The organism is Pseudonocardia parietis (assembly GCF_017876315.1).
Classification (GTDB): domain Bacteria; phylum Actinomycetota; class Actinomycetes; order Mycobacteriales; family Pseudonocardiaceae; genus Pseudonocardia; species Pseudonocardia parietis.
Genome location: NZ_JAGINU010000002.1, coordinates 113,596 through 228,518, shown reverse-complemented (window position 1 = coordinate 228,518; position 114,923 = coordinate 113,596). Strand labels below are relative to the sequence as shown.

General features: G+C 70.2%; 109 protein-coding genes and 3 pseudogenes (2 of these 112 only partly in view). 47 read left to right on the top strand and 65 right to left on the bottom strand.

What is annotated here, in order from left to right:
• The 11 genes from JOF36_RS35415 to JOF36_RS35370 all read right to left on the bottom strand — a co-directional run.
• Positions 1–406 carry the beginning of a multicopper oxidase family protein gene (locus JOF36_RS35415; protein WP_210036619.1) on the bottom strand. Its footprint begins 1,079 nt before the window's first position, so only the first 406 of its 1,485 coding nucleotides appear in the window; the start codon lies at positions 404–406; the stop codon falls past the left edge of the window.
• Positions 403–663: an SHOCT domain-containing protein gene (locus tag JOF36_RS35410; protein ID WP_245353138.1), complete on the bottom strand. Its 261-nt coding sequence runs from the start codon at positions 661–663 to the stop codon at positions 403–405. Before JOF36_RS35410 ends, JOF36_RS35415 begins: the two co-directional genes overlap by 4 nt.
• A 97-nt stretch (positions 664–760) precedes the next feature.
• Positions 761–946: a rhodanese-like domain-containing protein gene (locus tag JOF36_RS39715; protein ID WP_245353137.1), complete on the bottom strand. Its 186-nt coding sequence runs from the start codon at positions 944–946 to the stop codon at positions 761–763.
• On the bottom strand, positions 930–1,076 hold the full coding sequence (locus JOF36_RS39710; RefSeq protein WP_245353136.1) for a rhodanese-like domain-containing protein: 147 nt from the start codon (positions 1,074–1,076) through the stop codon (positions 930–932). Before JOF36_RS39710 ends, JOF36_RS39715 begins: the two co-directional genes overlap by 17 nt.
• A gap of 61 nt (positions 1,077–1,137) precedes the next feature.
• Positions 1,138–2,229, bottom strand: a complete 1,092-nt coding sequence (locus JOF36_RS35400) for an IS110 family RNA-guided transposase (RefSeq protein WP_210035210.1) — start codon at positions 2,227–2,229, stop codon at positions 1,138–1,140.
• A gap of 89 nt (positions 2,230–2,318) precedes the next feature.
• The gene (locus tag JOF36_RS35395; protein WP_112276250.1) at positions 2,319–3,215 is read right to left on the bottom strand and encodes an IS3 family transposase; all 897 of its coding nucleotides are present in this window, start codon (positions 3,213–3,215) and stop codon (positions 2,319–2,321) included.
• Positions 3,212–3,523 carry a transposase gene (locus JOF36_RS35390; RefSeq protein WP_210026741.1) on the bottom strand — a complete coding sequence of 104 codons (312 nt, stop codon included), beginning with the start codon at positions 3,521–3,523 and terminating at the stop codon, positions 3,212–3,214. Before JOF36_RS35390 ends, JOF36_RS35395 begins: the two co-directional genes overlap by 4 nt.
• Positions 3,524–3,779: 256 nt before the next feature.
• The gene (locus tag JOF36_RS39705; protein WP_245353187.1) at positions 3,780–4,130 is read right to left on the bottom strand and encodes a TSUP family transporter; all 351 of its coding nucleotides are present in this window, start codon (positions 4,128–4,130) and stop codon (positions 3,780–3,782) included.
• Positions 4,131–4,566: 436 nt separating this feature from the next.
• The gene (locus JOF36_RS35380; protein WP_210036618.1) at positions 4,567–5,214 is read right to left on the bottom strand and encodes a rhodanese-like domain-containing protein; all 648 of its coding nucleotides are present in this window, start codon (positions 5,212–5,214) and stop codon (positions 4,567–4,569) included.
• A gap of 107 nt (positions 5,215–5,321) precedes the next feature.
• Positions 5,322–6,719: an MBL fold metallo-hydrolase gene (locus JOF36_RS35375; protein WP_210036617.1), complete on the bottom strand. Its 1,398-nt coding sequence runs from the start codon at positions 6,717–6,719 to the stop codon at positions 5,322–5,324.
• A gap of 132 nt (positions 6,720–6,851) precedes the next feature.
• Positions 6,852–7,118, bottom strand: a complete 267-nt coding sequence (locus JOF36_RS35370; protein WP_210036616.1) for a metal-sensitive transcriptional regulator — start codon at positions 7,116–7,118, stop codon at positions 6,852–6,854.
• A gap of 139 nt (positions 7,119–7,257) precedes the next feature.
• Between JOF36_RS35370 and JOF36_RS35365 the strand changes: the two genes are divergently transcribed.
• Together JOF36_RS35365 and nicT are read left to right on the top strand one after the other, a co-directional pair.
• The gene (locus JOF36_RS35365) at positions 7,258–7,650 is read left to right on the top strand and encodes a DUF302 domain-containing protein (RefSeq protein ID WP_210036667.1); all 393 of its coding nucleotides are present in this window, start codon (positions 7,258–7,260) and stop codon (positions 7,648–7,650) included.
• A gap of 155 nt (positions 7,651–7,805) precedes the next feature.
• Positions 7,806–8,978 carry a Nickel transporter NicT gene (gene nicT, locus JOF36_RS35360; protein ID WP_210036615.1) on the top strand — a complete coding sequence of 391 codons (1,173 nt, stop codon included), beginning with the start codon at positions 7,806–7,808 and terminating at the stop codon, positions 8,976–8,978.
• A 15-nt stretch (positions 8,979–8,993) separates the two neighbouring features.
• Here nicT and JOF36_RS41520 read toward each other — a convergent pair whose 3' ends face one another.
• Positions 8,994–9,353, bottom strand: a complete 360-nt coding sequence (locus JOF36_RS41520) for a DUF6790 family protein (RefSeq protein WP_372447478.1) — start codon at positions 9,351–9,353, stop codon at positions 8,994–8,996.
• 803 nt (positions 9,354–10,156) lie between these two features.
• Here JOF36_RS41520 and JOF36_RS41220 point away from each other — a divergent pair.
• Complete coding sequence (locus JOF36_RS41220) at positions 10,157–10,549, top strand: DUF302 domain-containing protein (protein WP_210036614.1); 393 nt, start codon at positions 10,157–10,159, stop codon at positions 10,547–10,549.
• Positions 10,550–10,615: 66 nt separating this feature from the next.
• Here JOF36_RS41220 and JOF36_RS35350 read toward each other — a convergent pair whose 3' ends face one another.
• Entirely contained in the window at positions 10,616–11,251 is a 636-nt protein-coding gene (locus JOF36_RS35350; RefSeq protein WP_245353135.1) for a class I SAM-dependent methyltransferase, read from the bottom strand.
• A gap of 42 nt (positions 11,252–11,293) precedes the next feature.
• On the opposite strand from JOF36_RS35350, the gene JOF36_RS35345 reads away from it, so the two are divergent.
• Genes JOF36_RS35345 through JOF36_RS35330 form a run of 4 tightly spaced genes read left to right on the top strand, consistent with a single transcriptional unit; the run spans position 11,294 to position 14,731 of the window.
• The gene (locus tag JOF36_RS35345) at positions 11,294–11,671 is read left to right on the top strand and encodes an ArsR/SmtB family transcription factor (RefSeq protein ID WP_210036613.1); all 378 of its coding nucleotides are present in this window, start codon (positions 11,294–11,296) and stop codon (positions 11,669–11,671) included.
• Positions 11,668–13,641 carry a heavy metal translocating P-type ATPase gene (locus JOF36_RS35340; RefSeq protein ID WP_210036612.1) on the top strand — a complete coding sequence of 658 codons (1,974 nt, stop codon included), beginning with the start codon at positions 11,668–11,670 and terminating at the stop codon, positions 13,639–13,641. The genes JOF36_RS35345 and JOF36_RS35340 overlap by 4 nt, the downstream gene beginning before the upstream one ends.
• Before the next feature lie 44 nt (positions 13,642–13,685).
• Positions 13,686–14,150: a signal peptidase II gene (locus tag JOF36_RS35335; protein ID WP_307862788.1), complete on the top strand. Its 465-nt coding sequence runs from the start codon at positions 13,686–13,688 to the stop codon at positions 14,148–14,150.
• Complete coding sequence (locus JOF36_RS35330; protein WP_210036610.1) at positions 14,141–14,731, top strand: cadmium resistance transporter; 591 nt, start codon at positions 14,141–14,143, stop codon at positions 14,729–14,731. The genes JOF36_RS35335 and JOF36_RS35330 overlap by 10 nt, the downstream gene beginning before the upstream one ends.
• 165 nt (positions 14,732–14,896) lie before the next feature.
• On the opposite strand, the gene JOF36_RS35325 is transcribed toward JOF36_RS35330, so the two are convergent.
• The 8 genes and pseudogenes from JOF36_RS35325 to JOF36_RS35295 all read right to left on the bottom strand — a co-directional run bounded on the left by JOF36_RS35325 (position 14,897) and on the right by JOF36_RS35295 (position 23,920).
• Positions 14,897–15,793: an IS3 family transposase gene (locus JOF36_RS35325; RefSeq protein WP_210034702.1), complete on the bottom strand. Its 897-nt coding sequence runs from the start codon at positions 15,791–15,793 to the stop codon at positions 14,897–14,899.
• Entirely contained in the window at positions 15,790–16,101 is a 312-nt protein-coding gene (locus JOF36_RS35320) for a transposase (protein WP_210034704.1), read from the bottom strand. Before JOF36_RS35320 ends, JOF36_RS35325 begins: the two co-directional genes overlap by 4 nt.
• A gap of 201 nt (positions 16,102–16,302) precedes the next feature.
• Positions 16,303–17,571 carry an Nramp family divalent metal transporter gene (locus tag JOF36_RS35315; protein ID WP_210036609.1) on the bottom strand — a complete coding sequence of 423 codons (1,269 nt, stop codon included), beginning with the start codon at positions 17,569–17,571 and terminating at the stop codon, positions 16,303–16,305.
• Positions 17,572–17,631: 60 nt separating this feature from the next.
• Positions 17,632–18,927: an MFS transporter gene (locus tag JOF36_RS35310; protein WP_307862787.1), complete on the bottom strand. Its 1,296-nt coding sequence runs from the start codon at positions 18,925–18,927 to the stop codon at positions 17,632–17,634.
• Between the two features lie 3 nt (positions 18,928–18,930).
• Positions 18,931–19,116, bottom strand: a complete 186-nt coding sequence (locus JOF36_RS41215; RefSeq protein ID WP_307862786.1) for a hypothetical protein — start codon at positions 19,114–19,116, stop codon at positions 18,931–18,933.
• Positions 19,116–19,550: pseudogene (locus JOF36_RS35305) on the bottom strand (pyridoxal-5'-phosphate-dependent protein subunit beta); the annotation flags it as partial. The pseudogene JOF36_RS35305 and the gene JOF36_RS41215, both read right to left, overlap by 1 nt.
• A gap of 174 nt (positions 19,551–19,724) precedes the next feature.
• Positions 19,725–21,566 (bottom strand): cytochrome c oxidase assembly protein, encoded by a 1,842-nt coding sequence (locus JOF36_RS41210; protein ID WP_210036608.1) that lies wholly within the window; start codon positions 21,564–21,566, stop codon positions 19,725–19,727.
• A 68-nt stretch (positions 21,567–21,634) separates the two neighbouring features.
• Complete coding sequence (locus JOF36_RS35295; RefSeq protein WP_210036607.1) at positions 21,635–23,920, bottom strand: heavy metal translocating P-type ATPase; 2,286 nt, start codon at positions 23,918–23,920, stop codon at positions 21,635–21,637.
• A gap of 50 nt (positions 23,921–23,970) precedes the next feature.
• On the opposite strand from JOF36_RS35295, the gene JOF36_RS41515 reads away from it, so the two are divergent.
• The gene (locus tag JOF36_RS41515) at positions 23,971–24,423 is read left to right on the top strand and encodes a helix-turn-helix domain-containing protein (RefSeq protein WP_210036606.1); all 453 of its coding nucleotides are present in this window, start codon (positions 23,971–23,973) and stop codon (positions 24,421–24,423) included.
• Here JOF36_RS41515 and JOF36_RS35285 read toward each other — a convergent pair.
• Positions 24,399–24,983, bottom strand: coding sequence for a hypothetical protein (locus JOF36_RS35285; RefSeq protein WP_210036605.1), 585 nt, complete (start codon positions 24,981–24,983; stop codon positions 24,399–24,401). The genes JOF36_RS41515 and JOF36_RS35285 overlap by 25 nt on opposite strands.
• Positions 24,984–24,989: 6 nt before the next feature.
• The gene (locus JOF36_RS35280; RefSeq protein ID WP_210036604.1) at positions 24,990–25,691 is read right to left on the bottom strand and encodes a DsbA family protein; all 702 of its coding nucleotides are present in this window, start codon (positions 25,689–25,691) and stop codon (positions 24,990–24,992) included.
• A 796-nt stretch (positions 25,692–26,487) separates the two neighbouring features.
• Between JOF36_RS35280 and JOF36_RS35275 the strand changes: the two genes are divergently transcribed.
• Genes JOF36_RS35275 through JOF36_RS35260 form a run of 4 tightly spaced genes read left to right on the top strand, consistent with a single transcriptional unit; the run spans position 26,488 to position 30,213 of the window.
• Complete coding sequence (locus tag JOF36_RS35275) at positions 26,488–26,898, top strand: ArsR/SmtB family transcription factor (protein WP_210036603.1); 411 nt, start codon at positions 26,488–26,490, stop codon at positions 26,896–26,898.
• The gene (locus JOF36_RS35270) at positions 26,891–29,086 is read left to right on the top strand and encodes a heavy metal translocating P-type ATPase (RefSeq protein WP_307862785.1); all 2,196 of its coding nucleotides are present in this window, start codon (positions 26,891–26,893) and stop codon (positions 29,084–29,086) included. Before JOF36_RS35275 ends, JOF36_RS35270 begins: the two co-directional genes overlap by 8 nt.
• Positions 29,083–29,634 carry a methyltransferase family protein gene (locus JOF36_RS35265; protein WP_210036601.1) on the top strand — a complete coding sequence of 184 codons (552 nt, stop codon included), beginning with the start codon at positions 29,083–29,085 and terminating at the stop codon, positions 29,632–29,634. The genes JOF36_RS35270 and JOF36_RS35265 overlap by 4 nt, the downstream gene beginning before the upstream one ends.
• Before the next feature lie 60 nt (positions 29,635–29,694).
• A complete protein-coding gene (locus tag JOF36_RS35260) occupies positions 29,695–30,213 on the top strand; it encodes a methyltransferase family protein (protein WP_210036600.1) in 519 nt (172 codons plus the stop codon).
• 443 nt (positions 30,214–30,656) lie between these two features.
• Here the strand turns inward: JOF36_RS35260 and JOF36_RS35255 are convergent, their stop codons facing one another.
• Both JOF36_RS35255 and JOF36_RS35250 read right to left on the bottom strand, forming a co-directional pair.
• Positions 30,657–31,874, bottom strand: a complete 1,218-nt coding sequence (locus tag JOF36_RS35255) for an MFS transporter (protein WP_210036599.1) — start codon at positions 31,872–31,874, stop codon at positions 30,657–30,659.
• 76 nt (positions 31,875–31,950) lie between these two features.
• Positions 31,951–33,114 carry an MFS transporter gene (locus tag JOF36_RS35250; RefSeq protein ID WP_210036598.1) on the bottom strand — a complete coding sequence of 388 codons (1,164 nt, stop codon included), beginning with the start codon at positions 33,112–33,114 and terminating at the stop codon, positions 31,951–31,953.
• 151 nt (positions 33,115–33,265) lie between these two features.
• On the opposite strand from JOF36_RS35250, the gene JOF36_RS40495 reads away from it, so the two are divergent.
• Positions 33,266–33,712, top strand: coding sequence for a MerR family DNA-binding protein (locus tag JOF36_RS40495; protein WP_281072837.1), 447 nt, complete (start codon positions 33,266–33,268; stop codon positions 33,710–33,712).
• Here the strand turns inward: JOF36_RS40495 and JOF36_RS35240 are convergent.
• Positions 33,657–33,980, bottom strand: a pseudogene (locus JOF36_RS35240) (arsenic resistance protein); the annotation flags it as partial. The gene JOF36_RS40495 and the pseudogene JOF36_RS35240 sit on opposite strands and share 56 nt — an antisense overlap.
• Before the next feature lie 43 nt (positions 33,981–34,023).
• Positions 34,024–34,350: pseudogene (locus JOF36_RS35235) on the bottom strand (ArsR/SmtB family transcription factor); the annotation flags it as partial.
• Between the two features lie 647 nt (positions 34,351–34,997).
• Here JOF36_RS35235 and JOF36_RS35230 point away from each other — a divergent pair.
• Positions 34,998–35,651 carry a hypothetical protein gene (locus JOF36_RS35230; protein ID WP_210036596.1) on the top strand — a complete coding sequence of 218 codons (654 nt, stop codon included), beginning with the start codon at positions 34,998–35,000 and terminating at the stop codon, positions 35,649–35,651.
• Between the two features lie 96 nt (positions 35,652–35,747).
• Here JOF36_RS35230 and JOF36_RS35225 read toward each other — a convergent pair whose 3' ends face one another.
• The gene (locus JOF36_RS35225; RefSeq protein WP_210036595.1) at positions 35,748–36,815 is read right to left on the bottom strand and encodes a type IV secretory system conjugative DNA transfer family protein; all 1,068 of its coding nucleotides are present in this window, start codon (positions 36,813–36,815) and stop codon (positions 35,748–35,750) included.
• A complete protein-coding gene (locus JOF36_RS35220; RefSeq protein WP_210036594.1) occupies positions 36,815–37,423 on the bottom strand; it encodes a hypothetical protein in 609 nt (202 codons plus the stop codon). The genes JOF36_RS35225 and JOF36_RS35220 overlap by 1 nt, the downstream gene beginning before the upstream one ends.
• Before the next feature lie 2,268 nt (positions 37,424–39,691).
• On the opposite strand from JOF36_RS35220, the gene JOF36_RS35215 reads away from it, so the two are divergent.
• From JOF36_RS35215 to JOF36_RS35180, 8 genes are all read left to right on the top strand, one after another.
• On the top strand, positions 39,692–40,048 hold the full coding sequence (locus JOF36_RS35215) for a BlaI/MecI/CopY family transcriptional regulator (protein WP_210036593.1): 357 nt from the start codon (positions 39,692–39,694) through the stop codon (positions 40,046–40,048).
• Complete coding sequence (locus tag JOF36_RS35210; RefSeq protein WP_210036592.1) at positions 40,045–40,983, top strand: M56 family metallopeptidase; 939 nt, start codon at positions 40,045–40,047, stop codon at positions 40,981–40,983. Before JOF36_RS35215 ends, JOF36_RS35210 begins: the two co-directional genes overlap by 4 nt.
• 965 nt (positions 40,984–41,948) lie before the next feature.
• Positions 41,949–42,248 carry a hypothetical protein gene (locus JOF36_RS35205; RefSeq protein ID WP_210036591.1) on the top strand — a complete coding sequence of 100 codons (300 nt, stop codon included), beginning with the start codon at positions 41,949–41,951 and terminating at the stop codon, positions 42,246–42,248.
• Positions 42,249–42,368: 120 nt separating this feature from the next.
• Positions 42,369–42,758 (top strand): hypothetical protein, encoded by a 390-nt coding sequence (locus tag JOF36_RS35200; RefSeq protein ID WP_210036590.1) that lies wholly within the window; start codon positions 42,369–42,371, stop codon positions 42,756–42,758.
• Between the two features lie 529 nt (positions 42,759–43,287).
• Complete coding sequence (locus JOF36_RS35195) at positions 43,288–43,842, top strand: bifunctional nuclease family protein (RefSeq protein ID WP_210036589.1); 555 nt, start codon at positions 43,288–43,290, stop codon at positions 43,840–43,842.
• 144 nt (positions 43,843–43,986) lie between these two features.
• Positions 43,987–44,277: an IclR family transcriptional regulator gene (locus JOF36_RS35190; RefSeq protein WP_174824348.1), complete on the top strand. Its 291-nt coding sequence runs from the start codon at positions 43,987–43,989 to the stop codon at positions 44,275–44,277.
• A 1,444-nt stretch (positions 44,278–45,721) separates the two neighbouring features.
• Positions 45,722–46,411: a histone-like nucleoid-structuring protein Lsr2 gene (locus JOF36_RS41510; protein ID WP_372447474.1), complete on the top strand. Its 690-nt coding sequence runs from the start codon at positions 45,722–45,724 to the stop codon at positions 46,409–46,411.
• Between the two features lie 874 nt (positions 46,412–47,285).
• The gene (locus tag JOF36_RS35180; RefSeq protein ID WP_210036588.1) at positions 47,286–48,542 is read left to right on the top strand and encodes a hypothetical protein; all 1,257 of its coding nucleotides are present in this window, start codon (positions 47,286–47,288) and stop codon (positions 48,540–48,542) included.
• 439 nt (positions 48,543–48,981) lie between these two features.
• Here the strand turns inward: JOF36_RS35180 and JOF36_RS35175 are convergent, their stop codons facing one another.
• Complete coding sequence (locus JOF36_RS35175; RefSeq protein WP_210036587.1) at positions 48,982–49,659, bottom strand: hypothetical protein; 678 nt, start codon at positions 49,657–49,659, stop codon at positions 48,982–48,984.
• A 271-nt stretch (positions 49,660–49,930) separates the two neighbouring features.
• Here JOF36_RS35175 and JOF36_RS35170 point away from each other — a divergent pair, with 271 nt between their 5' ends.
• A complete protein-coding gene (locus JOF36_RS35170; RefSeq protein WP_210036586.1) occupies positions 49,931–50,083 on the top strand; it encodes a hypothetical protein in 153 nt (50 codons plus the stop codon).
• Between the two features lie 176 nt (positions 50,084–50,259).
• On the opposite strand, the gene JOF36_RS35165 is transcribed toward JOF36_RS35170, so the two are convergent.
• A complete protein-coding gene (locus tag JOF36_RS35165; RefSeq protein WP_210036585.1) occupies positions 50,260–51,006 on the bottom strand; it encodes a GntR family transcriptional regulator in 747 nt (248 codons plus the stop codon).
• 123 nt (positions 51,007–51,129) lie between these two features.
• Positions 51,130–51,984 carry a hypothetical protein gene (locus JOF36_RS35160; protein ID WP_210036584.1) on the bottom strand — a complete coding sequence of 285 codons (855 nt, stop codon included), beginning with the start codon at positions 51,982–51,984 and terminating at the stop codon, positions 51,130–51,132.
• Positions 51,985–52,275: 291 nt separating this feature from the next.
• Here JOF36_RS35160 and JOF36_RS35155 point away from each other — a divergent pair, with 291 nt between their 5' ends.
• The 5 genes from JOF36_RS35155 (at position 52,276) to JOF36_RS35135 (ending at position 59,458) form a co-directional block, all read left to right on the top strand.
• A complete protein-coding gene (locus JOF36_RS35155) occupies positions 52,276–53,382 on the top strand; it encodes a hypothetical protein (RefSeq protein WP_210036583.1) in 1,107 nt (368 codons plus the stop codon).
• A gap of 62 nt (positions 53,383–53,444) precedes the next feature.
• Positions 53,445–54,854, top strand: coding sequence for a MinD/ParA family ATP-binding protein (locus JOF36_RS35150; protein WP_245353134.1), 1,410 nt, complete (start codon positions 53,445–53,447; stop codon positions 54,852–54,854).
• Positions 54,851–55,945: a glycoside hydrolase family 16 protein gene (locus JOF36_RS35145; RefSeq protein WP_210036582.1), complete on the top strand. Its 1,095-nt coding sequence runs from the start codon at positions 54,851–54,853 to the stop codon at positions 55,943–55,945. The genes JOF36_RS35150 and JOF36_RS35145 overlap by 4 nt, the downstream gene beginning before the upstream one ends.
• 91 nt (positions 55,946–56,036) lie before the next feature.
• The gene (locus tag JOF36_RS40490; RefSeq protein ID WP_281072828.1) at positions 56,037–58,526 is read left to right on the top strand and encodes a transglycosylase family protein; all 2,490 of its coding nucleotides are present in this window, start codon (positions 56,037–56,039) and stop codon (positions 58,524–58,526) included.
• A 29-nt stretch (positions 58,527–58,555) separates the two neighbouring features.
• Entirely contained in the window at positions 58,556–59,458 is a 903-nt protein-coding gene (locus JOF36_RS35135; protein ID WP_210036581.1) for a trypsin-like serine peptidase, read from the top strand.
• A gap of 29 nt (positions 59,459–59,487) precedes the next feature.
• On the opposite strand, the gene JOF36_RS35130 is transcribed toward JOF36_RS35135, so the two are convergent.
• Positions 59,488–60,093 (bottom strand): hypothetical protein, encoded by a 606-nt coding sequence (locus JOF36_RS35130; RefSeq protein ID WP_210036580.1) that lies wholly within the window; start codon positions 60,091–60,093, stop codon positions 59,488–59,490.
• Positions 60,094–60,213: 120 nt separating this feature from the next.
• Here JOF36_RS35130 and JOF36_RS35125 point away from each other — a divergent pair, with 120 nt between their 5' ends.
• From JOF36_RS35125 to JOF36_RS35065, 13 genes are all read left to right on the top strand, one after another.
• Positions 60,214–60,669, top strand: coding sequence for a hypothetical protein (locus tag JOF36_RS35125; RefSeq protein ID WP_210036579.1), 456 nt, complete (start codon positions 60,214–60,216; stop codon positions 60,667–60,669).
• A 33-nt stretch (positions 60,670–60,702) separates the two neighbouring features.
• Positions 60,703–61,011, top strand: coding sequence for a hypothetical protein (locus JOF36_RS35120; RefSeq protein ID WP_210036578.1), 309 nt, complete (start codon positions 60,703–60,705; stop codon positions 61,009–61,011).
• Between the two features lie 38 nt (positions 61,012–61,049).
• Positions 61,050–62,426 carry a hypothetical protein gene (locus tag JOF36_RS35115; RefSeq protein ID WP_210036577.1) on the top strand — a complete coding sequence of 459 codons (1,377 nt, stop codon included), beginning with the start codon at positions 61,050–61,052 and terminating at the stop codon, positions 62,424–62,426.
• On the top strand, positions 62,426–63,895 hold the full coding sequence (locus tag JOF36_RS35110; protein ID WP_210036576.1) for an SCO6880 family protein: 1,470 nt from the start codon (positions 62,426–62,428) through the stop codon (positions 63,893–63,895). The genes JOF36_RS35115 and JOF36_RS35110 overlap by 1 nt, the downstream gene beginning before the upstream one ends.
• A 40-nt stretch (positions 63,896–63,935) precedes the next feature.
• Positions 63,936–65,408 (top strand): ATP-binding protein, encoded by a 1,473-nt coding sequence (locus JOF36_RS35105; protein WP_210036575.1) that lies wholly within the window; start codon positions 63,936–63,938, stop codon positions 65,406–65,408.
• A complete protein-coding gene (locus JOF36_RS35100; RefSeq protein WP_210036574.1) occupies positions 65,408–67,300 on the top strand; it encodes a type IV secretory system conjugative DNA transfer family protein in 1,893 nt (630 codons plus the stop codon). The genes JOF36_RS35105 and JOF36_RS35100 overlap by 1 nt, the downstream gene beginning before the upstream one ends.
• Entirely contained in the window at positions 67,297–67,941 is a 645-nt protein-coding gene (locus JOF36_RS41205; protein WP_210036573.1) for a DUF4913 domain-containing protein, read from the top strand. The genes JOF36_RS35100 and JOF36_RS41205 overlap by 4 nt, the downstream gene beginning before the upstream one ends.
• A 214-nt stretch (positions 67,942–68,155) precedes the next feature.
• Entirely contained in the window at positions 68,156–68,449 is a 294-nt protein-coding gene (locus tag JOF36_RS35090; RefSeq protein WP_210036572.1) for a hypothetical protein, read from the top strand.
• A 26-nt stretch (positions 68,450–68,475) separates the two neighbouring features.
• Positions 68,476–75,846, top strand: a complete 7,371-nt coding sequence (locus JOF36_RS41200; RefSeq protein ID WP_210036571.1) for a helicase-like domain-containing protein — start codon at positions 68,476–68,478, stop codon at positions 75,844–75,846.
• A 157-nt stretch (positions 75,847–76,003) separates the two neighbouring features.
• On the top strand, positions 76,004–76,354 hold the full coding sequence (locus JOF36_RS35080) for a histone-like nucleoid-structuring protein Lsr2 (RefSeq protein ID WP_210036570.1): 351 nt from the start codon (positions 76,004–76,006) through the stop codon (positions 76,352–76,354).
• A 206-nt stretch (positions 76,355–76,560) separates the two neighbouring features.
• Positions 76,561–77,538, top strand: coding sequence for a C40 family peptidase (locus JOF36_RS35075; protein WP_210036569.1), 978 nt, complete (start codon positions 76,561–76,563; stop codon positions 77,536–77,538).
• A gap of 521 nt (positions 77,539–78,059) precedes the next feature.
• Entirely contained in the window at positions 78,060–79,340 is a 1,281-nt protein-coding gene (locus JOF36_RS35070) for an ISL3 family transposase (RefSeq protein ID WP_307862784.1), read from the top strand.
• Between the two features lie 96 nt (positions 79,341–79,436).
• On the top strand, positions 79,437–80,423 hold the full coding sequence (locus JOF36_RS35065; protein ID WP_210036568.1) for a pentapeptide repeat-containing protein: 987 nt from the start codon (positions 79,437–79,439) through the stop codon (positions 80,421–80,423).
• A gap of 86 nt (positions 80,424–80,509) precedes the next feature.
• Here the strand turns inward: JOF36_RS35065 and JOF36_RS35060 are convergent, their stop codons facing one another.
• From JOF36_RS35060 to JOF36_RS35045, 4 genes are all read right to left on the bottom strand, one after another.
• Positions 80,510–81,484 (bottom strand): hypothetical protein, encoded by a 975-nt coding sequence (locus tag JOF36_RS35060; RefSeq protein ID WP_210036567.1) that lies wholly within the window; start codon positions 81,482–81,484, stop codon positions 80,510–80,512.
• Positions 81,485–81,552: 68 nt separating this feature from the next.
• Entirely contained in the window at positions 81,553–83,598 is a 2,046-nt protein-coding gene (locus JOF36_RS35055) for a hypothetical protein (protein ID WP_210036566.1), read from the bottom strand.
• A complete protein-coding gene (locus tag JOF36_RS35050) occupies positions 83,595–85,154 on the bottom strand; it encodes a relaxase/mobilization nuclease domain-containing protein (RefSeq protein ID WP_210036565.1) in 1,560 nt (519 codons plus the stop codon). The genes JOF36_RS35055 and JOF36_RS35050 overlap by 4 nt, the downstream gene beginning before the upstream one ends.
• Positions 85,151–85,558 (bottom strand): MobC domain-containing protein, encoded by a 408-nt coding sequence (locus tag JOF36_RS35045; protein ID WP_210036564.1) that lies wholly within the window; start codon positions 85,556–85,558, stop codon positions 85,151–85,153. Before JOF36_RS35045 ends, JOF36_RS35050 begins: the two co-directional genes overlap by 4 nt.
• A 378-nt stretch (positions 85,559–85,936) precedes the next feature.
• Between JOF36_RS35045 and JOF36_RS35040 the strand changes: the two genes are divergently transcribed.
• Positions 85,937–86,353 carry a hypothetical protein gene (locus tag JOF36_RS35040; RefSeq protein WP_210036563.1) on the top strand — a complete coding sequence of 139 codons (417 nt, stop codon included), beginning with the start codon at positions 85,937–85,939 and terminating at the stop codon, positions 86,351–86,353.
• Positions 86,354–86,482: 129 nt separating this feature from the next.
• Here the strand turns inward: JOF36_RS35040 and JOF36_RS35035 are convergent, their stop codons facing one another.
• The 8 genes from JOF36_RS35035 to JOF36_RS35000 all read right to left on the bottom strand — a co-directional run bounded on the left by JOF36_RS35035 (position 86,483) and on the right by JOF36_RS35000 (position 93,807).
• Entirely contained in the window at positions 86,483–87,226 is a 744-nt protein-coding gene (locus tag JOF36_RS35035) for a hypothetical protein (RefSeq protein WP_210036562.1), read from the bottom strand.
• 227 nt (positions 87,227–87,453) lie between these two features.
• Positions 87,454–88,470 (bottom strand): bifunctional DNA primase/polymerase, encoded by a 1,017-nt coding sequence (locus JOF36_RS35030; RefSeq protein WP_210036561.1) that lies wholly within the window; start codon positions 88,468–88,470, stop codon positions 87,454–87,456.
• A gap of 329 nt (positions 88,471–88,799) precedes the next feature.
• On the bottom strand, positions 88,800–89,159 hold the full coding sequence (locus JOF36_RS35025; RefSeq protein ID WP_210036560.1) for a hypothetical protein: 360 nt from the start codon (positions 89,157–89,159) through the stop codon (positions 88,800–88,802).
• Between the two features lie 91 nt (positions 89,160–89,250).
• Positions 89,251–89,823 carry a hypothetical protein gene (locus JOF36_RS35020; protein WP_210036559.1) on the bottom strand — a complete coding sequence of 191 codons (573 nt, stop codon included), beginning with the start codon at positions 89,821–89,823 and terminating at the stop codon, positions 89,251–89,253.
• 128 nt (positions 89,824–89,951) lie between these two features.
• A complete protein-coding gene (locus tag JOF36_RS35015; RefSeq protein WP_210036553.1) occupies positions 89,952–90,437 on the bottom strand; it encodes a hypothetical protein in 486 nt (161 codons plus the stop codon).
• Between the two features lie 24 nt (positions 90,438–90,461).
• A complete protein-coding gene (locus JOF36_RS35010; protein WP_210036551.1) occupies positions 90,462–90,794 on the bottom strand; it encodes a hypothetical protein in 333 nt (110 codons plus the stop codon).
• Between the two features lie 127 nt (positions 90,795–90,921).
• Positions 90,922–91,140: a hypothetical protein gene (locus JOF36_RS35005; protein ID WP_210036549.1), complete on the bottom strand. Its 219-nt coding sequence runs from the start codon at positions 91,138–91,140 to the stop codon at positions 90,922–90,924.
• Positions 91,141–91,980: 840 nt separating this feature from the next.
• Positions 91,981–93,807: a DNA cytosine methyltransferase gene (locus JOF36_RS35000; protein ID WP_245353132.1), complete on the bottom strand. Its 1,827-nt coding sequence runs from the start codon at positions 93,805–93,807 to the stop codon at positions 91,981–91,983.
• Between the two features lie 239 nt (positions 93,808–94,046).
• Between JOF36_RS35000 and pip the strand changes: the two genes are divergently transcribed.
• Positions 94,047–95,006: a prolyl aminopeptidase gene (gene pip, locus JOF36_RS34995; RefSeq protein WP_210036543.1), complete on the top strand. Its 960-nt coding sequence runs from the start codon at positions 94,047–94,049 to the stop codon at positions 95,004–95,006.
• Positions 95,007–95,154: 148 nt separating this feature from the next.
• On the opposite strand, the gene JOF36_RS34990 is transcribed toward pip, so the two are convergent.
• Positions 95,155–95,667: a hypothetical protein gene (locus JOF36_RS34990; RefSeq protein WP_210036536.1), complete on the bottom strand. Its 513-nt coding sequence runs from the start codon at positions 95,665–95,667 to the stop codon at positions 95,155–95,157.
• Between the two features lie 654 nt (positions 95,668–96,321).
• Here JOF36_RS34990 and JOF36_RS34985 point away from each other — a divergent pair.
• Both JOF36_RS34985 and JOF36_RS34980 read left to right on the top strand, forming a co-directional pair.
• Positions 96,322–96,822 (top strand): hypothetical protein, encoded by a 501-nt coding sequence (locus JOF36_RS34985; RefSeq protein ID WP_210036535.1) that lies wholly within the window; start codon positions 96,322–96,324, stop codon positions 96,820–96,822.
• 93 nt (positions 96,823–96,915) lie between these two features.
• Positions 96,916–97,110 (top strand): hypothetical protein, encoded by a 195-nt coding sequence (locus JOF36_RS34980; RefSeq protein ID WP_210036534.1) that lies wholly within the window; start codon positions 96,916–96,918, stop codon positions 97,108–97,110.
• 8 nt (positions 97,111–97,118) lie between these two features.
• On the opposite strand, the gene JOF36_RS34975 is transcribed toward JOF36_RS34980, so the two are convergent.
• From JOF36_RS34975 to JOF36_RS34895, 17 genes are all read right to left on the bottom strand, one after another.
• Positions 97,119–97,802 carry a hypothetical protein gene (locus JOF36_RS34975; RefSeq protein ID WP_245353131.1) on the bottom strand — a complete coding sequence of 228 codons (684 nt, stop codon included), beginning with the start codon at positions 97,800–97,802 and terminating at the stop codon, positions 97,119–97,121.
• A 177-nt stretch (positions 97,803–97,979) separates the two neighbouring features.
• A complete protein-coding gene (locus tag JOF36_RS34970; protein WP_210036531.1) occupies positions 97,980–98,408 on the bottom strand; it encodes a hypothetical protein in 429 nt (142 codons plus the stop codon).
• Entirely contained in the window at positions 98,405–98,653 is a 249-nt protein-coding gene (locus JOF36_RS34965; protein ID WP_210036530.1) for a hypothetical protein, read from the bottom strand. The genes JOF36_RS34970 and JOF36_RS34965 overlap by 4 nt, the downstream gene beginning before the upstream one ends.
• A 144-nt stretch (positions 98,654–98,797) precedes the next feature.
• Positions 98,798–99,403: a metal-dependent hydrolase gene (locus JOF36_RS34960; RefSeq protein WP_210036527.1), complete on the bottom strand. Its 606-nt coding sequence runs from the start codon at positions 99,401–99,403 to the stop codon at positions 98,798–98,800.
• Positions 99,400–99,651 (bottom strand): hypothetical protein, encoded by a 252-nt coding sequence (locus JOF36_RS34955; RefSeq protein ID WP_210036521.1) that lies wholly within the window; start codon positions 99,649–99,651, stop codon positions 99,400–99,402. The genes JOF36_RS34960 and JOF36_RS34955 overlap by 4 nt, the downstream gene beginning before the upstream one ends.
• 164 nt (positions 99,652–99,815) lie before the next feature.
• Positions 99,816–100,187, bottom strand: a complete 372-nt coding sequence (locus tag JOF36_RS34950; RefSeq protein ID WP_210036520.1) for a hypothetical protein — start codon at positions 100,185–100,187, stop codon at positions 99,816–99,818.
• A gap of 485 nt (positions 100,188–100,672) precedes the next feature.
• Positions 100,673–101,146, bottom strand: coding sequence for an SsgA family sporulation/cell division regulator (locus JOF36_RS34945; protein WP_210036519.1), 474 nt, complete (start codon positions 101,144–101,146; stop codon positions 100,673–100,675).
• A 7-nt stretch (positions 101,147–101,153) separates the two neighbouring features.
• The gene (locus JOF36_RS34940) at positions 101,154–101,477 is read right to left on the bottom strand and encodes a WhiB family transcriptional regulator (RefSeq protein ID WP_443706283.1); all 324 of its coding nucleotides are present in this window, start codon (positions 101,475–101,477) and stop codon (positions 101,154–101,156) included.
• A 57-nt stretch (positions 101,478–101,534) separates the two neighbouring features.
• Positions 101,535–103,475, bottom strand: a complete 1,941-nt coding sequence (locus JOF36_RS34935; protein WP_210036517.1) for a MarR family transcriptional regulator — start codon at positions 103,473–103,475, stop codon at positions 101,535–101,537.
• Between the two features lie 444 nt (positions 103,476–103,919).
• Positions 103,920–104,216, bottom strand: a complete 297-nt coding sequence (locus tag JOF36_RS34930) for a hypothetical protein (RefSeq protein ID WP_210036516.1) — start codon at positions 104,214–104,216, stop codon at positions 103,920–103,922.
• Positions 104,217–104,277: 61 nt separating this feature from the next.
• Positions 104,278–105,273, bottom strand: coding sequence for a hypothetical protein (locus tag JOF36_RS34925; RefSeq protein WP_210036515.1), 996 nt, complete (start codon positions 105,271–105,273; stop codon positions 104,278–104,280).
• 28 nt (positions 105,274–105,301) lie between these two features.
• Positions 105,302–105,760, bottom strand: coding sequence for a hypothetical protein (locus tag JOF36_RS34920; RefSeq protein WP_210036514.1), 459 nt, complete (start codon positions 105,758–105,760; stop codon positions 105,302–105,304).
• Between the two features lie 30 nt (positions 105,761–105,790).
• On the bottom strand, positions 105,791–106,336 hold the full coding sequence (locus JOF36_RS34915) for a hypothetical protein (protein WP_210036513.1): 546 nt from the start codon (positions 106,334–106,336) through the stop codon (positions 105,791–105,793).
• On the bottom strand, positions 106,269–106,733 hold the full coding sequence (locus tag JOF36_RS34910; protein ID WP_210036512.1) for a hypothetical protein: 465 nt from the start codon (positions 106,731–106,733) through the stop codon (positions 106,269–106,271). Before JOF36_RS34910 ends, JOF36_RS34915 begins: the two co-directional genes overlap by 68 nt.
• 65 nt (positions 106,734–106,798) lie before the next feature.
• Positions 106,799–108,049, bottom strand: coding sequence for a hypothetical protein (locus JOF36_RS34905; RefSeq protein WP_210036511.1), 1,251 nt, complete (start codon positions 108,047–108,049; stop codon positions 106,799–106,801).
• Positions 108,050–108,196: 147 nt separating this feature from the next.
• Positions 108,197–108,562, bottom strand: a complete 366-nt coding sequence (locus JOF36_RS34900) for a hypothetical protein (RefSeq protein WP_210036510.1) — start codon at positions 108,560–108,562, stop codon at positions 108,197–108,199.
• A 780-nt stretch (positions 108,563–109,342) separates the two neighbouring features.
• Positions 109,343–110,161, bottom strand: coding sequence for a winged helix-turn-helix domain-containing protein (locus JOF36_RS34895; protein WP_210036509.1), 819 nt, complete (start codon positions 110,159–110,161; stop codon positions 109,343–109,345).
• A 1,298-nt stretch (positions 110,162–111,459) separates the two neighbouring features.
• Here JOF36_RS34895 and JOF36_RS34890 point away from each other — a divergent pair.
• Positions 111,460–112,113, top strand: coding sequence for a ParA family protein (locus JOF36_RS34890; protein ID WP_210036508.1), 654 nt, complete (start codon positions 111,460–111,462; stop codon positions 112,111–112,113).
• The gene (locus tag JOF36_RS34885; protein ID WP_210036507.1) at positions 112,110–113,021 is read left to right on the top strand and encodes a ParB/RepB/Spo0J family partition protein; all 912 of its coding nucleotides are present in this window, start codon (positions 112,110–112,112) and stop codon (positions 113,019–113,021) included. The genes JOF36_RS34890 and JOF36_RS34885 overlap by 4 nt, the downstream gene beginning before the upstream one ends.
• 177 nt (positions 113,022–113,198) lie before the next feature.
• Here the strand turns inward: JOF36_RS34885 and dnaB are convergent, their stop codons facing one another.
• Both dnaB and JOF36_RS34875 read right to left on the bottom strand, forming a co-directional pair.
• Complete coding sequence (dnaB, locus tag JOF36_RS34880; protein ID WP_210036506.1) at positions 113,199–114,575, bottom strand: replicative DNA helicase; 1,377 nt, start codon at positions 114,573–114,575, stop codon at positions 113,199–113,201.
• Positions 114,572–114,923: the end of a hypothetical protein gene (locus JOF36_RS34875; protein WP_210036505.1), read on the bottom strand. 1,142 nt of this gene lie beyond the right edge of the window; the window shows 352 of its 1,494 coding nt (coding positions 1,143–1,494); its start codon lies off the right edge, out of view; the stop codon is at positions 114,572–114,574. The genes dnaB and JOF36_RS34875 overlap by 4 nt, the downstream gene beginning before the upstream one ends.

Here is a 114,923-nt window from a genome sequence, read left to right as displayed (position 1 = left end):
CCCGCACAAACGGGTTGTCGCTGTTGGCCTGCGGGGACACCCGCAGGCCGTGGGTGTGCAGGTTGGTGGGCTGGTCGAGCCGGTTGGTCAGCCGCACGGCGAGCTCGTCGCCGGGACGGACCCGCAGCGTCGGGCCGGGCGTGGAGCCGTTGTAGCCGAGCGCGGCGGTGTCCTGCCCGCCCAGTCTCGCCCCCGGGGCGGCGGTGAGTTCCACCGCGAGTCGCCCGCTGCGGCTGGGCGCTACGGCTGGGTCCTGCAACGGTTCCCCGGCGGGGAGCCGTAGCCGGCCGGTCCCGGCACCGGAGAATCCGCCGAGCCAGCCGGTGGCACCGGCCGCAACGGCGGCGGCGCCGAGCCCTGCCAGTCCCAGCGCGCGGCGTCGGCTGATCGAGGTCGCCGCGCTCATGCCAGCTCGTCGCGGCGGTGGTGGTACTCGTCCTCGTCGATCTCGCCGCGGGCGTAGCGCTCGTCGAGGATCTGCCGCGCCGACGGGCGAGCCTGCGGCAGTCCCGCCGACCGGGTTCCCTCGCCCGGTGCCGCGCCGGCACGTGCGCGGCTCTGGGCGAGCCGGAACACGACATAGCCCAGCAGTATCAGCCCGATCAGCACCAGGACCGGCCATACCCAAGCCCAGCCCATCATCGATCCACCCATCATCGTCATGACCTCCTCGCCCGGCGCCCACCTCGGTGCAGGGGGCGTCGGATGTCGCTCTCGTGCAGTGCAGTGATCCGGCTCGGCTACCCGGTGGGGTGGCGCGCTATCCGGTGGTGGTGGGGTGCCCGGAGGCGATCCAGCCCCGGGTGCCGCCGGTGACCGATACCGCGTCGAGTCCGGCCGCAGTGAGCAGTTCGGCGCCTTGGGCGCTGCGACCGCCGGACTGGCACACGAGGTGCACCGGACGGTCGGTGGGGACCTCGGCGAGGCGGTCACCGAGTTCGGGCAACGGAATCAGGCGGGCGCCGCGGATGTGGGCCCTCGGCGTACTCGTCGGGGTTGCGGACGTCGATCACGGTCACCTCGCCTGCCTCGCGGGCGGCGGCGAGGTCATCGACGGAGATCTCACGGACGGTCATGAGCGGTGCTCCTTCGTGTCGGGAGGCGTAGATCAGATCGCGGCGGATGCTCCTATGGATGTCAAGCGGCGGGTTCGAGGTCGTGGGTGGTGAGTAGGGCGCGGTAGATGTCTCGGGCGATGTAGCGCTTGAGGCAGCGGATGATCTCTTTCTTGCTCATGCCTTCGGCGGTGCGGCGGTCGGCGTAGTCGCGGGTGCGTGGGTCCCAGCGCAGTCGGCAGAGCACGATCCGGTAGAGCGCGGCGTTGGCTTGTCGGTCCCCGCCGCGGTTGAGTCGGTGGCGGTGGGTGCGCCCGGACGACGCGGGCAGTGGTGCGGCCCCGCAGAGCATCGCGAACGCGGCCTCGGACCGCAGTCGGTGCGGGTTCTCGCCCGCGGTGACCAGGAGCTGTCCGGCGACGTCGGGACCAACCCCGTGCATCGCAGCCAGGCTCGGGTTGATCGCGGTCACCAGCGGCGCGATCAACGACTCGATGTCGTCGATCTCGGTGGTCAGCTCGCGGTGGCGGCGGGCCAGGCTGCGCAGCGCGATCAGAGTCGCGGTCTCGGGCTGGTCGGCGTGGGCGGGGTCGGGGCGTCGGGTGGCGCAGTGGGTCAGCAGCTCCCGCAGCCTCATGGGCGCGAGATGGGTGCGCAGCTCGTCGGGGGCAGTGATCAGCAGTGATCGGATCTGGGTCTGGGCCTCGGCGCGGGCGGCGACCGCGGAGCGGCGAGCCACGCGCAGCGCCCGCAGGGCTTCGACTCGTCCGTCGCGCTGCTTGGGGACACCGGTGGCGCGTCCGGCCAGGGCGGCGCGGGCGGCGGCCTCGGCGTCGACCGGGTCGGACTTGCCTTGCCAGCGGCGGGTCTTGCGGTCCGGGCGGTCGACCTCGACCACGGTGATCGCGGCGGTGTGTAGGTGGCGGGCCAGGCCGGCGCCGTAGACGCCGGTGCCCTCGACCCCGACCCGGACCAGCAGCCCGAAGGTCTGCAGCCAGGACACCAGCGCGGCGTAGCCGGCTGCGGTGGCCGGGAACTGGGCGTGTCCCAGTAGCTGGCCGGTGGCCTGGTCGAGGGCGGCGGCGGTGTGGGTGTCTTTGTGGGTGTCGACCCCGCCGGTGACCTGGCGGGGCTCGCCGGGGACGGCGGTGTCAGCGGGGTGGGGGTGTGTCATCGTGGGCATGACCGTCCTGTACTCGTTCGACCGGGCAGGGCGGCACGCACCAGCCGGGGTGAGGTTCCCCCGGTTTCCCGGAGTCCGGGTCATCTGTGATCGTCGCGCTGGGATCGATGGTAGGCGTCCTCGTACTCGTCGGGTGAGAGCCCGCCGAGCCCGGCCTGGATCCGGCGGGGGTTGTACCAGCCGTCGATGTAGCGCAGCAGGGCGTGCTCGGCCTCGGCACGAGTGGCGAAGGTGGTGCCCGGCCAGTACACGAGCTCGATCTTGAGCGTGGACCACAGGTTCTCAGCCAAAGCGTTGTCGTAACTGTCGCCTGTGGACCCTGTCGAGGGCGCGACACCCGCGTCGACCAGGCGCTGGGTGAATCGCAGCGCCGTGTACTGGGCGCCCTTGTCGCTGTGGAAGATCAACTCTCCGGAGCGCACCTGACGCGAGCGCAGCGCATGATCCAGGGCGGTGAGCACCAACGCAGTGGTCGCCCGCTCACCGGTGGCCCAACCGACGACCCGGTTGGCGAACGCATCCCGCACGCTGGCCAGCCACAGCACACCCTCCCCGGTGACCAGCCGCGTCAGATCCGCCACCCAAAGCCGGTTCGGCGCGTCGGCCCGGAAGTTGCGTTCGACCCGATCCGGGGCGGCGGTGTGGTTCGGATCCTGCCGGGTCGAGCCGTGCTTCCAACCCCGACGCAGATGCGCGCCCTGCAGGCCGTGGGCGCGCATGATCCGCTCGATGCGCTTGCGCCCGACCCGCACGCCCTGGCGGCGCAGCTCCAGCCACACCCGCGGCGAGCCATAGGTCGCGGCGTACTCGTTCACGCTGCGCACTTTGACGATCTGCTCGAGCAGTGCGGCATCGTCGAGCTCACGGCGCGAGGGATACTCGCGGCGGGTCCGCCAGTCGTAGTAGGTCGAGGCGGGGATGCCCAGGACCCGCAGTACGAGACCGGCCGGGAAGCCATGGGCGTCGATGAAGCTCATGACCACCTCCGGGTCGGGCCGATCTCGCTGGCGAAATACGCACTCGCCGCGCGCAGGACCTCGTTGACCCGCCGCAGCTCGGCGTTCTCGGCGGCCAACCTGCGGTTCTCCTCGACCATGTCAGTGCTTGGGCGGTCATGCCGTTCGCCGGCGTCGGCCTCGGCCTGACGGACCCAGTTCCGCAGGGCCTCGGGGTGCACGTTGAGTTGCTCGGCCAGCCGCTTGAACGACGGCCGCGGCTCGGACTGTCGATACAGCCGGACCGCCCGTTCCCGCAGCTCATCGGGGTACTTCCTCGGTGCTGCCAACAGAGCCTTCCTTCCCAGTCCCTAACCATGGGACCAGTCTTCGAAGACTCCGGCGAAGCGGGGGAAGCTCAGGGCGAGCGGACAAGACAGTGATGGGTGCCTGCTGGCACAGGCTCCTATGAGGTCACAACCGCCGTCTGGTGAGTGCAAGCGAGCCCCGCAGCGGACCGGCCGACAGATCCGGTTGAGGACCAGGAGTCAGTCAGGCGGTGGGTCAGACCGACCGCTGCGGGGCTCACCTACATCATCCTCACTGTCAGGTGGCGATAGCGATGACGGTCTGGGTCGTGACGCCGGCGGCGACGAGTAGGACCAGTGTGGCGAACCCGCGGCTCAGCGTCCTCGCTGGCAACCGGCGGGCGAGGCGGCCGGCCGGGAGCGAGGCGAGGATCGCGGCGGCGGCGAACGCGCCGATGATCCACCACTCGAGCCCGCCCGCGGTACCGGCCGCGCTGGCGGCGGTGAGGTAGGGCAGGCGCGCGGCGATCGAGTTGATGACGATGACCACCAGCGAGGTGGCCACCGCACTCGGGGGCCGTAGCCTGAGGGCGACGACGAGGGCGGGCACGAGCAGGAAACCGCCACCGACGCCGAGTAATCCGGTCAGGAACCCGACCAGCAGCCCGGTCGCGACGGCGCGGGGCAGGCAGTGGCGCCAGGCGACGCCGCCGCCGGGAAGCTCACACCCCGCCGGCCTCGTCGGTGCCGCGCAGCATCCGCAGGCCGGCGGCGACCATGAGCGCGGCGAAGACTAGCAACAGTCATCGGCCGTCCAGTTGCTGCTGGACAATCCCGCCGGCCACCGACGTGGGGATGCCCGCGGCCGATGATCGCGGCGAGGCGCCAGTCGACCTCACGGCGGGCGCGCGGGGCGACCGCAACCGCCGAAGCCAGACCGACCACCACCAGCGATGCGGTGACCGCCTCGGCCAGGGGGAGCCCGAGCCCCTAGACGAGGGCGGGCACGGCGAGGATGCCGCCACCGCCGCCCACGAGGCCAAGCAGGGCGCCGATGAGCAGCCCGAACCCTGCCGCGAAGACGATCACCGTTGCGTGTCCCGGACGCGTTCGTGCCGCCGGGCTCGCAATGCGGCGAGGATCTCGCCGACCTCGGGCTCGGCGACGTCGCGGTTGAACGGGAGCCGGGCCAGGGCGGCGCCCATGGCGCAGGTGTTGCTCAGCGCGGAGAAGGTGAGCCCGGCGCCGATCCCGCCGGCCAGCACTCGGGCCTTCGGCGAGACGAGCCGCCCCGCGGTCAGCCCGGCGAGCACGAGGGCCCCGGCGACGAGCCGGACCTGGCGCTCCAGCGCCCAGCTCTGGCGGCCGCAGACAATCTCACCGCCCGCGGCGGTGTAGGCGGCCAGGCCGCCGTCGAGGACGTGGGCGTGTTCCAGACCCGTCGCGGCGAGGTGGCGTCGGGCCTGCTCGGCGCGGATCCCGGACTGGCACACCAGCACCACGGGGCCCGTGATGTGGGCGGCGATGTCACGGGTGTGTGTGGCCAGTGTGGCCAGCGGCACGTGGTAGGAGCCGCGGATGTGGGAGGCCTCGTACTCGGCCGCGCTGCGGACGTCGACGAGCATCGGTGTATCGGACCCGCTGCGCGCGGCGGCCTGGTGCCAGGCGATGACGGTGTCGGCGTCGGCGGTGTGCCCGGCCGGGGAGGTTTCGGGCGTGGAGGTCGTGGTCATGGGAGAAGGGGTCCTCTCGTTCTACGTCGAGGCGATCGCCCCGTGGAGCTGCGCCAGCTGTCGGGGCGGGCCCTGGGAGGTGCCCGTGCGTGGCGCCTGGGTAGGGGTCAGTTGCCGGTGGTGGGCTGGTCGGTGATGGGCAGCCCGGCCGCGGCGGCCCGCGGCCAGTCGTCGTTGATCAGGACCAGGTCGCGGCCGGGTCGGTCGAGCATCGAGGCGGCGATCGAGGCGCGATAGCCCGAACCGCAGTAGACCCACACCTGGCCGTCGGGGACCTCGTCGCGGCGGGCCGCCAGCTCGTGCAGCGGAATGTGCACCGATCCCTGGACCCCGCCGGCGGCGCGTTCCTCGTCGCGGCGGGCATCAACGATGAACAGCCCGCTCCGGCCATGCTGTGCGCGGGCCGCGGCTAGGCCGGGGAAGTCCGAGACCGGGTAGGACCGCAGACCCTGCCCGGCGTCGAGGGACTCGATCGGGCCGGTGGCGGCGCCGGCGAAGCGGTCGATGCCGATCCGGACCAATTCGCGTTGGGCGTCGGCGACCTGCTGAGGGTCGTCGCCGATCAGGGTCAGCTCGGCGTCGAAGTCGAACGTCCAGCCGAAGTAGGTGACGAATGGTGTCGAGAGTTCGTAGCCTAGCGAGCCGGGCAGGTGACCGGCGGCGAACGCGGTGCGCTCACGCAGGTCGACCACCCACTGGCCGGCCTCGAGGCGGCGTCGCAGCTCGGCGGGGTCGACCGGTTCCGGGGCCGACAGGTCGACCGGGGCGGGTCCGGCCGTGTTCGCCGGTCCCATGCGGGCGTAGTAGGTCGGGAACGCCCCCAGTCCGGCGATCAGCGCCTCGACGTAGTCCTGCTCGTCCTGGGTCAGTGCCGGGTTGGTGGTGGCCTCCTGCCCGACGGTGGAGCCGTCGGCGCCGCTGGCCGGCGTGCTCGCGCAGAAGCTACCGAACCCGTGGGTCGGGTAGACCGCGGCCGCGGCGGGCAGCTCGGCGACCAGCCGGCGCACCGAGTGGAACTGGGCGTGGGTCAACTCGACGGTGTCCTCCGGTGAGACGAGGTCGGTGCGCCCGGTGGTGCCGTAGAGCATCGACCCGCCGGTGAACACCGCCACCACCTCGCCGCCTGCGTCCGCGGTGGTGTCGAGCAGGGCGTAGGACAGGTGATGGTGGGTATGTCCCGGCGTGGCGATCGCCCGCAGACGCATCGATCCGGCCGAGACCTCCTCGCCGTCGGCGATCGGAGTGCAGTCGAAACCGACCTCGTCCGCAGCGTTGACCAGATACGCCGCGCCGGTGCGCCGCGCGAGGTCGAGCCCGCCGGTGACGTAGTCGTTGTGGATGTGGGTCTCAGCGACATGCGTGACCGGCACACCGAGGTCGGCGGCCAGATCCAGGACCCGATCGATGTCGCGCTGCGGGTCGATCACCACCGCCACCTCACCGTCGGTGACCAGGTAGCTGCGGTCACCGAGGCCGGACGTCGCAATCGTTCGAATGTCGATCATTAGCTTCCCTACCCGGTAGGGTATCCCTACCGTGTGACTCGGTCGTCGTTCTGGTCTCGATGGTCCGTCAAGCTCGGCGTTCTCGCCGCTCCCGACGTCGGTCCGGCCGGAGCTCTCCGGGGCCCGGCGCGCTCAGGCCAGCGAGAGGAACAGCCGTTCCATCTCGGCCACGTCGACTGCGCGCTCCCCCTCGTCGTTCTGGGTCATGCAGTGCCGCAGGCCGGTCGCGATGATCTTGAAGCCGGCCTTGTCCAACGCCCGGGCGGCGGCGGCGAGCTGGGTGACCACGTCCTTGCACTCGCGCCCGTCCTCGATCATGCGGATGATCCCGCTGATCTGACCCTCCACACGGCGCAGCCGGCTCACCACATCACTGAGTTCACTGGGCTGGACCTGCATCGCCGACTCCGTTCCCGGGCACCCACGGTGAGTCCGTGGGCTCGCCCTCCGCGCAACCGACCGTACCCCGGGGGGTATTCCGATAGCGGCGTGACCCCGGCCACCCGCGCCGAGTCCCCGACGAAAGGAACCAGCAGCGCTGCACATCGCCCACACCGTCGAGGTCGACCTCGACCACCAACAGGCCGTCGACACCGTCACCGCCGCCCTCGCCGAGCAGGGATTCGGCGTGCTGACGACCATCGATATCAAGGCCACCCTTGCGGCGAAGCTCGGCGAGCACGTCGACGACTACACTATCCTCGGTGCCTGCAACCCGGGCCCCGCCCACGCCGCACTCTTCGCCAGCCCGGAGGTCGGCCTGCTACTGCCCTGCAACGTCGCCGTGCGCCGCGGCGAGGGCCGCACCATCGTCCAGGCCATCGATCCCGGCTCCCTGCTCGGCATCGCTGCCGGCGACCTAGCCGAACTCGCCGACACCGCCGCCGATGCCGGCAGGCGACTCCGCACGGACCTCGTCTCACTCGCATGACCAAGACCGCCATCGCTGAGTCGATCCGCACGCAGCGCCCCCACGCCCGGGCGGTCCCGACATGCGCAGGGCGAGCGCCCCGGCGACGCTCCACAGCATAAACGGGCTTACCGCCGTCTCTATGCAACAACCGCTTGATGGCGGATAGTTGCCGCATGAGCGACGTGATCTCGGCTCCGGTCGCGGCCACACGCGGCGCCGCCCGATGGGACCGGGCCGACAAGTTATCCATCCTCGGCATGGTCGGGTTCGTCGTGCTGCTCAACGTGGTGGGCTGGGCGGTGCTGGTCCTGGTGATCGCCCCGCAGAACCTGGCGCTGGGTAGCACCGGGGTGTTCGGGGCCGGACTGGGATTCACCGCGTTCCTGCTCGGGGTGCGCCATGCCTTCGACGCCGACCACATCGCCGCGATCGACAACACCACCCGCAAGCTGGTCGGCGAAGGCAAGCCCGGCCTCAGCACCGGCTTCTGGTTCTCGCTGGGCCACTCCAGCGTGGTGTTCGGGCTGTCGCTGCTGCTGGCGCTGGGGGCCAGCGTGCTCGTCGGGCCGGTTCAGGACGAGAACTCCCAGCTCCAGCAGATCCTCGGGCTGATCGGCACCATCGTGGCCGGGGTGTTCCTGATCCTGATCGGGCTGATGAACCTGTTCGCCGTGATCGGCATCGCCCGGGTGTTCCGCCAGATGCGCGCCGGCGGGCTCGACGAGGCCGAGCTGGAGCGCCAGCTGCACAACCGCGGCTTCCTGGCCCGCCTGCTCGGCCGGGTGATGCGCCGGGTGAGCAAACCCTGGCACATGTACCCGGTCGGGCTACTCATGGGACTGGGCTTCGACACCGCCACCCAGGTCGCCCTGCTCGTGCTCGCCGCCGGCTCCGCGCTCACCTTGCCCTGGTACACGATCCTCGTCCTGCCGCTACTCTTCGCCGCCGGAATGAGCCTGTTCGACACCGCCGACGGCATCTTCATGGCCCGCGCCTACGGCTGGGCATTCCTCAAACCAGTCCGGAAGGTCTTCTACAACCTGACCGTCACCGTGCTCTCCGTCATCGTCGCACTGGTCGTCGGCGTGATCGTGCTGATCGGGCTGCTCGTGGAGAAGCTCGACATCGACACCGGTCCGCTGGCCGCCATCGGCACCCTCGACCTGAACTACGTCGGCTACACCGTCGTCGCCCTGTTCGTGCTCACCTGGCTCGTCGCGTTGACGATCTGGAAGTTCGGCCGAATCGAGGAGCGCTATAGCACCGCCACCAGCCCGGGCAGCCCGAGCCCGGGCCATGACCACACCGTCGACCAGCACCAGCTCGAGCAGGCCAGGCCGCGGTGAGGCTGCCTGTGCTGATCAGCAGGACCAGTAGAGAGATCGGGACGCCGAGGTGACTGACCAGGATGACTGTGATAGCGGGGGCGTAGTTGCGATCTCCACGATGTGGTTGACCGCGGCAAGGAGCAGAAACAGGCCGCCGGCCTGCGCGGCCACGATCCAGGCCGCCGGTGCGTCCTGAGTGGAGGCATAGATCCCGCCCAGGCCGATCGCGGTGCTGGCGAAGCCGATCTCGTACTGGAAGCCGTTGGTCTGCCAGCCGAGTCTTTCGCCGTGGCGCGAGCGAAGATCGTTTGCGCGACCGCCCCGCCGACGATGCCGGCCCGGCGCCGAAGAACAACACCCAGCGCAGCGCCAACTCGTCGAACGGGGTTCCAGCGTCGGTGCCTAGCGCCGGCACCCCCCAGGATCGCCAGCACGAACGCGACAACGAAAGCCACGACAGGCAGACAGGCCGATCACAAGAGCACCGTTGCGGGCCGCGGACGACGCAGTATTACGAACGACATCCAGGGTCAGGCGTGGCTCGTGGACGGCTGCGGCCACGTCGATGCACCGGATCAATCCGGTCTGGGGTCCCCGTCGCCTCACTCTGGCCTGTTCAAGAGCCGGTGCGGTGGATCGATATACAGGAGAACTCGACCGTTATCACGTCCCTCTGCACCACCCCGGCGCTGTCATCCTCGTGGCACGACAGCACTGTCACTCTCGCGTCGTTCCACAAAGCAGCTGTGGACGGCGCGCCACGGGGATGACGGTGCCCGGGGCACCACGCTGAGTCAGCGCTACGGCGCTGGCGGAGCGGGGCTTGCGGCGAGGCTGTAGTGGGCGTCGTCGGTGAGTTCGAGGTAGCCGCCGCCACCGGGGTGGCGGCGGACGAGTCCGCGTTGTTGCAGGGCGACGACCGCGGCTGGGTCGTAGGCCAGGTGTCGCTCGGTGATGCTGCACGGGTCGTGCGCGATCGCGTACAGCAGACGAGCGCTCTCGACGTCCAGGGCCCGGTTCGGGGCCGTGGAGCTGGTGCAGCGCGGTGCGTTGGGTGTCGAAGCCCGCGGCTCTGCCTGCCGACTCTGACGAATCGCTGCGAATCACCCGGCGGGTCAGGGGTATGTCGGCGCCTGGTGACCCGACCACTCAAGGCCGCCAGTGAACCGACTTCCACGCGAAGGAGAGCAGTAGCCGTGCAGATAGCCCACACCGTCGAGGTCGACCTCGGCCACCAACAGGCCATTGACGCCGTCACCGCCGCCCTCGCCGAGCAGGGGTTCGGGGTGCTGACCACCATCGATATCAAGGCCACCCTGGCCGCGAAGCTCGGCGAACACGTCGACGACTACACCATCCTCGGTGCCTGCAACCCGGGCCTCGCCCACGCTGCGCTCTCTGCCAGCCCGGAGGTCGGCTTACTGTTGCCCTGCAATGTCACCGTCCGTCGCGCCGAGGGCCGCACCATCGTCCAGGCCGTCGATCCCGGCTCCCTGCTCAGCATCGCCGTCGGCGACCAGGCCGAACTCGCCGACACCGCCGCCGACGCCGGCAACCGCCTCCGCACCGCCCTGGACTCACTGACCTGACCCAGAGGCGCAACAAACGTTCGTTCGGCGAGCGTGCCGCGCCAGGTGACCGCCCCGTGCGCCTGTTCACGTGCGGCCCCGGGCGGCGCGTACCGCAACCCCGAACAGGTAGTCGCCGCCGATGCGGGTACGCCACCGATCGCCGACGTCCAAGCCGTGGCGCGGGAGTTCGGCGAGGAACTCACCTGTGGTGAACCGGTCGTGGGTGGGGTGGTCGAACAGGACCCGGTAGGTGGGTCGGGCCAGGGCGGTGGCGGTGACCTCGTCGAAGAAGAACCGGCCGCCCGGTTCGAGCACCCGGGCTACCTCGGCCAGCGCGTCGCGCCAGTCCGGGATGTGGTGGATGATCGCGAAGTCGAACACCGCCTCGTAGGAGGCGTCCGTGCCGCCGCCGACGTGCGCGAACGCGGTGGCCAGATCGGTCGCCGAGCCGCCGGCCAGGCGGGCGGCATCACCGTGGCGCCGCAGCCGCCGGCGGGCCTTGGCCAGCATCGCGGGATCCAGATCGACAGCGTCCACGCTGGCGGCACCGAAGAGGTCGAGAATGAGTTGGGTGCCGTAACCCGGGCCGCAGCCCAGCTCGGCCGTGCGCGCGCCCGGCGTGCGCCCCCCGAGCTCGAGGAGCAGGTGCGCTTCGTAGCGCTGCAGCAGACGTCGGGGCGCGGAGTCGACCAGTGCCGACTCGACCGCGTTCATGAGCATGACCACTCCACATTCATCGCCGGTTCGAGATACAATCGCTTCATGGCGATTGTTACCAGAGGTGAGTGTCCGTCCACAACTGCCGGCCTCGGTGCCGCCGAGGCGCTGTTCCACAGCCTGTCCGACAGCACCCGGCTGGCCATCGTGCGGCGGCTGGCCGACGGTGAGGCGCGGGTGGCCGACCTGGTGACCCAACTGGGCCTGGCCCAGTCCACGGTCTCCAAGCACGTGGCGTGCCTGCGCGGCTGCGGACTGGTCGACGGGCGCCCCGAGGGGCGGCAGGTGTTCTACTCCCTGACCCGCCCCGAGCTGATGGAGCTGTTGGCTTCGGCCGAGGTTGTGCTGGCCGCGACCGGCCACGCGGTCGCGCTGTGCCCGACCTACGGAACCGGCCGCCACGGCGTGGGAGATGCGCGGTGAGTGCGGCCTGCGGCTGCGGCGACGAGCCCCGCACCACCGCGGAGAGCGACGAGCACGAGCCGGAAACGCTGTGGCAGGTCGGGGAGATCCGGTTCGCCGCCGTGGCCGTCGTGCTACTCGGCCTCGGCTACGGAGCCGACTGGGTCGCCGCCCCCGACCTGGTCGGTCTCGCGCTGAAGGCGGCCGCGTTGGCGGTCGCGGGCGCGACGTTCGTCCCCGCCACACTGCGCCGCCTGGCCACGGGCAAGATCGGCGTGGGCACGCTGATGACCATTGCCGCGATCGGCGCCGTGCTGTTGGGCGAGGTCGGCGAGGCCGCGATGCTGGCCGTGCTCTACACCATCGCCGAAGGCCTGGAGGAGTACTCGGTCGCCCGCACCCGCCGCGGCCTGCGCGCCCTGCTCGACCTGGTGCCCGACCAAGCTCGGGTGCGGCGCGACGGGACCGAGCAGAGCATCGACCCGGCCGAGCTGGTCGTGGGCGACACCCTGGTGGTGCGCCCCGGGGAACGCCTGGCCACCGACGGCCGGATCGGCGCCGGACACACCAGCCTGGACACCTCCGCCATCACCGGCGAGTCCGTCCCCGTCGAGGCCGGCCCCGGCGACGAGGTGTTCGCCGGGTCCATCAACGGCACCGGCGTGCTCGAGGTCGAGGTCACCACCACCGCCGCGGACAACTCCCTGGCCCGCATCGTGTCCATCGTGGAGACCGAGCAGTCCCGCAAGGGCGCCGGCCAACGCCTGGCTGACCGCATCGCCGCACCCCTCGTCCCCGCGGTGATGATCGCCGCTGCACTCATCGCCGCCCTGGGGTCCCTGCTCGGTGACCCGCTGACCTGGATCGAACGCGCCCTGGTCGTGCTGGTGGCGGCCTCGCCGTGTGCGCTGGCCATCTCCGTGCCGGTCACCGTGGTCGCCGCGATCGGCGCCGCGTCCAAGCACGGCGCCCTGGTCAAGGGCGGAGCGGCCTTGGAAGCTATGGGACGGGTCGCCACCGTCGCGCTCGACAAGACCGGCACCCTGACCCGCAACCACCCGGCCGTCATCGAGACCGTCCCCGCCGCCGGGCACACCCGCGAGCAGGTGCTCGCGGTAGCCGCCGCGCTCGAGGAGCGCAGCGAACACCCCCTGGCCCGGGCCATCCTGGCCGCCGCCCCCACCCCGCAGCGCGCCGAGCAGGTCGAAGCGGTCACCGGTGCCGGGCTCACCGGCACGCTGCACGGCCGCAGCGTGCGGCTGGGCCGCCCGGGCTGGATCGACCCCTCCCCCCTGGCCCAGGACGTGGAACGGCTCCAGCACGCCGGCGCCACCGCCGTCCTGGTCGAGGACGCCGGCACCGTGATCGGCGCCATCGCCGTCCGCGACGAACTGCGCCCCGAAACCGGTGAGGTCACCGCAGCCCTGCGTGATGCCGGCTACCGGGTCGTGATGCTCACCGGCGACAACCGCGCCACCGCCGCCGCCCTGGCCACCGAGGCCGGGATCGACCCGGCCGACGTGCACGCCGAGCTGCGCCCCGAGGACAAGTCCCGCCTCGTCGGCCAGCTCCGCGCACACGGCCCGGTGGCGATGGTCGGCGATGGGGTCAACGACGCCCCCGCCCTGGCCACCGCCGACCTGGGCATCGCCATGGGCGCCATGGGCACCGACGTGGCCATCGAAACCGCCGACGTGGCACTGATGGGCGAGGACCTGCGCCACCTGCCCCAGGTCCTGGCGCACGCCCGCCGCTCACGGACCATCATGTGGCAGAGCGTGGCCCTGTCGCTGGCCATCATCATCGGCCTGATGCCGCTGGCCCTGTTCGGGATACTCGGCCTCGCCACGGTCGTACTCGTGCACGAGGTCGCCGAAGTCGTGGTCATCGGCAACGGCATCCGCGCCGGGCGCACCCGCCGCCTCGCCCTGGTCCCCGCCACCCCCACCACCGCAGCTTCCTCGCGCAACCACGTGCAGGCCGGGGCGTGACGCCGAGCGCACCGGCTCCGGTCAGCACGCGAGCCCGTTGGCGGGTGCTGGCCGCAGCCCTCATACTCACCGCCGCCGACCTGGCCCTGAAGACCCTGGCCGAGCACCAGCTGACCAGTACACCCGGCCCGCGACTCCTGGGGCTGATCGAGTTGCGCCTGACCTACAACACCGGCATGGCCTTCAGCCTGGGAGCCGCACTCCCCCACGGGATCATCGTGGCCGGCACCGGGCTCCTCACCGCCGCCGTGGCGGCCTACACCTGGCGTACCGCTCCGACCACGCCGCTCGCGGGCCGCATCGGCCAGGCCGGTGTGTTGGGTGGTGCGCTGGCCAACCTCATCGACCGCGGCCGCGACGGCAAGGTCACCGACTACCTGCACACCGGCTGGTGGCCCACCTTCAACCTGGCCGACGCCGTGATCGTCTGCGGCGCGGCGCTGCTCGTGCTCACCACCGTCCGCCAACCCGCACCGACGCCCGACAAGGACCCTGCCCGGTGGACCTGACCACCATCGCCCAAGCCATCGGCCTGTTCGCTGTCACCAACATCGACGACATCGTGGTGGTCTCGCTGTTCTTCGCCCAAGGCGCCGGACACCGCGGAGCCACCACCCGGATCGTGGCCGGACAGTATCTGGGCTTCACCGCCATCCTGGTCGCCGCGCTCGCCGCCACCTTCGGCGCAACCTTCCTGCCCGAGACAGTGCGCGCCTACTTCGGACTACTGCCGCTGCTGCTCGGCCTACGCGCGGCCTGGGCCCTGTGGCGCGGCGACGACGACGATGACGCACCCGCCAGCAACGGCGGACCGGCCCTGCTCACCGTCGCCACCGTCACCTTCGCCAACGGCGGCGACAACATCGGTGTATACGTCCCCGTCTTCGTCACCGTCGGCACCGCCAGCCTGCTCGTCTACGCCGCGGTGTTCCTCGTCCTGGTCGGGGCCCTCTGCGCGGCCGGCAAATTCCTCGCCACCCGCGCGCCCATCGCCCGCGCGCTCAGCCGCTGGGGCCACATCCTGCTGCCCTTGGTCCTCATCGCCCTGGGCATCGTCATCCTCGTCGAGGGCGGCGCCTTCGGACTGTAGAACCATCCCGATCACGGGCGGTGGTCTCCGACAACCTCGAACACACCGTCACCCCTCCGACACCGGGTTTGCCACACGCACCTTTCCGAACCGGCACTCCAGCCACCGGAGTTGACTGTGTCGTTCGACTGTCGTTGAGCTTCCCCCGGTTCGCCGGAGTCCGGGTTATCTGTGATCGTCGCGCTGGGCGCGATGGTAGGTGTCCTCGTACTCGTCGGGTGAGAGTCCTCCGAGGCCGGCCTGGATCCGGCGCGGGTTGTACCAGCCGTCGAGGTAGCGGATCAGGGCGTGCTCGGCCTCGGCGCGGGTGGCGAAGGTCGTGCCCGGCCAGTACATCAACTCGATCTTGATCGTGGACCACAGGTTCTCGGCGAGAGCGTTGTCGTAGCTGTCCCCTGTGGACCCGGTCGAGGGGGCGGCCCCGGCGTCGACGAGGCGCTGAGTGAACCGCAGCGCGGTGTATTGGGCGCCCTTGTCGCTGTGAAAGATCAACTGTCCGGTGCGGATGTCGCGGGAGCGCAGGGCGTGGTTGAGCGCGGTGAGCACCAGCGTCGTAGTGGCGCGGGGGTCGGTGGCCCAGCCGACGACCCGGTTGGAGAACGCGTCCCGCACGCTGGCCAGCCATACGACGCCCTCGCCGGTGACGATCCGGGTCAGGTCGGCCACCCACACTCGGTCCGGCGCGGACGCGGTGAAGTCGCGTTCGAGCAGGTCCGGAGCGGGCCGATGCGACGGGTCCTGCCGGGTCGAGCCGTGGCGCCAGCCGCGGCGCAGGTGCGCGCCCTGCAGGCCGTGCTCGCGCATCACTCGCTCGACGCGCTTGCGTCCGACGTGCACGCCTTGTCGGCGCAGTTCGAGCCAGACCCGCGGGGAGCCGTAGGCGGCGGCGAACTCGTTGACGCTGCGAATCTTCCCGATCTGCTCGAGCAGGGTCGCGTCGTCGAGCTCGCGCCGCGATGGGTTGGCGCGGCGGGTGCGCCAGTCGTAGTAGGTCGAGGTGGGCACACCGAGGACCCGTAGTACGAGACCGGCGGGGAAGCCATGGACGTCGATGAAGCTCATGACCACCTCCGGGTCGGGCCGATCTCGCTGGCGAAATAGGCACTCGCCGCGCGCAGGACCTCGTTGACCCGCCGCAGCTCGGCGTTCTCCTTCGCCAGCCGGCGGTTCTCGACGACCATGTCGGTGCTCGGGCGATCGGCGCGCTGGCCATCGTCGGCCTCGGCTTGGCGGACCCAGTTGCGCAGGGCTTCATGGTGGACATTGAGCTGCTCAGCCAGCCTGCGGAACGACGGCCGCGGGTCAGACTCCCGATAGAGACGGACCGCGCGTTCCCGCAGCTCATCAGGGTACTTCTTCGGTGCCGGCACCAGTGCCTTCCTTCCGGTTCTCAAGATCGAACCAGTCTTCGAAGACTCCGGCAAAGCGGGGGAACCTCACGTTTCCCCCGACCGCTCGTCCTGCGTGACCAACCGGTCGACCAGCCGGCACGTAGCCGGCTACGCGGCCGCCGCCGGGACGAATGACACGAGCTAGCCTGCGACGTCGCAAAGCCCGGTCGCTGAAGGGCTTCAGCCGCCGGTCGCCGTCTGCCAGAGGAGCACGCCGTTGAGTGCCACCACGACCGCGGTGACCGCCGTCGCCGTGGCTGTGGTCAGCCGGTGGTTCACCAGCTCACCCATCACCGGACGGCGCGCCGTCAGCCACACCAGCGGCGCGAGCGCGAACGGGATGCCGAACGACAACACCACCTGCGACAGCACCAGCGCCTGCGTCGGGTCGATGCCGACACCGAGGACCACCAGCGCCGGCGCCAGGGTGAGCAGGCGGCGCAGCAGCAGCGGGATCCGACGGCGCAGGAACCCCGCCATGATCACCTGCCCGGCGTAGGTACCGACCCCGGACGAGGCGAACCCGGACGCCAGCAGCGCGATCGCGAACCCGTAGGCGGCGACGACGTCGAGCTGCGCCGCGAGCCCGGCGAAGATGCCCTCCAGGGTGTCGGTCGCGGGTACGTCGGTGCCAGCGAACAGGGCCGCGGCGACGATGAGCATGGACAAGTTGACCAGGCCGGCCAGGCCCATCCCAAGCATGATGTCGGTCCGCCCGGCCCGGAGCAGGAAGCGGGTATCCGCCATACTGCGCGGTTCCAGGCGGCGCTGGGTGAGCGCGGAGTGCAGGTAGATCACGTGCGGCATGACGGTCGCGCCAAGGATGCCGGTGGCCAGCATCAGCGAGTCGATCCCGGCGAAGCCGGGCACCAGGCCCGCGGCCAGCGCGCCGGCGTCCACGTCCGTCCGGAACAGCGTCGACACCAGCCCGACCAGGATGATCGCCAGCAGGAAGACGATCGCCCGTTCGAACGGCCGATGTCCCCGCGACTGCAGCCCCAACAGGCCGAACGCGATCACACCGGTGATCAGGCCGCCGACGAACAGCGGCAGCCCGAACAACAGGTGCAGCGCGACCGCCCCGCCGATCACCTCGGCCAGGTCGGTGGCGATCGCGACCAGCTCGGCCTGTACCCACATCAACCGGCTGCCCCACCTGGGCATGTGCTCGCGGCACATCTCGGGCAGGTTCTTCCCGGTCACGATGCCGAGCTTGGCCGACAGCGACTGGATCAGCATCGCCATCAGGTTGGCGACGACGATCACCCAGATCAGCAGGTAGCCGTAACCCGCGCCGGCGGAGAAGTTGGTGGCGAAGTTGCCGGGGTCGACGTAGGCGACCGCGGCCACGAACGCCGGTCCGAGGACGACGAGCCGCCCCCGCCAGCCGCGACGGCGAAGCTCCTCGGCCGTGACCTGCCGCGGCCGGTCCGTCCGTGGCGTTGACATCGCCGCCATCGTCGCCCCCTCGTCATCGACAGGTCCGCCGAACCCGAAGTGTAGGCGCGTCTAACTCTTCGGCTCCAGGCCTGCGGTATGAGGCCGCCGCGGCACACCGGTGCCAACTTCACTGAGAACCGACTTGTTGCAGCAGACACCACCACCAGCAGCTGTCCAGTCCGCGTGTATCTGGCATTGCTTCGGCCCCGTGACCTGGGGCCCCCTCGGCTGGGAGCTCCCAGCACCGCCGGGGCAGCGTGTGTCCTCGTCTCGTGCCTCGGCGTCCTTGGCGACGGTCAGCAGGCCTCGTCGGTACAGGCTCGCCAGCGCGACCGCGCACAGTACGCCGAGCACGACGAGGACCGCCCACGGTATCGGGGCCAGCCCGGCCGACCGCGCGAGATCCACCGCCCACCCGGTGCCCGCGTTACCGAGCAGGATCCCGGCGCCGCACACCGTGTTGTAGAAGCCGTAGTGCGTGGCCACCAGGCGGTCACGAGACAACGCGACGATCGTGTCCATCTCGAACGGCAGCACCACCGCCGTCCCGACCGCCAGCAGCGCCGCCGTCAGCAGCAGTGCCATGATCCCGGCCACGGTGGCCGGGCCGGGCCCGATGTCCGGCCACACCAGTAGTAGGGAGTCGGCGGCGAGCATCGGCACGAACGCTGCACCCAGGACGAGCAGGCCGCGGCTAAGCGACCGGGCCGGCCCCCATCGCGTGCGGCACCAGGCCGTCACCTTCATCTGGGACGCGATGGTCACCGCACCGGACACCACGTAGATGCCGGTCACCAGCGCGGTCGCGGAGTCCCCGCTTCCGAGCAGCGTGCGCGCGTGCAGCGGTAGGGCCAGATAGATCTGATACGACAGGACGTAGGTGCCGATCATCGCGACGGCGAACGGCAGAAATCCCCGGGTCGTGGCGACGTCGCGCCACTGGCGCAGCAGCGGACGCCGCTCCTCGTCGGTGTCGTCGTCTCCGCGGCGGGCCGGGAGCGCCCGCACCTGCAGCACCGTCAGCACCGCGAACACGGCTGCGGCGACCAGACAGGTCAGCGTGACGTCGATCCCGGTCAGCAGTAGACCCGCAACCGGGCCGATCAGGATCCCGGCCTGGTAGAAGATGCTGAACAGGGCGAATGCCTCGACCCGGCGCTCGCCGGCGTCGCGGGCGATGTAGGCACGCACGGCGGGGTTGAACAGGGCGCCGGCGAACCCGGTCATCGCCGAGGCGATCACCAGCGCCGAGACCGCGTCGACCAGGCCGATCAGAGCGAACCCGACGGTCCGCAGCGCGCACCCGGCGACGATCATCGGCTTGTAGCCGAATCGGTCAGCCAGGCTCCCCCCGACCAGGAACATGCCCTACTGGGAGAAGTTCCGCACGCCCAGGATCAGCCCGACCATCAGCACCGACAACCCGAGCCCTGCCGAGAGATGATCGGCCAGGTACGGGATGAGCATGTAGAAGCCCAGGTTGATGGTCAGCTGGTTGAGCAGCAGCAGTCGGACCGGCCGATCGAACGACCGATAGCGCTCCAGCACCTGCATCAGCGCACCTCGGCGACGACGGCGGTGCAGCGGGTCCAGCGACGCACCTCGACGGCGTCCGGGCGGGTGATCTCGTCCGGGTCATGCAGCGGCGGCGGGCCCACCTCGATGCCCCGGTCGCGGCAGAACTCGTCGTTGTAGACGGTGTCGAAATAGCGCTGCGGGCCGTCGGGGAAGATCGCGGTAATCCGGGTCCCGGCCGGTCGGGTACGGGCGATCCAGCCGGCCACGACCCCAACCGCACCCACGCTCCAACCGCCACTGGCGTAGCTGGAACTGGCCATCGCCCGGCAAGCCGAGACCGCTTCGTCCGGGGCCACCCAGTGCACCTCGGAAAAGATGGAGTGGTCGACGTTGCGCGGATGGATGCTCGAGCCGAGACCGCGCATGAGCCGCGGCCGGGCCGGCTGCCCGAAGATCGTCGAACCGACCGAGACGAACACCTCACGCTGCCGAGGCGGGGACGACCTACCACCGTGGCAGTAACGCTTTTCCCAGTCGACGACCAGAAGCGTCAGACGCCGCACTTCGCTGTCTCAGCACATCGCACCGCCGCCGCGTCCCGGCACATGCGGCAGTAGCTCGAAGCCCGGCCACAGGGGCCAGCCTCACCCCGTTCCGGGTGGTCGGAGCGACGTCGCGGCGGGAGCGTCCTGCTGAGTCGCGCCGCCGACACGGTCGTGCACCATCCAGGATCGGGCCACGGCCAGCGCGGCAGTCACCATCGCGAGATCCGACACGACCCAGGCAACGATCGCGCCGTGACGCTGGTCGGCGAGCAGGTCCGGAACGAACGGCATCGCGACTGCCGCGTAGAACTGCCCGGCCACCGGCTCGGCCTGCACGAGCAGCCAGATCCCGAACGCGGCGTGCAGCATCATCACCGCGAACAGCAACCCGAGCCGGACGAACGGGGGCGGCTGCGGATCGCGGGAGCCCAGCACCGCGCGGAACAGCACCACACCGCTGCCGAGCGCCAGTGCGTCCATCGCCGGGTGCGACCAGTGCTCGAGGACGACGGCGTCGAACAGGCCAGTGGCGTAGACCCCGAACACTGCCGCGGCGGCCACGCACCACGCGACGGCGGGCCGGTGCAGCGCTCGCATCGGCGCCGCATCGAGAAGCGCAGCGACCCGCTCCACTGTCCCGGTCGATCCCACGCGCCGGACCAGAGTCACAGGATGGCCCAGAACCAGCAGCAACGGAGCGATCGTCGCCAGCAAGGCGTGCCCGATCAGGTGTACCCCGAACACTGCGGTGGCGTAAGCGCCGATCCCGGACGAGGTCGCCACCAGCACGGTCAGACACCCCGCGACCCAGGCCGCGGTACGCGTTACCGGCCACGTCCCCCCGCCCCGGCGCAGTGTCCGGACCGCGTGCAGGTAGGCCGCGGCGGCGACCAGCGCCGCGGGAGCGAACAGCAGGTCGATGCGCCACCATCCGACGAGCTCAGCCAACCCCATCCGGGCGGGCAGGTCGTAACCGAGCAGATACACCAACCGCTCGGACTCGCGGTAGGGGATCGCCTCATGAGCGCCTGGAGGAACGAGCCGGGACATCGCCGTCCCAGCCGCGGCGGCCGCCGTCAGGATGGTGAGCTCGGCGGCCCACATCTGCGGGGCACTACGTGGACTCCACCGTCGGCGGACCGCGATGAGGACACCGACGAGCAACAACGCGGCACTGGCGATGACCAGGAGTCCGTACCCGCTCACGAGGCCGTCAAGACCGACGTCCAGGGCGGTGGGCACCAGCCCGGACAGCAGCAGTGCGACCGAGCAACCGAGCACGATCCGGGAGTGACGGCCGAGCACAGCTTGGTCGACCAACTTGGCTCGCCACAGCGTCGTCACCGCGATCGTGCTGCCCAGCCACAGCACGCCGGCGACGGTGTGCAGGGTGAGAGCATCGCCGTACCAGTCGTGCGCGCGCTCGGAGTTCGCGGCCGCTGTGGCCGGCGGCACCACGAACCCGGCCACGAGCAGCATCAGTAGCCCGCTCGCACCCCGCCAGGTCAGGACCACCCCGGCCAAGCCCCCGACGAGTAGCCCGAGCGCCGCGGTGATCACCCACCCGGCGGCCGGCTCGACCGTGACCAACGCGACCAGCAACATGGGCGGGTCGAGGAGCAAGGCAGCCGGCCGAATGCCGATCGTCTCCGACACCGTCAACAGAGCGACGACCAGCGCAGCAGCGCACAGCACCGGACCCGCCCGGCGCACCACGGCCAGCGATCTGTATCCGACGGGCGACAGTGCGCCGCGTGGCGCCCCTGGGACGTACACGACAGCAACCAGCAGCCCGGCGACCGCGACCGTGCCAGCACCGATCGCAAGTGTGCGGGCGAAGGGATGTGCGACCGCGGCGACCGGTCCGAGGGAGCGGTACCCGAACAGCACCGCCAGGTCGGGGCCGGCCACCCCAACGATCAGCCCGGTCACCGCTGCCACCGGCAGCCACCAGCCCAGCCACGACCAACCCGACCGGCGGGCTCTCGGCGCGGACTCGCCTACGGCCGTCATCCTCGCTGCTGCTCAGCTCGCGGCGGACCGGAGGCGGGAGTGAATCCACGCAACCGCAGGCTCTGCGAGACGACGAACACCGACGACAGCACCATCGCCAGGCCGGCGACCAGCGGACTGAGCAGGCCCGCGACCGCCAGTGGCAGCGCCGCGGTGTTGTACCCGAATGCCCATCGCAGGTTGCTCACGATCGTCCGGTGGGTCCGCCGAGCCAGCTCGATCGCATCGGCCACGGCCAGCAGGTCGTCTCGCCCCAGGACGACGTCGGCTGCCTCGATCGCGACGTCGGTGCCGCTGCCGACCGCGATCCCCAGATCCGCGGCCGCAAGCGCGGCGGCATCGTTGATCCCGTCTCCGACCACGGCGACCGAGCGCCCCCGTGCCTGGAGCCTGCGGACGTGGTCGACCTTGTCCTCAGGCATCGCGTCTGCGACGACGTGGCCCGGATCGATCCCGACCACGGTCGCCACGGCTGCTGCGGTGCGCTGGTTATCGCCGGTGAGCATCACCGTTTCGATACCGAGCCCGCGCAGGGCAGCGACCGCAGCTGGGGCCGTGTCCCGGATCCGGTCGGTGACCGTGCACAGCCCGCGGACCCGGTCACCCCAGGCGACGCCGACCACCGTCGCCCCGGCTTCCTCGGCACGGACCCGCTCGATCTCCAGAGCCGCGGGCAGAGCGAGTCCGCGCTCGGCAAGCATGCGAGGGCTCCCCACCAGGACTTCGTCGCCGTCGACCGTTCCTGCGGCGCCGAGCCCGGCGAGCGCGGCAAACTCCGTCACCGGCAGCATCGTCCCCGGATCGGCCCCGGCGACGAGAGCCGCAGCGATCGGATGCTCGGATGCGCGCTCGACCGAGGCCGCGCGGCTCAGCATGGTCGCGGCGCACTCACCGTCGGCCGCAATGACGTCGCTAAGCTCCATCCGCCCCTCGGTCAGAGTGCCGGTCTTGTCGGCGACGACCGTGTCGATCCGCCGGGTGGACTCCAAAGCCTGGGGGCCCTTGAGGAACACTCCGAGCTGCGCGCCGCGGCCGGTACCGACCAGGACCGCGGTCGGAGTCGCCAGGCCCAGCGCGCACGGGCAGGCCACGACGAGCACGGCCAACGCCGCGGTCACCGCGGCCGCTGTCGACGGACCGAGCAACAACCAGCCGACCATCGTCGCCGCGGCCAGCAGCAATACCAGCGGTACGAACACGGCCGACACCCGGTCGGCGAGCCGCTGGGCACCGGCCTTGCTCTCCTGCGCCTGCTCCACCAGCTGCGCCATCCGAGCGAGCCGGGTGTCGGCGCCCACCCGGGTCGCGACCAGAACCAGATGGCCTGCAGCGTTCACGGTCCCCCCGACGACAGGATCGCCCGGACCAACCTCACGGGGCACCGACTCGCCGGTGATCACGCTGGTGTCGAGCGCGGAGCGCCCCTGCTCGACGACAGCGTCGGTGGCGATCTTCTCCCCCGGGCGGGCAGTGAACCGGTCCCCCACCCGCAGCGAGTCCACCGAGAGACGGACCACGTTGCCGCCACGGAGCACCTCGACGTCCTTGACGCCCCAGTCGAGCAACGCCCGCAGCGCCGCCCCGGCAGAACGCTTGGCTCGTGCCTCGAAGTACCGACCGGCGAGCAGGAAGGTGATCACGACCGCCGCGACATCGAGATACAGCGCATCATCGGTGCGGGTCAGCGCAGCCCACCCGGTACCGAACCCCGGCGCGGCCTCACCGCCTCTCAGCATGATCCAGAGCGACCAGCCGGTAGCGGCCAGTGTCCCAACCGACACCAGCGTGTCCATGGTCGCCGTGCCATGCCGAAGAGCGGACCACGCTGCACGGTGAAACGGCAGACCACACCACAACACCATCGGCAGCGCCAGCCCGAGGAACACCCACTCCCAGCCGACGAACCGCAACTCCGGAAACAGCGACAACGCCAGCGACAGATCGGCCAGCGGCATGGCCAGCACCGCAGCCACGGCCAGCCGGCGCCGCAGGTCGCGCTCACGATCCGGGTCACGCCGATGCTGCTCGCCCGTAGCCACCAGACGGGCGGTATAACCGGCCCCTTCAACAGCCTCGAGCAGCGACCGTGGGTCGGTGCTGGCCGGGGCGAGTACCCGAGCCCGTTCAGTCGCGAGGTTGACCGTCGCAGTGACGCCGTCGAGCTTGCCGAGCTTGCGCTCCACGCGCCCCACGCACGCAGCGCAGGTCATCCCGCCCACGGCGAGGTCGTACACCGCCGGCTCCGCCGTCACCGCACGGTCAGTCGTCGTCCTCACCTCCATACCCTTATCCAAACTTCCACCCCAATATTTTCATTGCCAGACAGGAGACAGTGGGTGCGGGGAGCGGATCCGGACTCGCTTCGCGCGTCCTCCGTCACTGGGAAGCCGAAGGGCTCCTCTCCCCGTCGCGGACACGCAGTGGGCACCGGCTCTCCTCGCGAACCGATCTCTTCCGGGCGGCGGAGATGGTGACTGCCGAGCGGGCGGCGCCATCGTTCGACGGTGTCCGGGCCCTTCTTGACGGCGACACCGACGGTCGGCAGGCACGCCTGCTTCATCACCGCGATGTGCTCGCCCGCTGGATCGTCGAGCAACAGGCGGCCTGGGATATGCATGCTCAGGTTTTGGCCGGCCGGCATCGCGATCCGGCCGACGGCCCGCGGTTCCGTGCCCTGCTCGCCGAGCAGGTCGGGGACGGACCCCTTGGCGGCGCCTGCTGCCCGGGAGGAGCGCTGAGACCGTGTCAGCATGGAAGCAATCACGACCAGCGTCCAGAGACCTGATCTTGCACGCGAGCGATCGCGCGCAGGTGCCCGTGCACGTCGCGTACCCAGCTGTGTCCCTGGGTACTGCTGAAGTACAGGACCGGCATCTCGTCGAATGCCGTTGCGGCAATGGAGATGGACGAGCCGGGCCACAGCGTCCTGTCGACGGTGATCGGGTGCTCGACGGTGAGCGTCGTCCGGGAGAGCCAGGCGGTGCGGCGCGAGCGTTCTGTCCGGATGCGGACCGGCCGGACCAGCGCCGCGTGCACTGGCTGGTCACTGGCGTTCGTGACCTGCAGCTGCCCTCGGCCCGGGTCTGTCGGCGAGGCTCGGAGGCGGATCCGGGAGGCTTGCGCCCGGTGCCGCCTGATCGTCTGTTGGCGGCTGAGGTGCCAGGCGAGGATGAACGCGAGGCCGGAGCCGGCCGCACCGGCAGCGCTCATCACACGGTGGCGGACAACCCACTCGCCGGTGCCGGCCTCCTCAGAATCCCCACTGCGACCCCCACGGCCGCGTGCGATGCCCAGACCGGCCCGAGCGGCGCGGGAGGACCGGTTCCTGTCGAGAATGTCGGTCATCGTTGATCAGCTCTTCGCCAGTGCGTCGTCGAGTGCGCGGGTCAGGTCGTCGTAGGACTTCGGGTTGAGCTGCTCGCCGTTGACCAAGAACGTCGGGGTGCCCCGCACACCGAGGGCCAGGCCATCCTCGCGGTCGGCGAGGACGCGTTCGCGGGTCGCGGGGTCGTTGTAGGTTGCGTCGTAGCGGGCCAGGTCGAGGCCGAGCTGCTCGGCGTATCCGCGGAAGCGATCGTCCATCGGAACCTGCTGTTCGCCCCACTCCTCCTGGGTCTCGAACATCAGCCGGTACATCTCCTCGAGCCGGCCCTGCTGGGCGGCCGCCTCCACCGCGCGGGCGGCACGCTCGGCGTTGAAGTGGCCGGTCCCGGGGAAGTAGCGGATGACGAAGTTGACGCGGTCGCCGTACTGCTGGCGGAGCTGTTCGATCGCCGGATACACCGCGCCGCAGGCCTCGCATTCGAAGTCGAGGAACTCCACGAAGTTCACGGTGGCGCCGGGCGCGGTCGACAGCCGGTGGCTGTTGTCCCGGACCGCGACCGCTGCGGCTTCGGAGCTGTTGTCCGGGGTATCGCTGCCGAGGCGTGTGAGGCCGAACAACACGGCCACGACGAGGACGAACAAGCCGGCGATGATCAACGACAGCGTCGTGTTGGACAGACGACGAGGCGTGTCGGACGACGATGTGCGGTTGCGCGTAGCGCGTGACATGGAAGGGGCCCTTCGGGCAGACCAGGCGACCTGGCGTCGCGAATCGGTTTCCGCTGCGGTGACTCCGGACGCGACATCCCGCAAGACGGCCTCAGCGGCCGGTCACAGACGGGAAGTCGACCCCGGCGCCGGGCGGATCAGTTCCGATCGACGCAGAGCACGGCGACGGGCGCGCGAACCGCCGCCGGAGGAACCGGGCTCGACGTCGGCGCGGACACGACGGGCAGCTCCGCCCGGGCGGGCCCCAGGCACGCGGGGACGAGCGCGGGGCCCGGGTCACGCGGGTTGTCGAGTCCGCGTAGCGCGGCGTCCTCGGCGGCGTGCGATCCGCTCGGGCCGTGACAGGGCCGGTCCGGGGTACACGGATCTGTCTCGTTCGGTGAGAGCAGATCCTCGGCTGCGGGACTCCTGGCGGGGCTTTCCGCGTCGGGAGACTCATCGGGCCCGCAGCCGGGACATTCTGCGGGCTCGTGGTCCGGAGACACCGTGACGGAGGCGACCGTCGCCACCGACCGTTCCTGAGCCATGTCGTGGCAGGCCAGGAGGGGGCCGAACGCGGTGTGCACGAGCACGGCCAGCAGCAGGACGACGAACGGGGTTGCGGGACGGCGTATCGCAGTACGCACAATCACCCACCCCTTCTCAGAAGGTAACGGGCCTGCTCATCCGTCGTGACGGACCCGACGTCATGCCACCGGCCTGCATCTTCGACGGCTCGTAGAGTACGTCCGCCCTCCGGTGCTCTGGCCTCCGGGCAGCACTACCCAAATACATCGATGGTCATTAGAATGTTTGTATGGCCATGGATGACGTGTGTGACCTGCTCTGTCTCGATCTTCCGCACGCCGAACGGATCCGTGCCGCACTGCCGGACACCACTCGGATCGAACCGGCGGCCGGTGTGGCCCGCGGACTCGGGGACCCCACCCGGCTGCGGATCGCGGCCGCCCTCCTCGAGGGGGACGAACTGTGCGTGTGCGACACCGCCTGGATCGTCGGAGCGTCGCAGGCACTGGTGTCACACCACCTGCGCCAGCTGCGCACGGCTGGGGTCGTGACCTCGCGCCGGGACGGCCGGATGGTGATGTACCAGCTCTCCGACCGGGGACGCTCCGTCCTGTCGGTGCTGGTCGAGGTCGACAACGGCACAGCCGTCGACGCCGATGGCGACGGCGACGCGGTGTTGGAAGGAGCGGATCGTGTCTGAGTCCGGCACTGCATCCGCACCCGCACCCGACAGCACTGCGGGAGGCGATGAGGGGCCCGGCCGTATCTGGCAGGTCCGGGAGCTACAGCTCGCCGCGGTCGCTGCGGTGCTGCTCGCCGCCGCCTGGGTGCTCGCTCTCGTCGCCGGTGGTCCGGCGCTGCTGATCGGCGGGGTCGAGCTGGTCGCGGCCGTGGTCGCGGCGTCGACGTTCGTGCCCGACGCGCTGCGCAACCTGCGCCACGGCCGGATCGGTGTCGGCACCCTGATGACGATCGCCGTGATCGGCGCCGTCGCACTCGGACAGATCCCCGAGGCCGCCCTGCTCGGGATCCTGTTCTCCATCGCCGAAGGGCTCGAACACCATGCCGTGACCCGGACCCGCCGCGGCCTACGCGCCCTGCTCGGACTGGTCCCACCGACCGCCTCGGTGCTGCGCGACGGCGACGAGCTCACCGTCTCCCCTGACGACCTGGTCGTCGGCGACGTCCTGATCCTGCGCCCCGGTGAGCGAGCCGCGACCGACGGCACCATCCGCACCGGGCGGACCAGCCTGGACACCTCCGCGATCACCGGTGAGTCGGTCCCGGTCGAGGCGGAACCGGGCGACGACCTCTACGCCGGGACGATCAACGGCGGTGGCGCGATCGAGGTCGTGGTCAGCGCCCCGGCCTCGGACAGCTCGCTGGCGCGGATCGTGCACATCGTCGAGCAGGCCCAGGAGCGCAAGGGCTCCGGTCAGCGCCTCGCCGACCGGATCGCCCGCCCGCTGGTTCCTGCGATCATGGTCCTGGCCGTGCTGATCGCCGGGCTGGGCGCGCTGTTCGGCGACCCGATGCTCTGGCTCGAACGAGCCCTCGTCGTGCTCGTGGCCGCGTCACCGTGCGCGCTGGCGATCTCGGTACCGCTCACCGTGGTCGCCGCGATCGGCGCGTCCAGCCGGCACGGCGCGCTGGTCAAGGGTGGTGCGGCGCTGGAGGAGCTCGGCCGGATCAGAGCTGTCGCGCTGGACAAGACCGGCACCCTGACCCGCAACGAGCCCGAGGTGGTCGAGGTTCTCGCTGCACCCGGCGAGGACCACGCCGACGTGCTGGCCACCGCCGCCGCGCTGGAATCCCGGAGCGAGCACCCACTGGCCCGGGCAGTCCTCACCGCCGCCGAGGCGGCACCGTGGTCGGTCGCGGTAGAGCCCGCCGACGATGTCACCGCCGTGCCCGGGCACGGCCTGACCGGCCTCCGCGACGGGGTCGAGCTGCGGCTGGGTAAGCCCGGCTGGGTCGACGCCGGCCCGTTGGCCGACGACGTCGCGCGGCTGCAGGACCAGGGGGCAACGGTCGTACTCCTCGAGCGCGGCGGCACGCTGCTCGGCGCCGTTGCCGTCCGGGACGAGCTGCGCCCCGAAGCAGCCGAAGCCGTTCGCCGCATGCGCGCGCTCGGGATCGAGGTCGCCATGCTCACCGGCGACAACCACCGCACCGCGGCGACGCTCGGCGAGCAGGCCGGGATCGACGTCGTGCACGCCGAACTGCGCCCCGAGGACAAGGCCCGCCTGCTGCCCGAAATCGCCCGGGGCCGCCGGATCGCCATGGTCGGTGACGGCGTCAACGACGCCCCGGCGCTGGCCACCGCCGATGTCGGCATCGCGATGGGCGCCATGGGCACCGACGTCGCCATCGAAACCGCCGACGTCGCGCTGCTGGGCGAGGACCTGCGCCACCTCCCACAGAACCTCGCCCACGCCCGCCACGCCCGCACGATCATGCTGCAGAACGTCGGCTTCTCGCTGCTGATCATCGGCGCGCTGATCCCGCTCGCCGCGTTCGGTGTCCTGGGCCTGGCCGCCGTCGTGGTGATCCACGAGGCCGCCGAAGTGCTGGTCATCCTCAACGCCGTCCGCGCCGCGCGGACACGGACAATGCCCGGCCTCACTGCCGCCCCGGCCACCTCGGGGCGACACCACATCACGATCGAGCCCGCGCCGGAACCGGACGACCCCTGCTGCGCGCCGACACCCCGACCGGCCACACCCCACAGCGTGGCCACCGGACCGTCGCCGCTCGACACCGATCCGGGATCCGCCCCGGCACAACCGCCGCACCACAGTGGTTGCGCGAATGGATGCGCATGCTGCAGCCCCGAACCGCCCGCTGCCGCACGAGAGACACAGGCACACCAGAGGTCTCACCCATGACCACGGCCGATCGGGCGGCACGCCTGGCCAACACCGTCCTCACGGTCGCCACTATCCCGCTCCTTCACCGGATGCGGAACGAGCTGGACCGCAACGGAACCCTGCGACGGGGAACCCAGATGATGATGTGGGCTGCCTACGCGACGTTCGGAGTCCTGCTCACCGAGTCCCTCGCCCGCCACCGCGACGTGCCGACCGGCCAGCGCGTCGCCGGCTACGCCGTCGCCGCAGCCGGGACGACTCTCGCAGGAGCCGGCATGACGCCGTTCGCCAGCCCGCAGCAGCTCAACGGCGGCGAGACCGGTGAGCTGATCACCGGCGGGATCTACAACTACAGCCGCAACCCCCAGTACACGGGCTTCGTCGCCGCCACCGCCGGGCTCGCCGCCGCCCGAGACTCACCGCGGGCCGCGCTGCTGGCCATCGAACTGGCCGTAGTCGTGCGCGCCTGGGTAGCGGTCGAGGAACGGCACCTGCAGCGACAGTTCGGAACGGCCTACGGGCGCCTGTACGGCCGAGTTCCGCGTTGGATCGGCGTTCGGTCATAGCGGGCGGGGGCCTCGCGCCCCGCCCTTGGGCTCCGCACATGCGGCCAGGAGGTCAACATCATGCTGGTACAGCACCTGCGGGCGATACTGCTCGGTCCGGTAACCGTCACGATCATCATCCCAGCGTTGATCGTAACGATCACGGGGCCCGCTCCGGTCGATCTTGGTCCACTACTCGGCTACCTGGCCCTGACGGTCGGCGCCCTGCTGATCGCGGGCGGCGTCGCGATGCTCGCCTGGACGATCAGCCTCTTCGCCCAGCAGGGCGAGGGAACATTGTCGCCACAGGACCCACCGCGCACCCTGGTAGTGCACGGGCCCTATCGACATGTGCGCCACCCGATGTTCAGTGCAGTTCTGGCCATCCTCGTCGGCGAGACGATCGCAACGCGGTCCCTGAGCCTCCTGGCCTGGCTTGTCGTGTTCGCGCTCTTCGTCACCATCATGGTCACTCGCGTTGAGGAACCGCGGCTAGCCCGCCGGTTCGGCGACGACCACGCGCGTTATCGGGACAACGTTCCACGCTGGATACCCCGCCTTCACCCTTGGGAACCGCCCCCGCGAAACCCAACCGAATGATCCGAAAGCGTCTGCTCACGTTGTCGGCGCGCTAGCTGTGCCGCACGAACGAGGGTGGCTGTCGCCGGATCGCGCCCGAACGCTGGTGGCACTGGTGGGGGCCGGTTACTGCCTGAGGCTGCGCTCCACCTGATGCGGTCGACGGGCTGCTCAGCCTCAGACCGTGCCGGTTCGTGGCGTGTACATGATCACGGCGACGCCGACGAGGCAGACCAGGGCGCCGGTGACGTCTGACGTCGTAGCGGTCTGGTCGGAACAAGACGCTCCGAGGCAACGTTCTCGTGGGGACAATTCGGCACCCAGCACTTCGACCACCATCGGCGCCAGCTCACCATCGCGGCACCGCCAGCCCAGTCGTAAGGCCTTGCACCCCGTTCTTGGCCGTGCTGGGACGGGCCTCATGCCCCGTGCACGAGCGTCACCGCCGCTCGGGCCGGACCCAGCTACCCGGTCGGCGAGCTCGGGTCTCGGACCCCGGCCCAGCCGATCGCCGCGGCCGCCAGGAGCAGGAGGCCGCCGAGGAGGTAGACGGCCTGGATGCCGAGCGCGGCGGCGAGCAACCCGCCGAGGAGCAGCGACGCGAGCCGGCCCAGCTGCCAGAACACGTCGAAGCCGGCGAAGATCCGTCCGCGCAGGTGCGCGGGGGTGTGGGCTTGCAGCAGGGAGTTGAAGGTGACTGCGCCGGTGGAGGTCCCCAGTCCATAGACCGCGAGGGCGACCAGGGCGACCGGAAATGCGGTGAAGGTCGCGAGCGCGAGGTCGACCAGGCCGCGGAGCACGTAGGGGCCGAACACGAACGCCGGGCGGCGCGGATCGCTGAGCAGCCGGCTCACCACCAACGGGCCCAGGACCGCGCCGACGCCGATCGCGCCCAGCAGCAGCCCGTAGCCCGACGGCGGCAGGGCCAGGTGCTCGCGCGCCAACACCACCAGCAAGGCACTCGTCGCACCGGCCGACAGGGCCGCGAGGAGCTGACCTGCCCCGAGTGCCCGCAGCAACCGGTCCGAGGCCAGTACCCGCACCCCGGCCACGGCATCGGCAAAGAACCCGTGCCGTGCGGTCGAGCGCGGCGTGGCCGGTAACTTCAGCCCGGTGAGCAGGACGGCGCTGGCCACGAAGCTGGCCGCGTTGATCCCGAACGCCGGGGCGGGGCCGAGTGCGGTGTAGAGCAGCCCGGCGAGCGGGGCCAGCGCGATCTGGCTCAGCACTGCGGCTGTCCAGATGCCGCTGTTGGCCGCGACGAGCTCGCTGTCGTCGACCAGCGCGGGCAGGGCGCTGTTGGCTGCGGGGTTGAACAGGACCGCCCCGACGGAAAGCCCGAACGCGATCACATACACCGCGACGACGTGGTCGCCGAGCACGATCAGCGAGCCGGCGAGCAGGGCACGCCACACGTCCGCGGCGATCATGATCCGGATCGGGGGAAGCCGGTCGACCAGGGTTCCCGCCAGGGGCGCGAGCAACAGGACCGGCAGGATCTCGGCGAACACCACCGCGCTCACGCCCAGCGCGGAGCCGGTCAGGTCGAACACCAACAGGGCCAAGGCCACCGTCGCGAAGATGTCTCCGCACTGCGAGGCCGTGCGCGCCGACCACAAGCGCCGATAGCCGGGGTGGGCGAACACCGTGCGCAGCCCGACCCGGCGTGGGGCAGCGCTCATGCGGCGCCTCCCCGGCAGTCGAGGCTATCGAGGCTCCTGGGCCCGCCATGGTCGAGCACGGGGCGCGCAGGAGCCCTCATGCGGGTGCCTGCACCACGGTGCTGGGGCGCTCGTCGCGGAATAGAGGAATGGCGAGCACCGTGGCGATCAGTGCCGTCGCCCCGAAGACGCCGAACGCGACGGCGAACCCGGCCGGCAGCAGTGCCTGGAAGATTAGACTTCCGAGCCCGAACCCGGTGAACAGGGTGCACACGTTCACGCCCATGGCCTGGCCGCGGTTGTTCGACAGCGTGGTGACGATCCCGCCCAGGGGCGGTTGGGTCATGTCGTAGGCCAGCGACAACGTGATGATTGCGGCTTGGACCGCGATCAGCGGCATCGGGGCGGCCAGCAGCAGCGCGCACACCGCGCCGAGCCCGACACCGGCCGGGATGAGCCGGGCCCGGCCGAATCGGTCGGCGATGCGGCCGATGACTGCGCCGAGGAGGAACCCAGGGATGCCGTAGCCGAGCAGTGTCAGCCCGATGGTGAACTCGTCCAGACCGAACCGCTGGTGCAGATATACCCCGAGCCAGGTGTAGACCCCGGAGTGCAGTACCGCGTTGACCAGCACGTACCCGTAGGTGCGGCGGCCGCGGGAGCTACGCAGCAGGCTTTGGTAGCCGCTCACCACCGCCCGCAGCGCAGGAGGCGCCTGCGGGCGCGGTGCGGCCGGCAGCATGACCAGCGCACTGATCAGCAAAACCAGACCGGCGGCGGCGACGACCAGGAACAGGCCCGGCCAGCCGATGCTCGGTTCGCCCAGCGCTCCGCCGGCCGCGCCCACGGCGATCCCCCCGGCCATCCCACCGAACACCCAGCCCAAAGCCTGCCCCCGTCGCTGATACGGGAACAGGTCACCGATCAACGCCAGCGCGATCGGTACCACGCCGCTGGCCCCGACCGCCGTGGCCAGCCGGACGCTGATGAACGCTCCCGCGCTGTCGGCCAGCGTGGTCGCCGCGGTCAGCACGGTGAACGCCACCAACGATCCGAGGATCACCGGGCGCCGCCCGAACCGGTCCGAGAGTGGCCCCCACACCAGCGTCATCACCCCGTACGGGATCAGGTAGGCGGGCACCGCCAGCCCCACCGTGCCCGGTGCGGTGCCGAACACCTCTGCCAGCCGCGGCAGGATCGGCGCGATCATGAAGGCCTGCGCGAAGATTAGGAACGCGGCTGCGGTGAGCAGCGCGAGCACGGCCCTGGGCGGACTACTCGTGGCCTCTGGCTGAACGAACACTGCACTGTCGCTTTCGGTCGGGTCGGACGGTTCGACGGCCGACCGGACGCTAGAACCTTCCCCCAGGGGTAAGGTCAAGGGTGATCATGCGAGGAGGTCTGTCGTGCGAATGACGGTCGGCGCCGCAGCTGAAGCCGCCGGTGTGAGCGCCAAGGCGGTCCGCCTGTGGGAAGCCAAGGGGCTGTTGCCTGCTGCCGAGCGGACCCAGGCCGGATACCGGGTCTTCACCGAGAATGATCTCGACGTGCTGCGCTTCGTCCGCCAAGCGAAGACCCTCGGCCTGCACCTCGATGAGATCAAGGAAATTCTTGACCTCCAGCGCGGCGGCGAGCAACCCTGCGGCCGCGTTCTGGCGTTGCTCGATGCGCACCTCGCCGACATCGATCAACGGCTCCGCGATCTCAATCGCTTGCGTCAGTCACTGTCCCGTGCCCGCGCCACTGCCACCAGCGCGCGCCGGCACGGCCAGAACGCCGTTGTCTGCCAGATCATCGAGGCACCATCAGAAGGCGGCCGACGCCCCAAGGACCAAGGATCAGCCTGCGGTCGCCGGTGACGGTGTCGAGGCGGTCGTAGCGGACCTTCGCCAGCACCGGGTACATCATGATCAGCAGGCCGAGCGCGATCGGCAGCGAGATCCCGTCGATCGCGATGGCGTCGAGGGCCTCGCCCAGCCCGGGGATCAGTCGTCCGGCGCCGAGGCCGACGGCCATGGCCGCGATGATCCACACCGCCAGGAACCGGTCGAGAGTGGACAGCTTCGTGACGACCGGGTCGCCGGAGGGCCCGGGCTGGCCGGCGGTGGTGTCGGGGGTGGCGCTCATGCGGGCAGTTCACTTCCGTCGGGGGTGCAGGTGCTGTGCAGGGGGAACCGGCGGGGACCAGGACGCCGGCGAGCATCGCGACGGTCTGCGGGTGCACCCGGTAGTAGATCCAGGTGGCGCGGCGCTCGCTGGTGACCAGGCCGGCCTCGCGCAGGACCTTGAGGTGGTGCGAGATCGTCGGTCCGGTCAGTTCGAACGCGCCGGAGATGTCGCAGACACACGCCTCCCCGCCCTCGTGGGCGGCGATCGGCGACAGCAGCCGCAGCCGCACGGGGTCACCGAGGGCCTTGAACGCGGGGGCGAGCTCGGCGGCCTCGGCCGGGCTAAGCGCAGCGCGGGTGGCCGCGGACGAGACCAACACCGGCGACAGATTCGACGCTCGTCTATCTTCATCACCATCGAATCAGGGCGCAAGCCAACGGGACTTGTGAACTTCGACCCACATCGAATCAGCCAGCTCACCCACCCGTACTCCGAGCGGGTGTGACGCCGCTGGCGGCTCCCTGAAGGTCCACGGAGCAGCGGTGTAGGCGGGCTGGTCACCGAGCGATCCGGCCCTGTCGGGGCACGCCGCTAGCGTCTCCGGCATGTCGGACATGCCGTCCCCGTTGCAGCTCACCGCGTAGCAGCGGCTGAACTGGATTGCCGAGCAGTGCGAGTACCGGAAGCGATACCGCGAGTCCCCCACAGGTGGCGCGGCCCTGGACAGCATCCTCGCCTTCGACGACGCGATCCTGAAGGAGTCGCCGCGGAGCCACCTGATCGCCTACCGGCATCGCGCACGCGGTCGAGCACCCCGACGCACATACCGATCACAATGAGTCGCGGCCCGATCGCGTTCTGCCCGCAGCCAGCAATCTAGCCTGGTCAGCAACAGGCAGTCCGTCCGCGCGGCCAGCTCGCTCGGGCCCACGCTGCACCCCCGAAAGCAGAAACCCCGGTGATGTAGCTCGTCCACAGGACGGCCAGGGATCGCTCCGGGGTCTTCGCCTCTGAATGTACGGGAGCCTTGCAACGTTGTCGAATTCATCAGTGGCGACGGCCGCACTGGTCGAGCAGGCCATCTCTCCCCCACGGCTCGGGCCCTACCGCGCAGCCGTTGGCGGGGATCTGCAGCGTGCAGTGCAGCTCTACCGGTGGAACGCGACGGTCTCGGCGTCGTTCTGGGAGGTGCTCGGCCATGGCGAGGTGTTCCTGCGTAACGCCATTAACAACGCCCTGGTCACCGCTCACCATCGGCACGCGGCCGCGGGTGACTGGTTCGACGACCCCCGGGGCGTGCTGACCGCCCGCGCACGCGCTGACATCGACGAGGCTCGGCGCCGGGCCGGAACGAGTGCTCCTGCTGGGAAGGTCGTAGCCGAGCTGAACTTCGGGTTCTGGCGGTTCCTGCTCGCCCGGCGCTACACCTCGACACTGTGGCCGGCCATCCGGCACGCCTTTCCACGCCTGCCCCGCGGACGCCGGAACCCGCAGGTCATCGAGGAGCCGGTTATCCGGCTGCACACGCTCCGCAACCGCATCGCCCACCACGAACCGTTGCTGTCCATCCCCCTGCACGACCGCGTTGACGATCTGCGCTTCGTGCTCGACGCGATCGATCCTCGCCTGCGTGCGTGGGCGATGGACGACGACACGCGCCTGCTCGGTCTCCTCACCCACCGCCCTTGAGACGCAGCACCAGCCCGGCGGATTTCCACCACCTTCACGACCCCGCTCGTTGCAGGGTTCGGGGATCGTGACGACGGCCTGGCCGCCGCGCACTCACTACATCGTGGCGGTGGCCGGGTCTTCCTCGTCGGCGGGCCCACCTCGGAGCCGGGCTCGTGGCGTCCTCGACGTCGGGATCTCGGGCTCGTGCTCGGCGCGGTCGGCGCGTGCCGACTGAGCACCGAGAACCGACCAGCAGGAGTGGACCGAGCCTGGGGCGAGCAGCGAGCAGCGGGCTCGCGGCCATGGACATCGAGAGAGGGGCCAAGATCTCGCTATAGACGGCCATGCCTCGGCCTGTACGGCAGCACCACCCGCTGCCCCGCGCGTGGCCGGGCCGCGGGTCGACCGGGGCATACGGGTGGGGCCGCTACCGGCCGCGCCGGTTGGTTCCTCGCCCGGCCTTCGTCGAGCTAACGAAGCGCAATACCCGGGCCCCGCCAGCGTCAGCGCCGTTGCCTGCGTCGTCGCTCTGGGGTGAGGCACGGGGCGGGGGATTCTGGTCGAGTGTGAGGTAGAGCAGCTCGAGATCGCTTCGCACCGCGTCGTGGACCGCTCCTGACCACCGCCGCTGCCGGTCACCAACGCGGCCACCTGCGGATCGGTCATGAACTTCACCGCCTCCGACAAGGTCATGAAGATCGAGTCCCGAGTCTTACGTGCATCGGTCGCCAGCACCTGGCGCAGCGCATCCAGCGTCCCCGCCGGAACGCCCGGAGCCCGGCCCAGCACCTCCACCGCCTCACCAGCTCCACCGCGGCGCGGATCGCTGGTCGGGGAGAACACCCACCGCGCGACGGTGGTCATGTCGCGCCCGGACAGATCGGCGGCCATCAGCAGAGCGCTCAGCACGCTGACCGACCACTTGTCCCAGCGGTCGCCGCCGTCCTCGCCCGCCGACACTCCGCCCACCATCAGCCCGGCCCGGATCGCGGCCACCTGCGCGTCCGCGCAGCCGGCCACCGGGGACCACCACACCGACGACCCCAGATCACCGAGTTGCTCCGGGTTGAACAGCCACACCGGGCCCTTCTCAGCTCGCGCCCCGGCGCAGTAGTTGTAGAGATCGGGTTTGGTCGAGGTCGCCAGCAGCGGACCGTCGTGATCGAGGATGTGATGGCCCATCAGCGCCGTCTTCCCGTCTGGGGCGGGGCCACCAGGCCCACCACGTCGCGGTGCGCGGCGTAGCACTCGGTGCCGATCACCGGCCCGACCACCGAACGACCGAGCCAGGTCTCGCAGCGCCGCACCGCGAGCCGCTCCACCAGTCCGGGCGCCAACGCTCCCCCAGCACGGAGCTGGCTCGCCTCGGCCGTCACGCTCGGCCGGGTCGCCGCCGCGGCGAGGCGCACCGCGTGCGGGGACAGCTGCCGGTGCAGATCCCACCAGCCGGCCCAGCCGTCGACGCCGTACGCCGATCGCACCCGGGCCCGCTCCGAGTGGGCATACACCGCCCGGGCCGGCGGAACCGCCAGCACCACCGCCCCGACCAGCGTCAGCACACCGCCGGTGACCGCGACCATCACCTCCGGCAGGGCCAGCAGGCCCGCCCCCAACGCCAGGGCCACCGCTGCCAGCCCCACCGGGACGGCGCGGCGCCACAGCAGCAGCACCGCGGTGCCCGCGACCATCCCGCCGACCACCGTGACCATGACCGCCGGACCGCACAGCACAACCAGCCCCAACACCAGCCACAGCGCCGCCACCAGCTGCGCCAGCCCCCGGGACAGCATCCGCGCTGTCCGCTGGCTGAGACCAGCCCAAACCGACGACGACACCACCGACCGACCCAACGGCAGCAGAACCCACCACCACACCCGCGCCACAGCTCGTCGCACCACGGCCGTCACGTCGGCGCTCCGGTCCGAATCGCCCGGTGCGTCGATCGACCCAAGGGTCGGCTGGTCGCTCCCGCCAGAGGTCACGGGCCCGACGCTGTGCTCGACGGCCACCACGTCCTCGTGGTCGCCGACCACACTGTGCAACTCGCCGGGGCTCATGCGCCCACCCCCAACGACGTCGCGCCGCGATCGGCGCCGACAAGGACGAGGGCAGCGGTGCCGTCGGCCGAGCCGATCGCGTCTGGGCCAGAGGCCGCCGTCGCCTGTTCACGCTGATTGCTGCTCTGGTTCGGTGCCAGGCCCAGCCGGCGCTCGGCCTCCTCGATATCGCGGCGTCCCGTGCGCGGCGACTGCCCGAAGACCCCCCGACCTGGGCGCCCGTCAGCTCGACCGACGGGACCAGCCCACCCCGGATCAGGTCCATCACCTGCTCGACCCGCACCGCCGGACCAGCACCGAGGAGATCTTCACGCTCCCAGCGAGCCTCATGACCGTCCCCGCCGGCCGCCAGGATGGCCGGCCGGGATACGTCAGCGATCTCGTCCGTCGGTGCCGACCCAGCCGGGCGCTCGACGGGGTCCGCGACGATCGGTTCAGCCGGTGCGATCCCGGCTGCCGCAGCAGCCTCCGCTACCGACTTGGGGCCCTCATCCGAGTTCGCTGCGGCGGTCTGCACCGCAGTAGTGAGCCGGTCGCGGATCTCCGGCGCGGCCTCGGTGGCCACGAATACGATCAACGGCGGCACCGAGTGCAGCAAGATCTTCGCCGGATCGAGCTCTACCCACGCCTTCCAGGTGTTCATCGCATAGGTAGCGCCCAAGGTCGCCCGGCGCGCCCAGACCGGCGTCGTCAGCTGCCAGCGCGACGTGGTCTGCTCAGCCAGCACGACCGCGATCAACACCAACGACGCCATCGGGTCGAGCAGCCAGGCCGCCCACCAGCTCGGGGACCACTTCTCCGTCCCCTCCGCCCCGAACTCCTGCACGTTGGTCATGCAGAACGCCATGCCGAGCACAATCCCGGTCCACATCAACCGGTTGACCTGGCTCCGGACCCGCTCGACCTGCAGCGCAACCACATCGGGGTGCGTCGACAGCGCCCGCACCTGCGCTGAGTGCTCGGCCTCGGCCGAGAGCGTTGCCGCCCGCTGCTGGAGCGCCTGAGTCGACCTATGCCGCTGCATCGAAGCCTCCCGAGGCAGCGGCCCGCACGGTGGTCCGCCGGGCAGCTCGCGCGCACACGCCGCGCAGCCAGGTGGCCGTCGCCCGCCGCGATCGCTGCGCGTCACCCACGCCCGGGTCCGGGCACGGCTCCGCCTCCACTGCGCAGCGCCGGCACGCAGGCCCTGGACGCACGGCGAGTGCAACCGGCAGGAGCACCGCGCCGCACAGTGCGCGGTACGCGCCCGAGACCTGTCCGGCGACCAGGTCGTCGCCGGGCACCTCGTGTTCGAGGCCATCGCTGGTACAGGTCATCCGGGCGGCGTCGCCGGGGCGGGCACGCTGCGCCACCACACGAACGTCCGGGCGCGGAGAGCTGTGGGAAAGCCCGGCGGCGCCGGTGCCCGGGCGCGCGCCGAGGGCGCGCTTCGCGCCACTGCGGCCCCTTGGGATCCTGGACATGGGTCGTAGCTCGACGAGGAGGCCGAGCGGTTCGTCCCGATGCACGCCGACACCGGTGTCGAGGGCTCCGGGCTGGACAAGATCGCGAGCGGGCACGGTGCCGCCGCCGCGTCGCGTCGGCCTCTAAGGCCTGACCCGGCCCGCGACCACCGTTTCCGTAGCCGGGCGTCTCGACGCCCGGCTACCGGTCCACCACGTCGTCCCGGAGGCTGGTCTCGTCGTCCCGCTCCACGGCCGCGCACGCAGGGCCGCTTGCGCATAACGGGCCGACCTACGGCGTCGGGCACGGCCGGTCTGAAGGGGCGTCACGTCGATCTCGCTGGCAACAGAGCCTTCCTTCCTGGTCCTCAAGATCGAACCAGTCTTCAAAGACTCCGGGAAACCGGGAAGCTCAAGCAGCATGATGTCGGCGACAGCCCAGGCAGTGTGTGGCCGAGATGTCGTCGCACGATCGGCACTGCGGCGGGGCCGCGCCGTGGCGGTCGGGCGGTGGCCTGGTTGACCGTGCGTACCCTGACCTTGCAGTGGGGAGGTGCCGGTGGCGGGTCTGGGTGAGCTGCAAAGCCGGGTGATGGCCGCACTGTGGGATGCGGACGGTCCGCGGACCGTTCGGGAGGTGCTCTGCGCGCTGTCCGGGGAGCGGTCGCTGGCCTACACCACCGTGATGACCGTGCTCGACAGCCTGCACGGCAAGGGGTGGGTGCACCGCGAGCGGGTCGGTCGGGCCTGGGCCTACATTCCGGCGCGGGAGCGGGAGGAGGCGGGCGCGGAGATGCTGCGCGAGGTTCTCGATTCGCTCGGCGACCCGGAGGGTGTGCTGGTGCACTTCGCCCGCGGGATGGACGAGCGCGAGAGCGAGTTCCTGCGCCGCGCGCTGTCGGGGGACAGCGAGTGACGGTCGCGGTCGCGCTGTTGTTCGCCGCCGTCGTCCCGGGGGTGACCGGACCGTCATATCTGCGCCCGGCCGGGCGGCCGGGGGTGCACCCGGCACTCGCGCTCTCGGCCTGGGTGGTGACGCTGCTCGCCGCCGCCGCAGCAGCGGTCACCGCTGCCGCGGTGCTCGTGCTGCCCGACCCCTCTGTGCCGGATGGCATGGTCGGAATTGCGGTGGTCTGCTGGCGTGCCCTGTCTGAGGGCACCGACCTGCCGTGGTTGCTGCTGGTCCGGCTGGTCGTGGGGACCGCGTTGCTGGTGCTGTTGTCCCGGGTGGCGGTGTTGTTCACTGGTTCGCTGCGGGCCGAGCGTCGGCACCGGCTCGAGCGGGTGGGGGCGCTGCGCGCGGTCGCCGCGGTCCGTGACGGGGTCTGGTGGATCCCGTGCGCCGACCCGGTCGCGTTCTCCATCGGCGGAGGCCGGCGCGGGATCGTCGTCGCCTCCACCGGGCTGCTCGGGCTCGACTCTCGTGCGGTCGAGGCGGTGCTCGCCCACGAGCGGGCGCACGTGCGCGGGCGCCATCACCTGGTCATCGCGTTCGCCCGGGCCGCGGCGGCGGCGCTGCCGCGGGTGCCGCTGTGTCGGCAGGCGCCGGGTGCGGTCGGGGTGCTGTGCGAGCTCGCCGCCGATGCGGCCGCGGTGCGCCGGTGCGGCCCGGAGGCGCTGACCCGGGCCCTGCAGCAGATCGCGGCCGGGCAGGGCGCCCCGCGCGGCGCCGTCGGATTCGACGCGTTTCCCGACATCCGGCGGTCCTGGTTGAGCGCGCCGCGCCCGGCGCTGGTACGCGGCGACGGCGTGCTCGCCCGAGCCATGACCGCTGGGATCGCACTGGTGCCCGCGCTGCTGCCCGCGGCCGGGGCGACCGTGCTGGTGCTCGCGGTCTGCCTGTCGGCCTGAGCGATCCCGCACTTGGGCGCCGCCCCCGTTGACCGGGCCTTCACACCCATCTACTACCGTCATAGTAGATCGCTACTATGACGTTAGTAGAAGGGTGCCGGCTGCGTGCACCTGCAACGCCCGGACGCGATCGCCTTCTTCGACACACTCGCGGTCGGCGACCAGGTCCAGGTCCGCGGCGAACACGCGCCGCAGTAGTGACCGGGCCGAGCGGGCGCTCCACAGGCGCCGCCCGGCCCACCCGGTGGGGCCGGCCTTCCCCCGGGACGGCCCCACCGGGACACTCACCTGCGAACCTCAGCACGGATGCAGCGAGTCGCATCGAACGCCCCACGGCGCAAGCGATCGTCCGGGATCGCCGAGCCCCCGCTATCGGCCAGCCCCGCCCCAGGACGGTGGCCGGGAGGCCCCGAACTCAAGTTCGTCCTATGCCGGGGACGAGTCGTGCGATGGGCCCGGTTCCTTGCGAGCCAAGTAGATTCGACGGGGCTCGTCGCCGGGAGCCAGACAGGTGGAGACCTCGGTGAATCCGGCGTCGGCCAGCATCTGGCGGGCCAGCGCGTCACCCGGGGGAGGGTGTGATGCCACCCGGCCGCCGCCGGGGACTGGAGAGTTCGACTGCCTCTCTGTCGAGGCCAAGCACCGCGAACGAACGGCATGTGCCGCAGGTCTTCGCGATGGTGTAGGACTCATTGATCGACCCATGACGGACGGCCCGAATCGGTCGGCGGAGTGCGGGCCGGGCGAGATACGGACTGTGAGGGCAGCGGCCCCCGCGGGCTGGCGGACGGGCGCAGCCCGAGGAGGGGGCCGCGGTGCGAGCACCGATCATCGCAACGCATTACACGACGCCGGCCGGCCCGGCTCCGGTGCCGACACCGAAACAGGACGAGCCTGGCTGGGCGGGACCGCGCAGCTGTCGGCCGGCCCGAAGCCCGTACACGTGGACGCTGCAGCACTAGGCCGTGCTCGGTTACGGGCGCCTCGGCCGGGAATCGGTGCTGCACGCCCGCATCTACACCCCCGAGCCGGCCGCCGACACAGCCCCGACAACGGCGACGACGGGGACGACGGGGACGACGGGGACCCTGCCGGGAGCCGAGCCGGTGGCGTTGCTGGCCCAGTTCGGTGACCACCGCGGACGCTCGATCGCCCACTTCATCGCCCAGGCCGCCGCCACAGCCCAAGCGCGCTTCTTCCCGGCCGGAGAACTGATGCGGGTGGCGCTGCTGTTCCCGCACCCGGCGCCGTGGCCTGCTGAGTGATCGGCGGCGCCCATGATCATCCGCGAGGTAGGGTTCGACACCCGGCTCCGGCGGTCTCGCGTGTGGCAGTGGCGCCAGCGACGCCGCGCGCGCCGTGCTCGTAACCAGACGCCGCCGACGGTGACTGAGGTCGGGCCCGACGGCGTCACCTGGTACGTGCTGCCCGGGCAGCACCCGACCACCAACGAGTGGGAATTCCACCGACCACGCCACCACCCCGACCTCGCCCTGGAGATCCCCATCGACGAGCAGGACGCCGTCGTGGGCGCCGATCCGTTGGCCCCGGAGGCGTTTCGGTGGACTCGGCCGGCCTCGGTGCGGGTGCCGGCGCTGCTCGGCCAGACGCGTGTGGCGACCTGGCCCGAACAGGGCTACACCGCCGAGGTCGTCGGCGGGCCCCAGGCCGCCGAACTCGCCGAGGCCCGCTACGCCGCGGTCCGCGACACAATCGACGCCATCGGGGTCCTCAGCGACCCGAACCCGGACAGCTACTGGGAACTCGACCGGTGACCGGTGACCGGCCGACGTTTGGGCCAGCCCGAGTCGACGACCAGGTTGTGGGTCTGCAGCGGCCCGGTGACCCGACGATCGGCCCGGACAACGCGAGGTAGAGCCCGGCGAGCAGGATCACCCCCCTCGAGCAGCTGCCCGGTAGCCGTCTCGGCCGCGCGCTCATAGCGCATCCGAACCTCTTGCAGCTCATGGCCCCGCTGCACCTCGGCGAGATCGGGGGTGTTCGGCCATGGGTGGGTTCTGCGGAGTGGACATGCTGCTCACCTCCAGGAGAAGACCGCCGTCCGCCTCACCAGCATCGTCGACCCGCGCACACCCCACGGAACAGAGGTGAATTCCGCAGCTCGACCCCCGTGCTCCCCTCCGCGGCGCACGCCACCACGAGGAACCGGCGGCTCGACATGTGTCCCGGCGATGGGTGGCAACCCTGTGAAATCAGGAGGAGCATCCCTACGACCCAGGCAAGAGGGTGGACGGCGGACCGATAGGGGCCGGCATCCGATGACACCGGCGGGGTGGAGACGCGATGATCGAAATGCGAGTAGTCGGAATCGGGGTCGACGCCGACCGGCAAAGGCCCCTGCTGATGCTGGTCGAATCCCAAGAGCCCAGCCGGCTCCTGCAGATCTGGATCGCCGAGCCCGAAGCGTTCGAACTCACCGCGGCCCAGCGGCACGTGTCCCGGTCACGCCCGGGCACCCATGAACTGATCCTCGCCGTGCTGGCCGGCAGCGGCCGGCGGCTGGCCCGCGTGGCCATCACCGCGCTGCATCACCACACCTACCTCGCTGAACTCATCCTCGACAACGACGTGCGGATCTCGGCCCGCCCCAGCGACGCCGTGACCCTCGCGCTGCTCACCGACGCCCCGATCCAGGCCCACGAGACAGTCCTCGACGTCGCCGCGACCAAACCGGGCATGACGATCACCTTCGGCCAGCCCAGCGGCCCGGACACCGCACCCGCCGCGGTGGCGGACTCGACTCCGGTCGAGCCCGATACCCACGCCCGGATCCAGAAGTTCCGTGACTTCCTCGACGCCGTCGACCCCGACGACTTCGACCCCGACCCGGACCGATAGGCGGGACCCTCGGGCGCGGGTCCGCGTCAGAAAGGCGGTACCGACAGTGCCCGGGGTGCAGTCGGTGGACCGTGCGATCACGATCCTGGAGTTGATCGCCGACCGCGGCGAGGCCGGGGGTGGCGAGCTGGCCACGGCGGTCGGATGCACCACTCGACCGCGTTGCGGCTGCTCGGTGTGCTGGCCGAGCACGGGCTGGTCGAGCAGGTCGGCGACCGCGGCACCTACCGGCTCGGGTTCGCGCTGATCCCGCTGGCCGGCCGGGTCGCCGAGCGGCTCGAGATCACCACCCACGCCCACCCGATCTGGACTGTCGTGGTCATCGGTTCGCCCCCGGAGTACTTGCGGTCTCCGCGCTGTGACCTGGCTCTGACCCTGCTCGACCGGGGCGTGGACTGTGCCCGAGCGCGGCCGCTGACCGGCCGATCGCGGTGAAGGAGTCGGCTGGTGTGGCGGTGAACCCGCGCGCTACTGCGCTACTCGTCGCCTCCCAGGTCGGGAGCGCCGGGCCCGTCCAGGTGCTGACGCACCCCGTGCGGGGCGGTGCTGGCGCCGCTCAGCGCGGTCACCACGTTGTGGAGGCGATCGGCCACGACCGGGTCCTCGACCGCGATGGCGTCGCGGAGGACGGCCGTGGCGATGAGCGGGGTGTCGCTGGTGTCGTACAGGGCGCGGCTACCCGGTCGCCGAGCTGGTCCTCATCGACCGGACGCGGCTGGTAGCCGTCGCGGGCGGCGTGGGTGGCGCCGTTGAGGACCTGCGCCGCAGCCCGGTAACTGATCGTCACCGCGTCCCGCGGGGCGAGCTCGGCGGCGGCGAGTTCGGGATGCAGCGGCTCGGTCACGGAACACTCCTGGTCTTGGCAGCCCGGTCACTGTTCGGGCTCCACCGCTGATACGCCGACTGCCGGGCGAGCCCGGCCGCCGCACCGATCACCGTCCACGACGCCCCGACCGCCGCGCGGCGGCGATGGCCTCGGTGAGCAGCTTGCGCCGTGAGCGGTCCTCGTCGTGCCAGTGGAGCTTGCGCTGCCCTCTCAGCCGCAACGCGGCGACTGCCGCCCGTGCTTCCTCTTCGTCCTCACGTTCGATGAGCGCTGCCGCGAGCACATACGTTCCAGGGCCGTACCTGCGGTCAGGCTCCGACTCGTCGAGGTACGCGCACCAGCTCATCAGGGTGCAGCATCTTCCTGGTCGGCACCGACTCTCCCAGAGCGGGCACGCCGAGCCTGCACACCGCGACCTCTCTCCCACGTCTGGCGTGTGTTCACCTGAACGCTCCCCGGCTCCGACGGCGGGCGAACACTGCGCGAGCCTCAGCTCGGGCTTCGGCACTGGCGACCGGACGAGCGGGAACCTCAGGTGTGCTCGGTTCGCCGAGAGCTTCTGCGAGCTGAGCAGCTCGCCGGCGTCGCGCCACCGGATCGGCCGATGCAGAGTCTCGGCTGAGTTGGAGCCCGCCACAGCCACCGGCACACCGGGCGCGGCGGCGGTGGCCCAGGCCGGCCAGTAGCAGAAGCCCCCGGTCAGAGGTGGTGAGCAGCTGATCAGCGCAGCCGCGGGTAGAGCCGTTGCGCGAGGGTCTTCTCCTCCGCGCTTCTCCCGGACCCTGCACGCCGCGACCGGGGTGCGCCCGGATCAGGTGGCGCTCGCGGCCCGGTCAACGCTGTGTCCGGCAACGCGGTCAGATCTCACGTCCAGCGACCAGACACGCCGCTGGTCAGCGCGACCTACCCGGCCCTGCCCTGTCTGCACGTGGGTGGGGTCGGCTCGATGTCGCGCTTCCCGCGAATCCGCATCTGCGCCGTCGTTTCCTCCACAATTGTCGGGGTACTGCGGGCAGAGTGTGGGTGTCCGTCGCCATATGTGAGGGAGCGCCAATGTCCGATACGGTCATTACCGCTGGATTCGCCCTGTCCCGTTGCTTCCGCGCCGCCGTTCGCGCCGCGCAATCCGCCGAATCCACCGAGTGGGCAGCTCGTGAACATGAAGCTATGGACGCGCTGCGAGCGGCCGCTGTCTTTCTCGCCTACCACGCCGGAAGTCCAGTCGCTCGCGCTATCACCCGCACCTTCACCGAAGTCAGGGAGACCGATCGCGGCGACGGTCCGGACCGGGCGCAGTCGGTACTCTCGGTACCCTCCCCCACACCCGGCGAAAGAGACACAGTGGCGCAGATTCAGACCGTCCGCCTCACCGACGACCTCACTGGAGGCAAGGCCGACGAGACGATTCCCTTCACGTTCGACGGGAAGCAGCTCGAGATCGACCTCTCGACCGGCAACGCGACCGCGCTGCGGAAAGCGTTGGCGCCCTTCGTCGCCGCCGCCCGGAGCGTCTCGCCCGCCTCCGGCCCCCGTACGGGCCGCGTCGCCCGCAGGAGCATTGACAGCGGCCCGAGCGGCACGGCAGCGCGGCAGCACAATCAGACCGTGCGGGCGTGGGCTCGGCAGAACGGCTACACCGTGTCCGAGCGCGGTCGTATCCCCGCCGAGGTCATCTCTGCCTACCAGTCCGCGACCGACTCTTCTCCGCCACAGCCCGGTGCAGCAGTGCAGTTCAGCGGCTGACCGCACACCGATACTGGCAGGTAACTGGTCAGGCTGTAGCGGCTTGGCTTACTGGCCGGCAGGCAGCCAGGGCCGGCCCTCGGCGAGGATCGGCGAGGATGACGACGGCGAAGACGTTGCGGCGTGTTTAGCCGTGGTGGACAGGTAGCTGCGGATCGCGCAGAACTGCCGGCCCCGAAGAGAGGATGCGTAGGCAGCCGGATACTTTCTGCCGCAGCGTGATCATGCGGATGTCGCGTTCGGAGCCGTGGTTGTCCACGGGTACTCGCCAAGCGTGAGCTGCCTTGGGGCCCGCCACAACCACCGGCGCCCCGGTCGCGGCGGCGGTGTCCCCGGGCAGGCCAGGAGCAGAAGCCCCGGTCAGGGGTGAGCAGCTGATCAGCGCGCAGCCGCGGATAGAGCCGTTGCGCGCGGGTCTTCTCCTCCGCGCTTCTCCCGGCCCTGTGTTGAGCGAGTGCTTCGGTGGCCGGCTCGGTGCGGACGTTGACCTCGCAGCGTGGCCTCCAGCCGCCGGCGTGGGCATCGGTGGTGAACGCGCCGCGGCAGCGGCACGGTGCAGTGGCGCGGGCTGGTGCTCATTGACCGGTCACAGCTGCCCCACGTCCCTCGACGTCGTCGCGCTCCGGGAGAGGATGAGCACCAGCGTTGTCAGCGACGTCAGCGCTGGGCGCGGCGCTACCCCGCTGGCGCGCAGGCCGGGCGCTACAGTCCACCCTGGGCCATGCGGTGCCGGCCCGTGCCGTGCCGGGATCGACGTCCACGCCGTCGCCGGAATCGTTATCCACGGTCAAGGTCTGCTGATCGCACCGACTTGGTGAGGTATGCCCGGAACCCCGGCGGCCCGGCGTGGAGCGCGTCGCACGAGGAGGACGGCATGACCCGTGATCACCGACGCAAGAAGGACATCCGCGCGCACGCGGCGGCGACGGGGCGCAGCTTCCTCGACGCCGCCACGACCTACGCCCGCGGGACAGAGCCCGGGGACGGGGCGGTCTCGGCCCGACGGCTGCGTGACGAGCTGGCCCGCGGGCTGCACACGGCCGGTTGGCCGGTGGAGCTCGAACACCACCCTCTGGGCAATGCACTACGGATCTACGCCGGCCCGGCCACGGTCGACGTGGGCAGGACGGGCGCTGCGGGGTGGACCGGAGACGAACATCCCGACGACGGCGCGGTGTTCGACCTTCGTGCACCGTTGCGGGTCGTGGTGTGGGCTCCGCTCGTCGTCGACTACTGCGAGGACCTGGGGCGGGTCGTCGGCGTCGATGCCCACGAGATCGCCCCGACCGGGCGGTCGGTGACCGAGCTCGTCGCCGAGATCGACCAGGTCGTTGCCGCGGCCCGCCAGCGCGACCTTGCCGCTACCGCGAACGACACCGCATGCGGGATCTGCGGGGACCACTACCCCGCTGCTGGGCTGTTCGAACCGACCGAGAGCAGGGTCGCGGTCTGTCCGTGCTGCGCTTTCGACGGTGACCTCGTCGATCCTCACCCCGCCCAGCTGGCCTACAGCCTCACCCACGCCGGCGACCGCAGCCTCGCGCTGCCGGCGGGATGGGCTGGTCCACAGGCCCTGGTGTCCTGCCTGGCCGGCCCAGAGCTGCCCCACCAGCTCTGCGACGCCTGGCGGGCGTCCGGGATCGTCAGCCCGCCGGGCGCCGAATGGGGTGATCCGGGACGGACCTGGGTCTGGCTCCCTGCCCCAGCCCGCCGCCCGGCCGCGCTCACCCGGCTGGAGTGCGGAGCGGCCTTGAGCCACATCATCGCCGCCCTCGACCAGGCACACCCCGACCTGCGGGCCGTCATCCACGCTGCCGAGGCCGAACTCGATGTGGATCTGCTCGACGCCGAGGACATCGACCCGGAGTCGACACCGCAGGAGGTGACCGAGCGGATCTGGCCCGCCGTCGTCGCCTACACCGTCGCGCTGCTCACCCAGCACACCGAACGGGCCGGCCACCGCAGTCCCTGGCACGTGCTGGAGTCATTCGAGCTGCCCGATTGGGTTGAGGCCCTGGTCGGAGAGGACAGCGACAGCGGCCTCGATCACTACCACGTCGAGTCGGTCCTGCTACGTGGCATTCCCGCCCTGCGCGACATACTCGACCCTCGAGCAGCGCACGAGGACTGAGTCCAGTCGTTGCGCTCGTCGTGGTGGTGCGGTGGCTCGACGAACGCGGGGGTCGTTGTCGCGGGCCAGCGTGATCATCCGCTGGCGCACGCCTTCCTGCTGGAGGCTGCTGAGCCGGCCGTAGAGCTGCTGGAGCTCGGCGCTGTCGGGATCGCGGAGCATGATGATCGCGTTCTGGTACTGGCCGTCGATGGTGCGGCGGGTCCTCGTCGTAGAAGGGAGGCCGACGGGGCGAACAGCAGCTCGCGCGCGACCTCGATGTGACCGGGCATGACCCGGGCGGCGAGGGCGAGACCCGCGTCGGTGATCGTGACGAGCGTGGCGCGCTGGTCGTCGGGGCTGGTCAGACCGCTGCGGCTGCAGACGACTCCGTCCACCAGCTCGGTCATCGTCAGCGGGTCCCGGCAGGGGCGGGGGCCGGCGCGCTCGGCGTACCAGCTCAGCCAAGCATGGCGGGATCGAACTCCTCTCCGGTGGAGTACAGCAGGCCGTAGGCCAGGAGCACACCGTCACGGTCCAGCGCACCGCGCTGGAGCCACTGGTCAGCCACCGCCGGCCACCCGCCGTGCTCGTCGGCGAAGTCGCCGAACAACCCGGCCAGGGTCTCGGCGACCTCGGTGTAGCGGTCCGGGTTGGACACCCACCGCACCAGGACCGCGGCGATGTCGTCCGCGGCCGCGGCGTCGTAGCGGCGCACCTTGTCCCGGTTCGCCCACAGCTGCAGCTCCAACAGCCGGGAGGCCTCCCACGAGCCGGGGCGGCCCGCAACGAGCTGCCGCCGGGTCACCTCGAAGCTGTCCGGGGCCGTAAGCCCTCCGCGCCCTTCACGAAGCCGACCGAACGCGACCTGCACGGCGACCGCTGTCGAGTAGGCAGCCTGCCGCCCGGCCGCGGTCCACGCTCGACGCAGCTCGGCGACGTCCTCCTCAGCCGGGGGCACCACCGGACGCAGCGGCCCGCACTGCTCAGCGAGATCATCCGGCGCCAGGTAGCGCTGCGCCATGTAGTCGCTGGCGTCCTGGTAGACCAGCGGCCCGTCCAACCCCACGTCGCGGGTGAGCATCCAACCGCGGTGCTCGACGTCCACGACGCGGGAGGCCAGCTGCTGGTCGGTCATGGCGGGCAGTGTGCCATCCCGCACCGACAGGTCCGCGATCGCGGAGGACGGCTACCAGCTCTGATCAGGCTCGTAGTGGTGGGACTTGCCAGCTCACCTGAAACGAACATGTGTGCGGTTCTAGTGGGGTGCCGAATGAGTCTCCGGCCCAGCGGCGGGCGTCCCGGCTGCGGGAGAACAAGCAGCGTTGTCACGAGGCCGCCGCGGTGCTGCGGCACCGGGTCAACCATGGCCTGTATGCCGGGATGCGTGGTCCTGCGGAGGGTATGCGATGGCCGCACTGCTTGAGGCGGCCGGGTTCGAACTCGACCAGCTGCCTGGGTTGACCGCCCGTGCTGCGCTGGCGAGCGTCGACGAGCTGCTCGACGATGCCCCAACCAAGCCCGGGGCCGTGGCGCCGATCACGTCTGGCGACGGCTTCTGAGGCGTGCGCAGCGACGCTTCCCGGGGTGGACCTGGGGCCCCGCGACGCCGCTTCGAGACAGGCGGCCACGGCGCGGTCGAGGTGCCAGTCTCGCCAATCGAGCTACGCGTCGCGCGTCCGGCGGCAGGACTCAGGCCCGAGCAAACTACTCGTAGGGCGTCGGGTTGCGGCTGCTCTCATTGGGCGGCCAGCTCATAGGCGAGGGTGAAGCGGTCCCCGAGCATCGTGATGTCGTTGACCTCGACGACGCGCTCTGAGGTGAACGCTCTGCGGGTCAGCCGGAACACCGCGGTGCCGGTGGCGACGCCGAAGGCCTCGGCCTCCTCGACATCGGCCTGCCCGATCCGGACGGTCTCCTCGAAGTGGTCGAGCTTGTGTCCGGCTTCCTCGAGGCGGGCGTAAATCCCGCCGGGGCCGGATTCTTGCTCGTGCATCTCGGGGGTCGTGATCGCGGCGAGGAGGTAGCTGGTGGCCAGCTGCACCACTTCGTATCCGGCGGACATGATGCGGTCGCGGACCAGCAGTTCCTCGCCGGGGTCGACGTCGAGCTGCTCGGCGAGCGCCTCGGTGGCTGGCTCGGTGCGGACGGTGACCTCCGAGCGTGGCGTCCAGCCGCCGGTGTGGGCATCGGTGGTGAACGCGCCGCGGGCGGCAGCGCGCTCGGCGCGGCTGAGCCGGTTGCGGGCTGAGCGCAGCATCGGCCGCTGCGCTCGGACGTAGACTCCGGACCCGCGCTTGAGTTCAACGAGGCCCTCGGCGCGCAGGACCTCGACCGCGTTGCGCACGGTCATCGGCGCCACGTGGTAGCGCTCGATCAGTTCGGCCCGGCTGGGCAGGGCGATACCCGGCGGGTAGTCGCCGGCCTGGATCGACGCTCGTAGCTCGGCAGCGATCTCACGGGTCCGGTTCTGCCGTCTCGCCATAACCCCAACCGTACCCGGCTAGCCAACTTGCGCGTGGCTCACACTCCGAGGCTGTGTGCCTCGATTTCAGCTGGTCCGGGCGCTGGTCGCGGCACGATGTCTCGTTGCCGCTACCGCCTCGGTTCAGTCGGCGTGTTCGCGCTGTGGCTCAACGAACGTGGGGTCGTTGTCACGGGCCAGTGTGATCATCAGCTGGCGCACGCCTTCCTGCTGGAGGGGGCTGAGTCGGCCGTAGAGCTGTTGGAGCTCGGCGCTGTCGGGGTCGCGCAGCATGATGATGGCGTTCTGGTATTGCCCGTCGATCTCCGGCGGGTCTTCGTCGTAGAAGAAGCTGAGGCCGACGCCGAAGAACTTCCCGATCCATTGCAGGTATGACGCCTGCGGCCGCTCCCCGCGCTCGCCGGAGGCCAGTTTCTGGATGTAGACGTTGGTGATCTTGCCGCCGTTGGCGTTGATCCACCGCGCCACGTCGGTGGCCGGGTACGGGCGCCCGTCAGCCTGCACGACGGTGGTGAACAGGTAGTACACGCGCTGGGGGATCGTCCCCCGGCGGTAGCTGCTCAGTCGCTGCTGGATGAGCCGGTTCTGTTCGGCCCCGTCGATCTCCGGCGGCACCGGGTCGAGGAAGTAGGACGTGGGGACACGAAAGAACGCGGCGATCTTGGCGGCTTCGTCGGAGTCGGGCCGCAGGTCTTTGACGGGCTTCCCCTTCCGGAGCGCGTTGATGCGCTCCCGGGAGGTCCCTCCGCCGGTGGCGTTGACCCAGCGGACCGCATAGGAGACCGAGTACTCCTGACCATTGGCCTGCAGTACCGCGGCGAAGAGGTTGTTCAGCCGGTCGACGAACGCCTCGTCGACCACAGCGGGTCCGTCTCCGGAATTCGCCGTGCTTTCTGCTGCCGGTCGGCTGGACGCAACTCTCTTCGCCGATTCACTGCGCGCACCGTTCGCCGCCTGCGTGCTGTGTTCATCGGCCATGGCGCTGCGTTCCTTCGTTCGGCTACTCCCGTCAGCAGCAAGCTCCCGGGCTACGCGGGGCGAGCGGGACGAAGCCTACTCGCCAGTCACCCTCCGCACCGACATCAGCCGCACGCCCGGACCGGGCTCCGCCAAGGCCCAACATCTGCGTCGTCACAGTTGATACTCAACGTATATTTAGATAATGACGATGTAGTACAGTTCGCTCGCTGACAGCTGTCTTCACGCTTGCCTCCGTGCTGTGGGAGGTGAGCTCGCAGCGGGGCGGCTGACGTGCGGAGGTGAGACTTGGTGGTGATCGGCCGGCGTACGCGTGCGGCGCCTCCGACGCTGCCCCCGTGGTGGGGCGCGGACGAGGCACCCGCTCAGTCCCGGGGTCGTCGCCCCGCCTCATCAAGCCATTCGTCGGCCACGGTCAGTGACGATGCCGCAGCGTCGGGCAGTGCGGGGCTCGTTGACGAGGTCGCGTACGGCGCCAGCGCCGAGCGACCGGGTTCGCACTCCGACTACGAGCACGAGTTCCACGACCCCGGCCAGGGACTCGACTACGACGACCGGGACTTCCCCGACGACCCCCATGGCTCGGTCAACGGCACGCCGGTCAAATACCGGGAGAGCCCGACACAGCCCACCCTCGCGCCGGAGGACTACTCCGAGCTGACGGTCACGTTTCCCGCGCCGCAGCCCGCGCAAGACCGGGCCTCCGAGATCCCGCAGAGTCCGCTGCCGTCCGGGCGCTGGGTCACCCAGGACCGCGCGGACCAGGACCTCTACCTCCCGTCCGGACGAGCGAGCGACGACGCCCGCGCCACGCGCACCACGGTCGACCGACCGGTCGAGGCGCTGCGCCCGGTCGGTGTCGATGAGGCTCGCCAGCTCGCGGAGTGCTTCGCGTTGGACTACCTGTCCTGCGACGAAGACGACCCGGATCGTCGCCAGCTCGCCCTCGAGCCCTACCTCGCGCGGCGCTCGGACGCTCTGTTGGGTTGGCCCGGCGACAAGCCGGGCAAGGGTCGGTGGCGAGCCGTGCACGCCCGCGCCGGTGAGGTCCTGCCCTACAGCCACGGCATCACCATCGACGTGAAGGTGCTCGTCGAAGTGTTCGAGCGGACCGCCGTTCCGGACCCGGCGGCCGCGGCCGACGCCGACGACCACGCTTCGGCCGGTGAGAGCCATGGCGCGGAAACCGGCTCCGCCGCCGAGGGCACGGCCGGGCCCTCGCCTCCCCGAGCGGAGCTTCCGCTGGGCGCGCGGTGGTCGTCGGTTCCCGCGGCGAGTGCCCCGGGGTGGCGGCAGGTGATGAGCATCTGGCAGCGGCTGGGCATCCCGGTCCGCCGCCACGACCTCGGTCACCTGGTCGTCGAGCTGTTCGCCCTGCCTCCCACCGACAGCGGCTGACCGCCGCGCTTACGGCACTCATCTCGTCTCCTGCCCTCTCTCGTTCACGACTGGGACTCCTCATGAGCAACGCATCCGCCCCCGAACCCTCCTCGACCGTCCCGTCGCCGTCGCTGCAGCGCGGCTGGGACGCCCCGGCCGTCAGCGATGCCACCGCGCACAGCCCCGAGGCCACCGCCAGCGCGCCGACTCCGATCGACGGTCGTCGTGCGCGGCTGCGGCCCGCTCCGCTCCCCTGGGCGCAAGGCGAGGAACGCGATGACGCCGGCGGTGACGACGGCCCCGCTCGGGCAGCGACCGGAGAGCACAGCGGCTCGCCGACCCCGGATCGTCGGGCTCCTACGCCCCCCGGCGCCGCCCCGGCACAGGGCAGTCGCGAGGCCGCCCCGCCGGTCGGCGCCCCGGCGGCCGAGCTTCCCCGCCCTGCTGCCCCGTCACCGACGAATCCCCCGGGGGCTTACGCCCCGGACCAGCCAGGGGCCTACCGACCGCCGTGGGAGGCCGATGATGATGACCTGCTGAGCGGCGCCGTTCGACAGCGCAAGGCCCGCCCGACCGAGGGGTGGCGCGGGTTCTGCTATGCCGTCACGAACGGGCGCATCAACCCCGGCCTGTCGCAGGCAGAGGTGCGGCTGCGGAAGCAGCTGGAGCGGATTCAGACTCGGCTGCACGGCGCGCACAGCACCGCTGTCATCAGCCTCAAGGGCGGAGTCGGAAAGACGACGGTGACCTCGACACTGGGCCTGGCGCTGGCCGAGTATCGCGGGGACCGCGTCATCGCCATTGACGCCAACCCCGATGCGGGCACCCTCGGGGATCGCCTGGTCGGGGAGAAGCTCGCCGCGCAGAGCACCGTCCGCGACCTGCTCGACAATCTCGACAACATCCGTTCCTCGACCGACCTGGCCCGCTACACCCACCTCACCCGGCGGCTGCAGGTCCTGACCAGCGAGCAGGACCCTGAGCTGTCGGAGGCCTTCTCGGCTACCGATTACGAGGCGGTACTCAAGCTTCTGTCTCGCTATTTCGAGGCGATCATCACCGACTCGGGTACCGGGCTGATGCACTCGGCGCTGCAAGCCACTCTCACCCACGCCGACTCGCTGGTCATCGTCGGTGCTCCGACGCACGACGGCGCATCGCGGGCCCGCAAGACGATGCACTGGCTGGCCACCCACGGCCACGAAGCTCTGCTCGAGCACGTGATCGTGGTGCTCTCCCGTGATCGCCACTCGTCGCAAATCGACGAGTCGGTGATCCGTAGCTACTTCGACGCCCGCTGCCGCGCAGTGATCGAGCTTCCGCAAGATCCGCACCTGCAGGCCGGCAGCCAGATCGACTTCGATGCGCTGGCCCCGGCGACCCGCGACGCTGCTCTCGAACTGGCCGCCACCGTCGCGGACAACTTCAACCACCCCCGCCACGGAGGGTTGGCCACGCACGGGTTCCGCACCGAGACGAGCCGGGAGTGAGACAGAAGCTGGCCGGCGTGGCGCTCGCGCTGACCACTTCACTGACCGGGAGCGTCTTGGCCGCCCCGGCAGACGGCGTGGACTGCGAGTGGCGGATCACTGCTTCTCACGTGCTCGCCGAGTTGGAAGGCGACAGCTCCAAGCGCGCCAAGCGCATCCGTGAGGCTCTGATCAGCGAGGGTGCCGACGAGCCTGCCTTCGTCCCGGATTCCTGCCACGAGACCGGCTCCGGTGGGAGCGGAGGCGACGACCAGGACGACGCTGGTTCCGGCGGCGGCTCTGGGTCCGGTAGCGGGTCCGGCGGGGGTTCGGGGTCGGGTTCTGGCGGTGGTTCGAGCTCTGGCTCCGACGATCAGGGGACGACCGCGGCGGAGGCGTTCGACTGGGGCGAGCCGGACGTGGTCGACGACTTCGAGGACCTCGACGGCTGGAACTTCTATGACGGTCCCGGGCACGCCGGCAACGGGGTCCGTAGCCCGGATGCCGCGTCGGTCTCCGACGGGATCCTCACGATCGAGGGCACCGGAGACGGCACCACCGGAGGCATGGCGTGGTCGAGCCATTCCCAGCAGTACGGCCGCTGGGAGGGTCGGGTGAAGGCCCCGAAGGGCTCCGCTGCCTACAACTCGTTGCTGCTGCTGTGGCCCACCGCGGAGAACTTCCCCGTCGGCGGGGAGATCGACTTCATGGAGATCATGAGCCAGGACCGCAACGAGGTGAACATCTTCCTGCACTACGGCGCCGACAACTCTCAGGTCCAAGGGCAAGTCGAAGTCGACGCCACTGAATGGCACAACTGGGCGGTCGAATGGACCCCGGACGGTGTCACGGCGTTCCTCGACGGCGAGGAGTGGTGGAAAACCGAAGACACCTCGATCCTGCCACCCGGGCCGATGCACCTGTGCATCCAGCTCGACTGGTTCCCCGAGGGCAACAACGACGGCCTGCCCGGAGAGATGCACGTCGACTGGGTCAAACAGTACTCCGTCGGCGAGGGCGAGGGCTCGTCGACCGATTCCGAAGGCAGTGAGGGATCCACGGATTCCGAATCGAGCACATCACTGACCGAAGAACAGAACAGCAAGGGCTGATCGATGGCCGCACTCCGCTGACGCGCTCGGCGCGTATCCCGAGTTCCGATTTCCGGTGAGCACCCCCGATCACATTCACGGAGTCCGTGACATGCGTCAACCGCGCAACCGCTACGGAGTGATCCCACTCCAGACCGAGCCCTCATCCACCACCCCCCGCCCGAGGCGGACCCCGGTCGCCATCCTCACAGCGACCGCGCTGCTCGGGATGGCGTTCGTGGCCGGCCCGCTGTCGACCGAGATCGGCCTGACCGCCGATGGCTGCAACGCGGGAAAGACGGTGCGCCAGCTCGCGGCCGCCCGCGAAACCCGTACTCAAACCCGCGCGTTGCTGACCGACCTGGCCGTGAGCACCGACCCACGCGCGCAGGGATTGGCCCGCGAGATCGCCGGGTTGGGGTTCACCCCGGCTACACAGCCGCCCGGGTGGCGGCAGAAGGCCGTCGACGTCTCCGACCAACTCAACGGCACCAGCGACCCGCAGCTGCACAAGATCGCGGTGGTGCTCGCCAAGGAAGGGCTCGGGCCGACCCCGGCAGACCTGTTGCCCAAGGAGCCGCCCCCGTCCGGCGACGAGGGCGGCCCGTTGGAAGGCATCGGTCAGTCCCTCGGAGGCGCCGCAGACAACGCGCTCGGCGCGGTCGAATCCGCCGGCGAGGCCGCCGAGCAGGCGATCGCGCCGGCTCCGGCCGCGAGCAGCTCGGGCACCGACAGCGGTCCCGCCGCAGTGAACCCGCAACGTCAAGCGGAACCCCCATTGCCACAGACCACCTGTACCGATCAGGCCGAGGCCACCGCTGCCCCGGCCGCTGTGAACGCGCCCGCCGCTCCGGCGGCTCCGGCGGCTCCGGCGGCTCCGGCGGCTCCGGCGCAGGATCCTCCAGATGACGGGGGTGAGGCTGAGTCCTCCAGCGGCAGTGAGCCCTCCGGCGAGGACTCGAGTGAGAGCGAGAACTCGGGCGGGAGTGAGGACTCCCCCAGCCCTGACGGCGAGGACTCCAGCTCCGGTAGCCAGGACTCCAGCCGGTCGGGTAGCGGGGACTCCCCCGAAGATTCGAGCCGGGACACCGGTAGCGGCTCCGGGTCGGAGGCGCCGGAGGAGGCAGCCGGTGCGGATGACGAGGGTGAGGACCCCTCGCGCGATGCCAGCTCGCCCGCTGACGACGCTGAGGCGGGTAGCCCCGACGAGGCCGACTCCGACGCGGGTAGCTCGGGTTCCGATGGGGCCGGCTCCGAAAGCCGCGACACCGGGAGCAGCGATTCGGGCTCGGACAGCGAGTCCAACTCGACCTCGTCGTCGAGTTCTTCCGACTCGTCGAGCGGGAGCGGTTCGCCGGAGGACTTGGAGAAGGCACGCGCCGCGATCGACCTGGTCGGGGAGCTCATGCAGACCCTCGGAGCCAGCCAGGACACCGAGGCCGGCAGCGTGCGGGACTCGGTGCTGCAGGTGGTCGACCACGACCAGCTCGAGAAGCTCGGCGCTGACCCGGCCGATCTGGACAAGCTCGACGACCTCGGGAACCTCGATGACGCGGGCTCGGCGGACAGCTCATCGGGCTCGTCGGACACCAGCAGCTCTGACACCGGGTCCTCCGATTCCGGCGGTTCCGACTCGACCAGCCGTGAGTCCGGTAGCAGGGACTCGGACACCACGGACGGCACAGACCCCGCTGGTACCGGCTCGTCGGAGCCCGGGGCGGACCAGTCCGACACCAGCACGTCCATCAGCCGCGACTCGGGCTCCGCCGCGTCGCAGGACGATTCCTCGGACGGTAAGGGATGGGAACCCGCCGTCGAGAAGCTCACTGAGCAGGCCGAGGCGGCGGCCGACATCGACCCGACTGCCGAGAGCGTGCTGGAGAAGCTCGAAGCGATCGACCTCGACGCCGGTGAAGGCTCCTCTACCGATAGCAGCTCCGACAGCACCCGGTCGGAGCCCGGCTCATCCTCGGACGAGTCGGACACGACCGACGAGCGTCCCGCCGACGATGAGAGTTCGGAGCCCGACCAGGGCGCTGCGCCGGACGACCGCTCCGATCCGGACAGCGGCGCCGACAGCGGTCGTGACGACGGTTCGCAGGACGGCGAATCCGGTGAGAGCAGCGAGTCCGGCGCGGAGGAGCCGGCGGACGGTGAGCAGTCGTCCGGCGGAGAGGACGACGGTTCGGGCGCCAAGCCAGACGAGGAGGGCACCGGCGGCGAAGCCGGGCAGTCCCCGGGTGCCCCGCAGGAGGGCGGTCCGGAGCCGGCGGAGGCGCCCGACGGCGGGGGTGAGCAGCCGCGCGATCCTGAGGGGGCGCAGGCGACCCCGGCCGCTGCGGGCGGTGAGACCGGGGGGACCGACACCGCGACGTGGGACAAGCTCGCGGAGTGCGAAGCGAGCGGTGACTGGTCGACGAACAGCGGCAACGGGTACGAGGGGGGCCTGCAGTTCGCGCCGTCGACCTGGGAGGCCTTCGGCGGGCAGGGCTCGGCGTCCGAGGCGAGCAAGGAAGAGCAGATTGCCGTCGCCGAGAAGGTACAGGCCGAACAGGGCTGGAATGCCTGGCCGTCCTGTTCCGCGCAGCTGGGCCTGCGGTAGAGCCGACGAACCTGATGAAGATCCGCAGCATGAGCACGCTGCCAGTGGCCGCGGTGGTAGCCGTGGCCCTGGCGTGCGTGCTCCCGGTCGCCGACTCCCCGCCTGGGGCGCGGGTGACGGGGCTCGGGGCGGCCGCGGCATGGCGGGCGGTGGCCGCCCCGGGCCCGCCCGGTGACGGTCCAGGTGGCGGGCCTCCGGTGCGTGGGCAGGCTGGCCCGATCGTCGGCGGGCTCTCGGCCTCGTCGGTCGGTGTCCTGGTCGTCGACGGTGGCCGCCACCAGTGCTCGGCCGCCGTGGTCGCGTCTCAGTCCCGGCGGCTGCTGGCCACCGCGGCACACTGTGTGTGGCTCGACGGTGCCTGGCGGCTCGATGGCGCGCATTTCATTCCGGGATGGGCTGGCGGGGAAGAGCCGTACGGGCACTGGGCGGTCGACACCGCCTACCTGCCCCCGGCCTGGCAGCAGGCCAACTCCCCGATCGAGGACGTCGCTGCCGACACCGATTTCGCGTTCGTGTCCCTGCTGCCGCGCGAGGGTCGGCTGCCCGAGCAGGTCCTCGGCGCCCAGGGAATCCGCTGGTCGGTCGGCGAGCAGGCCGAGGTTGCCGCGCTCGGCTATCCCGCGCTGGGCAGCTACGACGGCCAGTCGCTGCGCGGCTGTATCGGGGCTGCCGCGGTGGAGGACTTCGCCCGCGAACCCGGCCAGCCTGCAGGACAGGTGCTCGCGATGGAGTGCGACATGACCGAGGGCGCCTCCGGCGGCCCGTGGCTGACCGGCCCGGACGCGGCCGATGGGCGTGGTCAGGTCATCGGGGTGGTCTCCGGCGGCGACGACACGTCGTTGGTCTCGCCGCTGTTCGGGGACGCGGCCCGCACCATCTACGACGCCGCGGACTCCGCCTCCATGACGGGCTCCGGCCGCGCCGGCGGGTGAGTCTGCCGGTCGTCGGTGGCCAGGCCGGCTCAGTACAGCCGGTCGCTCACGCGCCACAGACCGTCCGGCTCGAGGGTGACCGCCAGGGTCGCCGCCGCCCGCTCCGCGGGGATGTTCAGCCCGTCGGACTGCTCGCATCCTGTCCGGACCGTCCCTATCACCTGGACATAGACCTGTTGTTCGGTTCGGGGCGCCTCCGGGGGGATCACCGCGTCGACGTCGCTGACCGCGGTGCTGCACCGGTCGGCGACCAGCTGCTCCCACCCCGCCCCGGTCGCGGTGTTCTGCGCGGTGGCGGTGTTCTCCTGCGCTGCGGCGCCGGTCAGCACCGGTGCGACCCGATCGGTCCAGGTGACCGGGCGCGGGTCGGTGAAGCTCACGGTTCGAGAGGCCTCCAGCCAGCGGCGCGCGGTCATCAGCGGGTCGCCGTCGGGAACTGCCTGGGGCCCTGCGGTCGGTGGGACGCTTGCCGTGCCCTCATCGTGCGGTCGGGAACCGGCCTGCTGGCCGGGGACACAGGCCGCGTACATGCCGCCGATGAGCAGGCCGGCCGCGACGCCTATCCCCGCCCATCGCGCGACCTTGCGCAGCCGCCCCTGCGGCGCGTCGTCCGGGCCGGACTCAATCAGAGACACGTCGGAACCCCCACAAGATACGTATCTTCTTGCCACTCAAGAAGATACGAAGTGTAGTCTATCGATGGCCTAAAAATTGTCAGTCTGAGGACGGTGACAGACGTGCTCGAACCTCCGATCGTGGCGGGTGTCCTGGGTGGAGTCGGCACAACTCTGCTAGCCGAAGCGCTCCATGGTCACGACCATGGGATCTACCGCGCCAAGCACCCGGTCCACGTGCTGGTGTGTCGTTCGACGTCGAACTCGTTGCACTCAGCTCAGCGCGCGCTCCAGCACACTCCCGCCGCAGCCCCGCCGCCGGTCCTCGCGATCGTTGACGACGTCCCGGGCGCCTCGTGGGGGCCGAACACGCAGAACAAGGTGCACATCACCGAGCCGTACGTGAGCTCGATCGTCCGGATCCCGTTGGTCGCCGATTGGCGCGATGTCGAGTCCCCCCACACCCGCGCCGCGACTGTACTCACCGAGGCGGAGCAGGACTTGCCCAAGGGAGTGCGCACCTTCGCCAAGGCCCTGCGGGAGCTGGTCGGAGAAGTCATCAAGCAGAACACCGGCCACCGATCTCGCACCGCCTGACCAGCGACACCCTCACCTCCGGAGCGCACCGACGTGTCTCAACTCCTCAGCGTCCTCAACACCTATCACCTGCCACAGAACATGCCACCCCTTATCCCGAACCCGCCCCCAGGCCAGCTCCCCGGGGAACTCGGACAGGACGCCACGACCCTCATCGCCGCACTTAAAGGCGGCCTACTCGTTGTTGCGGTCGCGTTCGGCCTCATCGGCTCCGGCCTGATCATGGCAGGCTCGAAGAACCGCAGCGGCTACGCAGTCAGCGGCATCGAGAAGATTGGAATGGTACTGCTCGGTGTCGCAGCAATGGGATCTCTTCCGTCCATTATCGAGCTGGTCGTTTAACTTCCCCTTCGCCTGATTGACGAGGATCGCGCACACACATGTTCGTAATCGAGCCCTTGGCGGATGCCTTCGGGGACGCCGCGGGCGAGCTTCTGGGCATGTTGATGACCTGGTGGCTAGTGGTGCCGTCTCCGCTGGAGCAGGTCACACAGGTACGCGGAGTGAGCGATTTCGTCGGCCCCATCGCTGTGCTGATCCTGATGGTGTCCATGCTGACGCAGATCGGCCGCATGATGATCTCGGGGCGCCGTGAACCACTGATCGAGGTCGGTCTCGGCCTGTTGAAATTCGCCGTCGTGAACGCCACCGCCCTACTCGTTCTGAACCTGGCTCTCAACGCAGCAGATGCGCTGTCGCGGGAACTGGTAGAAGGCGTACTCCCGCAGTTTAGCGAGAAGGTTAACAGGACATTCGAGCACGCGGCGATTGTCCCTACCCTGAAATTCGTTGTCGCGTTTGCAGTGGTGGGCCTCGGCCTGATCCAATGGCTCCTACTGCTGTTCCGGCAGGCCGCGATCCTGGTCCTTGTCGCGCTGCTTCCCTTGGCCGCCTCGGGAGTGCTGACCAACGCCACCCGCCGGTGGCTGCCGACGATGGTGGCCTGGTTGATCGGGCTGGTGATCTACAAACCGCTGGCCGCGCTGATCTATGCGATCGGGTTGGGGCTGGTCGCTGAGGGCGAAGACTTCGTCGCCGTGCTGACCGGGATCGTGGTCCTGCTGATCGCCGTGATCGCTCTGCCCGCCGCGATGAAGTTCTTCAGCTGGGCTCAGGTAGGTGTCGGCGGCGGCGGTTCGGCCGGGGGCGTGATCGCAGGTGCCGCCACCGGCGCAGTGTCCATGGGAGCGCTCGGGTCCTCGCGGCGGCAAGAGATGACCGGCCCCGGCAGCGCTCCGGGATGGGCCCAGGGCGCCGCTGCGCCTACGGCCGGGGGCACCCAGAAGGCGCTGCCCCCCGGCGGTTCTGGAGGCGGGGGCGGGCAGGCCGGTGGCGGTGCTCCCGGTGACGGAGGTGGATCGGCTGGTCGCACGGCTCCCCCGTGGGCATGGACCGGGTCGTCGGACTCCTCGAAGCAGGGCGGCGATCCGGGTGGCGGTGGCGCAGGGGGCGGTGGCACTGCGAGGGGCGGATCCTCCGGAGCCGCGGCCGCGCGAGGAGCCACTCCCACGGGAGGCGCTGCAGCGGGCAAGGCCGCCGGCGGCGCCGCCGGCGCCGGCGCCGCCGGGGGCGCCGCAGCAGGTGGTGCGGCCGCAGCAGCCGGCCCGGCCGGTGCGGCCGCCGCGGCGGCCGGGACCGCAGCCCAGAAGGGCCGCGCTGCCGCCGACAACTTCGCCGCACCGCCGCAAGACCTCGGCGACGCACCACCGAGCAAGGGACCAGACGGCGCCGGCCCGGCCGGACAGGGAGGCAACTGATGACGGCGCCCCGCACGTACGGCAACTGGCGCCCGCCTCGCGGGTTCGGTATCGGTCACCTCGGCACCGGCCAGACCCTGACCGTCTTCGGCGCGGTCGCGGTCCCCGTCGCGGTGCTGAACTTCTCGGGCCGGGCGGGAGTCGTCGCCCTGGCCCTTGGCGCCCTCGTGATCGGCGCCGTGGTCCTCAAAATCGGTGGTAGCTCACTTTCGGATGTGGTTATGCGACGTCTGCGTTTCGCCCGCAGCAAGGCGGCCGGTTGGACCGAACTGACCGGGGGGATGGTCACCGACCACCACCGTCGCCACGACCTTCCCGGGCCGATGAGCCCGATCGTGCCGCTGTCGACCGACGACGGGCGCGGCGGCAAGCAAGGGCTGCTGTGGGACCGCCGCACCGGGTGGCTGACCGCGGTGCTGCGGGTCTCCCCAGTCGGGCTGGACCTGGCCGACCAGGGCCAGGCCGATGCCTGGGTCGCGAACTGGGGCGCGTTCCTGGCCGACCTGGGATATCAGCCGATGATCCGCCACGTCGCGGTCACCATCGACACGTCCCCGACCGGGGGGACCACGCTGCGCGACTACGTCAACGACCGCATCGACCCGCGGGCTCCGGCTTCGGCACAAGCGGTCATGGCCGAACTCGCCGCGACTGCGCCGTCCTCGTCCGCCGAGGTCGACTGCCGGGTGTCGGTGACGTTCGATCCGGCTCTGGCGACTCCCCGCCCACCGGATCTGGCCGCCGGTGTCGCCGAGGTGACCCGCTGGCTGCCCGGCCTGGAGTCGCACCTGTCCATGGCGGGCGTCGCGGTCCGCCGCCGCGCGACCGCCGGATGGTTGACCGGGCGTCTGCGGGTCGCCTACGACCCCGCCAGTCGCTCGGACCTGACCGGCTACGACGAGCACAGCGCCGATGAGCTGCTGCGCTGGGCTGAGGCGGGCCCGATCAGCGCTCGCGAGACGTGGGAGCACTGGCAGCACGACTCAGGTCTGTCGGTGTCGTGGGCGATGGTCGAGGCACCTCGCCAGGCCGTGATGGACCGCGTGCTGGTGCCGCTGCTGGCCTCGGGGCCGTTCGCGCGGCGAGTCACCCTGCTCTACGAGCCGTTCTCGGCCGGGGGCGCCGCCGACGAGGTCGAGCGCGAGATCACCAATTCCCAGGTCCGGCGCATGTGGGTGCACAAGACCAAACGCGACGAGACCCAGCGTGACCGTGACGATCTCGCGCGTGCCGTGCAGAGCGCCCGGGAGGAGGCCGAGGGCGCCGGCGTCGGCCGGTTCACCCTGTATGTCACCACCACCGTCTTCGACGCCGAACAGTTGCCTGCCGCGACCGCGGACGTCGAACAGCGCGCCGGTCAGGCCAAGCTGCGGCTGCGGCGCCTGCGCGGCGCACAGAGCACCGGTTTCGCAGCATCCCTCGGTTTCGGTGTCAACCCGGGCGAGCTGGCCCGCCGCCCCCGGCGCTGACCCACCCCACCACTTCGTTCACCTCGACCAGGAGCCCCTTGTGACGACGACTTCCCTGCCACCGCAGCAGCTCGACCCCGGTGCGCCCTACCGCGGGCGCCCGGTACCGCGGGCTCTGGGGTGGGCGCTACCCGGTGCCGGGCGGGCGGCGAACGCCGAGTCCGGGGTGATGTGGCAGAGCACCACCACGCAGATGTGCGGGCTGTTCCCGTTCGCGGTCAGCTCGGGCGCCGCACCGCCCGGGGTGCCCATCGGGCACCACATGCACACCGCCGAGCCCGTGGGGCTGGACCCGGCGGAGTGGCTGCGTCAGGGACTGGTGTCCAACACCGGTATGTGGATCCAGGGCCAGCCCGGCATCGGCAAGTCCACAATCGTGAAACGCCTGATGACCGGCCTGGTCGCGTTCGGATTCACCGCCGTCGTGCCCGGTGATGTCAAGGGCGAGTACACCCGGCTGGTCGAGCACCTCGACGGGCGCGTGTGGCGGATCGGGCGGGGCCTGCATTCGCTCAACCCGCTCGACGCCGGCCCGCTGCGCGCCGCTCTCGCCCAGACCAGCGGCGACGAGCACGCCCGGCTGTCCGAGACCATCCGTGCCCGCCGACTGTCGCTGCTCGAAGCGCTCGTGGTCATCGTGCGCCGCGCCGAGATCAACGTGACCGAACGGCGGCTGCTCGGTGCCGCGCTCGACCTGTGCGTCGATGCCACCGCCGACGGCGACGAGCCGATCATCCCCGACGTCGTGCGGGTCCTGGTCAACCCGCCCACACTGCTGCTCGACATCGCTGCCTGCGATACGCGGCTGGCTTTCCGGCGTGACGCCCGGGACCTGGTCAACACCTTGGAGCTGCTCTGCGCCGGCGCGATCCGGGGATTGTTCGACCGCCGGTCCTCGATCTCCGCCGACCTCGACACCCCCGCGCTGTCGCTGGACATCTCCGCCCTCGACGACGACGAGGACGAAGTCGTGGCCGCCGCGATGCTCTCGTCCTGGGCGTGGGCGGCCGCAGTCATCGACGGTTCCGCAGCGACGGGCCGGCACCGCAACATCTTCCGCATCCAGGACGAGCTCTGGCGCGCACTGCGCGTCGCCCCAGGGCTGGTCGAGCGCTCCGACCGGGTCACCCGCCTGGGCCGCCACCGCGGCGAGATCTCCGCGCAGGTCACCCACTCCCTCGATGACCTCGAGGCGCTGCCCACCGAGGCCGACCGTGCGAAAGCGCGCGGCATGGCCCAACGCAACGGCGTCATGGTGCTCGGCGGCATGGCCGACAAGGAGCTCACCGCGATCAACGAGATCAGCCCGTTGACCGCCTCCGAGGCCGCGATGGTGCGGGCCTGGGCCGCGCCCCCGACCTGGATGACCGGCAGCACCCACCCGGGCCGCGGCCGGTACCTGATCAAGTCCGGTGAACGGATGGGGCTGCCCGTTGCCCTGTCGCTGATGCCCAGCGAACGCGACCTCTACAACACCGACACCGCCTGGCAGCACGGCACCGGGCAGCCCTGATGAGCACGCCCGCAGCGCCGATCCCGTGGCAGCAGCTGGCCATTCCGCTGGTCGGGCTCGGGGTCCTCGGCGCGGGTTTCTCGGCGATGGCGTGCTGCTGGACCGCGGCCGCTGCCTCAGCCCAGACCGCCCCGGGTTTCGGTGGGCCAACTCTGCAGGCGATGGTCTCCGCAGCCGGGGCGGGCAGTCTCGACCCCCTGATCGGGCCCGACGGCTCGCGCCCGGCGTTCTGGGCCGTCCTCGCCGGCGTGCTGGTCCCCCTGCTCGGGCTCATCGTCGCCGCCGGTCTCTGGGCCGGCTCTCGGAGCAACACGCGAGGTGAACCTCGCTCGGCGATGGCCGGTCGACGCGACACCCGCGACATGCGCGGTCGCGCCGCGCAGAAGCGAGCAGTACAGCTGCGCCCGTCCCTGGCCGGGCAGGACCGCCTCGAAAGCCGGGACCTGGGTCTGTGCCTGGGCCGCCGGCTCGGCGGTGTCGGCGAGTCGCGTCTGCTGTATGCCTCCGAGGAAGACGTCATGCTCGAGATCGCTGGTCCGCGGTCGAACAAGACCTCCGCGCAGGTCGTGCCCGCGATCCTGTCGGCGCCTGGCCCGGTCATCGCGACCAGCAACAAGGTCGACGTCTACACCTTGACGATCGGGCTGCGCGCCGAGCTGGGCCGCACCTTCGTCGCTGACCCGCAAGGCATCGCCGGGGTGGAGCAGAGCTGGTGGTGGAACCCGCTCGCCGGTATCAAGGACCTGGCCGACGCCGGGTATCTGGTCGCCCACTTCTCCCGCACCATCGGTGCTGGCAACTCCAACGACGCCAACCCCTTCTTTACAAGAGGCGCTGAACGCCTGCTCACCCAGCTCGTCCTGGCCGCCTCGTGCAGCTCCGACAAGAGCCTGCGCGACGTCCGCCGATGGTTGGCCACCCAAGCCAGCGAGCCGGTCACCCTGCTGGAAGAGGGCGGGTTCAAGGAGATCTCCGACGGCCTGCAGGGCCTGTTGGAGGCCCCCGCCGAGACCCGCGGCGGCCTGTTCGAGACGGCCCTGACAGCCCTCGGGTCGCTGGAGTCGGAGGCCGTCGCCCGGCTGATCACCCCACCGTCAACGTGGCGGCATCCGCCTCGCGTCCCGGTGGAGGAGTTCGACCCGTGGGGGTTCCTGGTCGGCTACCAGACCGACAGCGCCGGTCATCCGGTCCCCCGCGACACCCTTTACCTGCTCACCCGCGAAGGCGCCGGCAGCGGCGCCCCGGTCGTCGCCGCCCTGGTCGATCACCTGCTGCGCATCGCGGCCCAGGCCGCGACCGCCCAGGGCGGCCGGCTCGATCCGCCGCTGCGCCCGGTGCTCGACGAGGCCGCCAACGTCTGCCCGATCGCGAACCTGCCGGACCTGTACTCCTACTTCGGGTCGATGAGCATCCAGGTCCTGACGTTCCTGCAGTCCTACCAACAGGGCGTCGCGGTCTGGGGCAAGTCCGGGATGGACAAGATGTGGTCTGCGGCCACGATCAAGCTGGTGGGCGCCGGGGTGCAGGATCCCGAGTTCGCCCGCTGGGTCAGCGACCTGATCGGGCCCTTGGAGGTGCCGACCTACTCTCACCAGTACGGCCGCGGCGGCGGCTCCACCTCGACCTCGATGCGGGACAAGCCGGTGATGACCATCGCCGACGTCGGTTCCCTGGACAAGCGCCATGCCATCCTGCTCTCCGCTGGGCGCCGCCCGGTGCTGCTGGAGCTGATGCCGTGGTACCGCGAGAACGACGCCGAGAAGATCAGCGCACACGCCGCCGAGGCCACCGCGCAGGTCCGTCAGTCGGCGGTGGCTGCGCTCGGCGCCGGTAACCCGCTCGCTCAGCGCCTGACCGCCAGCGAGCGCTCCCCCCGCGGTACGGCCCCGTGACCTCCCCGGAGTCCGGCGACGAGAGCGCAGCCGGAGACTGGGGCACGGTGCTCACCGAGCTCATCCAGCTACGCGCCGACCGGGCGAACCTCACCGCCCGGATCCGGGAGCTCGACGATCGAGTCGAGGACATCGCCGGTGCGCTCGATGCGATCGAGGACGCCGCAGCGGCCCCTCCCAGCACCTCGGTTCCCGACGACGACACCGAACCCGACGACACCGCCGCCGCGTCCACGGCGGCACCGGAGCCGGCCGTCGAGCCGGACGCCGGTCTGGACATGCGAGAGCTCGTCCCGTGGGTACGCGACCACATCGCGCAGCTGCTCGAACGCCGACTCCCGCAGAACCAAGGTGCGCTGCGCTGGTGTCGGAGCTGGTGGCTGCACCCGGAAGCGATCGCGCGCTTCGATGCGCTGCGCCGCTCCTGGACCGAAGCGATCTCAGCGGGTGAGGGCAACGCCCTGGTCACCTACTACGACTACCTCGACCGCCAGCTCGCGGTGCTCATGGACGAGCACGGCCCGTTCAGCGCCTGCCAGGGCGGACAACACGGCACCGAGCGCTTCGTGACCAAGCTCGGGCAGCACGACCCGCCGCCGGAGTACTTCTTCGCCCTCGACGATCAGCTCGACCACCTATAGCCAGCCCGATTCCGGGCGGCTCAGACCTCGTGTCGCCGGATGCGCCAGCGTGAGCAGGGAGGACAATCAGTGCCCGGACCGAGCCGTCGCCGCTCCACGAACCAGGAGCAGCTCCCGCTGGAAGCCCTGTTCGGCGGACCCGACCCCGCCGAACCACCTACTCCCGTGGCTCTTGCTCCGGACCAGGCGCCGTCGACCGATCAGGAGGAGACCGATGAACCGCTACGGACGCCAGGCAATGCAGCACTGGCAGACGCACCTGCCGAACCGGTACGCCAAGATCGAGAACCCTCAGCAGCACTTCACGAGCCTGGGCAACCAGGTGCAGGACGAGATCGAGAACCTGGCAGCGAACCAGGCAGCACAGGAGGGCCCGGCCGGGACCTACCTGGACCAGGTGGGCCGGCTCAACCGGATCCAGGCCCAGGCCGAGGAGCAGATCCTCGCCGAGCGAGTTCTGCTGTCCCCGGAGGCGGACGACCCGACTCCGGCCGACCTGCCCCGGTAGAACCCCCGCCGCCGGCGCCCGCGCCGGTGCGCGAGCGATCGCCGCGACATGATCCCGAGCAGGCCGAGCGGATCTCGGTCCGTGCGCGGGCACAGTTCGACGCCGGTGAGCTCGTGACGGCGCGCTCGCTGATCGACGACGCGGCGCGTCTCGATCCGGGCCGCCACGAGTACTGGGCCCGGGTCCGCACCCTCATCGACGGCCACATCGCCGAGCAGGCCGCGACCACACCACCCGTCCCTCCGCTGCCCGCCGCGCCACGGCATGTTTCACCTGAGCAGCGAACGACCCCGACCGCCGCTCCGGAACCAGCCGCCGCGGCGCGGCCTGGCATCGCCCCGGACCTGCCAGAGATGGAGTCCGACGACCCGGCGCGGTTCCCCGACGCCACCGGTTTCCAGCTCACGGCGGCGGCGGCGAACCTGCTGCGTATCCGGATCACTGATGTGCTGGAGAGCGACCCCGCCCAGGACGACTTCTACGGCGGCTACCCGACCGTCGACGGGGGCACGCTTCGGGTACACGACAAGCACGCCATGCTCGCCACGATCGACAACGAACTGAACATCACCGACACGAACCTGCGCGGCCCCGGCCGCATGCCCGATGCGGGCGACCGGCGCCGGTACGCCGCCGAGGAGCAGGGTCTGGTGGCGCTGCGTGCGCAGGTCGCGGCAATGCCGGACCCGCCGATCGGCCGCGGCGCTGACCAGACCATGGCCGCGGTCCCCGCCGCTGACCTGGAGGCAGCGAACGGGCCCGAGCGCGGTGCCGACACCAGCCCGGCTGTCACCGAGGCCTCTGAGCCCCCCAGCCAGACACCGGCTGTGCCGACCGCGCCGGCCGCTGCCCCGCAGCTGGACGGCCGAGTCGACCAGTCCACCCCAGTCGCGTTCGTGAACGCCTACGGCATCCCCACCGGGGACTACCCGACACTGCCCGCGGCGGCGCTGCGCCCCGGGGACTACGTGTCCTGGAACCAGGGCGACCGCGGATTCGTGGTGTCGGTCGACCCCGGCCGCACCGGTCACGTCGATGTCACCTACAACGATGCTCCCGGCAGGAGGAACGTCGTGCGCAGCAAGCGCAACGACACCCTCGTGCCAGTCATCAACATCGGCGGCGAGACGCTGCAGGACACGCGCCCCGACGGCCATCGGATGGACCTCCAGCGCGTCGTCGACCACGACCTGAACCCCAGTGCACTCCCCCGCAGCCTCCAGGCTCAAGCCCGCCAGATGATCGCCGATAAGCCCCTAGCGCCGGACCCGCTGCCCGACGCCCTGGCCACGCTGCCGGTCACCGAGATCGACCGGCTGGCCGCGATCGATCAGAGGTGGCGGGCCGAGCTGCTGCGTACGAAGCCGTTCGGCTGGAACGACGAGATCAACGAGCTCGACACTCGTCAGCAGCAGCTCGACGGCGCCCGTCGGGCATCGGCCGAGGTCACCCCGCCGCCCACCGGCATCGAGTCGGGCGCCGTCCCCGGCATCGAGGAACGCGTCGTGGCTCGCGAGTCCGGCGACGTCCGGATGCGCCGTACTCCAGAGGGCAAGGTGTGGGTGCGCACCAGCGAAGCCAACACCTGGCGGGTGGCCGGCCCTGGTGAGACGGCCGCCTTCGACACCGAGACCCCTGAGTGGCGCGAGAACCGCCGACGCGACGACGCCGAGCGCAAGACTCGCCGGCAGGCCTCCCGGCTCGCCGCCCGCGAGAAGTACGAGCGCGTACAGCAGGACAAGGCCTCCGTCCAGGCCACCGCGTCGGCCCCATCGCCCGACCTCGTCGAGCAGCGAGAGCCCGATAAGCTCGCGGCACTGAACCGGACCCCGGAGCAGCAGACCGCCGAGCTGGCCACGACCACCGTGGTGCGGCTCCACGCCCGCGACGACGGGATGCAGACCCCCACGCAGTGGTCGGCGACCATCTCCGCGCTACCGGCTCCCGCACGGCAAGCCGTACTGGCCAAGCTCGGCTTCGACCAGCTCGACGCGATGCTCGAACCGGCCATCCTCGCCGAGGGTCGCATCTGGCGCGACGAGCTGATCGAGCGCATCGGCCAGCTCGATCCCGAGATCGCACGCCTCGCCCGCGACGCAGCGGCCAGGCGCGACGCCCAGGCCACCGCGTCCCCGCCCCAGCATCTCGACCAGGCACCGGCGCCAGCCGAGGAATCCACCGCCGGGCCGACGCCGCAGACCAGCTCGCCGAGCGAGCCGTCGCGCAAGCCCGAGGTCGAGGTCGAGGAGCACGCCGCGGCGGGCCAGTTCCGTCCGGGCTCGGTGCGGCCCCCCACCGGCGCCAAGGCCCGGGTGGAAGCCAACCTCACCGCCCTGTCCACCCTGCGCGCACTCGGTGACCGGCCGGCATCCGCAGCAGAGCAGGAGAACCTGGCCCGCTGGTCCGGGTGGGGCGCCGTCCCCGAGGTCTTCGACGAACTACGCCCCGAGATGCAGTGGGCCCGCGACCAGCTCACCGAGATGCTCGACGACACCGAGATGGCTCGCGCCCGCTCCAGCATGCTCAACGCCCACTACACCGACCCGGACCTGGCCGAACAGGTCTGGTCTGCAGTCACCGAGCTGGGCTTTCACCGCGGGCGGGTACTCGAACCCGGCTGTGGGACCGGCAACTACATCGGGCTGGCCCCCGACGGCGCGCACGTGGTCGGCGTCGAGGTCGAGTCGACCACCGCGGCGATCGCGGCCGCGCTGCAGCCCCAGGCACAGATCCGCGGCGAGTCCTTCGCCGAGAGCCGCTTCCCCAACGGCAGCTTCGACCTCGTCATCGGCAACGTGCCGTTCGCCCGGACCGTGCTCAGCGACAAGGTGCACAACACCGGCCGCCACTCCATCCACAACCACTTCCTGATCAAGAGCCTGCACCTGACCGCCCCGGGCGGGCTGGTCGCGGCGATCACCTCCCGCTACACCCTCGACGCGCGCAACCCGGTCGCGCGCCGCGAGATGGCCGAGCTCGCCGACCTCGTCGGTGCGATCCGCCTGCCCCAAGCCGCGCACCAGCGCACCGCCGGCACCGACGTAATCACCGACCTGCTGGTGTTCCGCCGCCGCGAACCCGGCCGCGAACCCCAGCCGTTCGACTGGGAGCTGACCGACGTCGTCGACATCGGCGACGAGCAGGTGCGGATGAACTCCTGGTTCATCCAACACCCCGAGATGCTGTGCGGCACGCTGACCAGCGGGTCCGGTCAGTACTCGTCGGCCGAACCACGGGTGGTCTCCGACCGGCCCGCGGCCGAGCTGCTCGCCGAGCGCCTGGCCCAGGTCGTCGACCGCGCCCGCCGCGACGAGCTGCTCCACGCCCCGACCCTGCCCGCGCTGCCCCAGCGGGCCGCGCTGCCCGGCCCGGCCCTGGAGCTGGAGGACGGGCACCTGTTCGTCGACGAAGACGGGCAGTTCCAGCAGGTCACCGACGGGGCCGCCGAACCGTTCGTCGTCCCGAAGAGCCGCCAGGGCGAGCTGCGAGATCTGCTCGAGCTGCGGGACACCACCGTCACGCTGCTCGAAGCCGAAGCGGCCACCTTCGAGCACTCCGAGAGCATCGAGGAGCTGCGCGCGGACCTGAACCGCCAGTACGACGCCTACGCCGACCGCTACGGCCCGATCAACCGGTTCAAGTGGCGCCGCACCGGCCGCGTCGACGACGCCGGCAACGACATCCAGGCCCGCATCGTCGACAAGCTCGGCGGCTTCCGGGCCGACCCGCGGGCCCCGATCGTGCTGGCCCTGGAGGTGTTCGACTCCAGCACCGGTACCGCGACGAAGGCCGATGTCTTCACCGACCGCGTCATCGCCCCGCGGACCCCGGCCCGGGGCGCCGACACCCCGGCCGAAGCGCTGGCGATCTGTATGGACACCCACGGCCAGGTGGAGCTGACCGAGGTCGCGCGGCTGCTCGGCGTCGACGACGCAGAGGCCCGCACCTCGCTCGGCGAGCTGGTCTTCGCCGACCCCCAGCGCGACGGCCAGCTCGTCCCCGCCGCGGAGTACCTGTCGGGGCACGTGCGCCGCAAGCTCGATCAGGCGCTGGCCGCGGCCGAGGACGAGCCGGCCTACGCCGCCAACGCCGCGGCGCTGCGCGAGGTCCTTCCGCCCGACATCGAACCCGAGGACATCGTGGCCCGCCTTGGTGTGCCCTGGATCGAGGCCAGCTACGTGCAAGCGTTCCTGCGCCAGACCCTCGCCGACCCACGCCTGACCGTCGCGCACACCTACGGCACCAACTGGGAGGTCAAGGGCGACGACTTCTCCGTGGCAGCGACCAGCACGTGGGGGACCGAGCGCTACCCGGCCCCGAAGCTCGCCGCCGCGTTGCTGGCCCAGAAGTCGATCGTGGTGCGCGACGAGATCGAGACCGTGACCGCTGACGGGTCTCCGACGACCCGCAATGTGCTCAACCCCGCCGCAACCACCGCGGCGCAGGCCAAGGCCGACGAGCTCGCGCAGCGGTTCAGCGAGTGGATCTGGGAGGCCCCGCAACGCGCCACCGAGCTGGCGCGCGTCTACAACGACCGCTTCAACTCCGTGGTGCTGCGCAACTACGACGACATCACGCTGTCGCTGCCCGGCCTGACCCGCACCTTCGAGCCGAACCCGCACCAGTACGCCGCGGTCGCCCGGATGATCTCCGAACCCGCCGTCGGGCTCTACCACGAGGTCGGCGCCGGCAAGACCGCCGAGATGGCGATCGGGGTCATGGAGCTGCGCCGGCTCGGGATGGTCCGCAAGCCCTGCATCGTCATCCCGAACCACATGATCGAACAGTGGTCCCGTGAGTTCCAGCAGCTCTACCCGCGGGCCAGGATCCTCGCCGCGTCCTCGGCCGACCTGCGCAAGGACGCCCGCCGCGCCTTCGTCGCCCGCGTCGCCACCGGCGACTGGGACGCCGTGATCATCACTCGCGGAGCCTTCGAACGGATCCCGATGCGCCCCGAGGCGCAGGAGGCCTACCTCGACGCCGAGCTCGACACGCTGCGCGAAGCACTGGAACGAGGCCGTGCCGAGGGCAGCGGCCGGACGGTCAAGCGGATGCAGCAGCAACTCGACAACGCCAAGGAACGCATCAAGGAGAAGATCGCCCGCGACTACGACCCCGCGGTCACGTTCGAGGCCACCGGCATCGACTACGTGGTGGTCGACGAGGCACACGACTACAAGAACTTGCGCACCGCGAGCAACATCGCCGGCGCGGCGATCGAGGGCTCCAACCGGGCGCAGGACCTCGATATGAAGCTGCACTACCTGCGCGACAAGCACGGGCATCGGGTGGTCACCCTGGCCACCGCGACCCCGATCGCGAACTCGATCACCGAAGCGCATGTCATGCAGCGCTACCTGCGCCCGGACCTGCTCGACCAAGCAGGCGTGCTGGACTTCGACGCCTGGGCTGCGACCTTCGCGGCGACGGTGTCGGACATCGAGCTGTCCCCCGACGGCACCAGCTTCCGGATGAAGGCGCGCTTCGCCCGCTTCCACAACGTCCCCGAGCTGCTGCGGATGTGGTGGGTCTCCGGCGACGTCAAGACCGCCGACGACCTCAACCTTCCCCGCCCGGACCTGCTGCCCCGTCCCGAGGATGGCCAGCGCGCACCCCGAACCTTCCTCGTCCCGGCCACCGAGGGGCAGCAGGAGCTCATCTCCGAGCTGGGTGCCCGCGCCGAGAAGGTCCAGATGCGCGCGGTCACCCCCGACATCGACAACATGCTCAAGATCTCCAGCGAAGGCCGCGCCGGAGCGCTGGACCTGCGTCTACTCGGCCGGGACATGCCGGCCGGTGAGGCCAAGCTCGAAGCCGCCGCAGACGAGATCGCCCGTATCCACCACGCACACAGCGACGACGAGTTCCTCGACGCCGACGGCGAGCCCCATCCCCGCCGCGGCGGCTTCCAGCTGGTCTTCTGCGATCTCGGCACACCCGGCGACGGCGCGAAGCGACCGGGCTGGAACGTCTACACCGAGCTGCGCGACCAGCTCGTCGAGCGCGGCCTGCCCCGCGAGCAGGTCCGGTTCATCCACGAGGCGGCCAACGACCGCAAGAAGGCCGAGCTGTTCGAGGCCTGCCGCGTCGGCGAGGTCTCGGTGCTCATCGGCAGCACCTCCAAGATGGGGGTCGGCACCAACGTCCAGGCCCGTGCGGTCGCGCTGCACCACCTCGACTGCCCGTGGCGCCCCGCCGACCTGGCCCAGCGCGACGGCCGGGCGCTGCGCCGGGGCAACCAGTACAGCGAGATCGCCCTGAACCGCTACGTCGTCGAAGGCACCTTCGACGCCTACATGTGGCAGGCCCTGGCCCGGAAGGCCTCGTTCATCTCGCAGCTGATGAACGGCCGGCTCGACGTCCGCGAGGTCGAAGGCGACATCGGCGACACCGCGCTCAACTACAACGAGGTCAAGGCACTCGCGGCCGGTAACCCGCTGCTGATGGACAAGGCCAAGGCCGACGCCGAGCTGACCAAGCTCGAGCGCCTCGAACGCTCACACGTGCAGACCCGCTCCCGGCTGCGCTACACGATCGAGGTCAACGAGGGCCGCGGCCCGATCCTGGAGGCCGAAATCGAGGCGCTGCGCGAGAGGATCGACCGCCGCACCGACACCCGCGGCGAGCAGTTCGTCATCGAGATCGGCAGCCGTCGACTCACCGACCGCAGCGAAGCAGGCACCACCCTGATCAATCAGCTCGCCACGGCGGCCACCGGCCCGGAGAGCACCCGGCCCACGGAGATCCCCGGCATCGCCCGGCTCGGAGGCCAGAGCTTCGACGCACTCGTGTGGTCCGGCGGCCCGCGTGCGGGCTACGAGCTGCGGATCGCCGGGACGGGCACCGGCGGAGTCGTGGAGGGCTCCAAGCTCCAGCTGCTCGAACTCGCCAAGAGCGAAAAGCCCAGCTCGCTGGTCGTGCGGATGGAGAACCGGGTCGCCGGCCTCGACGAGAAGCTCACCCGCGCCCAGGATGACCTGCAGCGAACGGGCGAGGAAACCGAACGGGCCACAGCTCAGCTGCAACGTCCGTTCGCCCAGGCCGCCGAGCTGGAACAGGCTCGGGTCCGCGTCCGGGAGATCGACGAAGAGATGGCCGACCTTGCAGCCCCGGCCGAGCAGAGCACCAACGCCGCGGAATCCACCGCCGAAAACCCGCCGTCCCAGCCCGACCCGCCCGCAGCCGAACCGGCCGTGCCCGCGGGCTCGTCACCGACCGCCGCCGAAGCCGAGCACTCCCGCGCGGCGGTGGCCGCAGCCCTCGCCGCGCACCGACCCCCGGCCAGGCCGCCACAAACTGCCCAGAACGCGGGCTCGGCGAAGGCCGGCGCGCACCAGCCCGCACCCGGCCCTGCTCCCGTGCCTGACCGGCACACGACAGCCCGGCGACGCCTATAAGTGCCAGCACGCGAGCATCCAGCAGACAGCGCTCGACAACTCGCTCACCTTCAGCATCGTCATTACATGCAGTTCTCGCTACGCTGGCAACAATCCTATCCAGCAATGGTATCCCAGTGCACCCGGCTGGAATTCAGAATGAAGAGAGGTTCATAACGTGGCCCAGGTGATGAGCGTCCGACTCGTCGACGACCTCGACGGCAGCTCCGCCGACGAGACGATCGAGTTCGCTATCGACGGGAAGGAGTACGAAATCGACCTCACCTCCGCTCACGCAAGCAAGTTGCGCGATGTCCTGGCCGATTTCGTCTCAGCAGGCAGGAGGAACTCGAACCAGGTCCGACGTGGACGTCGCCTGACCGAACCCGGCGCCCCGCGGCCGGTGACCACGGCCGACCGCGAACAGAACCAGGCGATCCGCGCCTGGGCACGCAAGCAGGGCATCGCAGTGTCGGACCGTGGACGCATCCCGCAGAGCGTCCTCAACGCCTTCCACCAGCGAACCTGATTCGGCTCGCGCCGCCATCAGCCGCGGCTACGATCACCGGCCCGATACATACGCTGTGCCCGCCACGGCGGGCACAGCACCGGGTCCGACTACCACGTGTGTATCAAGTTGACACATTAAAATGATACGTTTTGTCCGTGCGTGCAGCTGCGACCAGCGGGGCCATTGCGCTAGGCCTGATCCTCCTCCTGGGCTTCCTGCTTCTGATGGCTGTAGCAGGTAGCGGGGCTGGTCGAAGCACTCCGGGCCTGCCCGGCGTCGTGTGCGCACCACCCGGAGCTGATCCAGCCCAGCTCGTCGAGGGGATCGGCCCCGAGCAGGTCAGCAACGCGGGCTTGATCGTGGCCACCGGTGTCGAGATGGGCATCCCGCAACGCGGGTGGGTCATCGCCCTGGCCACTGCGATGCAGGAGTCGACCCTGAAGAACCTGGCCAACTCCACCGTTCCCGAGTCGCTGGAGTTCCCCAACCAGGGCGTCGGCAGCGACCACGACTCGGTCGGCCTGTTCCAGCAGCGCGAGGCGGGGTGGGGCGACGTCGCCACCCGCATGGACCCGCGTCAGTCCGCTCGCCTGTTCTTCGACCGACTACTGCAGGTCCCTGGATGGGAGTCGCTGCCGGTCACGCGGGCCGCGCAGCTGGTCCAGGTCAGCGCGTTCCCCGACGCCTACGCCAAGTGGGAGCAGTCGGCCGCGACCCTCGCCGGCGCGCTGGAGGGAGTCGAGTGCGGCGCGGGCGCTGGCACCGGGCCACTTCCTCCCGCCGACCCGCAGATCCAGCGCGTGATCGATCGGGGCATGTCGCAGCAGGGCCAGCCCTACGTATGGGCCGGCGGGGACGCCAACGGGCCGACCGGCGGCGGGTTCGACTGCTCCGGGCTCATGGTCTACGCCTTCGCCGAGATCGGCATCGATGTGCCCCACCAGACCCAAGCCATCTGGAGCTCCTTCCAGCCCGCGATCACAGACCGGGCCGCGCTCCAGCCCGGCGACATGGTGCTGTTTTCCGACAACGGCCAGCCAGGCGGAATCCACCACGTCGGCCTCTACTTGGGCAACGGACAGATGCTGCACGCCCCCCAAACTGGAGATGTGGTCAAGGTCGAGCCCGACATCTGGTCCAACACCTACTACTCGCAGGAGTTCATCGGAGCCGTCCGCGCCAGGAACCCCGCTGCTGCCTGAGCGCGGCTGGCCTCACCGCAGCTTTTGACCACCGCAGCGCGGCCCGTACTGGAGCAAAACTCCTCGCCGCAGCCAACCGGTAACATGCTCCGCCCGCGGGAGTAACACCGCACTCGACTCTTTCGATCAACCCGGTAGCGAGCAGCAGGTTGAATCGCCCACCTGCAACGTCATACTACAAGGCCGGTAGAGTTGTCCGATATTTCTAGCACCAGGACCGAGTCAGCGCACGAGAGGTACCGCCTATTTTCACCAAAACCTTTTGCGCCGACCTACGTTGCTCTAATTTTTTTAGGCTTACTACTGGCAGTGGGCACATACACCGGGATACTCTGGCTACAGAAGTTACCCGGCTCTTCCGGAAATGGAGTGCAGGTGAGGGCGTGACCGACCGCGGGAGTGGGGTCGTGTCGCTGCGCTGAGGTGGGCCCCGAGAAGTTGATGATGACGGTTCCTACGCCAACATCAGCAACGATCCCGGGGACCCGATGTCGCAGCCTACGTGCCCGCCCGCTCAGATCGTGGCCGACACGATCGTCCGTACCGTCGAGCTCGGGGTGCGGATCACCGACGCCGCACTGGACGGTGAGACCACGGTGCTGTGGTGCGACCTGCTCACCGACGGTCCCGGCGGCTGCCCGGGGTGCGGGGTGGTCGGGGTCTACCGCGACAGCGCCGAGCGCCGGGTCGCCGATGTCCCGGTGGTCGGGCATCCGCTGCAGCTGCGAGTGCGGGTGCCGCGCTACCGCTGTGTCCATGACGGCTGCGCCCGCGAGATCTTCGTCCACGACTCGTCCCGGTTGGCCCGGCCCAGGGCCTCGACCACTCGGCGCTGCGCGGGCTATGTGTTGCGTCGCTTGGCGATCGACAAGACCACCGTCGCAGCGGTCGCCCGCGAACTCGGCTGCTCGTGGGACACCGTGAACGCCGTCGCGGTCGCCGCGACCGAAGCGCTGCTGCTCTCCGCCGGCCCCGCCCGCCTGGACGGGGTGCGGGTGATCGGGGTCGACGAACACAAGTGGGCGCACGTGTTCGGCGCCGACGGCGACGGGTTCGTCACAGTGATCACCGACCTCACCGCAGTCGTGGCTGGTCAGGGTCGTGCGCGGCTGCTCGACCTGATCCCGGGACGCTCGGCGCAGGCCCTGAAGACGTGGCTCGACGCCCGCGACCCGGCGTTCCGCGACGGAGTCCGGGTCGTGGCGATGGACGGGTTCGGCGGCTACAAGAATGCCGCCGCCGACGCGGTCCCGGACGCGGTCACGGTGATGGACCCGTTCCACGTCGTCGCCCTGGCCGGGCACAAGCTCGACCTGTGTCGCCAACGCGTCCAACAGGACACCCTCGGCCACCGCGGTCGCGCCGGTGACCCGCTCTACCGAGCACGGCGCACCCTGCGGACCCGTCTCGCGCTGCTCACCGACAAGCAGAGATCCCGGCTCGAGACGGTGTTCGCCGCCGACGAGCACGTCGCGGTCGAGGTCACCTGGTGGGCCTATCAGCAGATCATCGCTGCCTACGCGACCACCGACCGCCGACACGGCAAGACTCAGCTCGCCGCGGTGATCGACCGGGTCCGCAGCGGGCTACCGGCCGGGCTCGACGAGCTCGCCACCCTCGGACGGACCCTGCACCGGCGCCGCGACGACGTCCTGGCCTACTTCGACCACCGAGCCTCCAACGGCCCGACCGAGGCCATCAACGGCCGTCTCGAAGCACTCCGCCGCAACGCACTGGGCTTCCGCAACCTGATCAACTACCGCGTCAGATCGCTACTGCACTGCGGAGCCCTCGCACTCTGAATCCGGAAGAGCCAGTTACCCCTCCTTGGAGGGGAAACTTTCGATGAAAAACAAGCGCAATCTCGACTTGAGACCATCAAAGTAAGTCTGACGGTCGTGGCCGGCCTGGCGGCCACAGCTGGCCTTTACGTAGGATACAGAAAGCAGCGAAACGACGAAGGGAACACTTTACGGGAGCAGGATAGAGTTTTTACTGAGCGCTTTGGCGCGGCGGCGTCGCTCCTAGAAGGCGGAACTGCAGCAGCACGCCTTGCTGGCATTCAGTCATTTGTGAGGCTAGCCGACGACTCTCCTCGAGACTCGTTCAGCTGCCTCAGCATGGTCTGCTCGTATCTCCGATTACCCATCAAACTCGTTCCACAGAAGCACGATAGGCGCCCATACCATGTACGCGTATCCGACATTACAACGTGGGAGGATGCCAGCGAGTGGGACGTCAGGCGCAACGCCCTCAAGCTGCTACTTGACCGCCTCTCCGAGCAGCACGACTACGAACCGCTCGAATACGCCAACCTCCCACAGTGGGATCTACGGGAAGCCGTCGTTATCGAGCCAAATTTCGCGCGTCGGATGTTCGACTGCAGCATCGACTTCAGCGAAGCCGTCTTGATCGGCCCAATCAGTTTCGATCGCACCACCCTTGGTGGCCGCTTCAATTTTCAAGGGTGCGTATTTGAGGCTGACTTTGACCTGTCCGGGGTCCACTTTCCCAATCTTTACGCCCCTGCGTTTGAAAGCTGCCTGTTTTTGCAGCATGCCGCATACGATCGAATCAACAGCTGGGGATTGATGCCCACTTTTTCTGGTAGCGCCTTCAACGGTGGCGCAGCCTTTCTATGGAACCTCGATCTTGCATTTGGATATGACGACCGAATTGTCGGCAGCACCGTCGAACTACATCTGACAGAGTGCACCTTCCTCGGTGACGTAGTCCTTCCCGGACGGGCCGTCGATGTTCGCGGCTCAGATTTTTCGGATACATCTAACGTGTCACTTTTGCCTTACGAGAATCATAGCGTTACACTTCCCCTCCTGCGGACTGACAGCACGACCAAGTGGCCAGCTGGATTCGACCTTTTCTGAAAGAGTTTCCCCAAGGACAACCTACAGCGGTCGGGATCCGGTAAGCGCGCCATAGCTCACACAAGCCGTGCGTCACTCGCGTCGCATCACACCCGCAGGGGCGCCTCGAGCGCTTCGCGGACCTGCTCGGCGAGGTCCTCCTCGTCACCGAAGAGCACCGTTGAGCGCTCGGCACCTGGAGGCTTGATCGTGAGGCCGCCGGTGAACTCATCACCGGCGAGGTCGACCGGGTCCGCGATCGTCCGGGACAGGTCGACCGCTCCCGCGAACAGCGCCGCACCTCCTGTGCTCTGTAGGCGTAGCCCGCCCCCGACCAGATCACGCAGGTTGGTCCGCTGGGCGACCTCGCTCCCAGACATGTCCAGCTCACCGAATACCGCGGCACCCTGGAGGTCGAGCACACCCTCGATCAACGCGCCACGCAGAGACAGCTGGCCCTCCACCCCGACATCAGCGGCGAGCAGGTCACCACCGAAGTACGCCTCGCTCGCGTCGAGGCCACCCCACGACCGCAACGCGAGCCGCGTCGTTCCCGCCAGCCGTGCGCGCGCCACGCTCAGTCCTCCGACCACGATTCCGTCCAGGTCCAGGTCGTGCAGCTGCGTATCGCTGAGGTCCACGTGCAAGGTGGAGCGCCGCTGCCTACGGCGAGCAACCCGCTTGAGGTGGGCGCACAACCTCTGCTGCACCGCCCGGGCTACCCGCTCGTCCCGCCCGATCGGGGCGGCCCGGAGATGTTCGCACCACACCGCGATCACCGCTGCCGAGCTGGCCCGGTCGCGCTGGGCGATCGCGCTGAGCTCGTCGAGGGCGGCGAAGGCGGTCACCAGGTCCTCGTCGGTGAGCCGAGCCGCACATTGATCGACTCCGGTCGGCGAGCCGGGGTTCAGTGCGGTGGTGTCGCCACCCTGGGCCGGTGATTCCAGCGGGCTTCCCGACCCCACGCGTGGGCGCAGCGCGACGAATCCCGCGACCACGATGACCACTGCCGTGGCCGCGATCGCCGGGAACAGCCATGCACCGGCGCTGTGCAGATCAGCAGCCGCGGCGACCCCGCTCACCCCTGCCCCTCCTCCTGATGTCTCTGCCCCGGCTTCGACCGCGGCCCGAGCAGTCGTGTCGGGCTGGTTCAGCGATGTGGGCGTGGAGCGCGCGTCACCTGCCGGGACGGCGCGGGCTGAGGCGGATTCGGCGCCGGCCGGGTCTCCGGGCGCGCCGCCGCACCGGGCTCGGTCGTCGGTGGCCGGTGCGCGACCTCGGCGCGCAACGCGGCCGCGGTCGGCGCCCCGGACTCTTCGGCATGGGCGATCGCACGATCGCGGTCGGCTCGGCGCCGATCGACGCTCGCTTCGTCCTGCCCGATGAGGTCCTCACGCGGCCGGGTGGCCGGATCGTCCGGGGTACGTGCGTGCGCCACCGCCTGGTCCTCGGCGTCGGCCGCTCGACCTCGCGCCTCGGCCGCCCGGTTGAACTTGCTCCAGATTTCCCCCGGGTCCGGCGAGGCGAGGATCTGCTCGATGTACGCGTCGTCCTCGGCTGTCCCCGCGCCGCGCGACATCTCCAGCGCGGTGCGCTCGACGACGTTGGTCGGGTCGAGCTCGCGGACCTCGAACGGCGACGCGGGCACACCATCCCGGACTCCCTCGGCGACCGGGGCCGACCGACCCGGCTCGTCGACCTCGGTGAGCTCCCTGACCCGGGCGGCATGTGTCGCGTCGCGTTCCTGCCCCGCTTCCTCGGCCGCCTTGCGGGCCTCGCTCTCCCGGAAGTCGACGCCCCGGCGCAGCAGCGTCTTCAGATAGCCGGCTGGGGTGTCGGCGTTGCGGATCCGATCTTCGGGCATGACGGCCAGTTCCTCGGCGATCGGGGCGCCCTGTTCCTTCCATGCCAGCACCTGCTTGGCCAGCCCCGGCCAGGCGCGGCACCCGAGCACAGCCTCCGCGGTCTGCGGCGAGAGGTAGCGGCGCATCATCCGCTCGGCCGGCCCCAGGTCGGGCCCGGTCCGATGTATCCCGGTCTCAGCTTCGGCGGCGGCCCGTCCCGGCTCGCGGGGTGCCTCGGACGACCACGACGATCGCGCACGCTTCTCCACCACCGCGCGCAGGTACGCCGCGGGGTCATGGGCCTCGTTGATCTTCTCGACTGGAAGGTCCGTCAGCAGGGCCGTGAGGTCGTGGCCTTCGGTTCGGAGGTCCGTCAGCTGCGCGCGCAGCATCCCGAAATTGCGGCTGCTGTACACCGGATCCGACTCGATACCGGCGTCCTGGACCCCCTGGGCAAGGGCCCGATCGACCTCGCGCGCAACCAGCGGATCGACTGGGTCGGCATCGACCACGTGCAGCCGACCAGCCATCTGCCACACCAGTTGGCTGGCGTGCTTCGCAACGCCGCCCCCGTACTGCTCGTACGACGCTCGGAGCGCGCCGATATCGAGCCGACCGAGGACGTCCGCCATCGAGTAGCCGCGGTCCTCCAGCACTCTGAGCTGTTCGGCCAACCGGTCGATCGAGGAGTAGTCGTCGTTGTCTCCCCCGGGCCGGAGGGCTTCCGCGACGAGCTCGGGGTCGTGCGGCCACGCCGCATGAAGGCTATGGGCCAGTCGCTCACGCAGCTGGGGCGTGTTCTCGCGCACCTCGGTACGGGCGTGCTCAGCTCGCATGAAGCCGTAGGTGCCGAGCTCGCCGAGAGACTTCAGGGTGCGCTGCTCGCCGCGGGTCACCTCGTCCCGCAGCCGTAGCGCGAACTCCCGGTCCGGGGCGACCACGAACACCGACAACGACTTCTCGGCGTAGGAGCCGTGCGCCCACAGCCCCCACGCGCCGCGTGTGCCCGACGCAGAGTTCTCGGGCATGGGCCCGGCGGTGGTGTGCACCGTCCAGCCGAACTGCGGCTCGTCGCTGGTGCGGTGCTCGAACCCCTCCGCGCCGTTCGCGCTGGCTTCACGGAACGCTGCCTCATCGGCCGCGGCCATCGCCCGGACCTGCGGGTCGAGGTCGTTCGCGTACTGCTGCGCTGTCCGGGCCGCCGCTCGCTGCTGGCTCCAAGCAGCCTGCCCCAGCTCCATCCGACGGTGCCGCAGCGCGTTCGCCGTCGCCACCATGAGCTGCGTCCAGGCTTGGATCTGATCCCGCCCGGGGCTCAGCAGGGGAACGTCCTGGTCGATCGGGCCCGTCATCGGCCTCTCCCTCGCGTCTGGTTCTCCTGCCGCCCCTTCGGTCCTCGGGCCGGCCCCGGTGGTGTCTGCTGTGGCCGCTGTCGGCTTGTCGTCTTCGTCCGGCCTGGGCCGCTCCCGCTCGTCCGAGTCGAGGTAGCCGGTGCGGAACTCCTCAGCCCGGTACAGCTGCGCCGCGCGGCGTCCGCCTGTGCCAGGCGCGACTGTGCCTCCCGGAGTGCGGCGATCTCGGCGACCAGCGCCGCGAGCGCCAACACCAGCCGAGCGCCGTCCCCTTCGCCGTGGCGACCCACGGTCCGCGTCGCGGCCAGCCGCCATGCCGACTGCCGCAGCGCCTTCGCCACCGGCGACCACCGCGACGGCAGGACCTGCCCCGGCACCCGGGTCGCCCGGTCGAGGTCGTTGCCCGCGTGCCGGCGCACCCGTTCGCCCTCGTCCTGGCGGCCGGTCACCGCCCCCACCGCGGTGAGCATGTCCCCGGCCGCATGCGCGATCCCGTCCGCGCTCGCCCCCGTGTCACCCGCCGCGAGCGTGGCCGTCGCGTGCTCCATCGTCGACACCGCGTCGTCGATCGCGGCCGCGCGCTCACGCGGACTCACCGCCGCCCGGTGCTTCTCCTCCGCCGCACCGGCCGGCGCGGCCGGCGCCGGGGCCGAGCCCCATCGCTGCTGCAGGTTCGGCAACGACAAGTCCCGGGCCAACGTGCGCCCGGCGAACCACACCGGCTGGCCGGCCTGCGTGACATCACCCGGCGCGGCCAGCGAGTACCCGACCATCGGGGCGTACCGCTCCCCGGACTCCGCGTCCGGCTCCCCGGGCCCGTAGCGCGGCCGGACCAGCACGCCCAGATCTCCCAGCGCCGCCACGAACGCTTCCGGATCGCGCGCCTGCACCGCCGCGACCCGCGCCATCCGACGCAGCCACTCCCGCGAGGTCTCGTCCACCTCCCGCCGGGCAGCCTTCTCCTGCTCGGCCTGCGACGGCCCGGTCACCGAGCTGCGGTCGGCACCCGCCGTCGCCGCGAGCCCCAGCTCCGCCTCCGCAGCCCGGCACGTCTCGCGGGCACGTACGAAGTCCCGATACGGATGCACACGCTTCCCGAACTCCTGACGCACCAGCACCGCCGCGACGTGCACGTGATCGTCGGCGTGCCGGATCGCGACCCACCGACATCCGTCGAGGTCGTCGCGCCGTGCGATTCCGGTTCGGTCCATCAGGTCCTCGACCACCCGGGCCCACTGCTCGTCGGTCAGCACCGGATCCTCCGGCGAGTTGCGCAGCGAGCAGTGCCAGACCGGGCCCTGCGGCATCCGCTTGCCCTGCTCCACGACCGGCTCGCGCAGACCGACACCGGCCGCGACAGCCGGAGCGCTGAGCCCGTCGACGAGGTCGCGCACGTCGAAGGAGTCGTCCGTGGCCTGCGGTGGCTGATGCGTCTCGGGAGCGCCATCCCAGGTGGCCACGACCCGCTGCCCGGTGTGCTCGTTGAACCGGCCCGGCCCCATCAGATAGCGGATCAGCCCCTCGGCACGCCACCCGCGGCTGATCTTCGCGATCACCGCCGGCCCCCGCTGCGCCGCACCTGCGACATCGCCTCGCCCACCTGCTGATCGACGTCAGCGACCGTGCCGTCGATCCGCTCGACCGCACGCGCCACCATCTGCGCAACCTGCCCCACCGTCGACTCGAGCGCCCCGTCGGTGTTCGCGACCCGGGCGATGTCGTTGAGGTTCCCACCGATGTTCCGCAGCACCCGGCGGCACTCCATCAGCTCCGAACGCAGCCCCATCAGCCCCTGCATCCGAGAGCCGGCCGAACCTGCCGAGACCCGCGCTCCGGGCACAGCCGGTTCGGGCAGCTCCGCCGCCCGCGCCGCCGAGTCCCCGACCCACGCGCCAGGCGCCATCGCCGCCCGCGCCGCCGCCGCCTGGATCGCCGCCCACTCCGACTCGGAAAACGACACGGTCGTCGTGTGGGGCCGTCCGCCCTCGGCACGAGGGCGTCGAGTCCGTGTCACGAAGCCCCTCCTCTCAGGCTTGATCCGGCGCAACCAGAGCGGGCGATATCGGAGTCGAGGCCGCCCGGATCCGCTGCCGACGATCTCACACGCTTACCATCCATCGGTGTTTTCCTTAGGAAAACGCCTAACTTGCTCCGCCGATTTCAAAGGCGAAGCGTGCGTCGCCTCTCCGCCGACCGCGACCGGCGATCACCCCCTTTCGACGCGCGCCTCGCGGACGTGGGCCGTCTCGACAGACCGCGCTCGACGCGCGGTGCTCGACGACCGCCGTGTATCAGAGTGCATCGCAGAGTTGATACATATAGCGGTACAGTCCGCCCTATGAACACGCGCGGGGCGACGGCGCAGGCCAAGACGCAGGCACGTAAGGCGGCCCAGGACCTCCTCCAGGCACGGATGCGTCCCATCACCAAGCTCGCCGAGCTCGGGGTCGAGGTGGACGCAGCGCGAGCGGAGGTCGAAGCTGCGCGCGAGCGGTGGCGCGCCAAGCAGGAGACCTACGCCGAGAGCTACCGGGCGGCGCGGGATGCCGGGTGGAGCCCGGCCGAGCTGGAGGAGATCGGCTGCGGTGCGCAACCAGCCGGTGCCGCGCTGCGCACCGCGACCCGCCGTGCGGACCACGACGACTCCACTCCCGGCGCATCCGCCACCGGCCGCGACGACGACTACACCACCAGCGAGCCCGCTGTCGCCCAGGAACCGACGGACCTCGACGACGCACACGCCCAGCCGTCCTGAACCATCACCCTGCTCCCCGGCCCGACCGGGCAACGAGCGCCGCGCGCACAGCACGAAGGCGCCGCACGCAGGATGCGTGCGGCGCCTTCGGTGTCTGGGCAGTCCGGACGTGGCGACCGGTGCGGCCGGTCAGCCCCCGGTGCGGGCGTGCCCGGCCCGGCCCGGCCGGCTTCGCCGGTTGCCGAACTCCCACAACGTGCGGCGGTGCCAGTGGGCCCGGCCGTCGGCGTCTGTCTGGTCCGGCGCGGGGAAGTAGTCACGGTTGCGCGACAGGAAGCTGCGGATCGTCGACTCGTTCGTGTAGCCCAGGACGCGGGTCGCCTCGGTGATGTCGACGAGCTCGTCGGGCTCGCCGCGGTGATCGACCGGTGTGAGCGAGCTGCGCTTGGCTGCCTCACGCTCGTCGTTCCACGCGTCGGTCTCCTCGAGGTCGAAGTAGAGGAACCGTTCGAAGCGGCGCACGGGATCGGGATGTCCGTTGGCGTCCCGCTGGTGGTAGAGCACCGCGAGCCACTGCGGGTCCAGGCGGTAGCGCTCGGCCATCCCGGGGCGGTTGATCAGGGTGTGCCCCTCGTGCTCGATCATCGCCGGCGGCTGCTCGCGCTGCGCGGCCGCGCTCCGCACCGCCTCGACGAACTCGCGCATCGCCTCCAGGTCCCACCACTGGCGGCGACCTTCGCGATACACCGGCTCGGGATGGCCGTTCGTAGCGCGCTCACGCCACCACGTCCGGGTCGTCGACTCGCCAACGGCGAACTCCTCACAGATCGCCGCGCGCGTGACGAGCACGCGCCCGTCGTATTCGAAGCGGTCGGGCGTGCGGGCGTTGGCCTGTCGTGCGGGTGCCACCAGCACGATCCTAGGCCGCGTCATCACTCCTCCTCGCCGGTGCAGACCGCTCCACACGGGTCGCAGTAGTCGGTCTCCCTCGAGCGCAGCACCGTTGCGCAAGCCGCGGCGGGCAGCACCACTACCGGTGCGGGCGCCCGAACCAGGCGGCCGGGACGGCACCGCTCCCACGGCGTCGGGCCGCTCGCCCTAGCCGGCCTCCCGGTGTCCGCCGGCGTGCGGTCGTCCGGCCACCGGGTCGGCACGGCTGCTCATCGCCGGTCCTCCAACTCGGCCTCGGTGATGACGCGGGGCCGCTTCGCGCCGTAGTCGAGCCCGTTCTCGATCGTGGTCGTGACTTCGTGGGCGGTCGTGCGGCTGCGGACGCGGCCGTTCGGATCTGCGGTCGTTCCGACGTGGGTGAGTGCCACCTCGAGCAGCCGGGCGAGGGCGTTGGTTCGGGTGAGGTGCTCTCCTCCGACGAGGTTGCCCAGCTTCAACGCGGCGTTGCGCCGCGCCTCGTGCCGCTTTCCCACGCCCTTCGGCACGGTCGCCAGCTTGTCCAGCTCGGCCTCGACGATCCGCTCGACGTAGGCCTGCATGCGCTTGCTGTGCGTCGCCGACGGCATCGCGGGTACCGGTCGCGGGGCGGGGACTGGAGGGGTCTCCGGCCTCGGGCGTGCGGCGAGCAGGGCGTCGAGCAGCCAGTGCGGCAGCGGCGCGATCGGCCGGTTGTTCAGCGCGCGGTAGCTCCCGCCCTCGCGGCGCCACGACGTCGCGGCGACGATGTAGCCACCCCCGGCTCGGACGTCGATCAGCGGCGCGAGGCGGCGCTGCGAGTTGCGCAGCTCGACGTCATCCGGCGCGCGGAAGTACAGATGCTGACCGCCCGAGGGACTGGCCACCCGGTAGGTGTCCAGAGGGAACTTCGCCCCGGCCGCCGCCGCCATCATCCGGAACACCTGCAGGCCGTGCTTGCACCTCTCATACGGCTCCTCCGGCGCCTCGTCATCGCCGGGCTTGCGCGGGTCCAGATCGACGACCACGAGGCGCGAGGGCCGCGTAGCCACCGCGATGTTGTAGGGCCGTTCCGTCCACCACTGCGTGATCTTCTCCGGGTCGCGAGTGGCCTCGTTCTCCCAGTCCGTCACCGCAGGCATGTTCTTCGTGCCCGGGTAGAGCGGGAACACGTACAACCCTGCCGCCGCGGCCTCCAACGCGCGCTGTCCCCGCGCGCCGAGCGTGCTCTGCTCACCGGTCGCCGGTGCGGCCTGCGTCTGGTTCGCCATCTCCGCTCCTTCTGCTGTCGGGCCCGGCCCGGGGGCCCGCCGCGTGGCGGGCCCCGGAACGTGGTCGGTCACCCTTCGGTCGCGCACCAACAATCCGGCGGGCAGAGAGCCGGACCATGGGGCTCGGGGTCGGCTGCCTCGGACGGGCATCCCGGCTCGCACGGCTGTCCTGCCGGGGCGCCACACAGGTCATCGGCTCCCTCGCAGGGCGGGAGATAGGGCGTCGTGGTCATCTCTGACTCCTTCGGTCGTTCGGTTCGCGGTGGCGTTGAACCCGCATGCCGTACGCGTCCAACACATTAGATTTTACAGCGCTACACGCTGATTCGCTACCCTTTGGCGCCGTTGACCTGCACTTTCTCCTGCTCCCGCGCGTAGGTGGCAGTGGCGGCGTAGGCAATGTCGACGAGTCGGTCCACCGGTCGGAAGCCGGCGACCGGGTAGCCGCGCTCGTCGTGCTCGACCTGCCGGTAGAACCGGCCACAGTCCGGGCATCCCATCGTCTGGTGGCTCTGCCAGCCCTCGGGCGGGGCGTCGAAGCTGCGCGCGGCGCCGTCGCGGTCGGCGAAGTAGAAGCCTCCGAACCGTGTGTCGTTGCCGCACGGGCAGGTCACGTCGTTGCGACAGCCGAACTCCTCGCTCCAGGGCTCCTCGAAGTAGTCGATCTGATTGACGTCGTACTCGTCCACTGTCACTCCCTTGTCTCGCTTGATGTGCCGCTGCGTGTTGGCGGTGGCCCGTGTCGCGCACGGGCATGATCGTCGCTCGGCGTTGCCCGGCTCAGACCTCGCCGGGGCTGAGCAGTCCGGCCAGCTTCAGCTCTGCGGCGGGCACGTCGCGATCCCAGAAGCACTCGACGAGGCTGTCGTTCTGCTGCTCGGAGCACTCGTCACAGCGCTGGACGGGCAGACCGCAGCTCGCGGTGTGTTCCCTGATCCGCTCGGCCTGGGCCACGAATCCGTAGGCCTGGGCAACGGTCATGGCCTCAGCCGCTCGCCGCCGGTTCTCGCACCACTCCGCGTACTCCGCGTCATCCTGCGCCCCCATCTCGGCGGTCTGGATGTGCCAGAACTTCTCGATCGCCGCCGTCTCGACCTCGATGGCGCGCGCAAGGGTCGCCTCACGACGAGCCAGGCTCGCGCGGGCTTCACACACCGCGTTGAGCATCGGCAGGGTCGGACCGCCCTGGTCGCTACGAGCCTTGTCGCGGACCCTGCGAACGGCCTGCAGCTCGTGCCCCGCAGCCGCAACAGCCACACTCGCGACCGCCACGGCGGGCAGACGAAGTGGCCCATCCGATGCGGACCTCAGGAGCTTCACACCTTCCTCGACGGCCGCCTGCATCTCACTCATTCCCGCCTCCACATTTCTGTTGCTGGTAGTTTAGATTCTACATCTTCGCAGTGCCGCGAACTACTCCTCGCTGCCGAATCCTGTACCGATTGCGGGCTTGACCTGCGAGTGTGAGCCAGGGTGGGCGCTCACGAGAGCACTGCGTTCAGCACGCCCTCGGCCTCGCTCCAGGAGCGGACCGGCGGACTCGCCCCTTCCAGCACGCCCACCAGGGCGCTCGGATCAATCAGCCCGGCGGTGATCCCGTCGAGCTTGGCCGTGGTCTTGGGGAAGGTCTCGCGCAGCTCGCGCTCCTGGGTCGCGGGCATGGTCCCCAGCGCCCGGCGAAGGACATCCACGATCGACGCCTTCGCGCCCAGCATCAGCGCGTAGTCGCGCAGCGCCTCCCGAGGTATCCCCCAGTGCGTGTCCTCCTCTTCGTTGTCGGCGGCGGCGTGCCCGCGCAGCCACACCTCTGCCTCGTCGACGTGCCCGCCTCGGGCGAGTGCCGATGCGATCGCGTCAGCTTCCATGCACGACATCGCCGGACCGGTGTCACCGGCGGTCCAGCCGTCGCCGAAGACCCACGCCAAGTGCGCAAGCGCGGCCTGGTTGCGGGCGGTCTGCTGGTTCATCGTGGTTCCCTTCGAGGTGGGTGTTCAGCGGTTACTGAGGTCGGTGACGGCGTCCAGGACGACCGCGACGAATCGGCGCCCCTCCTCGCGTGCGGTCGTGCGCGCTCCGGCGGTACTGAAGGTGCGGTAGCCGGGGGTCAGGGCCTCGGCCGCGGCGAGCTCGGCGCGCACGCGGTCACCGGTCTCCAGGTGCGGGCGGATGGCGCGGAAGGTTCGACGCAGCTCCTCGGCGTGCATGAACATTCCGGCGACGACGCCGTGTCCGTCGCGGCCGCCGATCCCTCGGATGAGGCGCAGCAGCGCCGCGAGCAGGACCGAGGTGGTGGGAAACGGCTCGATGCGGGCTAGAGCGTCCATTGCGTGCTCCTTGGTTCTCGTGGAGTCAGGCCTCCAGTCGGGCCAGCTGCAGGGTGATGCGGCGTCCCTCGGCGGCCAGGGCTGCCACATCGACCCCGCGCGGAGTGGGGCGACCGAGGCTGTCTTCCTAGGCGCGGAACTCGGCGCGCACCTGCGCCGGGTCGAGCCCGTCGACATCTCCCTCGACCTCACCGGCCAGCTCGACCAGTCGCCGCGCGGTGCGGCGCACCTCGGTCAGGAGGTAGGCGGGGGACTCGCGGTCGGCGCTCTCCTCGGCGCGCATCCACGCTGCGGCAAAGTTCCGCTCGGCCTGCTTGACCTGCGCCTTGCGCATCGCGTTCGCCATGGTGATCCCCTTCTCTCTTTCGCTCTCTGATACTTTAGAGTTTACATCGCCCGAAGGGCGGCGACAAGGGTTTGTGGGGTTGATTTGGGGTTTGACCTGCGGGTTTGCCTTGGGGACTCTCCGCAGCGAGGCCGGGTCCAGGGCAGCGCCCTGGCCCTCCCCGGGGAGGGGGCGGCCCGGTAGGGCCGAACAACAACCAGGGCGTCGGGCAGGCCGGCCCCCGAGCTGAGGGTGGGGGTCTCTCCTTGCGTCGGCAGGACGGCGCCCTGCCCGAGGTTCTGTGGAGCTGCCAGGCTCGCCGTAGGCGACCGCGTAGCGGCCGGAGCGTCAGCGGAGGGCCTGGCGGCGGAACAGGTTCTCGGGCACCGTCCACTGCCGACGCAAGGAGAGACCCTCACCCGGGACCTCACCGGCACGACGCCCACCACGATGCCAAGCCGCGGTGCGCAGCAGGCCCGGGGGCGTGCTCGAGTGGCAGCGCGTCGCGGTCTCGGCGCCGGCCGAAGCCCCCGCCCACCCGGCACTGCCGCCAGAGGAGATCCTCCGTCGCTGGAGCGATCGTGCCCACGGGCGAAGCCTGACGCATCCGTCGAGGGCTGCGGCGGACGGCCCGGCCGGCGTTCTAGGCTTGGCGGGCGTCGCGGTGCTCCGGCGCCTTCGGGCCTTCGGTTCGCGGGCCGCGCCGCGGATGGCCGGTGGTCTCATGCCGGGCGCCTTCGGGCGTCGCCCTGCGGGGCGGGCCACCGGCCATCACCTGGACTCTCGGCGTGCCTGGCCACCTCGACCTCGCCCGTCTGCGGGCGGGCGAAGTCGAGTGCTGCACGGCTGCGCCTGGCCTGCTTACTGGGGCGCTGGTTCCGTGATGCTGGTACCGGTTACGGCCTCGACGACGCAGGCGATGATGTCGCGGGAGACCGGTGGGGTGACCGCGTTACCGCACATCTTCACCTTGTCGCGCGAGCTGGTGCCGAGCAGGACGTACCCGGGCGCGAAGGCCATCCCGAGCTTGACCTCGTCGGCGACGAGCATCCGGAACCGGCAGTCCTCGACCCGGATGTCGATCTGCATCACCGCGTCGCCGTCGACGGCGGTCTGTGTGGGCATCGGTCGGTTCACGCCGCGCAGTGAGCCGGTGTCGTAGGCGTAGAGAACGTCGGGGTCCCAGGACACCAGCGACTGGTGTCCGGCGGTGGTGAGAGTGCGCGCGGGTTCGTCGACTGGGGTGCACATCTCGGCGCCGCCGGTGTTGTTGCGCATGAGCATGGCCAGGCCATGGTGGTTGCCGCTCGCGGCGAACGTGTCGAGCGGGTCGTGCACGGTCTTGGCCCGGTTGTTGTTGCGCAGCGGGACAACCACCACCGCTTCGGTGTCGCGGGTGGTGCGGGTGCGCATCGGCTCGGCGGTGGATCGCGCGTCGTCGTTCCAGGTGCCGCCGCACGGGATCAGGAGCCCGTTCTCGTTGCGTGCGGTCTGCACGCGCATCGGCCGGCTGGTCGGCTGCGCGACCTTGCCCTCGCGCCCCTCGACCGGAACGACCAGGCTGTCCAGCGCGGTAGCGGCCTGGCGCTCGGCGATCTGCTGAAGCCCAGCGGCACCGTGGGCGCGCATCAGCGGGGCGTGTGCGATCGCCTTGGACGGGGTGGTGTGCATGGTGCGCAGCGGGTCCTCGACCGGCCAGGTCCGCACTCCGGGGCGGCGCTCGAAGGTGTTACCCGCGGCCTCCAGCACGATCCCGCGCCCGGCGTAGCGGCGCAGACCTGCCTCGATGCGCGCGTAGGTCTTCGGCTTGAGCGGGCGCGCCCGGTCCCCGATGCGCTGGCCGGGGTTGGACAGGTCGATCGCGGCGGCGGCCGGGAGAACGTAGGGCTGGACGACGTCGTTTCGGCAGGAGACGCGCGGGCAGCGGAACACGTACTGCTGGCCGTAGGCGCCGTGCGGCTTGCTCGGGTTCTTCGGCGCCCGCATCGCGGTCACGACCTCACCACAGGTCGCGCACCAGGCGCGCGGGCGCGTCCAGCGCTCGAAGTCCGGGCGCCGGTAGCGCTCCTGCCAGAAGACCACGTAGACCCGGTCGCGCAGCTGCGGGGCCGGCGCACCGAGCTGGTGGGCGAACGCGCTGTTGAGACTGAGCACCTCATGGCGGTAGCCCTGTGCCCTCATCCGTGCGATCCACTTCGGGAAGTACGCCCACTTCAGCAGCGGCAGCACGTTCTCCACGACCACGGCCTTGTAGCGGTGGTGCTCGGCGAAGCGGGGGACGTCGTGCATCAGCGCGCGAGACCGTTCGCGTGCCTCGTCGGCCAGCGGGGGCTCGTCCTCAACGTCCTCGGTGGTTGCGAGATCGAACAGGGTCGGCTCGGTCCCCTGGTCGGCGAAGTCCTGGCGTTCGCCGCGTGCCTGCGACCAGAACGTGCACGACGGCGACGCCCACAGCCCGTCGGTGGCCGGGTATCGCGCGGGGTCGATCTCGGCGATGTCGGCGACGTCGTGGTCAACGTGGGGCATGTTGTGGTTGTGCGTCTCGATGGCCAGGGCCCAGTGATTGCAAGCCATCCGGACGGTGTTGCCCGGCACGCTCTCGATGCCGGACGAGGAACCCCCCGCGCCGCAGAACAGGTCAGTCCAGCTGAACATGTCCGACGCGCGGGCACGGTTGATCAAGTGCATGGGTGACTCCCCATCTCCAGGTGGTTCGGCTGCTGCGGTGTCGGGCGGGTTTGCCGTCCCTCCCAACGTGTCCTAGTTTACAGCCTTTCATAGTTGTTAGCAATGCCTATGGGAAGTGGTTTGCCCTGGTGAGAGGGCCGATTGTCCTGTGCCAACGAACCTGATCTATTGCCACCATGACTGAGCCAGCGGCGGGTTCTTGCCATCGAACTCGAGCCGGAGGGTGGGAGCCTTGATCGGTGGCCTCCCTGTTCGACGAGATCGAGCCCTACGAGGTCGGCACGCTCGACGTGGGTGACGGGCAGCGTCTCTACTGGGAGGCCTGCGGGAACCCCGCTGGCAAGCCGGCGGTCGTGCTCCACGGCGGACCGGGCTCAGGAGCGACACCGGTCTGGCGGCGGTTCTTCGACCCGACCACCTACCGGGCCGTGCTCTTCGACCAACGCGGCTGCGGACGCAGTACTCCGAATGCCGCCGATCCGACAGTGGACTTGTCGGTCAACACCACCGGCCATCTGGTTGCCGACATCGAGCGGCTCCGAGAACACCTCAAGATCGACCGATGGTTGGTCTTCGGCGGCTCGTGGGGCGCGACCCTCGCTCAGGCCTACACTCGTGCCCACCCCGAGCGGGTCTCGGAGGTCGTGTTGTTCAGCGTCACCACGACCAGCCGCCGCGAGGTCGACTGGGTCACCCATGCCATGCGCCGGCTGATCCCCGAGGCGTGGGAGCGGTTTCGCGCTGCGGCTCAGCCCCGCCCGGCAGAACGAATCGTGGACGCCTACGCCCGCCGGCTCGCCGACCCTGACCTGCAGGTGCGCGACGCGGCCGCATGGGCCTGGTGTGCTTGGGAGGACGACCACGTTGCTATCGGCCAGCCCGACAGCGCACGGCCGTCGACGCGGTACGAGGATCCGGTCTTCAGAGCATGTTTCGCCCGGCTCGTGACCCACTACTGGCGCCACGCCGCGTTCCTTCCCGACGGCGCGCTGCTCGCCGCCGCCCACGGGTTCGGCCACATCCCCGCTGTGTTCGTCCACGGCCAGCGCGACATCTCCGGCCCACCCGACATCGCCTATGACCTTGCGCAGGCTTGGCCGGGAAGCCGACTTGTGCTCGTCGACGACGCCGCCCACGGAGTCGACCACGGCGATATCGCCGCTCACCTGGTCGCCGCAACCATCCGGCTCGCCAGCTAGAGCAGCCAGCCATGCCGCACGGCGTCGTGGCTCGGCTACGAAGGCAAGCGGGGCCCGGACTCCCGAAAGGAGTTGCCATCGATTCTGAGCCATCGCAGGTCAGCGCTGGATCGGTGGCTCAAGTTCGTTGACACGGGACACCGATGCGTTACGAGTCCGAGGGCTTGTCTGCGCCTCGCGGGCGGCGAGTTCGGCCCGTCACCGCATCGCCAGGGCGAGCGGCCCGCGCCGCGAACTCGCGCAGCGTGCTGCGCTTCCAGCGCCGCCGGATCCGCCCGGACGGTAGGTCCTCGTGCTCGTCGGCGTCGGGGAAGTAGCCGTCGTTGCGAGACAGGTACCCACGGATCGTGGACTGGCTGGAGTAGCCGAGAAACCGGGTCGCGGCGGGGATATCGAGCAGCTCGGTCGGATCACCGGCGTCGTCCTGTGGCGGTCGCCGTTTTGCCTGCTTGTGTGCGGCCCACGCCGTGTACCACTCGGTGACGAGCTGGTCGTCGAAGAACGCTTCGCGGCCCTGCTGGTGCGCTTCGGGGTGGCCGTTGGTGGCGCGCTCGATGTAGAGGTTGCGCTGAGTCTTGGTGCTGATGCCGGTGCGGTCGGCGATCTCGGCGCGGTTGATGTATGCGCGGCCGTCGACGTCGATGCGCTTGGCGGTCGGCACGGGCGTCTCCGGACGTGGCGGTGGGTCGGGGGCTGCGGCGGCACGAGGAGGGGGTCGGTGGCCGAACCCCGCAGGGTCCACCCTCGGATGCACCGAGGGCGTCGGCAAACAGCCACCGACCCCGCCGACCGGCCGGCAGCCCGGGTCACCTGGAGCGCCCGTGTTCGGCCGCGTCGGCTCCATCTCACCGTAGCGGAGCTCGAGGCGCGGGCTCGCGCACCGTTCATGCGACCGCTGTGCTGCGCCCTCGTAGGGCACGGTGGCCTCGATGCTCGTTCCCTCTACGGATGTCGTCATGGCGTACTCCCATCGCCGTGGGCGTCACTGGAGCTACTCGCTACCGGTCTGTATCGGGTGGTGACTCGTGCAGGTCGCGTTCCCACCGGTTCATCCATGACCGTGATGGCGGGAAGCGGGCACGCCACTTGACCCCGCTCGTGCTGGTCCCGTGCCGCCCCGGCGGCTCATTCGGCGCAGCGGCCCTGTAGGTGGCCAGCCGGCGCCCGCACATCTGGGTCACCCACGAGCTGGCCCGTTCCATTGCCCACCGGTGCTGGGTGAGGTCAGGCTCGGGGGCATGACCGATCTTGACGCGCCGTTGGCCGGCGCACCGTTCGCCTTGCGCTCGTTGCCGCACGCTCCGGCGGTCGGCCAGTGACCGATGAGCTCGATCCGGACCCGCTGCTCACGATCAACGCCACCCCAGGTGTCTATGCGGCCCAGGATCGGGACGGCACCACCGCCGTCGCGACGCTCACCCTTGTCCCGCACTTGCAGGTCCTCACCGGCGACCAGCGTCCCGGCGCCGAGGTCGTCGATGCCGTGCTCGCTGCGCTACTCAGCGACGGTTTCGCCCTCGTCCCCACCCTCGACGTCGACGCCCTGTGCGGGCTACCAGTGCTCTCCGGCGGTGCGGCGACCTTCTCCCCCGCCGCAGGGCTGCTGGAGCTCGCCGCCGGGATGCTGGGATATGACGGGGACGTCGGCCCCGCCGCCCCGGATGGCTGGGCCAGCATCGCCGCACAGCGCGGGGCGTTGGCCGTGCTCGTCGCGACCGGGATCGATCTGCATGCCGCCGATCGCACTGCCCGGATTGACCACGCCCGCGCCGAAGGCCGACTCATCGGGGCCCAGGTCACCTTCAACACAGCGTGACCTCCTCAACGCCTGCGCGCAGCTCGGCGTCCGCGACGGCGGCGCCGGTCACGCATTCCGCCGGTCGAAGCGGCCCGAAGGCACACTGGAGGGGTGTCAGACGAGACCGAGACCGAGGACACCGCACCGGCCCCGACCGTGCGGAGCCGCGCAGTGAGCGCTGGCATCGACGAGGAACGGCTCCGTGGACACCTGGAGCGCGGTGTGCTCCTCCTCGACGGGGAGCCGGTGACGGACCTCGACACCCCGGCGCCAGCCGGGACCAGGATCAACGTCGGCGGCCAGTAGGCGCCCCGTCAGGGCCGATCGTCAAGCACAGCCGGGACCGGCGAACAGTCCGCGATGTGGTCGTGCAGCGGCACCGACAGAAGGCGGGCCACTGCGAAGAGGTCGCGGTGCCGGGCCCGAAGATCCAGCTCGATCAAGGTCTCATTGTGTGCCACCCGGTTTCGGAGCTGGTGGAGTCGGCCCACGGGCTTGTCGACGTCGCGGCGGTCGGTGCCGCGCCGGAACGCGGTCCGCAGGTACGGGATCCACAGCGTGTCGTGGTGGCGGGCAGCCGAGAGGTAGCGCCAGAACCCGAACTGCAGTTCGGCGATGACTTTCCCGGGAGGTGTCGGGGCGCCCTTGGCGTCGCGTCGGGCCGAGCGGACCGCGCTCTCGATCTGGGCGCGCGGCTTCGCGTTCGCGTCGATCACGGCGCCGTTCCTCGCGCGCTGCTCGACGACCGGGAAGTGCCGGGACGGGTCGAACGCCCAGTGCCGGTCACGCGGGGTGTCGCGGCGCCGTAGGGCGCGGTCGTAGGCGTTGCGGAGTCCGACTTCGAGGTGGCCGAGGTCGTGATGCAGGGCGGCGGCGGCGCGGGCGTTCCATTCGTACAGGGCGAGGGCGCGATCCAGGTCGTGGCCGGTGGCGGCGAGGTAGACGGCGAGCCTGGGCGGCGAGAGCCAGTCCTCGATCCAGCGGTCGGGGTCGCTCATCATCGCCTCTCACTGGTGTCAGTCGGTGCCGCGCGGTGCCTGTTGGTGGCACTTCGTGTATCGTGGGCCTCGAATTGCCCCGGATGGCCCCTGACCGAGTAGGTCATGTCGCCGGGGCTTTGTACTGACGAGGCCCGTCCCCGTTCCCGGGGGCGGGCCTTCGTCATGCCACGGACGTTACCGGCGGGCCTCGACAGCGAGATCGGCAGCCGAGGATGTCTCCCGACCGTCCTCCGGGGCGGTCCAGGGCTCGCCCGCTCGAACAGCGTCCGCCACGCTGGCGGCCAGGACGCTGTCGACGGCGTCGATGTCGCGCTGGTACCCGACCAGTGCTTGGCGAACCTGGATCTGCGAAACGTCGTCATCACAGGTCAGCAATGTGAGCAAGACCGCCCCGGCCGTGCCCTCTGCCCCAAGGGCTGCGGCCAGGGCTGCTTCCCCCTCCTGCCCTACTGCCTCGGCGATTCGCTCGAGGGCGGCGACACATGCGGCGGCCTCCGCCCGGTCTTCGGCGGCCAGGGCTCGCCGGTAGGTCGCCTGCCTGCTGCGGTGAGCCACGACCAGGGTGACCAGGCGGTCACGGCTGGCCTCGGCCACCGCGGTCACGACTGGCTTCCGCTCGAGAGCCGGTAGCCCACCCGTATCGCGCGTTCCGCATGCTGCCGCGCGGTCCCCTGACGCGAGATCTGCGCCCACAGCTGTCCGAGTACCGGGTCGGGCGGCAACGATTCGAATGCGATCGGATCGAGAACGTACGCGAGTGCCTCGATGAGATCGGTCTCGGTGGCCCGATCGACTGCTGGGAACCCGTCGGTAGCCGTCGCCGGTGTCGGCGTGGAGGTTTCTGTCATCGTTTGTGACTCCCTGCTCCATCTCGGCGCCTGCGCGAGGCCGCGCTCGGCGGTCTAGGGATTCGGTCGGACGACCCGCCTGTTCCTGGCAGTTCCGGATGATTTACCAGGTGCGTCCGACGGTTTCGAGGCCACATGATTCGCCTACGCCGGCGACGGTGGTTGAGGCATGGACAGATGTGCGAGCCACGCTCGAGCGGGCCAGCCGATGACCACAGTTGCTGCGAGCGCGACGGTCGCGACGGTGAGGACCGGGACGATGAGCTTCGTCTCGACACCGCCGCCGGTACGGATACGCAGCCAACGGGGCGGGCCCGGGGTGCGGCGCATGAGCGGCCACAGCAGTGAGCGCACCGAGTCCAAGGTGATCCAGTCCCCGAGCAGCGCCGAGAGGGCGCCCGCGCCGGCCGCCGCGGCAACCGGCACCGCGAGGTCGGGCGCCGCTGCGGTCAGGGCGGCGAACAGGGCTGTGGTCAGAACCGGCACGACAACGACCGCGGAGTGGGTGATCCCGCGGTGGGCGGGCAGCCCGACTGCCCTAGAAATCGCCCGGACGATGCGGCACAGCACGGCGCCGATCGGGCCCAGCATCCGCACGATCGTCGCCTTCGGATGGCACAAGTCCGGCGCGAGCCCGGCGACCGAGCCGGCAGCCCAGCAGGCCGCAGCCACCGCGGCGCCCGTCGCGGTGACGTGGGCGATGGCCAGGCCGGCTGCGCCTCCGGTGATGGCGTGCGAGCGCCCCATCATCGAGCGGACCGAGCAGTCCGCATACCAAGCAGGCGAGCGTGGACAGCGGCATTGAAGTCGTCGGAGGCCTTGTCAGCGTCGGTGATCGCGGTCCAGTCCAGGTCAGCGACGGCGGGGTCGTGCTCGGTGCGCAGGCCGAGAGCGACGATCGACTTGGCCTCCGCGAGCTCGGAGGGGTCTGTCGCGGTGCAGACAGAGATGAGCACCCGCTCCGGGGCGAGGTGGACGGCGGTGTCGATGAAGGGCATGTGGGCTCCTGGTGCGTGCTGTGGTGGTCTGGCCTGCCCGCTTTCGACGAGCAGCAGCCGGTGGGGACAGGCGGGGCGCGGGTGCAGGCAAGCGTCGTCCGCGCCCCGCCTGAGTCGAGCGGTGCGGCGAGCCGGTCGGCTTCAGCGCCGGAGCTCGTGGCTGATCACAGCGTTGTCGCCCATGGGGGCTGGCTGGTCTCCCTGCTGGGCAGCAGCGAGAGATGGCGCGCCCACTGACGGGCGAGCTCCCATCGCCCGGCATGGAGGTAGAAGCCGTCGTCGGGTCCGGCGGCGCCAAGTGCGTGTAGACACTGGCGAGCGGCATAGGCAGCGTCGGGGTCTCGGTTCCAGATCCAGGTGGCGTGCAGTGAGTCGACGATCTGCGCGGCGTTGAGCAGCGACTTTCCCTGCGGCGTGTGGACGTCGTGCAGCGCCGCTGCTTTCAGCAGCTTGTAGTGGATGGTCCTCAGGTCGCTGGGCTGGCCGACTTCGGCGGCGATCTCGTCGACGGTTGGGCTGCCGAGCAGCCCGGCCACAGTCCACTCCGGGCACTTTGCTGGAGCTATCGGGCGGAGCCTCAAGCGGCGGGTGACGGTTCGGATGTGCCCGGTGAGGGTCGTGCTGGTGAGCATGGTGGCGGTGCCCTTCTGGTTAGTGGCCGGTGGCGCTACTGCGGCCAGTCGAAGCCGGCTCGGCGGAGCTGGGCCAGGACGCGGATTCGGGTGTGCCGGTTGCCGGTGCCGCTGACTGTGGTGACGCGGGAGCCGTCAGCTCGCGTGACGACGACGTGTCCGCGGCGGGTGGGGCGTAGGGCGAATCCTTGTTGGTCAGCGGCAGACAGGATGCTGGCGAGGTCTTTACCCACGCGGGTCCTTTGCGGCGCGGCGCTGGCAGCGTCGACGTGTGCAGACCTGCGGGATCTCGATCTGCCTCTCGCTCTCCGTCTGCGTCGTGGAGGCGGGTACTGGGAGCGGCCCGGCGATTGTGCGGCGGCAGTACCGGCACCGGCCTCGTACCTGCATCACCGGCCCGTCTCGCGCTTGAGCAGTTCACGGATCTCGGAGTCAAGCTCCAGGTGGGCGGCTTCGGTGCCCGGGGCAACGAGGTCCTCGGTCTCGGCAAGAAACTCGATCAGCTCGTAGGTGGGGATCCCGATCTCGGCCCGATCGCCTGGCGAGTACCAGGTGATCAGTGTCCAGTCGCCGCAGGCCAGACCACGGGTAGCGACGCAGACTTCGGCCGCGGGCTGGTCTGGAGCAGTGGTGTCACTGCTGGTACTCAGCCCGCCGGCAAGCAGGTCGCGGCCCACGGCGCAGGTCACCACCGGGGCCTGGCCGGAGGCATCGGTGAGCCGCACGTCGACGGTGTAGGGATCGGTGGCGGCGTAGGACATCGCCACGACCAGGGGCGCGGTGTGGACCCCGGTGGACGGGTCAAGGTGGTAGAGCCGACCTTCGAAGGTGGTGGTGATGGCGGTTGACGGGTGAGCAGTCATCGCTGTGTCACCGCCCCCGCTGCTCGGCGCGGAAGTGGCGGCGCTCCCGTTCTGTGAGTCCGCCCCAGACGCCAGCTTCGCGGCGCTCAAGGGCGTAGGCCAGGCATTCGGTGCGGACCTCGCAGAGGGCGCACACCTTCTTGGCGTCCTTGGTCGACGCTCCGTGCTCGGGGAAGAAGGCCTCGGGGTCGGTCTGCGCACAGAGCCCTCGTTCCTGCCAATCTCGCGGTGGCTCTTGGTCAAGTTCGAGGAGCGAGGACGGGGCCGTGGCGGCGCCACGATCTGTAGCCGGGTTCTGAAACACTGGTCGCTCCGATCTCTGGGTCGGCAGACGAGCCCGGACGCGTGGCTGTGAGAGGTTGGGCGTCCGGGCTCGTTTCGTGATGGATCACGTCGATGTACTGGTCATCGGGATGTGCTGGTAGCGGCCGTGGCTGAGCTTCTCGATCAGCTCGCGGTCGATGAGGACGTCGAGGGCGTTCATGACGCTCGACCGCGCAGCGGTCGCAGCCTCGACGATTTCCCCGGTCACGCCCGTGCCGCCGCGCACGATCTCGAGCACCTCTGCCTGCACTGGGGTGAGCGCCGCGTGGTGGCTGCCTGAGGCGGAGGTGCCGCGCTGTCCCCAACGCCCCCGGGTGGGTTGCTTCGGTGCGAAGTCCGTCGGGCCGGCGCCGGGGCCTGGCGCGGCGTCGCCGCTACGGAACTGGTGTGTCGCGCCTGGACCGCCCACCTGCCAGCGTCCGTTGACTGCTGGGCCGAGGACGCTGGTGATGGCGGCCTCGTCGAGCGGGTGCAGGTCGGGCTGGGCGAAGAACTCGTCGAATGCGGTCACGGTGGTGATTGGCGGGGCCGGCAGTTCCTTCGCGGCCATGCGCTCGGCGTCTGCCGTTGAGGGCAGGAAGTCCCAGCGGGTCGGGGTGTCGTGGTGGGCGTGTACGGCCATTCCCGGCACTGGACGTCCGCGGTCGTCGACGGGGAGGTCATTCGGGTCGAAGGTGAGTCCCGGGACCAGGTCGGAGCCGGACTTGGAGTTGATCCGGAAGGCCACGACCTGGGACGCGAACGCCGAGCGGGCGTGGTCGGTACCCCACTGTGGCTGTCCCAGGGACTGGTTGAGTGCCACCGCCCACATGCCGTAGGCGCGCACGATGTTGACGGTCTCGGTCCAGGTCTTCTGGGCTCCCGGGTCGCTTGCGATCAGCGAGTACTCGTCGTGCAGCAGCATCCATCCCGGGATCTCCCGGCTCGGGAAGATCAGGTCGGAGCTGAGCTCGGCGGCGAGCTCAGCTCGGGCGGCGAGCATCGCGGTCATCAGCTGTGGCAGCCGCAGCACGTTCTGCTTGCCGATGACCGCGACGCGGGCTCGGGTGGCCAGCGCGGTCGAGGAGTTGCCCTTGGGGTCGGCGTAGAGCAGGTTCAGCAGACCGGTCGACATCGCGGAGCAGGTGACGATGTTCGCCGCTCCGGACTTTCCCCCGCCGGTGGAGCCCACGATCATGGTGCCGACGGTCCCGTTGTCGTCCCACATGGTCACGTCCATCTCGCCGGAACCGTCGACGAGTCGAGCGACGTTCTTGATCACGCCGTCTTCGACCTGCGGTCCGGTGTAGAAGCGGGTGTCGGCAACCGGGTCCTTACGGATGATCGTCATCCGGGCCCAGTGGGCACCCATCCCGCGAGGCGGGGCTTTGAACAGCACCCGCTCGGTGTCCTCGCCGAGTCCGCCGGCGAGCTTCGCGCGGTTGGGTTGCAGGTCGTGAACAGTCTGGTGGCCGCGCTTGAGCGCGATGTCGTAGTTGGTGGTGAACTCGTCGTCGCGTCGGTTCGTCAGTCGCGACCCGGGGGCTTTCCCGTCCTTGCTGGCGTTGTTCTCCAACCAGGCCACGCAGTATGGGTCGCGCTCAGGGTCCGGGACTGCAGGGGTGATCGGGGCTAGTTCGGGCGGGACCAAGCGCTTGACCTGCGGGCCGATCGGATGGGCGCGCCACCAGCGGGTGGCGCTGATGATCGTCGCGACGAGCGCGACAAGCGCGATGAACGGCGAGGGGCCGTCGATAGCGAGCAAGTAGGTCAGCGCCGCGGAGCCGAAGCCGAAGACCGCGAGTTCGGGTAGCCAGCGCGTCGCCGCGTGGCGGTGCCGGAGGGTGAACGCCAGCGTGCCGATCAGCGGGGCGAGGGTGGCTGGCCAGGCCAGCACGGTGGGGGCGATGTCTGCGCTGAGCGTGTGTAGACCAGCGCCGAGAAAGTGCGCGCTCAGGCCGGCCACTCCGGCGATGGCAGCGGGGATCCAGGGCCAGCGGCGGCGCCGGTTTCGGTCGTTGACCATCCACCGGCGCAGGTTCTCCGTGCGTTGGTCGTCGGTGCTGTCTTCGCTGGGTACGGGACCGTCCCCGACGACGCTGCTACGCAGCCGCTGCCATCCCGCGGCTCGCGCCGAGAGGGGTTGGTCGTCCTGGTTGGCGGGTTCCGTGCGGGGACGTCGACTGCGGCCGGTGCTGGGAACGGCGGTGGCAGTGTTCTGCCGGGCGCGCTCTCGGGTCCGGGAGCGGACAGCGGCGTTCTGGAAGCGAGTCTGGCGGGTCACAGTCGAGCCCATGGCAAGGCTCCTTCCTCGCCACCAGTGGTGACGGGTGGGCGGCGGGGCACGCGGCCGGAGGGTGGTGCTGGTGGGTCGGGGAACGTGATCAGCCCCTCCCCGACGCGGTCGGGAAGGGGCTGATCACCACCCGGGCGCCATCAGCGCTGAGGGTGGGCGGTGGGCGCGGGCCGCTCAGCCGTGGCCGAGGGACTCCTTGGTCGCGTTGGTGATCATGTGGTTGCTCAGGAGCGCGTCGCGCACGATCTGGCCACCGATACCGATCTTGTCGGCGACGGTGATCAGGCTGTCGGTGACTGAGGTGATGTGGCTCTGGGCTCCCTCGAGGGCATCGAGGCCAGTCCAGCCGTAGGTCTCGAACTCTTCGACCAGGCTGTGATGGGTCTGCCCGATTCCTTCGAGGTCGCCAGCTGCGTCCTGCAGGGCAGCGGCCAGCACTTCGGTGTTGCCGTCGACGTTGAGATTCGCCATCGGTGGAGCTCCTTGCTGGAGGTGGAGGGAAACGGCTGAGCCGTGTTGTGCTCGATTCGGGTCAGCTAAGGACGGCGTGCGGGCCGGGCACGTAGGGCGCCTGGTCGTAGGCGGCTGCGCCCTGGTCCCCCTGGTTCTTGATCCGCTCTGCCGTGTCGCGGTAGAGGTTCTCCCAGGCTGTGAGGCTGGATTGGGTGTCCTGCAGGGGGCCGATGACCTCGGTGCCCCAGCCGTCTCCGGCGAGGCGGTCGGCGAATGCGATCAGGTTCGAGCGGTACTCGGCGACTTGATCCGCGGCCTGGATGAGCCGGTTGACGGCCTCGTCGTACATGTTGCTGCTCCCCTGGTTCGGTGTGGCGGCGGTGCTGCTGTGGTCGTCGTTGTCGTTGTCGTTGTCGTTCTCGGTTGAGGGCCGGGCCGCGGGCGGCGGAGTACCGGCGGTCGGCGGGTCCGGGTCCGGTGTGGTGCTTTCGGGCGCGGGACCGGGGGCCGGCTCGTCCGTGGTGGGCTGGTCGGTCGGCGAGGCCGGATCGGTTGTGGTGTGCTCGCCGTCCTCGGGACCTGCATCGGTGTCAGAGGTCGGCGAGTCCGTGATCGGTGTGGACTGGTTGCGGCCCTGCGACGTCGTGGTGGCGCGGCGCGCCCAAGGGTCGGTTGCTGTACCGGCGGTGGGGCGGCTGATGAGTCCCCGTGCCTGAGCCCACCGCTCGCGGGCCCAGTCGCTGCGCTCGAGCTTGCGCAGCTGCTTCTCGCGCCAGGCTGCGTCCTTCTCCGGAGCGGTCTCGTCGTACCAGGCTCGTCGGCGGGCGGCCTTGTGCTCGTCGCGCTGTCGGGCAGCCTCGCAGGCGTTGGCCCATCGGGAGGCGAGCATCAGTCCGAACGCACCGCGGCCGGTAGGGCGTCCGCTCGAGGTACGGGCCCCTCCGCCGGCGTCGTGCTTCATGCGGGCGCGGACGACGCCGGGGGGCTCTTTCCCGTTGCTGTAGGCGGCGGTGTCGACCTTGCCCTTGGTGAGGAAGTAGGCGACGACCATGCACGTAAGAAAGAAAGGTTCCATCTAGATACTCCTGCCGAACGTGGCTGCTTCAGACGATCGCTGATGCCGCGATGCGGACCAGTTCGTCAGCTGCGCCGTAGAGCCTCGGGATGGCAGCGAGCACCGTTCCGACCAGGGCGAGCGCGCCGACGACCAGGAAGGACTTGAACTTGGACTTGGCGGAGATCCCGCTCTTACACACGCGGGCCCAAGCCCAGATCCCGACAGCGGCCCCGACCGCGCCGACGACGCTGACACCGACCAAGTAGGCGGTGGCTTGTGCGACGCCGGAGACTGCTCCGCCGACCAGGTTGGTGAGGAGGCTTCCGACGAAGCCGGCGCTGACACCGCCGACACCGAAGCCTCCGATGACGGCGAAGACGGCGGCGACCTTGTCCCAGGGAACTCCCTTGTCCGGAACGTCGAGGAAGACCAGCAAGACGGCCAGGACCAGGAGGAACGCTCCGAGGGACAGCAGGGAGCTGGGGACGATCAACGACCAGGACATGGTGGGGCTCCTTCACGGGCATGCAAGGGTTCACAGAGCGATGAGCAGCAGGGCAACGACAGCGGCGGTGAGCACGAACCCGATCGGTTTCTGCTTGGCCACCTGGACGGCCCAGTCGGGCAGGAAGAGCACGGCGAAACCGATCAGGACGATGAGGCTGTGGCCGATCCGACGTGCGCTGTTGGCCTCGGTGGTCCAGTCCCCGTTAGTGGAGTAGTGCCAGATCTGCGCCCAGGAGGGTGGCTGTTGGTCCCATTGAGGTCGGGCTGCCAGCACGTCACCGAGGGCCTTCAGTAGACGTTGGTCCAGCGGCGCCTGGGGCGTGACTGCGCGCTCGTCTATCACCGGGTCTGCCGACTCAACGGCAGCGGGCGCATCGACCGCTATCTCGGCAGCCGGTTCGGTCGGGGTGCTCGTTTCGTCGAGGTCCTCGGCAACGTCCGCAGCGTCGGCCGGCGGTGGGTCGGGGGTTGATGCGGCCTGGTCTCCACGGGGGACAAGGCGCAGTTCAGGACGGGTCGACCGTGGGCCGATCTCGGGTGGGGTCTCGTTGTGTGGAGTCGGTTCCGGAGCCATGACGCCTCCTCTGGTTGCGGGCGATTCGGCGTTCGTCGGTGCGGATGGTCGAGGTGGCCGCGCGTTCCTGATCGGCATGCAGCTCGTCGAGCAGTCCGGCCAGGTCAGCGGCGATTCGGTCGATGCGGCCGCTGGTGGTGTCTGGGTCAGCGGTGTCGTCCTCGGGCTCTGGGGCTCGGGCCAGTGCGGCTCGGATTGCCGCAGCCGCGACAGCGAGACGGTCCGTGGGGCTACGCGCACGGCCGTAGTCGGTGGCGAAGGCCTTGCGCTGGTGCGACACACGCCGCAGCACGGCTTGCGCGCGGCGTACCCGCCGCCGGATCCGCGGTTGCTCTTGGTCGTCGGGCGGCTTGGCGCCGATGGTGGTTTCGGTGGAGCGGTCGGTCGTACTGGTCAAGGGCCGTGGACCTTTCCTGCGTCGGCCTCCGCAACCCGCCGTGGCAGGTTGCGGAGGCCCTGTGTTCAGTTCGTGTCGATCCCGCGACCGTTGAGGCCAACACCAGCGATGTCGACACCGTTGGTGTCGGGACGGGTGTACTTCTTGATCTCGGCGCACCAGGTCTCGATCGAGGTCGACGACCTAGGCAGTTGCAGGCCCTGCGCAATCAGCGCTTCCCGCAGTGGGGCGGGGGTGTCGATTCCAGTGGCACGACCGATGCGAATGGCATCGGCCTTCTTCGCCGTCGGCCGGTCGCCCTGTCCGGGACGGGGCAACGGCCGGTTCGCCCGGGAAGTCGAGGATTTCGCAGGCCTAGAGGCTCGCTTGGTCGCGTCCACCGATGTGGTGCTGGTGGTCTGGGCGGCTGCGGCTCGCGACCGGGCTGGACTGGCTGAGCGGGACTGTGCGGTAGCGGGCTGAGCTGCCTCCTGCTGGAGCCGTGTCTGGCGATCGAGGTAGCTCTCGTACTGGCGGCGTTCCGCCCGCACCTGCCGCTCGATCTCCAGCTCGATCTTGGCTTTCTCGAGCAGCCAGGCGTTGAACTCGGCGCGGTGGGCAAGTTCGTCGTAGAGGTGCGAGAAGACATGGGCTGCGTAACCGAGCGCGCTCACGGTGCCTGCAGCGATCCCCAGCCAGCCGGGAAAGTGCGTGACGTTCATGGCGCATGCCAGCGCCGCGGCCATCGTGCCGATCAGCAGGAAGGGGATGAACTCGGTCCAGCTGCGCCCGAGCCCGATTGCCCGTAGGCCGCGCGATGAGCAGGCGACCATCATGAACTCGAACGTGCCGCCGAGCGCGACCGCAACCGTCCAAGCTCCGATCGTCCCTCCGAACAGGGTGCCGAACCCGTAGACCTGGCCGGCGAAGCCGGAGACCACCGACAGCCACACCACGTGTGGGAAGGCGTTCGACCACCAGTTGATGACGCCGCCGTCCGGGCGAACCGGCGGAGGTGGAATCGCCAGCTGAGGCGCTGACGGCGGGGGGCTCTCCTCGCGGGATGGCGCTGCCTCGCTGCGCACCGGTGTCGAGGCGGGAGGCTCGGTCTTCGGGGCCTCGCTGGCGGCCGGCGTCGGTGGTGGATCGCTTGGTGGAGGCAGCTCGGTCGGCTGCCCATCCGTGGTGCTGGCGGCGGGGTCAGCGTCCTGCTGTGGAGTGGCTGGGGAGGCGTCCTCGGACAGTATGTTCGGCGGCGCCGAGTCGCCTCGCACACCGGATGTGAGCAGCTTGATCGCTGGCGCATCGTTGGTCAGATCTACGCCGAGGGCGTTCACGGCAGGTCTCCTCCCTGGGAGGTGAGGGTGGTTCGGAGCCTCGGACACGGCACAGTCGCGATGCAGATCCGGAAGTGAGCCCGGGTCATTGCTCGGTCAGGGTGTCCGTCGGCCACCGAAGTACCAGGCCTTCGGGTGGTCAGCGACTCACGCTGCGGGAGTCGCGATGAGATGGGGCTCTTCGTCCTCGACCTCGTCAGGGTCGGGCGCGAAGGCGGTGCGGGGAAGTTCGGCGCGTAGGCCGAGCAGCTCGCGTCGGCGCAACTCGTACGCGGCTAGCGTCGCTGCCGCGCTGAGCCGGCTCTCGATTCCGACTTCGTCGAGTTCCTCGATCGTCGCGAGGTCGAGCGGTGTCGGCTCGTACTCGGGAAAATCAGCGGCTGGTCGGTCCGACGGCGGGATCGAGATGCCAGTGGTGACCAACGGGGCCCAGCTTCTTCCGGCGCTCCCCCGCGACGTACCTGCCAGCACGTACTTCGGCAGCGGCGTGTGCCGTGCATTCTTGTTATTCATGTTGCCAGAGCCTTTCGGGAAGTTGGAAGGTTCGTGGTCAGTACGCTGTGAGTGTGAGACCTCCCGGAGACCCTCACTCGAATGTGACTGAGTGAGGGCGACCGGCAAACGTCACGACAAACAAGCGTTACATTTGCTCAATAGTCGAGCGCTTCGACGACTGATCGTGTTGCACATAGTCGCGTGCGTTAGTCGTCTGCACTAACCCCGTTGTCGCGGGGGTTTCGCGGGCCACCTTTTCGTTGAGCACGCCGCATCTGAGTTTCGAATGTTGGGCGTCAGGGGGCCGTGTGCTCATTCACTGTGAAGTTCTCTGCGATTCGTCGAAACGCTCGACGTCGGAGCATCTGCTCATACCTGGTGTCTTCCTCGCGGCGATACCAGGCACCGCACCGGCGCAGACCGGGAGCACTGGGTCCAGTGCCCCCACCTCGCGAGGGCCGCTCAACCCGATGCAGCACAGACGATAACGGTCGCAGCACAGACGAACAAGCTTGTATAGCCAACTTTTTCGGGCCTCTGCGCCTTGGACCGCGTTGTACGTCGTTGACCTGGTGAAACCTGGGTTACGCCGGGACAGATCTAGCTGTCATCAGCCAGTGGTCGAGCTGTCCGCGTGGGGTCCTCGGTCCGTCAGCGGACCCGGCGGCGCTCGTTCCGGATCGAGGCGAGCTGACCGCCGCGGGCCCGAAAGCTGCTCGGACGTTGTGGGACGAGGTTGGCTGAAGGCGCGCTGGCGCACAGCCACGCTCCGGGCGCTGTGGACGAACCGCCGATGGGCTAGCGGCCGGCTTCGTGCCGAAGCACGGAGACAAGTTCGTCGAGCTGCCGGCCGGACGACGCGGCATCAGTTGGGTCCACATACACGTACCAAATGGGCGGTGGGGAGCCGTGCTCCGGGCCCAGTGAAGGTGCCGTTGGCTCAGAAGATGGGAACGGGGGCGGCTGTGCGGTCGCCGGCCCTCCCTCATCAGATTCGCTCATCATCCACAATAGTCGGATAGTGCCACCGACAGACACAGCTGCGGCCGCCATTCGACGTCGCCAGTCCAAATCAGCGAACGGCTCGGCCAGTGGTGCGACGACAATACTGCACGAACCGCATGCAAGGTTCTGTATGGCAGCACGTACAAGAGCGTCGTTGGCTGTGGAGGTGAGAGTGGAATAGTGCTGCCGTCTGGCGGTGTCATCGGCGAGGAAGTCGTCGAGGTGGTGTAGCGCGGTGTTTATAAGGGGCGCAGTCAGTGTCTCGTAATCGAGCAGAGCCCACTGGGTGCGCTCCGCGAGCACCTGACCGAGTTCGCGATTACTGCGACCCGCCTCGCCGCCAACGAGCACCGTCAGCGGCTTGGGACCTTCGTGAGTACCACGACCCGGGTAGTTGACCGCACGTCCTGACCGGAAGGCGGTGACAACGAGCCCCTCATCTTTGAGCTGGTTGATTGCTTTACTCACCGTGCTTGCTGACACCTTGTGTAAGCGGGTGAGTGCTTGTGTGCCGGGCAGGAGGGTGCCGTGGGCGAGCTCGCCGGATCGAATCTGCTCGCGAAGCTCGTGCGCCAACCGCTCGACAGCGGTTACCGGAGGCAGTTCGCTCACCCTCCCCCCTCTCGCTGCTCGCGTGTCAGCCGATCATGGCGCGGCTCGCGCACCGTACTTCACTTGCAACTCCCGGCCGCTATGGCGCGCGATGACGGCGTGCCTAGGTCCTGCGCTCCCCCGTCGCTGCACTACGGCCACGCAGCGTAGCCACGACCGTCGGACATGTCTCGGACTGTCCAGCGTGCCGTTGTTGACCTCGTGATGGCTCTACGCGTACGCGCGTGCACGCGCTACGCGTAGGGATGCACTCGGAGCTCCGTGATAATCGACCCGGGCCGGACATTCGGACAGTTGCTGTACGTGACAGTCCCGGGAGTTGCGATCAAGCATCATGAGTCTGCCCCTCGCTTGCCGCCCATCGGGCCGTGCTCACTCGTTGTGGACCGTCTGACCGACCCACGCCCCGCCCTGATCGCGTACTCGTCGCTGCCTGCACCAAGAGGCCGGCCGGCACAGCCGGGCTGGCTCGCCGCGATGGGGCTCTCGCTCGATGCCGCGACCGACTCCTGTCGCGGGCCCCCTCCCCCGGTCGTATTGCTCGACTCAAACCGGTGTCCCCACTTCGGCCACGCAGACTTGCAACCTCACCCCTGCAAGGCTCGACCAGCTTTTGATCCCGTGATCCGGAGAAGTGGGGTGGCACTCGCCCGCGCCGACCGTCCGGTGCGCCCCACCCGCCCTCGCCGTACCCGAGACAGAATCGCGGTTGAACCGGCCAAGGAGGGGACTCGCCGGTGCACCTCACCCGCTGGGGAGGACGCACCCCACCGTTCCGCCGGTGTGCCCCCGCGATCGACCTCGGTGCGCGGACCCCAGATCCGCACCCCAGCGGGAAGGTCGAGCGGGATACCCCACTTGCTGGCGACTCCAACACCTCACCGCGCAGCACTCCGGCTCGTCGACACCACCACCCGCGCTCAGCGCTCGAAGCACTGATGTTGACGAAGGCGCTGGACACGAGCACCCCAGACGGACCTGCTGCCCACACCCCAGTGTGTCGAGCGATCGACGACAGCCCGCTCGAATGACGGCCACCCCATCGACTCCCCCACTGCCGCGAGGATGGAGCTCGCCGCTCCATCACCCCGCAGCCTCGCGGCCCGCTACCCCGCGCGACGTGCTCTGCACCGGCCCGTCGCCACTCCATAACCCGGTTATAGCCTCGGCATGCAGGGCTGCCCCCGGCGCTTCGAGCAGGACAACGATCGCCACGAGACGCGGGATGGCATGATGCGGACCGACTGTCCGAAGTAGCGACCTGTGCGGGTCGTGAAGTCCACGGAGGGTGGCCACCTATGGCCCAAGTTCATGCTGTTTGCTGCCAGAAGGGCGGCGTCGGCAAGACAACGATCACCGTCAATCTCGCTGCTGTCGTCGACCAGGTCCTCGCCACCGACGAGCCGGCCGTCCTGGTCGTCGGGACCGACCCTCAGCGGTCGATGGATTGGTGGGCACACCGGGTAGGCGACAAGATTCCGTTCGCCTACACCGAGACTGATGACCCGGCCCAGCTGGAGCAGCTTCGGGACCTTGACTACGAGCACGTGTTTGTGGATACGCCAGGCAGCCTCGAGAACGAACACATCCTGCGATCAGTTCTGAAGAGTGCAGACGACGCGATCGTCCCGATCACAACCGAACCGCTGACCTTCGTGCCGGCGGATACCACGATCAGCGAGGTCATTGAGCCCCTCGGCGTGCCGTTCACCGTCGCGATCAATCTATGGGATGCGCGGGACGGCCACGTGGACCTTGACGACACGATCGCCTTCATCGAGAAGAAGGGATGGCCCCGAGCGAACACCGTCATCCGGCGATACAAGATCCACAGTCGAGCCGCCGCAGAGGGCGTCGTCTGCACTCAGTACGCCAAGAGCCGAGTCGCGCTTGAGGCACAGCAGGACATCCTGCGCCTGGCGCTCGAGCTCGGCTACGGGAGGACACGATGAGCGGAGAGGTGGCAGACACGGCGGCGGACAGACGCCCACCCCGCAAACGCGGACGTGTTTCGTTCGCCTCGGACGACTTCACCGAGGGGACCAGTCTGCGAACACTCCCTGATTCCGGACCAACGCAGCGCCGTATCCCCCTCGATCAGCTGGCACACAACCCGAGGAACCCTCGGTATGGCTACGACGATCCCGATACTGCGGAGCTGGCCACCAGCCTGCGCGAGCACGGGCAGCTTCAGCCAGCCACCGTCGTGGCGCGAGACGTGTATCTAGCTCATCACCCCGAGGACGCGTCACAGGTGGGAGCGGCGCCATGGGTCGTGCTGATCGGAAACCGCCGATTGGCGGCGGCTCGACAGGCCGGACTCGCCCATCTCGCCGCGATCGCCGAAGATCGGCTCGGCGGCACGGACCCGATGCTGTCGGAAGCCACGCTTGTCGAGAACATCCACCGCCAGGACCTGCCTCCACTGCTCGAGGCCATCGAGCTCCAAGGGCTCCTGGAGCGCCATGGCTCCCAGACGAAGGTCGCCCAACGAGTCGCGAAGACGCAGGCATGGGTCTCCCAGCGCCTCACACTCCTGAAGCTCATCCCCGAGCTAAGGGAGCAGCTCAAGCAGGGCGAACTTACGGTGAAGGAGGCCCGGAAGGTCGCAACGCTTCCTCCTGAGCAGCAGGAGCAGGGCCTCGCGCAGATGAGAGAAGACCGGACGCTGTCCCGAACACAGACCGAGCCGGGGGAGGGGCTTCCCGACTCGACCTCTAGCGGCAGCGCGCGAAACACGGAGTCGAGCAACGAGCCGACCAGCCCTGACATCGACCGAATGGCCAAGAGGCTCCGACGGCAGCTTGAGGACGACCAGCTGGCCGCCCTCATCGAGGCCTTGACCGCGCTACGCAACTGAGGACATAACCGGGTTATAGCTGAAGCGCGCCGCCACGCTATAACCCGGTTATAGCTCCCCGCCACCGAGCCTGGCACTGAATACGTTCGACGACACGGGCCGCCAGATCAGCCGAACTCGCCGCCCCCGAGGCGCGGGCTCGCGCACTCCAGCGTACGAGCGAGTGCCAAATTGCGCCTATGGCGCTGCGAGGTCGGAGAAGCGGCTGTAGTGCAGCTGGTGCGCGACGGTGATCGTCGTGGTCGGGCCGTTACGGTGCTTGGCCAGGATCAGGTCCGCCTCCCCGGCCCGCGGGTCGTCCTGCTCGAACGCGTCCGGGCGGTGCAGCAGGACCACCATGTCGGCGTCCTGCTCGATCGAACCCGACTCACGCAGGTCGGACAGCATCGGCCGCTTGTCGGTGCGCTGCTCGGGACCACGGTTCAGCTGGCTCATCGCGACCACCGGGACCTCGAGCTCCTTGGCCAGGAGCTTGATCTGCCGGGAGAACTCCGAGACCTCCTGCTGGCGGGACTCGACCTTGCGGCCCGAGGTCATCAGCTGCAGGTAGTCCAGGATGATCAGCTTGAGGCCGTTGCGCTGCTTCAGCCGACGCGCCTTGGCCCTGATCTCCATCAGCGTCAGGTTCGGCGAGTCGTCGATGTAGAGCGGCGCCTCGGAGATCTCCGACATCCGCCGCGCCATCCGGGTCCAGTCCTCGTCGGACATCCGGCCGGCGCGCATGTCGGCCAGCCGGATCCGGGCCTCGGCTGAGAGCAGGCGCATCACGATCTCGGACTTGCTCATCTCCAGGGAGAAGAACGCGCTGGTCATGCCGTGTTTGATGGAGCAGGACCGGGCGATGTCGAGGCCGATCGTGGACTTCCCGTACCCGGGTCGCGCGGCGACGATGATCATTTGGCCGGGGTGTAAGCCGTTGGTGACTGCGTCGAAGTCGGCGAAGCCGGTGGGGACTCCGGCGGCGAGGCCTCCTCGGGAGGCGATGGCGTCGATCTCGTCCATCGTCGGCTGGAGGAGCTCCTCCAGCACGGTGTAGTCCTCGGTCGTGGTCCGCTCGGTGACCTCGTAGATCGCGGCCTGGGCCCGGTCCACCACCTCGTCGACCTCGCCGCCCTCGGACCCGTGGTAACCGAGCTGCACGATCCGGGTCCCGGCCTCGACCAGGCGCCGCAGGATCGCCTTCTCGCCGACGATCTCGGCGTAGTAGGCGGCGTTCGCCGCGGTCGGCACCGTCGCGATCAGGGTGTGCAGATACGGTGCGCCACCGAGGCGCACCAGCTCGCCACGCCGCTGCAGCTCCGCCGACACGGTCACCGCGTCGGCCGGCTCACCGCGGCCGTAGAGGTCCAGGATCGTCTCGTACACGGTCTGGTGGGCGGGGCGGTAGAAGTCCTCCGGCCGGAGCACCTCGACCACGTCGGCGATCGCGTCCTTGCTCAGCAGCATGCCGCCGAGCACCGACTGCTCCGCCGTGAGGTCCTGCGGCGGCTGACGGTCGAACGGGGTGGGGGCGGCTTCGTGTGCGGGCCGGTGGTCGGCGTGCTGGGCGGTCATCGGAACCTCCGGGGGCGCAAGCGGCGGGGCAAGCTGCGGGGCCCGGGCTCGCGTTCGGCGCGGGCTCGGGCGAGGGCGCGGTCGTGTGCGGTGGCCGGGCCCGGCTCGGCGGAGTGGTCCGGGGTGGTGCTGGTCGCCGGCTCGGGGAGGGCGGGTGCGGCTGGGCGGGTGGTGCTGGTGCGTCCCTCGTCGAGCTGCTCGCTGATCCGCCGGTAGTGGCGTTCGCGGCTGTGGGGGGTGGCGACTTCGTCGTCGGGTCGGGGGGCGTTGCGCCGGGCGTGGAACTCGAGGGCCCAGCGGCGTACGAGCTGGGAGTGGGCGCTGTCGCGGTCGTTGTCGGTGGCGGCG

Bases quoted from the DNA above. Each gene is read 5' to 3' on its own strand.
- JOF36_RS35410 (WP_245353138.1), bottom strand. From the start codon at position 663: ATGACGATGATGGGTGGATCGATGATGGGCTGGGCTTGGGTATGGCCG.
- JOF36_RS39710 (WP_245353136.1), bottom strand. From the start codon at position 1,076: ATGACCGTCCGTGAGATCTCCGTCGATGACCTCGCCGCCGCCCGCGAG.
- JOF36_RS35400 (WP_210035210.1), bottom strand. From the start codon at position 2,229: ATGACACACCCCCACCCCGCTGACACCGCCGTCCCCGGCGAGCCCCGC.
- JOF36_RS35395 (WP_112276250.1), bottom strand. From the start codon at position 3,215: ATGAGCTTCATCGACGCCCATGGCTTCCCGGCCGGTCTCGTACTGCGG.
- JOF36_RS35380 (WP_210036618.1), bottom strand. From the start codon at position 5,214: ATGACCACGACCTCCACGCCCGAAACCTCCCCGGCCGGGCACACCGCC.
- JOF36_RS35375 (WP_210036617.1), bottom strand. From the start codon at position 6,719: ATGATCGACATTCGAACGATTGCGACGTCCGGCCTCGGTGACCGCAGC.
- JOF36_RS35370 (WP_210036616.1), bottom strand. From the start codon at position 7,118: ATGCAGGTCCAGCCCAGTGAACTCAGTGATGTGGTGAGCCGGCTGCGC.
- nicT (WP_210036615.1), top strand. From the start codon at position 7,806: ATGAGCGACGTGATCTCGGCTCCGGTCGCGGCCACACGCGGCGCCGCC.
- JOF36_RS35350 (WP_245353135.1), bottom strand. From the start codon at position 11,251: ATGCTCATGAACGCGGTCGAGTCGGCACTGGTCGACTCCGCGCCCCGA.
- JOF36_RS35345 (WP_210036613.1), top strand. From the start codon at position 11,294: ATGGCGATTGTTACCAGAGGTGAGTGTCCGTCCACAACTGCCGGCCTC.
- JOF36_RS35325 (WP_210034702.1), bottom strand. From the start codon at position 15,793: ATGAGCTTCATCGACGTCCATGGCTTCCCCGCCGGTCTCGTACTACGG.
- JOF36_RS35315 (WP_210036609.1), bottom strand. From the start codon at position 17,571: ATGTCAACGCCACGGACGGACCGGCCGCGGCAGGTCACGGCCGAGGAG.
- JOF36_RS35310 (WP_307862787.1), bottom strand. From the start codon at position 18,927: ATGTTCCTGGTCGGGGGGAGCCTGGCTGACCGATTCGGCTACAAGCCG.
- JOF36_RS41215 (WP_307862786.1), bottom strand. From the start codon at position 19,116: ATGCAGGTGCTGGAGCGCTATCGGTCGTTCGATCGGCCGGTCCGACTG.
- JOF36_RS35295 (WP_210036607.1), bottom strand. From the start codon at position 23,920: ATGGAGGTGAGGACGACGACTGACCGTGCGGTGACGGCGGAGCCGGCG.
- JOF36_RS35285 (WP_210036605.1), bottom strand. From the start codon at position 24,983: ATGACCGACATTCTCGACAGGAACCGGTCCTCCCGCGCCGCTCGGGCC.
- JOF36_RS35280 (WP_210036604.1), bottom strand. From the start codon at position 25,691: ATGTCACGCGCTACGCGCAACCGCACATCGTCGTCCGACACGCCTCGT.
- JOF36_RS35275 (WP_210036603.1), top strand. From the start codon at position 26,488: ATGGCCATGGATGACGTGTGTGACCTGCTCTGTCTCGATCTTCCGCAC.
- JOF36_RS35265 (WP_210036601.1), top strand. From the start codon at position 29,083: ATGACCACGGCCGATCGGGCGGCACGCCTGGCCAACACCGTCCTCACG.
- JOF36_RS35260 (WP_210036600.1), top strand. From the start codon at position 29,695: ATGCTGGTACAGCACCTGCGGGCGATACTGCTCGGTCCGGTAACCGTC.
- JOF36_RS35255 (WP_210036599.1), bottom strand. From the start codon at position 31,874: ATGAGCGCTGCCCCACGCCGGGTCGGGCTGCGCACGGTGTTCGCCCAC.
- JOF36_RS40495 (WP_281072837.1), top strand. From the start codon at position 33,266: ATGACGGTCGGCGCCGCAGCTGAAGCCGCCGGTGTGAGCGCCAAGGCG.
- JOF36_RS35225 (WP_210036595.1), bottom strand. From the start codon at position 36,815: ATGGGCCATCACATCCTCGATCACGACGGTCCGCTGCTGGCGACCTCG.
- JOF36_RS35220 (WP_210036594.1), bottom strand. From the start codon at position 37,423: ATGCTGTCCCGGGGGCTGGCGCAGCTGGTGGCGGCGCTGTGGCTGGTG.
- JOF36_RS35195 (WP_210036589.1), top strand. From the start codon at position 43,288: ATGATCGAAATGCGAGTAGTCGGAATCGGGGTCGACGCCGACCGGCAA.
- JOF36_RS35190 (WP_174824348.1), top strand. From the start codon at position 43,987: ATGCACCACTCGACCGCGTTGCGGCTGCTCGGTGTGCTGGCCGAGCAC.
- JOF36_RS41510 (WP_372447474.1), top strand. From the start codon at position 45,722: ATGTCCGATACGGTCATTACCGCTGGATTCGCCCTGTCCCGTTGCTTC.
- JOF36_RS35180 (WP_210036588.1), top strand. From the start codon at position 47,286: ATGACCCGTGATCACCGACGCAAGAAGGACATCCGCGCGCACGCGGCG.
- JOF36_RS35175 (WP_210036587.1), bottom strand. From the start codon at position 49,659: ATGACCGACCAGCAGCTGGCCTCCCGCGTCGTGGACGTCGAGCACCGC.
- JOF36_RS35170 (WP_210036586.1), top strand. From the start codon at position 49,931: ATGGCCGCACTGCTTGAGGCGGCCGGGTTCGAACTCGACCAGCTGCCT.
- JOF36_RS35165 (WP_210036585.1), bottom strand. From the start codon at position 51,006: ATGGCGAGACGGCAGAACCGGACCCGTGAGATCGCTGCCGAGCTACGA.
- JOF36_RS35160 (WP_210036584.1), bottom strand. From the start codon at position 51,984: ATGGCCGATGAACACAGCACGCAGGCGGCGAACGGTGCGCGCAGTGAA.
- JOF36_RS35150 (WP_245353134.1), top strand. From the start codon at position 53,445: ATGAGCAACGCATCCGCCCCCGAACCCTCCTCGACCGTCCCGTCGCCG.
- JOF36_RS40490 (WP_281072828.1), top strand. From the start codon at position 56,037: ATGCGTCAACCGCGCAACCGCTACGGAGTGATCCCACTCCAGACCGAG.
- JOF36_RS35135 (WP_210036581.1), top strand. From the start codon at position 58,556: ATGAGCACGCTGCCAGTGGCCGCGGTGGTAGCCGTGGCCCTGGCGTGC.
- JOF36_RS35115 (WP_210036577.1), top strand. From the start codon at position 61,050: ATGTTCGTAATCGAGCCCTTGGCGGATGCCTTCGGGGACGCCGCGGGC.
- JOF36_RS35110 (WP_210036576.1), top strand. From the start codon at position 62,426: ATGACGGCGCCCCGCACGTACGGCAACTGGCGCCCGCCTCGCGGGTTC.
- JOF36_RS35100 (WP_210036574.1), top strand. From the start codon at position 65,408: ATGAGCACGCCCGCAGCGCCGATCCCGTGGCAGCAGCTGGCCATTCCG.
- JOF36_RS35090 (WP_210036572.1), top strand. From the start codon at position 68,156: ATGAACCGCTACGGACGCCAGGCAATGCAGCACTGGCAGACGCACCTG.
- JOF36_RS35075 (WP_210036569.1), top strand. From the start codon at position 76,561: ATGGCTGTAGCAGGTAGCGGGGCTGGTCGAAGCACTCCGGGCCTGCCC.
- JOF36_RS35055 (WP_210036566.1), bottom strand. From the start codon at position 83,598: ATGACGGGCCCGATCGACCAGGACGTTCCCCTGCTGAGCCCCGGGCGG.
- JOF36_RS35040 (WP_210036563.1), top strand. From the start codon at position 85,937: ATGAACACGCGCGGGGCGACGGCGCAGGCCAAGACGCAGGCACGTAAG.
- JOF36_RS35035 (WP_210036562.1), bottom strand. From the start codon at position 87,226: ATGACGCGGCCTAGGATCGTGCTGGTGGCACCCGCACGACAGGCCAAC.
- JOF36_RS35030 (WP_210036561.1), bottom strand. From the start codon at position 88,470: ATGGCGAACCAGACGCAGGCCGCACCGGCGACCGGTGAGCAGAGCACG.
- JOF36_RS35020 (WP_210036559.1), bottom strand. From the start codon at position 89,823: ATGAGTGAGATGCAGGCGGCCGTCGAGGAAGGTGTGAAGCTCCTGAGG.
- JOF36_RS35015 (WP_210036553.1), bottom strand. From the start codon at position 90,437: ATGAACCAGCAGACCGCCCGCAACCAGGCCGCGCTTGCGCACTTGGCG.
- JOF36_RS35010 (WP_210036551.1), bottom strand. From the start codon at position 90,794: ATGGACGCTCTAGCCCGCATCGAGCCGTTTCCCACCACCTCGGTCCTG.
- JOF36_RS35005 (WP_210036549.1), bottom strand. From the start codon at position 91,140: ATGGCGAACGCGATGCGCAAGGCGCAGGTCAAGCAGGCCGAGCGGAAC.
- JOF36_RS35000 (WP_245353132.1), bottom strand. From the start codon at position 93,807: ATGCACTTGATCAACCGTGCCCGCGCGTCGGACATGTTCAGCTGGACT.
- JOF36_RS34975 (WP_245353131.1), bottom strand. From the start codon at position 97,802: ATGAGCGACCCCGACCGCTGGATCGAGGACTGGCTCTCGCCGCCCAGG.
- JOF36_RS34965 (WP_210036530.1), bottom strand. From the start codon at position 98,653: ATGACAGAAACCTCCACGCCGACACCGGCGACGGCTACCGACGGGTTC.
- JOF36_RS34960 (WP_210036527.1), bottom strand. From the start codon at position 99,403: ATGATGGGGCGCTCGCACGCCATCACCGGAGGCGCAGCCGGCCTGGCC.
- JOF36_RS34955 (WP_210036521.1), bottom strand. From the start codon at position 99,651: ATGCCCTTCATCGACACCGCCGTCCACCTCGCCCCGGAGCGGGTGCTC.
- JOF36_RS34945 (WP_210036519.1), bottom strand. From the start codon at position 101,146: ATGACTGCTCACCCGTCAACCGCCATCACCACCACCTTCGAAGGTCGG.
- JOF36_RS34935 (WP_210036517.1), bottom strand. From the start codon at position 103,475: ATGGTCAACGACCGAAACCGGCGCCGCCGCTGGCCCTGGATCCCCGCT.
- JOF36_RS34930 (WP_210036516.1), bottom strand. From the start codon at position 104,216: ATGGCGAATCTCAACGTCGACGGCAACACCGAAGTGCTGGCCGCTGCC.
- JOF36_RS34925 (WP_210036515.1), bottom strand. From the start codon at position 105,273: ATGGAACCTTTCTTTCTTACGTGCATGGTCGTCGCCTACTTCCTCACC.
- JOF36_RS34920 (WP_210036514.1), bottom strand. From the start codon at position 105,760: ATGTCCTGGTCGTTGATCGTCCCCAGCTCCCTGCTGTCCCTCGGAGCG.
- JOF36_RS34915 (WP_210036513.1), bottom strand. From the start codon at position 106,336: ATGGCTCCGGAACCGACTCCACACAACGAGACCCCACCCGAGATCGGC.
- JOF36_RS34900 (WP_210036510.1), bottom strand. From the start codon at position 108,562: ATGAATAACAAGAATGCACGGCACACGCCGCTGCCGAAGTACGTGCTG.
- JOF36_RS34890 (WP_210036508.1), top strand. From the start codon at position 111,460: ATGGCCCAAGTTCATGCTGTTTGCTGCCAGAAGGGCGGCGTCGGCAAG.
- JOF36_RS34885 (WP_210036507.1), top strand. From the start codon at position 112,110: ATGAGCGGAGAGGTGGCAGACACGGCGGCGGACAGACGCCCACCCCGC.
- dnaB (WP_210036506.1), bottom strand. From the start codon at position 114,575: ATGACCGCCCAGCACGCCGACCACCGGCCCGCACACGAAGCCGCCCCC.